This window comes from Bacillus cereus group sp. MYBK15-3 (assembly GCF_051916765.1).
Lineage (GTDB): Bacteria > Bacillota > Bacilli > Bacillales > Bacillaceae_G > Bacillus_A > Bacillus_A cereus.
The window spans coordinates 403,162-518,504 of record NZ_JBQAHG010000002.1 but is presented as its reverse complement, the minus strand read 5'-3'; the positions used below and the strand labels follow the sequence as shown (position 1 = coordinate 518,504).

The window sequence follows — 115,343 nt, the reverse complement described above, 5'->3', positions numbered from 1 at the left end:
TTATCAAGAAGTTTACGCTTACGAGAAATGTCACCGCCGTAACATTTTGCAAGTACGTTTTTACGCATCGCTTTAATTGTAGAACGTGCTACAACTTTATTTCCGATAGTCGCCTGAATTGGCACTTCAAATTGTTGTCTCGGAATTAATTCTTTTAATTTCTCTACGATTACTTTACCACGGTCATACGCTGAATCACGGTGTACGATAAATGATAAAGCATCCACTTGTTCATTATTTAAAAGAATATCCATTTTCACAAGTTTAGATGGTTTATAGCCAATTAACTCGTAGTCAAACGATGCATACCCTTTCGTATTTGATTTCAATTGATCGAAGAAGTCATATACGATTTCTGATAACGGGATTTCATATGTTAATGTAACACGCGTTTCATCTAAATATTGCATATCAATAAACGTTCCACGTTTACCTTGGCAAATCTCCATTACAGCTCCAACATAGTCATTCGGAACCATAATTGAAGCCTTCACAAACGGCTCTTCTACACGATCGATAGACTGTGGATCTGGCATATTAGATGGGTTATCAACAATAACATCTTCACCGTTAGTTAAATAAACTTTATAAATAACGCTTGGCGCTGTTGTAATTAAATCAATCTTAAATTCACGTTCAATACGTTCTTGAATGATTTCCATGTGAAGAAGCCCTAAGAAACCACAACGGAAACCAAATCCTAGCGCTTGAGATGTTTCTGGTTCAAACTCAAGAGCAGAATCGTTTAACTCTAATTTTTCTAATGCATCACGTAAATCGTTATAACGAGCAGAGTCAATTGGATACAGACCACAGAATACCATCGGGTTTAACTTACGGTAACCTGCTAACGGCTCTGCAGCTGGACGTTTCGCATGTGTAATCGTATCACCAACACGTGTGTCACCAACATTTTTAATCGATGCTGCTAAGAAACCTACATCACCTACTGTTAACTCGTCACGTTGCGTAGTTTTCGGTGTAAATACACCTACTTCTGTTACTTCAAATTCTTTACCCGTTGCCATCATACGTACTTTATCGCCAACTTTTACTGTTCCATTTACAACACGGATATAAGCAATTACACCGCGGTACGGATCATATAAAGAGTCGAAAATCATACATTGTAATGGCTCTTCTGAATCACCCGACGGAGCTGGTACTTTTTCAACAATTTGTTCTAAAATTTCTTCAATACCAATTCCAGCTTTCGCAGAAGCAAGTACCGCTTCTGATGCATCTAAACCAATTACATCTTCTACCTCTTGACGTACACGTTCTGGATCCGCACTTGGTAAGTCGATTTTATTAATAACTGGTAAAATTTCCAAATTGTTATCAAGCGCTAAGTATACGTTTGCTAACGTTTGCGCTTCAATACCTTGCGCTGCATCTACTACAAGAATCGCGCCTTCACAAGCCGCTAAACTACGAGATACTTCGTACGTAAAGTCGACATGTCCTGGTGTATCAATTAAATGAAGAATATACTCTTCACCATCTTTTGCTTTATAGTTTAATTGTACTGCGTTTAATTTGATTGTAATACCACGCTCACGCTCTAAATCCATAGAGTCAAGCAACTGAGCTTTCATTTCGCGTTGTGTTAACGCGTTTGTTTTCTCTAAAATACGGTCTGCTAACGTTGATTTTCCGTGGTCAATATGAGCAATAATAGAGAAATTACGAATTTTGGACTGTCTTTTTGCTCTTTCTTCTTTATTCATCTATGTTCTCAACTCCTAATAGTCTCGCCAATATACACTAGCACTGATTATATCAATAGAGCAACAAAGATTCAATGAAAACTCGTGCTGCTTACGATACAAATCATTCTATCTATATCTTATGCGAATAAACCATAAGAGACAAACCCTTTTCAAATTTTAAAACGGCTGTCTTACAAATCAGTAAAACAACCGCCTCCCATGTTACTCTTAGCTAAAAATTCCTTTTATTTTCCCAACAACTATATCCGTCCCGAACTTCGTCATTTCATAAGCTACACTTGCTACCGCCATCCCAATTCCTTCTACAACATTAAAACTTCTTAAACGTTCTAATTGCTGTTGTTTTTCTGAGGCCGAAAACGAGCTACCCAAAATTTCTGATTCAGCACCTGTACTTTCTGTCCCTGTCATATGAGCTATTTGTTCATATGACAATTGCTGATAGCCTTTCATACTTTTCAAACCATGATTAGCAAGTGCCACTCCTGCTATCATCATAAGTAAACATAAAGCTACACTACATATACACAAAAGCGCAAAGCGACTCAAACCATAATCATCTGTTCCCCTCAATGTGTATATGCTCCCGTATTATCTTGATCAATTTGATGATGTAGCGCTGCATTTAAACCACTCGCTATTACATTCGCCATATCCTCAATAAAAGTATCTACTTCTTTTGGGGTTACCATTAAATTATGACCAAGAGGAGATAGCACTTCATAAATCAGCCTTCTTTTTTCTTCTTCTTCCAACGTACCAACAGCACCTAAAAACATATTTCTGCTCTTTTCATCCGGCATATCTTCTTCTGTTAATTTTTTCTTTTCTCCAAATGAAAATCCCGCTGGTAACAAAGATCGTGAAGGTTTATTTCCTTCTTTCATCTCTCGACCAAAATGTTTCAAAATAAAATCAATCGTATCACTTGTAATCGAAACAGCATCGACCACAGTCGGAACACCAATTGCGATAACAGGGATACCTAATGTGTCTTTACTTAGTTCTTTACGTTTATTCCCAACCCCTGATCCAGGATGGATTCCAGTATCAGAAATTTGTATCGTGCTATTTACTCGTTCAATAGAACGAGCAGCTAATGCATCAATTGCAATTACAAAGTCCGGGTTCGTCTTCTCAATAATTCCATAAATAACATCGCTCGTTTCGATTCCTGTAATCCCCATTACCCCCGGCCGAATTGCACTAACAGGCCTAAATCCTTCTTCTACACTTTCAGGCTGCAATTGAAACAAATGTCTCGTTACTAATACATTTTCTACAACTATCGGTCCAAGAGCATCTGGTGTTACATTCCAATTCCCAAGACCTACAATTAAACAGCTTGCTTCTTTTGTAACTCCAACCTCTTCTAAGAAACAAGAAAATTCTTTTGCAAAAATACGCTCCACTTTTTGTTGAAGTTCTGTATCTTGCTGACGTATCCCTTGTACTTCAAGTGTTAAATAATTTCCAGGTTTTTTCCCCATCGCTTCAGAGGCAGCTTCATCAATCGTTACTTTTGTAATTATAGTACCTTCTTCTTCTCTCTCTTTTACAATAACTCCCTGTATCCCTTTTTGTTCTTCTTGGCTTTCTTGCAACATTTGATGAGCTTCTACAGCAAGGTCAGTTCTAATGCTATATTTACTTAAATCTAATGGTTCTTTCATCGTATCTCCTCCGTAATTCATAGTAAATATCGTTAGATTTCCCAAAGTTATATAAGGTCATTCTTTCCTTTACGTGAAATTTCATGGATATACTATTGCAATTCTCTTCACCGTTTGATAGAATATCACTTGTTCTATGTAAGAATCGAGTCATTCGATTGCACCAGGGAGGTGAAAAGTATGGCAAACATCAAATCTGCTATCAAACGCGCTAAACTTAGCGAAGAGCGTCGTGCACATAACGCTTCTATCAAGTCTGACATGCGTTCTGCTGTTAAAACTGTAGAAGCTTTAGTTACTAATAACGATCTTGAAAATGCTAAAGAAGCTTTCAAAACTGCTTCTAAAAAACTTGACAAAGCAGCTCGTAAAGGTCTTATCCACCAAAACGCTGCAGCTCGTCAAAAATCTCGCTTAGCGAAACAAGTAAACGCGTAAGGCGTTTAAAAAACGATCCATTTGGATCGTTTTTTTATATACAAAAAAGTTCATGCACTAAGTGCATGAACTTTTTTGTGTCATCACATATGATTTAATCGCATTAAGAAAAATTCGAGCACAAGCTTCTTATCCATCTTTCCCGTCTTCATACTATAATCAGCTTCCGCTAATTCTATAATCACTTTTTTTAATTCTTCAAAAGAGAAAAACTTCGTTTGATTCATTGCTAACTTTACACGATACGGATGTACACCAATATGAGACGCAATTTGATTTTGTCCATAACCACGTTGCTGTAGCTCTTTCACTTGATACAACAAGCGGAATTGACTCACTAATAACGCAAGCAATTTAATCGGCTCTTCCTGCTGCGTAAATAATCCATCCAAAATTTGCATTGCACCTGCAATATCTTTTTTCACCACTTTTTCTGTCAAAGCAAATACATTTTGCTCAACTGATTTTGGCACAAGCTCTGCAACAAGTTTCGTCGTAATCTCTCCACCCATACCAACGTATAACGTTAACTTGTCCATTTCCTTCGCCAACATCGTTACATTACTTCCCACAAGCTCTAGCAACAAACTAACAGCCGCGTTATCAATATGCACATGCACTTCATCTGCACGAGCAACAATCCACTTCTGAACATCCTGTACTTGCATCGCATTCGCTTCTACTACATCTGCTGTTTTCTTTAATAGTTTTGTAATTTTTTTTCGCTCATCAAGTTTTTCGTAAGGCGCAACAAAAACAAGAATAGAAAATGGAGAAGGTTCACCAATGTATTCTTCTAAAATTTTTATATTTTGCTCTAACTTTTCTTTTTGCGAAGTCAAAAATAGCGGTGATTTTATTAACAGTACTTTTCGTTCTCCGAAGAAAGGAAGCGTACGCGCATCCTCAACCACATCTTCTAAATACGCTTCTTCTAAATCGTATGTCACAACATTAAACTCTCGATCTTCTTCTTCAAGTGCTTCTGTCGTAATAAGCTTTATCGTTTCATTTATAAAAAAAGCTTCCGTTCCATATATTAAATATAACGGAGCAAACTGTTTCTTTTTAATTTTTTTATGTATATCACTCATACTTTTTCCTACTCCCTAACTTGGCAATATATATTTATACTAATGCCCTAGCTTTTGTTTTACAAGTACAAAGGAACAGGCTTTATAACCCGTCCCTTTATTTATATTAAACGCCACGCAATAAGCCCCGGGTTTCTTATTGGTGTGCGGTAATCACCTTCCCTTTATTATTCGCAATAAAAATTTGAGTATAAGTGCCAACTGTTAACATGCTTGGAAACGAAAAACTCACATTACTTCATGATTTACAAGTAACAAAAAAGCTCGTTTTCTCTTCATATGGAAATTGTAGATTTTTTTCTGACAATATTTTATACTAAAGTGGAATGTTGGGGAGGGATTCTAAATGAATGATTTTGAACAAAACGTTCAAAGTAAACGCAATGACGCTATTGATTCAGGGGTAGGATTTATCGTCTCATTTGGTTTTTTCGCAACACTTTTCATCATTGCAACTGTTATTAAATTTATCGGTTCTTAAAGACTGCCACTTCATGGCAGTCTTCTCTTTTTCATCTATTATGTGTTTTATCATATGTGATTTTACTTTTAAAGGTTCCATTTTCCCCTTTAAAAACATAGGAAATAGCACCTTGCTTGTCCGTGCGCCATATCGCACTCCCCATCTTCTCAAAACGCTCTATCACTTCTTTATGCGGGTGTCCATACCTATTCTGCTTACCAACAGATATAATCGCTACACGAGGCTGTATGACGTTCAAAAAAGGCTCTATAGATGACGTATTACTCCCATGATGAGCAACTTTTAAAACATCCACTTGTAAATCTGGATATGCCTCTACTAAAATCTTTTCCCCTTCTTCTTCCAAATCGCCTGTAAATAGCCACTTCACCCCTCCAAATTTTGCCCATATTACAATTGAAGCGTTATTTTCGCTTTTTTCTTTTCCTTTTGGAGCTAAAACGAAAAATTCCGCTTCATTTACACTCCAACTCTCCCCTTCCCCCACTTCAGTTATTTTCATTTCCTTTTCTAATGCCCGTTTCTTGACTACTTTTTCTAATACTGCATCTTTTCCCTTTCGGCCAAATACCACTTCTTTTACAGGTATATATGATAATAATTCTTGCGCAGCACCTATATGATCTGCATCTCCATGCGTTACGATTAATTTATCAATTGTTTTAATACCTTCTTTTTGTAAAAAGGGTATTAAAACATCATTTCCAACAGAAAATTCATGCTTTTTTTGTTGCCATTCTTCCTTATTTACACGAAGCGTTCCACCTGTATCAATAAGATAAATCCCTTTATCATACGGAAGGCGAATTAATATTGCATCACCTTGTCCAACATCAATAAATGTTACACTTCCGCTGCCTCTAAAATATGGATATATATAATGACATGTGCTAATAAAAAGAAATACACTCGCAACTATACAAACTATTTTTTTCGGCGCTCTCCGTTCCCAAACCATCAATATACTGACAATACTGGCGCAATATACAGCTACAAGATTGAAGGGCGTTTCCCCGAAGATAAGCTGGGTAAATGGTAAACTTTCACAATGACTTAGAAAATCATTAGACATACTCAAGCCTATTGATAATACATCGGCAAATCCTTTTGCGAGAAACGGGACAATTGGCATACACAGTAAAATAATAATGCTACATGGTAATACAATGATAGATAAAAACGGAACGTATAAGAGATTGAGGAGAATGCTATATGGAGAAAAATAACCAAAGTGATATAACAAAATCGGAGTACTAACGAGCTGTGAAATGATAGAAATATAAATAGAATTTCGGATTATTCCGTTGCTACTCTCTAACAATAACGGAGCAGACAAAAGTAAAGCGAAGCTACCTACAAAAGAAAACTGAAATCCAATATTAAAAACAAGATAAGGGTCATATATAAGCATGCATATAGCTGTTACACTTAAAGCATCTAAACTAGATAAACGAATCGAGCACATAAAAGCAATCAACATCAAAACTCCTGTTATAGAAGCTCTTATAACAGAGGGTGACGCCCCTGCTAAAACCATATACAAGGGAATACAAACGATAAGGCAAATTGTTGCTACCTCCCTTGTCACACCGCTTCTTAGCAAAATAAAATATACTATCACCATTAACATTACAATGTGCGAACCTGAAATTGCTAACAAATGTACAAGACCAAATTGTTGATATTGCTCTTCCACTTCAAACGTCATTTGTTGTCTATCACCAAATAGTAATGCATTCATAAAAGCACCTGATTGCTCTGGAAACATTTCTGTAACTTTCGAGATTGCTTGTTGCCTCAAAAGAAGAATCCATTGCGTGAGCGACAGTGATGTTTTATAGCATTCAGCAATATATGTAGCCTCAAATGTGAAATGAATATGTTGTTTGTATAAATAATCACGGTAATTAAAACCATGAAAATTCCGAGCTGTTTCCGGTTCTTTCCTCTCACCCTCGAATACACATGATATCCCTGCGTATAATTGTTGCATTTTTTTCTTTTCCAAGACTGATTTGATTCTATAACTTAACTGCACTATATTTTTATTCTGATCTTCAAATTGAAAAGATAGGCGATCCCCATTAACAAGCGGTGCATTTTGTATAACCCCTCTTGTAACTCCATAGGACTCCCCTAGAGGCTTATTCCACGTTTGAACATAGGAAGTGTATATGGCGCTACTAAAGCACGCTACAATACAAAAAATGAAGGTTTTACGCGAAGTGCGATATAAACAGAAGAAAACATTTAAAAAGAGGCAAAAAACTATCAATAAAAGTGACGAGGAAAAGGCAATTGCAACCCCTATTATAAATGAGATTGCAACATACCCCCATTGTTCCTGCAACTTATACTCACTCCTTATAGCATCATTTTTGCTTTCGTGAATACATGCTGTAATTCTTCCATTGATAAATTATCTTTTTCTAAAGACGCAAATAATTCTTTCAACTCTGTATAACGTTTTTGCTCCTCTAATGCAGCAATATCATATTCTAGCGGAACGTGCTTCACTGTTACGTTCGCTTGTTCAAATAACTCTATGGCGTATGGATGATTTTTATAATCCTGCGCATAATAAACCGCTGTAATACCACTTTGAATAATTGCCTTACAACATTGTAAACAAGGGAAATGCGTAACGTAAATTTCTGCTTCCTCTGTTTTCGCACCAAACTTGGCACATTGTAATAAAGCATTCATTTCGGCATGAATTGTCCGAACACAATGATTATCGATTACGTAACAACCATCATCTATACAATGTACGCCACCTTTAATTGAACCATTATACCCACCAGCAATAATTCGTTTATCGCGAACGATCGTCGCTCCTACCGCAAGCCTTGTACATGTACTACGCAAAGATAGTAGATGGCTTTGCGTCATAAAATATTGATCCCATGAAATTCGTTCCATATTTTTCACCTACTTTTTTGTCTACTTGTAGTGTAGCGAAAGAAGAAAAACTTCGTCAATCTTTTACGGAATAATAATTTGATCTTTTATCTTTTCAAGAGACTTCGCACCAATCCCATCAATCTCTAATAAATCTTCTATTTTCTGAAACGGACCATGTTCTTCTCGATATTTCAAAATACTTTCTGCCTTTCGAGAGCCAATCCCTGTAATTTTTTCTAGTTGTTCTTTCGCCGCTGTATTTATTCGAATCTTACCATCTTCCTTAGAAGAAGTAAGCACCCCTTGTTCTGACTCATTTTTACTCGGTATATAAAGAAGCATTTGATCTTGTACAATTTGTGCTAAATTCACTTTTTTCATATCTACTTCTGATAAAAAACCACCAGCCTTTTGAACCGCATCCTTTACGCGATCTCCTTCCTTCATTTCATATACCCCTTCTTTACTGACCGCTCCTTTCACATCAATTATAATTGTTCTTTTCTGTTCCTTTGTATCCGATATTTTCGGTTTACCCTTTTTTTCTATCTCCTTCTCTTGTACATTCATTGTAATAGGCGTTCGTTCTACACTCTGATTCGTTTTCCAAAAAACAAGAAAAAGTAAAGTTCCAATAATAGCTACTAAACCTAACCACTTTTTCGGAAAATCCCACATCATTTTACACCTCTAATCATAAATTTATAACATCATTCATATTGTTTAGGAGAAAGCTGTTACGAAGGAGGGATGAAACTTTGAACATAGGAATTATAGGGACAGGAAACATGGGAAATATACTAATCGATGCATTTTTAGAAACCCGTGCTGTCAAACCTTCTTGCCTTACAATCATTAATCGGACGCCTGCAAAAGCATATCATATAAAAGAAAAATACCCTTCTGTTCAGATAGCAAAAACAATCCCGGAAGTAATCGAACAATCACAACTTATTTTTATTTGTGTTAAGCCGATAGATATATACCCTATCCTAAAAAAATACGCTGAACATTTTTCTGATGAAACGTGCTTAGTTTCTATTACAAGTCCAATATCTCCATCACAATTAGAGACTCTCGTACCTTGCCACGTCGCGCGTATCATTCCAAGTATCACAAATCGCGCTCTCTCTGGCGCCTCACTATTTACATTTGGAGATAATTGCTCTGAAGAATGGCAACAAAAACTACTTCGTCTATTCAAAAACATTTCTACACCTCTTGTAATAAAAGAAGATATAACGCGCGTTTCATCTGATATAGCAAGTTGCGGTCCTGCTTTCTTTAGTTATTTACTACAATGCTTCATTAACGCTGCTGTAGATAAAACAAATATTACACACGAAGAGGCTACTACTTTAGTAAGTGAAATGGTCGTGGGGATGGGGAAATTACTTGAAAAAGAAATCTTCACATTACCTACCTTACAAGAAAAGGTTTGCGTGAAAGGCGGCGTTACTGGGGAAGGCATTCGGGTTTTAGAAGAACACGTTGGAGATATGTTCCATAAGTTAATCGAGCGAACACATGAAAAATTTGATGAAGATTTAGAATGCGTTGATCAGCAATTCAATAAACACACATAATAAATACGTCATTTTCATTCCAAATCCTTTTTATAAATACTTACTTTTTTACAATACATTTTCACGTCAACTACTATTCCCACACTTTACGCATACAATCTTCAGATTATGCTAGAACTAAAAATACATTTTCTTTATAAAACAAAAGCAACCTTCTCGGTTGCTTTTGTTTTATCCGTTTTTCTTCGCCATGAAGAAAATACGCTCTGTTTGTTCTGTAACTTCAAGTCGCTCAAAATCACCTGTTACACGAAGCACTGTAAAACCTGCTTCTTCAAGCCATTTCGTTAACTCTTCCACTTGATATGCACGTTGCACGTGACATTCGTCAAACCGATGGTACACATCTTCTTCCGGATCTTGAACAAAGAATGTTAAATCATGCTCTACACTATTTGATTCTTCACCAGGGAAGCAATTCCAAATAAGAGATATTTCTTCTCCATTCACTGTATACGTTTCATTTTGAAATACATGATGTATTTTATATAAAGAATGTACATCAAATAAAAACAAACCATCTTGACGTAAATGATGAAATACTCTTCTAAATGTTTCTTGTACTCCATCTTCTTGCAATACATAATTTAATGAATCACAAAAGATGGTTACACAATCAAACTCACCTGGAACATCAAGCTCTCGCATGTCTTGTTGATAAAAAGGAATAAAGTATCCCTCTCCTCCTAGTTTTTGCTGAGCGACTGTTAACATTTCTTCTGAAAGATCGACACCTATTAAATCGTAACCCTTTTGCACAAGCGGCAGGGTTACATTACCTGTACCGCATGCTACATCAAGAATTTTTGCCTCTTTCATATCTGCCTGCTGTAAACTTTCCTCTGTAAATTCCACCCATTTATCATAAGGGACATCATTCATTAGTTCGTCGTACAACAATGCAAATTGTTCGTATTTCATTGGCCTAACTCTTCTGTAATATCTTCACGTGGCACATCGCCCCATAGACGCTCTAAATTATAGTGATTACGCTCATCTTTATGGAATACATGAGCAACTACATCTCCAAGATCAACTAATACCCAACGTGCTTCGTCAAACCCTTCCATACGTTGTACGTCGATTTGGAACTCATGTGCTTTTGATTTAATTTCACGTGCAATTGCTTGCACTTGTTTGTCTGAATTCCCGTGACAAATAATGAAATAATCTGCAATTGGTGAAATACCTTGCATATTTAGGACAACCATATCTTCTGCTCTCTTATCATCAGCTGCTTTTGCCGCTAATACTAATAAATCTTTATCGTTCATTTACTCATTTCCTCCTTGATAACTGCATTGTATGTTTGGAATGTTAATGGATAAATCGTCTGATCTTTTTCCATTAAAAATTGAATTGTTCTCTTTAACGCAAATAATAAAGCTTGATTTATATCCGTATATGCGAGTTTACGAGCCTCTTCCACTCCTGGAAACTTTCGCCCAGGTTCAATGTAATCAGCTACATAAATCACTTTATCTAACATCGTCATATTCTCATGACCACTTGTATGATATGTAATAGCTTGCAAAATTTCAGAATCCGTAATGCCTACTTCTTTTTCTACTAAGTATGCCCCAACAGGTGCATGCCATAACTCTTTGTTATAGCAAAGTAAATCTTTCGGCAAATCTTCACGTTTAATAATCTCTTCCATCTCTGAAATTGCTCTACATTTCGCATAATCATGGAATATAGCTGCCATCTCTGCTTTTTTTTCGTCCACACCGTATAACTTAGCAAGCACAATCGCTGTCTCCATTACACCAATTGTGTGTATATAACGTTTTTCATGCATTTGTTGTTTGACAATATGCAGTGCATTCTCACGATTCATACAACCCATTCCTCTCGATATATACCTGTACTTTTTCGGGAAGTAAATATTTACACGTTTTCTTCTCCTTATATCTCTCACGTAATAAGGATGAAGAAACTGCAAATTCCGGAATTTCCACTGTAGTGATCTTATATGGTGTATGCAATGTATACCCAGGTCTTGCAACTCCAACAAACGTTACAAGATTAAGTAAAGCTTCAATGTTATACCACTTCGGTAAATACTCAACCATATCCCCACCAATAATAAAGTGAAACTGCACATCCGGATACTTCTTCGTCAATTGTAACATAGTGTCATACGTATAAGATGGGCCCTTCCTACTTAGCTCTTCTAAACAAATAGAAAAGTGCTCTTCTGCCTCAGTCGCGAGCTCTAACATATGTAAACGACTTTCTACACTTGTAATATTCCGCCCTTGTTTATGTGGCGGAATCTGGTTTGGCAAGAACCATACTTCTTCCAAGTTCAAAGCGTGATATACTTCATTTGCAATTAGCAAATGTCCATAGTGAGGCGGATCAAATGTACCGCCAATGATGCCAATTTTTCTCAAAAGAAACGCCCCTTCCTTTTATATACAGCAACTCTCCTCGGTTAGGAATGAAGAGAGTTGCTATTAATAAAAGTTCAATTGGTTTCGCTCTCTACATCATTACGCATAAACGATAAAAATAGCGCATGCTAGTCTTTTTATCGAGGAAGCTTAATTTGTTTATTTTCTCTTGATTCTTTGTATAAAACGATTGTGCTTCCAATTACTTGAACGATTTCAGCACGTGCACCTTTTGCAAGTTCTTCCGCAACCTCACGGCGATCAAATTCACAGTTTTGTAATACACTTACTTTAAATAACTCACGAGCTTCTAAAGTATCTGCGATTTGTTTAATCATATTTTCATTTACTCCGCCTTTTCCTACTTGAAAAATTGGTGTTAAATGATGTGCTTGTGCACGTAAAAATCTTTTTTGTTTTCCTGTTAACATATATGTTAGCCTCCAAGCTTTTCTATAACTAATTGTTTCATTCTCTCGATATTTGGCGTGCGTCCTGTCCACATTTCAAATGCAAGTGCTCCTTGATAAATAAACATATCAATACCATTTTGAATGATTGCACCTTGCTCTTTTGCCTCACATAAAATTTTCGTTTCAAATGGATTATAAATTATATCTGATACAATCGTTCCTTTTTTTAACGAACAAATTTGTAATGGCGTATGTTCTACGTGTGGATGCATACCTATCGTTGTCGTCTGAATGATAATATCATAATTTCCTTGTTCTTCTGTCGCTTTTTCTAATGACAAAGCAACAGAATTAACATCGGCCGTACGTGCAGCAATAAGTTCCTTTGCCTTATCTACTGTACGATTGGCTACATCAATCTCTTTTACACCTACATCAGCAAGAGAAAAATAAATAGCTCGGCTAGCACCACCTGAACCAAGTAACAAAATACGTTTCCCTTGAAGTGGTTCATTACTAATTGACTGCAGCGCTCGAACAAAACCAATCCCGTCTGTGTTATAGCCAATTAATCTTCCATCCTTATGAACCACTGTATTTACTGCACCGATTTTCCTTGCCAATGGGTCAATCTCATCCAAATACTCCATAATAGCAACCTTGTGCGGAGTTGTTACATTAAATCCTGAAATACCTAATGCTTTTAAACCTCTTACTGCTTCCCCTAGCAATTCCTCTTCAACAAGGAACGCATGATAATGGGCATCCATATTCAAGTGTTCAAATGCATCGTTATGCATAACGGGTGATAATGAATGTCCAATTGGATTTCCGATTACACCATATAATTGTTTCATAAATCCCTCTCCATATTAAATTAAAGATTTACGTAGTGAAACACTTACTCCTTTTGGTACGTGTGCAACAATTTTTGCTCCTGGTTCGTTCACAGTAACCCATCCTAATCCAGAGAATACAACATCTGTTTTAGGTTCACGAATATTAAATTCGTATTTCACTAGCTCAGGCATATTTGCTAATTCTTCTGGCGTTGGTGGGCTTAGTAAATCCCCAGCATGATTTTTATATAATTCATCTGCTTTCTCAAGCTTTGTACGATGGATTGTTAAGCGATTCGAGAAGTGACAAGTAAATGCACGACGACCACCACTTACATAATCAAAACGTGCCAATCCACTAAAGAATAACGTTTGTTCTTCATTTAATTGGAATACCATCGGCTTAATTTCTTTTGTTGGTGTAATAAGCTTTAAGCTTTGCTTTCCAACATAATGAGCCATTTGGTGGTGGTTAATAATACCTGGCGTATCATATAAAGAAGACTCTTCGTCCAATGGAATATCAATTAAATCCAGTGTTGTTCCTGGGAAATGAGATGTTGTAATTACATTTTCAGTCTCATCACTAAATTCTTTAATCATACGATTAATAAATGTCGATTTCCCTACATTCGTACATCCAACAACATAAACATCTTTGCCGCCGCGATAATACTCAATAGCATCTGCTAGTTCAGCAATTCCTTGTCCCTTCGCTGCACTAATTAAAAAGACATCTTCTGGTTTTAATCCTAGCTGCTTTGCACTATAGCGCATCCAATGTTTTACTTTATCATGTTTTACTGACTTTGGAATTAAATCAGCTTTATTTCCAACAAGTAATACTTTATTATTCCCTACGAAACGATGTAAGCCAGGTAACCAGCTACCATTAAAATCAAAAATATCTACAATTTTGACTACTAATGCATCTGATTTTCCAATTCCATTTAAAATGCGTAGGAAGTCATCATCTGTTAACGATACATCTTGAATTTCATTGTAATGCTTCAAGCGAAAACAACGTTGACAAATAACTTGTTCTTTCTCTAAAGATGAGGCAGGAGCATACCCCACTTCGTTTTTATTTTCTGTTTGAATTTCTACACCGCAACCAATACATTTAATTGTTTCAGTCAAACTTTATTCCTCCCAGTTAATTAAACCTTTTTTCTTCATATTTTTCATAATTCTTCGTTCAATTTTTCGATTAAAGCGCGTTACTAATCCGTCCGTTTGTGCTACCGGTACAACTAAAATTGTATGAAGACCTACTCGGTTTCCACCAAGCACGTCAGTCAGTAACTGATCTCCAATTACTACAACTTCATCTGGCTGCAAACGCATCTCTTGTATCGCACGCTTAAATGCGCGAACAAATGGTTTACGTGCACTATGAATAAATGGAATACCTAATGGATCAGCAAAATCTTTCACACGTTGCTCATTATTATTTGAAACGACCGTTACTTGAATGCCTTGCTCTTTCATTTCCAAGAACCATTTTTCAAGTTGCGGCGTTGCATTGGGACGATCCCATTCAATTAAAGTGTTATCTAAGTCAGTAATAACGCCTTTAATCCCACGTTTTTTTAAATCTTCTGGTTGAACATGATATACATTTTTCACATATTCATTTGGTAAAAATAGTTTCAATTTCTTTCACCTCTTTGAGGATTTTTCATAAAATTTTTCGACAACATTTTTCGATATATAACCTGTGGATAAAATTGTACACATTTTCCACATTAATTTTTCAGTTAATTTGGAATTTACTAACAAACTATACACACTTTATCCACCTAGGTATGTGGATAACCACTCGTTTGTGACTGTCATATTTTTTTGGTACATTAAATGCATCAACGAATCAATCCTTATATTATTAGGAGGTGACTCACCTTGAAAACAAAACATATGGAACAGTTATCCACTGAGTTACTCACTGAGTCTTATTATAAAGCAAAAGAACTAAAATTAAATCCCGACTTCATTTTACTTATAAAACAAGAAATCATTAGACGCTCATTAGAGGACAAGCTTGTCAAATCATCTTGATTACATATAAAGTGAAAGTTTAATCAGCCCTTACCAATCAAACAGTTAAAGGATAAATTATTAGATGCCCTGTAAAAAGAGCCATCCTACGATGGCTCTCGAATAAACAAGTACTCCCATCTAGGGGATTTCATCATTAAGTATCTTTGCCCATAACTCTTACTTACGGTTATAAAAGCTTTTCTTTATTTATGAGCTAAGCGAGTAGCTATTTTTTCACCAAGACGAAGCTCTTGTCCACTCTTTAATTCCTGCACTACTTCTATCATATCTTTTTCAAACAATAACACAACTGTTGAACCAAATGTAAAGTATGCCATTTCTTCACCTTTTTGAACAGTGTCTCTCTCATGCAAAAGCTCAATACTATTAACAAACATAGCACCTACTTTTACAAGAGCCATATGCTCGCCATCACTGCTTACTTCTGTAACAGAACGATAATTTTTTGACAGTGGTTCTTTCCCGTATTCCATACCAGCTGCATTTACCGGATATGATTTTCTACCGAGTACAAATCTTTCAGTCACAGAACCAGAAAGCGGACTATGAATGCGATGATAATGACTTGGACTCAAATAAATTACCATATATGTACCGCCTGCATATCGCGTTGCACGTTCTTCATTACCTAGCATATCCACGATTGAATAGCGCTTTCCTTTAATATCAAATGTTTTTGTATCCTCAATAGGACCATGATCTGCAAAAACACCATCAACAGGACTAACGATACTCGATGCATCTGTATCAATACTACGCTTTCCTTCTTTTAGCTTACGCGTAAATAATTCATGCAATGTTCTATATTCCTTCAAACCCTTTTCCATCTCATCTTGATTAATTTGAAAAACTTTCGCGTACGATGGAATAATGATAGAGCTCAAACGAGATTGTGCAAATTTACGTAATATATAAGAAGTAAAGCGACCATTTGTAAGTTCTATCATAAGTCGATATAATGTACGTCGCAAATTGCGAAACCCCCTAATCAGTCTATAACTTTAGTTTTCCCTTCTTTTCTTTCTATATCATATGTAAAATTGGTTCTTATTCCCACATATCATATAAAGCAGCCTTATTATATATACAGAAAACTAAGTATGGTATTATTCTTAAATTATTTAGCACCTTCTAATATTACAGATAGAATCCGTCATTTTCAACAGTGAACATGTATTTCTTCTTAGCATAACGCGTTTTCTTTTCTTATTTACAATAAGAAAAGCAGCCCATTTTAAATATGGCTGCTTCTAATACACTTTACTCTTTCGCTTTTTTCTCTTTCTCTGCCCTTACAAACTCGTGGAACATTTTCATTAAAGCACGCTTTTCAATCCGTGATACGTAGCTTCTAGAAATACCAAGCGCCTTAGCGATTTCCCGCTGTGTTTTCTCCTTATCTAGCCCAAGTCCAAAACGTTTCACAATCACTTCTTTTTCTCTTTCGTCTAAAATATCGATATACTCTTTAATTTTTTCTAACTCCATACTAAGTTGAATCATATCAATTACATCTTCAGACTCTGATTTTAATATATCAATAAGCGATATTTCATTGCCCTCTTTATCTTGCCCGATCGGATCATGAAGTGAAACATCTTTTTTCGTTTTCTTTAGTACACGTAAATGCATCAAAATTTCATTTTCAATACAGCGTGCTGCATACGTCGCAAGCTTCGTTCCCTTTCCTGCAGAATAGCTCTCGATCGCTTTAATGAGCCCGATCGTACCAATTGAAATTAAATCTTCTGCATCTTCTCCTGTGTTCTCAAATTTTTTAACGATATGAGCTACAAGCCGTAAATTATGTTCAATTAAAAGATTTCTCGCTTGAGCATCACCTTGCTCCATTAACTCTAAGTACTTTCTCTCATCATCTGATGATAACGGCTGCGGGAACGCATTGTTCTTCACATAAGAAACAAAGACAAACACTTCTCGAACCATATATCCAATTGCGGCGAATAGACTCAAACCTTTCACCTCCGCCAAAATAGTGGTCTTTATTATGTGTATGTGGGCGTGAGGTTGTTTGTGTCTGTACAGTTTATTTATAAAACTCAACACTTCTAACATTTAAAATATTTTATCGTTATATTATAATTAAATAAAATTGTTATTTATATATGAATATGCTATTAAAGGGGACACTATTCATGATTACATTAGAACGATTATTAAATGTAACAATTTATTTAGGGGTATTTTTACTTTTCATTTCGTTCATTACTTTTGTTATTAAAAGAGGGCCTGATTTATTATTTTTTCAATTTGGAATTTCTTTATTTTTTGGAGCTCAAATTATAACTGGAATAAAATTTTTTCATAACTATGGTTTCTCCTTTCACTCAAAACTAGAACTACTTATCTTTATTTTCTATGTAATTGGAATTATTACATGTATACTATTATTCTTTCACTTTCAAAATCCGTATCGAATTTTTTTATTAATCTGTAGTTGTTTATTTTTAACTGGATCCAATTATTACTTTAAAGAAACATTAAATTTTAGTAAAAAAATTCCAAAGCAAAACAAAACTTTTTTAAGTACACAAGAAGACTCTTTTCCAAAAGAAGTTCGTAAATTTTCAGAGGATTACAACAACATAATAAGAAATGATTTTTATGAAATACCGATGATTCCTACTGAATTACAGATTACAAGCAAAAAAGATTCTTCCCATAGTACATCTTACTTAGTTGAACTTCATAATAGCGAAAATGAAATTACTGATGACTCTGTACAATTAACTCCATCAGACCGTTTTTATGTGCTGTTAAATAAACAAAAAACAAAAATATCAAAAATAGTATATGAAGGGCAGAATTTTTTCACATTTACAGTCACACTAAAGGCTCTTAATTTACAGCAAGAACCAGAAATTCATAATATGTTTTTAGAAATAGATAAACGTAGAGCGATGAATCTTCTTAATTTTGAAATTAAAGCCCATACTAAAGAATGGAAAGTAATATTTAAAAGTGATAGTTCTCATTCCAATCTTCCTATCACATTTACTTTTGAAAAACGAACAGGCAAAGTATAAAAATAAAAAGAGTTATTTTCTTTGAAAAATAACTCTTTTTATTTTACTTACTCCAAATCTTTCTCCCCGCTTGGGCATCAATATAACGAATTTCCCGCCTACAATTAAAAGGTTCTTTATGTTTTTCATCTGTCGTTTGTTTGTAAAGTAGTTTGTATTTCGTTTCCTCTGCATCATGATCTAAAAACCATTCTAATTTAACTCGGATAGCCTCTCTGTATATTTCTAACGCTTTTTCTTTAGTTACTTTTGGTGTTATTTCATATGTGAGCAATTTTTTTATAAAGTTGCTAGACTCCCCCGAGTAGTGCATAACAGCACCATTTTCTGCATTGATGTTAATCATAAATTGGTTATACTCTGCCGGAATATCATTTATATATACAGAAAAGATAAATCTTTCAATCCCATCTTCTGCTTCTTCACGTTCCTCCCAAAGACGCAGATATTGTGTGATATCTGGAATAACTCGTTCTAAAAATTGAAGTGCTTTTTGTAAACATTCCTCTCTAGACAGTATTTGCTTTACTTCTTTATCATCTGTCAGTTTTATAAAACCAGTTAATTCATTGGTTAATTTATCAATTTTAACGCTAACTAAATTATTATATTTCAACATCGGTAAATGCTTTTTAAAGAATTCATTCATTAAATATGGATCCTTTTCTTCTTTCTGTTTTTGTAATTCCTCTTTCGGAACAAATTTCATCCTTATTTCATCATCATTTTCTGTCTCATCTACTTTTGTAAAACCTTCTTTATTCCAGTCAAATAATTCGAATACGTCACCTCGTTCGTTACCTTTTTTCGATTTTTCAACAGCTACAGCCGAAGGTAATTTATAATGATCTAGTCCAAATAAATCTTTACCTGTACTTGCATCAATAAACGCATGACTAGGCTCTGGTTCATATACAAGCTGGTACCCTTTTACTTCTTCCCCGCTTTCATACTCACATGAAGAGTATGTTAAATCTACAAATACAAGTCTCATATCTTGTCTAGCTTTCAAATTTTCTAAAACGATATTCTCCTCAACAATTTCACTTGGCCATAACGTTTTTTTCTCTATAGCTTTTTGTCCATTGTAATGAAAATGCACAACATTACCTGAAGGGTGCACTCGCACAACGCACCCTGTATTCGGCAATGGATAGCTATTCACTTCTTGCATATAATTTACTTCTTTCCAACCGCGCCTGTCGTCCTTAACCGTTACATATGTATAGAATTCATATCCTTCTTTTGTATATTTTTTCAAGAACGCATTTGCAATCTCTCTTGCCTTCTTCTCCTCTATCGCTTCCTTGCCACTTGAAAAAGAATTTTCATCATCTATCCTAAATTCAATTAAATTACCAGTATGTCTATTTAATGTAATTTGTATCTGTTTCTCCTCATCATCTTTATGTGCCCACCACAATAAATGATACGGGTCATCAACCCCTTCTTGATCATCTACAACAAGCCTATAATCACCTGGAATATCAATAATATGAGCCACTCGCTCTTTTCTCTCTTTATCTTTTTGATTCATTATTCCCCTCCTCAATCTTACAATTTAAGGTAATTATAACAAAGAAAACTAAAATTTATTAACAAAAAAGACTAGAGATATCTCTAGTCTTCTACTTCGTTTCACGATGTAACGTTACTCGCTTTAACCGTGGACAATATTTTTTTAATTCGATGCGTTCTGGATTGTTTCGTTTATTTTTTTTAGAAATGTAATTACGATCACCGCACTCCGTACAAGCTAATGTAATATTTACACGCATATTTAATTCTCCTTTTTTTCAAAAATCGCAACTAAAACGTAATTATTACGATTTATATATTATAAAACTTCATTCTATTTGTCAATTGCAAAAACAAGAAGATTCCATTTAGAATCCCCTTGTTTTTATAGTTAAATAAATTTTCTCCCGCATTAACGGGCAGTAAGACCCCCACTGATTAAAAGTTTCACTTTATTAAAACGATTCGTATGTAACAAACTCACTAATCGGCTTTCGATATCCTCGTGGGCGAGTTTTAGTCGTATCACTTTTTCCTATCGTAATCATTAAAACAGGTACTATATGCTCCGGCATATTCAATTCACTTTGTACTGCTTTTTCATCGAAACCAATCATTGGACATGTATCATAGCCATAATATTTAGCTGCGTACATAAAAGTCATCGCGCTTAACGAAGCATTTCTAATCGCTTCATCCTCCATGAAACGCTCTCCTTTTCCTTCATATAAACCTTTCGTTTGCCTAATTGTATCTTCATATTCACATTCATCAATCATTTTTAAAACTTTCATACCGAAGTAAATATTTTCAACATTTTGGTATGCTTTTTTATCACCACAAACGAGCACTACCGCTGATGCACTCGATATTTTATATTGACCAAAAGCTAATTCTTTTAATCTTTCTTTTCGCTCTTGATCACGAATTACAACATAATGTGTGTGCTGCAAATTATAGCAAGATGGAGAAAGCTTAGTTAACTCAAATATTTTTTTAAAATCCTCATCAGGGATTTCTATACCTTGTATAAATTTCATTGCAGAACGTCTAGCAATTGCTAATTCTTCAAAGTTCACCATATATCCTCCTCGATAACTGTAAATTTAAATATACATTAATTTATAAAAATAGATAAATCAAATAAAAACACTTTAAATCCGAATAATAATTATGATTAACAGCAAAAAAGACAAAAAGCTGAAACAATTAGTTCATACGAAATTCACACGAATCTATTACTATAGAAACTGTACATAGTGAACTTATTAACAATCACGTTTATTTATATAAAATCTTACTCGAAAGGAGTTGAAAGTATGAAAACTAAATATCGCTTTATGATCTCATCATTTGCTGCTTGCGCTTATATGATTTGGTATTTAGTATAATAACGACCTCACTTGCAAATAGGAAAAGGTGTGTATATAAATGGAATATAATCAATCAACAGTTAACTACTGGAAAGCTTTTGTATTACCATATACATTTGCTTTAGAAGAGTTAAAAACTAAATTTGAAATTATGAACCGGGAAGCTCAATTTCTAGAGGATTACAACCCGTTTGAACATATAAAAACAAGACTAAAACAACCTGAAAGTATTATTAAAAAACTAGAGCGCAAAAACTTATTACCAACAGTTGAAAATGCTCAAACACATTTACAAGATATTATTGGTATTCGTATTACATGTTGCTTCGTAGAAGATATCTATCATTTGAAAGAAGTCATTCAAAAACGCGAAGATATGGAAGTCATAGAAGTAAAAGATTATATCGCTAACCCAAAACGAAACGGATATAAAAGTTTACACATGATCATTAAATACCCTTTGTCACTAAATTCTGGTACAAAAGATGTATTTGCAGAAATTCAGTTACGTACACTGGCAATGGACTTTTGGGCAAGTTTAGAACACAAACTTTATTATAAATATGAAGGAAAAATACCGGAGTATTTAAAAGATGAACTACATGATGCAGCAATGAAAGCTGAAGATCTGGATAATAAAATGGCCACAATTCGTCAAGATATTGATGATATTGAGGCATGTTCAAATCAAATTATGCTACCACTATAAAAAAAGGTTCTCGCCAATGAGAACCTTTTTTATATCATTTTTTGGAAGTACGACTCCACACTTATTAAAGTTTCACGTTATTTTTTCTCTATTGTTCGAACCTCTTCAATCTTCCATTTACCCTCTTCTTTTCCAAGGGCATACTGTACTTTCTTTTGAAGAGTAATACTGTCGTCTACTTCCTTTTCTTTCGTTTCAACAATAACATACCCTACTTTACTAACATTCATATCTATATGTTCCAATTCAATTTTCTTATTTCCCTTTTGAAATGCGGCTTCTTTTTGTGTTTTTAAGTCTTCAGCACTAGGCATCTTCTTTGAAAATAACTCCATATGTTCTGCAAGATTTTTTTCATTGGTCGTTCGCACAAATGTATGAATAATATCTTGAATAGATTTCTCTTCTTCTTTTGTTATTTGTACCTTTTCCTCAGTTTTTTTAGTAGTAGATTTTTGTGCTACATTATTCTCTTCTTGTTGACATCCAACTAGTAATACTACAAATGCTAGAAGGAATCTTAATTTCGCAAATATTTTTTTCATATTTCCAACTCCTAAAAAGAAAAGCGAGGCAGTTCGCCTCACTTTCGCTCTTAATTAGCGTCTTCCTTTATTCGGATCACCACCGCCAACAATATCAAAGACACGTTTCGCTATATTTGTATTCTCTTGAACGCCAGAGAACAAGTATTTACCTGGACCAAATGCATACACGTTCACATCTTCCCCTGTATGTCCACCTGTTGTCCAGCCTGTAACCGAGCGCTTATTGAAAATATCTTCAATTGCATTATCAATCTTTGTTACATCTTTTGACGGAGCTATATCATTTACAGCTTGAATTTCTTCTGGAGTTAATTGTAAATCAATATACTTTTTCAATGTTTCTTCTACATTTGCACCTTTTGCAATCTCATTTGCCATAAAGTCTGGTGTGCGTTTTGCAGCTTTAATTGGATCTACTTTAAAGTTATACTCGCCATTGGCACCTAAAGATAAGCCACCAGTAGCGTGATCTGCCGTTGCAACAACTAACGTATTTTTATCTTTTTTCGCAAACTCAATCGCTGCTTTGAAAGCTTTTTCGAAGTCTTCCATTTCACTCATTGCACCAACAATATCATTATCATGTCCAGCCCAGTCGATTTGACTTCCTTCCACCATTAAGAAGAAACCATTTTTATTTTTGTTCAAACGCTCAATTGCTGCATTAGTCATTTCTTCTAATGAAGGTGTTTTCTCATTGCGGTCAATCATTTTATCTAATCCACCTGGTGCAAATAAACCAAGAATTTGATCATTTTTATCATTTAACAATTGATCTCGATCCGTTACATAGCTATAACCAGATTTCTTAAACTCTTCTGTAAGATTACGATCTTTTCTAACAAAGTTCTTTACGCCGCCGCCAAGCATAACATCTACCTTATGCTTCCCTTTAATTTTCTCATCAAAATAATCATTTGCAATTGCATCCATATTTTTACGGCTAATGTCATGCGCACCGAAAGCAGCTGGTGTTGCATGTGTAATTTCAGAAGTTGCAACGAGTCCCGTTGATTTCCCTTTTTCTTTCGCTTGCTCAAGAACTGTTTTCACTTCCGCTTTATCATTATCAACTGCAATTGCAGCATTATATGTTTTAATTCCTGCTGACATAGCTGTTGCTGCCGATGCAGAGTCTGTAATATTTTCATGTTCATCTTCTGGGTATGTTTTTTGTGTTCCTACAAGATGCTTATCAAATTCTGTAGATTCCATTTCAAAGGTTTTTGGATTATCTTTCATATAACGGTGAGCCGTCATATATGAAGGACCCATACCATCCCCAATTAATACGATAACATTTTTAATCTTTGCATTGCTTCCGTTCTCATCTGCATTAACCTCACTAGAACGAGTAAAATTCCATGTTGCTACCGAAGTAACTGCTAATGATGCCACAACTGCAAATGGCCATGCTTTTTTCACAAACTTTTTCACTGTCTTATCCCCCTAATTAGGTTATTCATTTCCCACTATCAAATTTAATGGAAGACTATTAAGAGAAAATTAGCTGTATGTAAATTTTTTGTTAACTTATGTAAATATCAGTTATAATTTGTATAAGTTTGTCTTTTTGTATCAATCATTCCGCCCTTTACAATTTAAATATAAACAAGTTGGATTTCATTTAACGTAAATCTCTTTTTTTACATTTTGACTCTATGTTTATGAAAATAAATAGAAATGCGGTGAGCCTTTATGAAAATAGTAAAGCTAAATGAATCTTTTATTTTTGAATTACTTAATCTTTGCAAATCTGTTGGATGGTTACACGATGAAATTTTTATGAAAAAACAATTCGAAATGTATCTTTCTATCGGCACACTTGTAGGTTACATTCATGAAAACAAACTCATTGCGACTGGAGGAGTATTTCCCTTTACAAGTAACTTCGCTTCCATTGGTATGTTAATCGTTCACCCTAATTTTCAAGGACGCGGAATAGGGCGCATGTTGCTAAATCATTGCTTGGAACAAATTCATCCAAAACAACCCATTGCACTTATTGCGACAAAAGCTGGCGAACCTCTATACACATCATGCGGATTTCAAACAGCAACAACGATTCATCGTTTTGAAAAGCAAACTATTAAGACGTACCCTTCTCACTTACAACAAGTACAAGAAGAAGACCTTATATCTGTTACTTCTCTGGATCAAATTGCAACTGGTATGAATCGTTCTCTACTTTACTCTTTGCTATTACCAAGGACCGTACACTCTTTTAAAATTGAAAGAAATAACTGTATAGAAGCTTTTTCATTATGCATACAAAAGGGCAATATATTATGTATCAATCCACTTATCGCCAAGCAAGAAGAAGATGCTATCCAATTATTAAAAAAGATATGTGAATGTTGGAATGGTATAGTACGAATTGATGTTCCACACTCACAATTTACATTTCGTCAATTTCTTCAAACAGAAAATTTCCAAGAAACGCTCCTTTCACCTCTTATGATAAAAAATGGTAGCCAACTTCCTGGAAATCGTAATATGCTATTTGCTATGATAGATACAGCGTTATGTTAGAAAGGAGACACCTAATTGAAGCGATTTAGCTATTTTATGGTAGGTTGTCTTACTCTTACACTATTAGTAGGATGTAGTGCAGCAGAAAAGCCAGTAGAACAAGTAAAACAAGTTGAAAATACAATTACAGCGAAACTAGCTACCGAGGAAAAAATGGTAGAAATAGATGGTCAAACCATTTACTTTAAAAAGATTGGTAATGAAAAACCACCTTTACTTATGATTCATGGCTTTGGAGGGTCATCAGATGGTTTTCAAAAGATTTACTCCGATCTAGCAAAAGATCATACAATTATTTCTGTAGATGCTTTAGGATTCGGGCGCTCATCTAAGCCAATGGATTTTTATTATTCTTTTCCAACTCATGCAAATTTGTATTATAAATTAATGAAAAAACTAGGGTATGATTCATTCGCAATACTGGGGCATTCCATGGGGGGAGAAATTTCTCTAAATTTAACATATTTATATCCTGAAGCAGTTACTCACCTTATTTTAACTGATGCTACAGGTGGCCCTCATACATTCGTTAATAAACAAGGCTCACCAAAACCACAATTGTCGACTGATTTAAATGCCGTTTCTTCTATTACAGATTATGATGAAAGCAAAGTGAAATTCAAACGTAATGATGAAGAGCATTATAATAAAATGAAATTATGGCCTAGACGTCTTAAAATTAATGCAAATGAAATAAAACAGCCAACTTTAATTATATGGGGCAGAAATGATAGTAGCGTTTCCTGGAAAGAAGGAGAAACGTATCATCAATTCTTAAAAAATAGCACTTTACATATTATTGAAAAAGGTTATCATGCACCATTTCGCCAAGAACCACAAGAATTTGTCGGGTATGTAAAAGATTTCTTTAAGAACAATCCGATTAAAGTTGAAAAATAACATAAACGGGTATCTCAAAATGAGATACCCGTTTTCATATATTAAGCAGCTTGCTTTTGGCGTTTTGGAGTTTTTGATCCTAATACTTTCGGGATAACGAAGCCATCCATTCCAAATTTCCCAGCGTTCATACCGGAAACAAGAACAAACATAGATAAGATAACCATCTCAGGGTTCACACCAATTGACCCACTAAACATATAGGAAAAGTTCATTACAAGACCAAAAAAGACCGCTGTTTTTGTTAAACAGCCTACAATTAAACCAATTCCGACTAAAATTTCTCCCCATGTTACAAGTGTATTAAACAAATCTACATTTGGAATTGCAAATTCTTGTAAGAATGATGCCCACCAAGATTGAACAGCCGGTTGTGCACCTTTAGATTTTTCAATTGCCCCTTGCAAATAACCTGTTGCATCGAATCCTTTTCCTTGTAGTTTACCTATTCCAGCCATTAACCATGTGTAACCAAGATATACTCGAATTACTGCTAATGCAAAAGAAACTGCTTTGTTTTCTCTTAAAAATTGAATAACCATATCTTCCTCCTAAAGTTGTAATTAAGTTAGTTACAGATAATATAATAACATTAGTTACTTATTTTTCAAACGTTAATTATGAATAATCTGTGACATGCGTATGAAACATTAAAAACTAACGTTTATATAGTAACTTTTATTACCTGTAAAAACTTGAACATATCATACCACAAGTGATAACCATTTTCATTGAAAAAAATGTAAAAAAAATGCGAGTTAAATGTGAAACACGTTTATTCGAATATAGAATAAACGTGTTTCACACTAATTATAGAATCGAAATGTATGTGTCTCCTCATCAATTAAACTCGCTTCTTGAAACGCTTCTTCTAACGTTTTCCCATGGTTAATAACCCCATAAAATAAGCGTATAGTAAACATAAGTGCTGCATTTCCATCTACATAATCAATCGATCCAATATATGATTTCGCACCACTATGTAAAAAAGATTTTGCTAGATTTTGCTCCCCTAACGTACACCCGCTATTTACAATATGTGTATTATGCAATTTTGCATATTTATAAATTTCTTCTGTACCAAAATACCCTCTCGGTTCATCTTGTTCATATACTTCTTCGCCTAACTCTTCCATGACAAACTTCCCTTCTTCACCATGAAAGCAAAAAATAATATAATTAATATTGTTAAATAAGTTCTTTCCAGAAAGAACTTCCACAAAATCTTTCGGTCTACCAATCCAATATGTCACAACCCTTGCACCAAAATATTCAAGAGATGCTCGGATTGATTGCGCCTCTAAATCCGAATTAAAACCAACTACTAATGCAATATTCAACATACAACCCCCATCCTATAATCAGCCCTTATCAATCAGAATTTTATGGGATAAATCCATTTCATATATGCCCGTTTCTTTCAAAAAATCTGATCTAGTTAAAACGACTTTCTGTAAATATTGCCTATATGCTGTAATTGTTCCATCGTGAGATACAATGCAAATTCTTTCAGCACCCAGTTCATAACACCAAAGAAGAAATTTATCTACTATTTGCTGAAAACTATTCTCTGAAATAGTGTTTATACCTTCCTTCCATAACTGATTATTTGAGCTTTTCTCTATCGAAAAATGCGGAAATAACTTTGTTATCATTCCCTGATCTACTATATAATCGCACGGTAATGTTTTCGCTCCTTCTCGATAAGGAAAAATACGTGGGGATACATATGGATGGACTAGTTTTTGACAAGCAACTTTCGCACTCCATATTGTCGCCGTTTGCAAAGTTCTAAGTGTAGGACTAGCAATTAATATATCCGTCTCTTGCAATGGCACATTGCATTGAAGTAATTTAGCTTGAGCCTTTCCTACTCTCGTCAATGGTGGGTCAAACACTTGTAAACTTTCTGGTAAATCCGTTGTATGTTCACCTTCACCATGCCGAACAAAAACGATTTTCATATTCAGCCTCCTCTTACTATAAAATCCTCACACATATTTCTTCCCTATTGCATTCTTTATTCCTGCTGTATAAAAACCGATATGTAAAAAACATTTGACACTAATCTTTGTAAAATATTACAATATTACATGTAAAATACTTTTTACACCGAAAGGAGAATTACATATATGAAATGGATAATTGTCTTTATTGGAATGATTGTATGGGGATATATAAACGGCTTCTTTAGTAGTGATCAAACTGCTAATCCCTGGATTACAGATGATGAACGTGAAACAAAAATTAAACAAAAAGCAATTACGGCAAGCTGGTCCGGTGTTTTTATGTTTTGTACCATTAGCCTCTTAAATAAATGGTTAGGTTTAAGCACAAACGATAAATCACCGTACTTACCAGACCCTATCGCAGCTATTTTAAAGGAAAATGTAGAGTTACAAGTTTTACTCATGCTATTTGTTATGTATGGAATATTTTACTTACATTATCGAAGAAAATTAAGTGCCTAACTTCTAACTCATGATTATCCTCCTAAATGGTTATAGTAATTAGGACGAAATGAAAGGAGCGATAGAAAAATGAGTAACTCGAATGAATTTTTAGATACACTACATGAAAAACAAGCAAAAGATGAACAAAATAGAAAGCGCCAAGGGAACGGAAACCCAGCGAAAAAAAAGCCAAATAAAACGCATAAATAGCAATAAAAAACTGCCTAAAATGATCTTTTAGGCAGTTTTTTATTGTTATTTCACCGAGATGACATTTTCCCAATTCCATTTCTCATAATACCACGCTGGTACATCTATATTTTCAATCCACTTCTTTTCCTGTTTCCCATCTTTATGAGCAAGCCATACATCCGCTTTCTTACGGTCTGAACGTATCCAAATTAATTGATTACTCTTCTTCATGAAGATCGGGTGGTAATCCCCTTGCCTGTTCTTTTTCTTTGTGATTTGATGCTGTGCATTACTTGTACTATCGACCTCATACAAAGATGGTAGTGGCCTTTTTTCTGGTGGAGTTTCTATCCCTGCCTCCTTTGCTCGTGAAACGATAATTACTCTATCGTTCTTCCATACAAAATCCCAATCAACATATCCTTTCGGCGTAAATATGTTCTGCTGAAGTGCTGGCAATTCCTTTACTTTTAAATGCTTATTTTCTAATGCAACTCTTCCGCTCCCTTCAATATAAGCTAATATATTTTTTGTTGGTGCCCATTGAAACCATTGTGCGTTTAGTAACATTTGATCTACTTTTTCAAGCCGACTGCCATCTGCACGAACTAAGCAAAGCGTATTACTATCAGCTGACCATGAAGCTGTCGGTACTGCTAAAAATGAAATCCACTTTTGATCTGGTGACCACTTAAAGCCACTTGCTACTAGCGCTAGGAAATCATCATGTTCATTTGGCAATGCATACAAATGCTTCATTTTGTGAGGATTCATATGTGCATCTTTTTGCACTTCATATAGCTGAGCCCCTGTCCATCCTGTTGGAAGTAAGTGCGCTTCAGAGGATACAAGAAAGTTCTTTCCATCGGGGTACCATTCATAATCCCCTACACCAGCCGATACATTTTCAAAATCTGCATTCTTTTTTTCTACATCAAATGTATTTAATGTACCTGTAAATATAAATGCAATTATATTTTCTGTTGGTGACCATTGATAATTCGATGCTTCTGAGTGAAACGGCGTAACTTTCTTTCCATCTTTCAGCCGATATAACTCAAGAATATTTTGTTTCTTCCCTTTTACATATGCCAGCCATTCTCCATCATGTGACCACTTTGGCCCTGTTATGTTCTCTCCTTTTGTAAGTTGTTTTTCTTTCCCCTCAACTTTAATCCAAAGGTTATGATGACGAATAAAAGCAACTTTCACACTATTATTTTCTGCGCTAGTAATAGTGATAGAACACAAAAACATAAACAACACTACACTACCACTTACTATTAGCCTTTTCATACCATCACTCCATTTCCCTCATAGCATTCCTCACTTTCTTCCTACAATATGTGAAAAATATCGATTCGACATAATCAGAAAAAATTTCCCAAGAAATTTTCAATTCATAGAGTATTGGTATGAATTATGTCGAAAGTATAGTTTAGCCAACATTTATATTTATAAGTTATAACTAAAATGTAAGATTTTATTTCTGAATATTGGCACTTTTTATCAGGGGGGAGTATCAATGAAAAAAACTACATCTACACTATTAAGCATGGCGCTTGTCTTTTCTAGTTTTGGAGCTTTAAGCGCTCATGCTGAATCACTACAAAAGGAGAAGCAATTTAGTCCACAATTAAAAACAACGATTGAACAGTGGAGAGAACATAAAATTGCTCAAAATGTTGAAACGAAAACAACAAAAGAAATATCAGTAATTGTAGAATTGCAACATGCACCTCTCGCTGCTCAAAGTAATATTCAGCATGCTCCAGATTTACAAAATAGTAATGCTCAGTCTTATCATGCTGAGCTAAAAAAAGCACAAGAAGATACGACTAAGAAAATAAAAGAAAAAGCACCTGGTGCAAAAATTAAAGAAGTGTATAATACGTTATTTTCCGGATTCTCTATTTCAGTTCCTGGAGATCAAATTACCTCTCTTGCCTCTTTACCTGAAGTAAAAGCAGTCTATCCGAACTTAACATATAAATTGCATGAAACATCAAAAAGTACTACTAACGAAGAAGCACCAAATATCGGTGGACCGACAATTGGTGCACCTGAAGCGTGGAATTTAAAAGATCCATCTGGCAAACCGCTTGATGGAAAAGGCATGAAAGTAGCCATTATCGACTCTGGCGTAGACTATACACACCCTGACTTAAAGGCAAATTATATCGGTGGATATGACACGGTTGATGAAGATAGCGATCCAATGGATGGTAACGTACATGGTACTCATGTAGCTGGAATTATTGCGGGTAATGGAAAAATTAAAGGCGTTGCTCCAAACGCTTCTATTCTAGCCTATCGTGTAATGAATGACGGTGGAACTGGTACAACAGATGATATTATCCAAGGGATTGAGCGAGCGATTCAAGATGGTGCGGATGTGTTAAACCTCTCCCTTGGGCAAGATTTAAATGTACCTGATCAGCCTGTAACATTAACGTTAGAACGAGCAGCGAAACTTGGTGTTACTACTGTCGTTTCAAATGGAAATGACGGACCAAAACCTTGGTCTGTTGATGCTCCCGGTAACGCAAGTAGTGTCATTTCTGTTGGAGCATCTACGGTTTCTATCCCGTTTCCAACATTCCAAGTAGCTGGTTCCAGCAAAACATATCAAGGGTTACCGTTATCAAAATCCGATTTTCCAATAGGAAATGATTCCCCTCTTGTATATGTTGGTTATGGCAATCCAAGTGATTATGCAAAACAAGATGTGAAAGGGAAATTCGCACTTATTTTACAAGGTACTTCTAGTACATTAGTAAAAGCAGAACAAGCGAAGCAAGCTGGGGCACTTGGTGTGTTATTAATCTCTAACGAAAAAGAAATTAATATGATGCCGGAATATTTTTCACGTGAACATCTGGCTATCCCAGTAATGCAATTATCAAATACAAATGGGGAAGAATTAAAAACTTTAATCACAAAACGAAAGAAAAATATAAAAATTGGACAACCAAAGCAAACAGAACTTATCGGTAACTTTAGTTCAAGAGGACCATCACAAGGAAGTTGGCTAATAAAGCCTGATGTTGTTGCACCTGGAGTACAAATTACTAGTACAGTACCGCGAGGCGGCTATGAATCGCATAACGGAACAAGTATGGCTGCTCCGCAAGTAGCTGGAGCGGTTGCCCTCTTGCGTCAAATGCATCCGGATTGGACGACAGAACAATTGAAAGCGGCTCTTGCTAACAATGCAAAAACATTACATGATGTCAATGAAAATACATACCCTGTTATGGCACAAGGATCTGGTTTAATTAACATTCCGAAAGCAGCTCAAACAAATGTATTAGTAAAACCTAACAATGTCAGCTTTGGTCTTATTAAGCCAAATAGCGGAAAAGTAAAACTGACGCAAAATGTTACATTACAAAACCTTTCTAGTAAAAAGAAAAGTTTTTCAACTCGTGTGGAATTACTAGATGCCAACACAAAAACAAAAGTAAAAGCTTCTGTCCCTTCATCGATTAGCATACAACCGAATAGTAGTACCGAAAAACCATTTACTATCACGGTAGATAGCTCACTACCACAAGGTGTGTATACTGGAAATGTATATGTAAAAGAACAAGGGGCAAAAGAAGAAATTCGAATTCCATTCACATTTAGTATCGATCCTAAAGATTATAAACGTATCGATGGACTTGAAATTATTAATTCTACTTTTAGCCCAAATGGCGACCACGTACTAGATGATAATCTCATCAACTACTATTTAGTTGCGCCTGTGGATGATGTAACATTACATGCAAATTTAGTTACGAAAGAACGTGTAACGTATCAAGGGATTATCCATCAAGCTAAAAATGCAACTCCTGGATACAAACCTTTCAAATGGAATGGTACAAAAGCAGATGGCACTCCTTTAGCTGACGGGCTATATCAAATCGAAGCAGTTGCTTCTAATTCTGGTGGAGAAACAAAACAAACAGCTGCTGTATTTCTTGATCGAACTGCACCTAAGTTAACACACGAAGTTGACCAAGAAAATCTCGTAATTAGAGGAAAAGTTGATGATATTCTACTAGATTGGATGTCAGAATCTGGTTGGATAGCACCTGGTATTCCAGTGAGAATGCAATATGAAATTAACGGAAATGGTGTATGGGAACAGGCATTCCTGAACCCTTGGGAGAAAAGCTATGACATTTATTTCGATCGCACTCAATTACACGAAGAAAAAAATACTATTCACATTGTAGCAACTGATGCAGCTGGCAATACCTCTAATTTAACTGTTAATTTAGAAGTGAAATAAAGTGAAGCCTTAATCAGTAGAGATTTTGTTCATCCCCACTGATTATTAGCCTTCACCAATCGGGGGTTACGGGCAGTTATTCTCCCACCGAATTTTGAGGTAGGAATTTTACTGCTCATTAACACGGGATAAAAAATTTTTGTTGACAATTTTTTTAATATAGTTTTATAATACAAAACATAGTTTAGTTGAACGAATTATATATCGGCTTTGAAGGAATGCTAGTAGCGACTTATATCACTGTCCCAGAGAACTGATGGTTGGTGCGAATCAGTACATATACAAGCGTGAATTACAATTCTGGAGCTTCTTTCCCGTAATGCTTTTTATGCATGAAGAGAAAGACGGATCTTTCCGTTATCGTAAAGTGAGTGGTAAACAATTAGTTGTTTACAAATAGGGTGGTACCGCGATTTTTATCGTCCCTATCGGATTTTCCGATAGGGACTTTTTTGCATCCATCCTCTTACACAATTTCATATATACGCGTTGAAAGAATCGCAGTAGTATCTTATATCCCTGTTACAGAGAGCTAATGGTCGGTGGAAATTAGCACATATATAAGTATGAATTACAATTCTGGAGCTTCTTTTTCGTAGTGCTTTTATGCATGAAGGAAAAGACGGAATTTTTCCGTTATCATTAATTGAGATGTAAGTATATTTTCACTTACAAATAGGGTGGTACCGCGATTCTTTCGCCCCTATCGGATTTTCCGATAGGGGCTTTTTCTATTTATCACAGAAACATATGTTAAATAATTCCGAATCTTATGATAAAATTTTATAAGCGCTTACAAAAAATGAAAGGGGGTGATACAAGCTATACGAAATCAATATTCAATTTTATTGAAAAAAAGGAGGATGTCTAAATGACAAAGAAAACAGAAATTCCATCGCATTTAAAACCATTTGTATCCACACAACATTATGATCAATACACACCGGTGAATCACGCTGTGTGGCGTTATATTATGAGACAAAATCATAGCTTCTTAAAAGACGTTGCTCATCCAGCCTATGTGAACGGACTACAATCATCTGGTATTAATATAGATGCAATTCCAAAAGTAGAAGAAATGAATGAGTGTTTGGCACCAAGCGGCTGGGGCGCTGTAACAATTGACGGACTTATTCCTGGCGTAGCATTCTTCGATTTTCAAGGACACGGATTACTACCGATTGCAACAGATATCCGGAAAGTAGAAAATATCGAGTACACACCAGCTCCAGATATCGTACATGAAGCCGCAGGACACGCACCGATTTTACTTGATCCTACATATGCAAAATATGTGAAACGTTTTGGGCAAATTGGTGCAAAAGCTTTCTCTACAAAAGAAGAACATGATGCATTTGAAGCTGTTCGTACATTAACGATAGTAAAAGAAAGCCCTACTTCTACTCCTGATGAAGTTAAGGCTGCTGAAAATGCTGTAATTGAAAAACAAAACTTAGTTTCTGGTTTATCGGAAGCTGAACAAATTTCACGTCTTTTCTGGTGGACAGTAGAATATGGATTGATCGGAAATATAGATGATCCAAAGATATATGGTGCTGGTCTCCTTTCTTCTGTTGGCGAAAGCAAACATTGCTTAACAGACGCTGTAGAAAAGGTTCCATTCTCTATAGAGGCATGTACAAGTACAACTTATGACGTAACAAAAATGCAACCACAACTATTTGTTTGCGAATCATTTGAAGAATTAACAGAAGCACTTGAGAAATTCTCTGAAACGATGGCCTTTAAAACTGGTGGTAAAGAAGGATTAGAAAAAGCAATTCGCTCTGAGAACTATGCAACAGCTGAGCTAAATAGTGGATTACAAATTACAGGTACATTTAGCGAGACAATTGAAAACGATGCAGGTGAATTAATTTACATGCGAACAAATTCGCCAACGGCATTAGCGCTTCATAATAAACAGTTAGCGAATCATTCTACTTCTGTACACAATGACGGATTTGGAACACCGATTGGATTACTTACTGAAAATATTGCATTAGAAAATTGTACAGACGAACAACTACAATCATTAGGAATTACAATTGGAACTATCGCTGAGTTTACTTTTGCAAGTGGTATTCATGTAAAAGGAACAGTAACAGATATTGTGAAAAATGATAAGAAAATTGCTCTTATTTCCTTTATCGATTGCACAGTTACTTATAACGCCCGCGTTTTATTTGATGCTTCATGGGGCGCATTTGATATGGCTGTTGGCTCACAAATCACTTCAGTATTCCCAGGTGCCGCAGATGCTGCAGCATTCTTCCCAATGGATGAAGAAATTCAAGAAATTCCTGCTCCACTTGTGCTGAATGAACTTGAACGTATGTATCAAACAGTTCGAGATATTCGAAGTGAGGGGATTTTACACGACGCGCATATCGATCAATTAGTAGCAATCCAAGAAGTATTAAATAAATTTTATGCGAAAGAATGGTTGCTGCGCCTTGAAGTATTAGAGTTACTTTTAGAGCATAACAAAGGGCATGAAACATCTGCAGCATTACTACATCAACTTTCTACTTTCACAACTGACGAAGCTGTAACACGCCTTATTAACAATGGTCTTGCGTTACTTCCAATAAAGGATGTGAAAAATGATGCTAAGATTAACTGAAGAAGAAGTTCACGAGGAATTATTGAAGGTAGATAAATGGATGGTAAAAGATGAGAAATGGATTGAACGAAAATATATGTTTTCCGACTACTTAAAAGGAGTCGAATTTGTCTCTGAAGCCGCCAAACTATCAGAAGAACATAATCACCATCCATTTATCCTTATCCAGTATAAAGCAGTTATTATTACTTTGTCATCTTGGAATGCAAAAGGTTTAACGAAACTAGATTTTGAGCTTGCAAAACAATTTGATGAACTATTTTTACAAAACGAAAATGCAATTATAAGAAAATAAAAAAGAGAAGCCTTTTTAGGCTTCTCCTTTTATTTGGAAATGGATACAATGTCCAAATGGATCCTCGACTTGTAATATTCCATCTTTGTACGTAGCAATCTTACCAATATTTTTTAAGCTTTCACATACTTGCTCTTTTTGTTTTTCATCCGCTAATACAATTGTGAAATATTTCAAACCAACAGAACCTGGCATTTGCGGTGGTACCCCTTCACCTTGCCATGTATTTAAACCGATATGGTGATGATAGCCACCTGCTGATACGAACAACGCTCCATTACGAGCTGGGATTGTTACTTCAAAACCAAGACCATCAACATAGAAACGTTTCGCTTCCTCTAAATCAGCTACATGGAAATGAATATGCCCCATCACAGTACCAGCTGGAAATCCACTCCATGTACTTCCTTGCTGCAATAATTCTTCACCAGCTAACGGGTTACTAACAAATGGGAGCTCTCCATTCTCATCACGCCAAACTTCTTTTTGTCGATCATGATAAATTTCAATCCCGTTTCCATCTGGATCAGCTAAATAAAGAGCTTCACTAAAGTAATGATCGGCCCCGCCATGTAGTGGATATACCATTTCTACAAGATGACGAAGAACATTCGCTAAATCCTGCCTACTTGGTAATAAAATTGCGTAATGATATAACCCTGTTCTTCCTCTTTGCTTCGGAAAAGCTTCTTTCTTTTCTTCAATGATAAGAAGTGGTTCATCATTTTCATTCCCAAATGTAACGACTGCTTTTTCTTCTTTTAGCACCTTCATACTTAGTACTTCCGTATAAAACTCTAGTGATTTCTTTACATTAGATACGTATAAATGAACAACATCCAGTGTTGTATCGGGATGAAGTTGAAAACTCATCTTGTTAGCCCCCCATTTAAATTAGTTCTTCTTTGACATTTTTTCTTTTAAGAAATTATCTACAAAACCATCAGCTTTTGCAACAAATAAGTATGCACCCATTGCTAATAATGCAAGTTCTAATTCGAAACCAGGATTTTTTCCATCTCCCAATAAACCAGCTGACCATTTTACTTTTACGATTGCTCCAACCATAACAAGTGCAAATAATAATCCAATATATCTTACACCTAAACCTAGAATTAATAATAGGCCTCCAACTAATTCAAATGTTGCTACACCGTATGCAAGTCCTCCTGGTAAACCAATGCTTGTAAACCACCCTGCAATATTGTCAATTCCTGATTGGAATTTTGTTAAACCGTGCATGAAGAATGTTACCCCTAACACGATACGAATAATTAAGTTACCAATATGTTGATTCATTTCTTTCTCTCCTTTATAGTTTTCTTATACAAAACTTTTATTTATATTACAAAACATACACTAATTTTTTTTATTCGTCAATTCATTTTCACTGGGAAAAAATATATTTTTTTTGCTATGATACAAATAGTTGTTTACAAAAAGGAGCTTGATTTTATGAATATTGGTTCTGCAATACGTGAAATTCGTCAACGTAGGGGCATAACAATCGCACAAATTTGTGAGGGAACAGGTCTTTCTAAAGGATTTATGAGTCAGGTTGAAAATAATAAAACATCACCATCTATCTCAACTTTAGAAACGATCTCCAATTTTTTAAACGTTCCCCTTCCCTATCTATTGTTAGAGCAAAAAGATCGATTAAAAATTGTCAAAAAAGAAGAACGGAAATACAGTGTATACGGCAAAGATGAGCAAAGAATTGAACATGTTGCGGAGCAAGGGGGCCTTCGCCTATCTTTAGTAGAAATCCCTACTGGATTCCCGAAAGAAAACTCACCAAATGCCCATGAAGGGGAAGAATGTCACCTTGTATTACGCGGAAAACTAGAAGTTCAGCACGGTGAAGATATTGCAATTGTAGAAGAAGGTGATTCTTTCTCATGGAATGCATGCGTTCCTCATATTGTTCGTAATATAGGAGAAGAAACTGCATTATTACTCATCTCTAGTTATGCAGAAAATCGAAAACGTGTTTACTAAATAATAAAAAAGAAGCCTGCTAAACAGGCTTCTTTTTTATCCCCTTATAATTCCATAACTTGTCCCCACTAGTACAGTCTTTTCGTGTTGATTGCGATAAACTGACTCGATTGAAACTTTTTTATAACCTTCCATTTGCTCAACATTTGTTAAAGTTAATTCACAAGTGATTGTATCTCCTGTGAAAACTGGTCTAATAAACTCACTTACTAATTCTCTTGCTATGTAATGTAATTCTTCGCCTACTTTCGTTCCAATGCTAGCAGTCAATAAACCATGGACCATTAATCTTCCATTTTCATCATATTCCACATGGTGTCTACCTTTATCTCCGGTAATATTTGCAAATTCAAACACCTCTTCCTCAGTAAATCTTCTTTCATATTTAAATACATCCCCAACTTTTATACTCATTTTTATCCCCCTAATAATAAACAGAATTTTCTTTTATTTTATCATAAAACGATCCTCAATCCATTCTCTATTATCAAATCCTCAAAATTACCTCGCTAAACTTTTACTTTTCATTCATTTATCGGTGACCATCTCTTTTCGCGACTTGATATCCATAATACGCACATGTTCCATTTCTCGATAGCTCTCTAACTTCAAATCCACAGCTTCTATAAAAATCAAAATTGTTCGCAGAAGTATGTGCAAACCAGTCACCATGTGGTAGCTTTTGCAAACAAAGAGCGACAAGTTTCTTACCTAATCCCTTCCCTCTATATTCACATTTCACAACTAAATTTACTATGTTCGCGACCATGATTCCATCAGAAATGACTCTAACCATGGCAATCATCTCTTCTTCATCCCAAATTGTGAATGCCCATGTTGAATTTTCAAATGCTATCGTGAATTTTTCAATTTGCCAAGAAGGGATATTATCATTGCTCCAACCGGCATCTTCGAATAAAGTCTTAATTGCATATGCAGGTACACCATTCGTCCCCTCACGAATAATAAGTCCATTATGATAAATGTACATGTAATCCCTCCTTTATTTTTATATACCATTCTTCAAAAAATGCAATTAACCTTTTTTCATCCAACGCGCCTAATGGAATAAACGAGAACATCCATCCCATGAAATGAAGTTGTTTTCTCATAACTAAGCCCCGTTTTTCTAGCAACAAAGATTGAGGCGGGGTGGTCCGGATTAATAAGAGAAATCAATTTATTCATTCGTAACGCTTGGAAGCCATAGTCTCGAAATGCTGCCGCTGCTTCTCTCGCATAGCCTTTTCCCCAATACTGAGGTAATAACCAATAACCAATTTCAATTTCCTCTTTTCCATCTATCTGCTGCTTTACTAATCCTGCATGACCAATCCGTATCCCCGTTTCCTTTTCAATTAATACAAATAAACCGAGGCCGTTTTTATAGCTAGGAATTACCCACTCTTCCAAACTTTTTTTACATTGCATATATGTTTTTAAATTCCCATTTCCAATATAGCGCATTACTTTTTCGTTTCCCCATAGTGAAGCGTAGAACTGTAAATCATCCATTGTATATTTACGAATTTGTAAACGGTCTGTATGAAACATTCCTTCACTCCTTTCTACTAATTTCTTCTTAATTTCACAATCATATTTTGTATGCACAATAAGTGTTACCATTTATTATAAATGAATCAACCACATAACACAGAATATTCAATCTTATAGAAACAAAAAAAGCAGTAGACAAATATTGTCCACTGCATCCATATCATAACTAGCATAAAGAAAACTACAATTGAGGGGGGTGTAGGATTTTCAAATATACTAGATACTTATCCCGTTCTAACGGGCGGTAAACTTTCCAATTGTTTCAAGTGAAAAGTTTACCGCACATAAGAACTTCCTTCGTTCATTAAGATAGTATTGCTAAATAATCATATACACGCTTAGATTTCTCTCCACCCATTCGTGCATGTTGAAGAAGAGAAATACCATGAGGACCAGATGCGCGCAATGCTTCTGGTTGAGCTACTAAAATAGCTTGTACAACTTCTAATTCACCAAGCATAGCTGCTGCAAAAATATCCATCCGAGCACCCTTTTCTAGTAAATAAAGAGCAATATCTTTACGACCTACATGTGCCGATGCGCCTAACGCACTTTCCCAATCTGATCCACCCCAATTATAAGAGGCGTGAAGTAAGCTTGGTGATTCAACCAATAGCTCTTGTACTTTCTCTAAATCCCCGTGAGCTGCCATAACAAATTCTCTTACTAATTCAATGGTAATACGCTCTTCTGTTTGCATCGCTCTTCTCCCCTTTTAGAAATTCGTTTCGGTGTAAAAAAAGGCTTGTCACTTCCCTGAAAAATATCTACATCTATGCCAAATACATGTTGAAACATTTCATGGCATAGTACTTCTTCTGGTATACCATCATACTGAATTTTTCCTCGCTTTAATACAAGTAAACGATCGCTATATTGAGCAGCTTGGTTAATGTCATGTAAAACCATTATAATTGTCATTCCAAACTCCTCATTTAATCGTTTCACAAGTTCCATTACTTCCAACTGGTGAACGATATCTAAAAAGGTTGTTGGTTCATCCAATAATAAGACATTTGTACGTTGCGCTAGCGTCATCGCAATCCAAGCACGTTGCCGTTCCCCTCCTGATAAAGAATGTAAAAGACGATATTCATACCCTTCAAGATTTGTAACAGACAATGCCCAATCAACAATTTCTTCATCTTCTTTATTTAAGTGGCTACTCCATGATTTATGTGGACCTCTTCCGAACTCAATTAGTTCTTTCACTGTTAAATCTAATTGATGATCATGCATTTGTGGTAACATTGCTAATTGCTTCGCTACATCAGCACTCTTCATCATATGAATATTTTTCCCATCTAAAATGATGTCCCCTTCGCTTTGTTTCAGTAGCCTTGCTATTAAACGAAGCAAAGTAGATTTTCCCGATCCATTCGGACCAATTAAACTAACGATTTCTCCAGCCTTAATATGTACATTCATATTTTGCATTTGAAATCTTTCAGAGTGTGCGTAAAACACTTTGTTAACGGAAATCACTTTGTTTTCCTCCTCTATGAATTAAATATAAGAAGAACGGACCACCTAAGAAGGACAGTAAAATACCAACAGGCAATTCGATTGGGTCAAACCAACTTCGAGCTATTGCATCCGCAAAAACAAGTAATACCCCGCCGCCAAGGCATGATAAAGGTAGCAAATATCTATAATCATTTCCAACTAATAAACGTAGCATATGTGGTACGACAAGACCGACAAATCCAATAAGACCAGACACACTTACTGCAATTCCAGCTAATAATGTACTTACTACGATTAAATAAAACCGACTTTTTTCCACGTTATGTCCTAATAACTTTGCCATTTCATCTCCAAGCATTAACACTCGAATATGCTTAATACCAAAGAAAGCTAATATAATGGCGAATATTGCATAATAAATAATCATATTTAAATGTGCCCAACTTACACCACCAATACCACCCGCTAGCCACGGTAACACCGATTGTACTTTGTCACTATGTAATAACATTAATGCTGACGTTGCTGCACCAATTAATGCATTGATCGACACCCCTACTAAGACGATTTTTGAAGGTGGTGCCCCTTTTTGCCATGATAAAGCATAAATAACCATCGCTGTTATGAAAGCTCCTAAAAACGCCCCTAGTGGTAAAAAAGCTAGATGCTGTGGGAATAAAATCATGATGACAATTGCTACAAGGCCTGCCCCAGATGAAACTCCGATAATACCAGGATCTGCAAGAGGGTTTCTCATAACTCCTTGTAGCAGTGTACCAGATGCAGCTAAACATGTTCCTACTATAAACCCAATGAGCACTCTCGGTATGCGAAGATCCCATACAATTCGATGAACTGTCGAACCTTCATCTTGTATACCCGTTAGAATATCTCGTACAGAAAAGGATAAACTTCCTGCGAAAAGACCGTAAAAGAGACCTAGGATTGTTAATACAACTAAAGTAACTGCTATTATCCATCTTTTTTTCGCAAAAGGATGTTCCTTTTCTCTTACTACTTCACTACTTTCCATAGTATCATTTCCTTACATCTTGTATACTTTTATACATAAAGTCCATTGCTTCTGTAACTTTTGTACCAGGATTAGATCCAAATAAATCAGGTGGCAAAATAACTACGCGGTTTTGTTTTACTGCCTCTAAATTTTTCCACGCTTCATTTTTCATCATTTCGCCTTCGAATGCTTTTTTCACACTTTTTGGATCTCCGTGTGTAATTAAATAAATCACATCTGGATTCGCCTCAATAATACGTTCTACACTTAGCTGTGCATATTGCGGATATTCTTTCGTTTCTGGAAAATCAGAAGCAATATTTTTTCCGCCTGTTTTTTCTAAAATATCACCTGATAAAGATGTTGGTAATGCCGCTAAATAAGTTCCTGGTGCGCCATACACTAGCAATGCTTTCGCATCGCTCTTTTTCTCATATTTCTTCATTTGATCATTCATTTTTTGATTAATTTCTTTTGCTTTATCTTCTTTCTTCATTACCGTTCCATATAATTCAATATTTTTTTGAATATCTTGTACAGAATTCGCAGAAGAAATGATAACTTGCGTTCCTTGTCCTTCAACCGTTGGCACATTCTTTTGGAATCCATTGTTAGCAACAAGTACATCGGGCTTTAAACTAGCAATTTGCTCAAAATTCGGTTGATGTGCATTCCCAATTACTTGTGCTTTCTTTAGCTCATCCGGAAGAGTTAATTTCGTATCCGGGCGACCTACTATTTTTCCACCTAAAGCATGAATAATATCCATGTCCCCCATACTTAATGTTGCAAAACTTTCTGGCACTTTATCGAATGTTACCTTTCTTCCTGATAGGTCGGTAATTTCGATTTTCTCTTTTCCTTTTTCTGTTTTGGTTGCAGACGCTTTTTCGTCCCCTTTGGCACTGCAACCTATTAACAAGAAAAAAATAGATAAAATCGCTGTAAATAGCGTAATAGATTTTTTCATTCCTTCACCTCTAATTGATAATGATAATCATCAACTACTATTCTACTTTAATTGATAAGGATTATCATTGTCAACACGAAAGGCATATATTTTCCTACAAAAAAAACAAAAAGCGCGACAAAAAGATTTTTTCTTTTCGCTGCGCTCTAGTTAACAATATTATTCACATTCATTTTCCTCTAGCTGGTCACGCATCACTTTCACACGCTGAAAGAAAAAGAACGATAAGCTTAAAAATATAACGATGCTCCCCATCATAACAAAAAATTGGATTGTCTCTTTTGCTCCACTCGGAATCAATAAGCCAACCATTAACAATGTACTTACAGCGAGAAGCATTTGTCCAAACCGAGTATAATCTTCTATTTTTCCTTTTAATTCTTTCATTATATTCTCACTCCTCCATTTCACTGTATCATATTCTATGAAACTGAAAGACCAGTAAATACAGCCATTCTGGGAGATGTTTTCCAATAAAAAAAGAGCCGCTTTTACTGCGGCTCTTTTTTTATCATTATTCACCTTTATATGCTTCCATATAAATTTCTTTCAGCTCTGAAATAAGCGGTAACTTTGGATTAGCAGTTGTACATTGATCTTCAAAAGCTCTTTCTGCTAATACTCCAACAACCTCTTCAAATTGCTCTTTATCGACTCCTTGTCCCGCAATACTCATATTAATATTTAAGCTTTTTCCAAGCTCAATAATTGCTCGGACGAGTGATTCCACCCCTTCTGCTGCCGAACTTGCTGGAAGCCCGAGCATTCTCGCTATATGTGCATATCTTTCATCTGCCACAAAGTGCTCATATTTTGGGAACAATGCGTGTTTTCTTGGCTTAATAGCATTATAGCGGACTACGTGCGGCATTAGAATGGCATTTGCGCGTCCGTGCGGAATATGGAATTCTGGTCCAATCTTATGTGCTAAGCTGTGATTAATACCGAGGAAAGCATTTGCAAATGCCATCCCTGCAATTGCAGAAGCGTTATGCATTTTTTCTCTTGCTTCTTCATCATTTCCATCTTTATATGCTCTCGGTAAATATTTGAATACGAGATCAATAGCTTTTAATGCTAATCCATCTGTATAGTCATTTGCCATAACAGACACATACGCCTCAATTGCATGTGTCAAAACATCCATACCAGTATCTGCTGTTACATGTGGTGGTACTGTCATTACAAATTGTGGATCAACAATTGCTACATCTGGTGTTAATTCATAATCTGCGAGCGGATACTTTATATTATTTTTCTTATCTGTAATAACCGCAAATGGTGTCACTTCTGATCCCGTTCCTGATGTCGTTGGAATCGCAACAAACTGCGCCTTATTTCCTAATTCCGGATATTTACATGTACGTTTTCTTATATCTAAAAATTTCTGTTTAATGCCATAGAATGTCGTTTCTGGATGCTCATAGAATAACCACATTCCTTTTGCTGCATCCATAGCTGAACCACCACCAAGTGCGATAATTACATCTGGCTTAAAGCTTTTCATCATTTCCGCACCTTTAAAAACAGTTTCATCTGATGGATCTGGTTCGACCTCAAAGAAAACTTCAACTTTCACATCATTTGCATGCTTGTTTAAATAGTGCGCGACTGTATCGACATAGCCATGTTCAACCATTCCGGGGTCCGTTACAATAAATGCACGTGAAATGTTAGGCATATTTGCTAAATAAGCTGTAGCATGTTTTTCAAAATAAATTTTTGGTGGCAGTTTGAACCACTGCATATTCTTTTTTCTATTTGCCAGCCTTTTTATATTTAATAAATGAGTCGCTGTTACATTTTGGGAAACTGAATTCTTTCCGTATGAACCACAACCAAGTGTAAGTGATGGAATAAATCCATTATATATATCCCCTATTCCACCTTGTGATGAAGGTGCATTTACAATGAGACGGCAAGCTTTCATACGTAACCCAAATTGCTTTTGCACATCTTTATTTGTAGAATGGATAACTGCTGAATGTCCTAAACCACCGAGGTTCAACATTTCTTCGCAATATGTAAATCCTTCTTCTAATGAATTTGCCTTCACACAAGCTAATACTGGACTCAGTTTCTCACGGGATAACGGATATGCTGCTCCGATACCTTGAATTTCAGCTACAAGCATTTTTGTATGTCCAGGAACAGTGATCCCAACTAAATCGGCAATATACTGTGCTGATTTCCCTACAATATCACTATTTACTGCACATGTATTTTCATTTATAACGAGCTTTTCTAATTTTTTTCTTTCTTCTTCTGTTACAAAGTAACAACTGTTTTCAATCATTTCTGTTTTAACATCATCATAAATTTCTTTATCGACAATGATTGCTTGTTCCGATGCACAAATCATACCGTTATCAAATGTTTTTGATAAAATTAAATCATTAACAGCTCGTTTTACATGTGCTGATTTTTCTATATAACACGGTACATTACCAGGACCAACGCCTAACGCTGGTTTTCCAGTAGAGTAAGCTGATTTCACCATACCAGCGCCTCCAGTTGCTAGAACGAGTGCTACACCATCATGGTTCATCAATTGTTTCGTCGCTTCAACAGACGGTCTTTCAATCCATTGAATACAGTGTTTTGGTGCACCAGCTTTCATCGCTGCATCATATACGGTTTTCGCTGCTGCCACAGAACATTTTTGTGCGGAAGGATGAAATGCGAAAATAATTGGATTTCTTGTTTTTATCGCAATTAACGCTTTAAACATTGTTGTCGACGTTGGATTCGTTACTGGTGTTACTCCAGCTACTACACCGACAGGTTCCGCGATTTCTATTATTTCTTCATGAGGATCTTCGTGAATAATCCCTACCGTTTTATCTTGCTTTATACTATGCCAAATATATTCAGTGGCAAAAATATTTTTAATGCATTTGTCTTCATATACACCACGGCCAGTTTCTTCAACTGCCAATTTTGCTAGCGGCATATGTTGATCAACACCTGCTAATGCCATTTCATGAACAATGTTGTCAATTTCCTCTTGTGTAAAACTTTCTAATGCTTGTAAAGCTTGTTGACCATTATTTACTAGCGTATCAATCATCTTTTTTACTTCCTGCATTTCATTTACAACTTTCTCTTTGACTACCATGTGAATTTCCTCCTATTCTACTATTACGGTCCTTATATGTCCCTGTAGGTCAAAATAAGTCCCAATTAACACAAAAAAATAGAGATGCTTTCCTACATGAATTTCATTGTTTGTGAAAAGTTTCACAAGTTTGTTCGTGAGTAACGTTTCCTGAATTCAATATACATGAAATCATTTCGTTTGTGTATGTCTATTTTGTGAAATGTTTCACAAAAAGACGTAATAAAAAAACGCACTGCTAATATAGAGCAGTGCGTTTTTTATTATGCTAGCGCTTGTGCTAAATCTTCAATTAAATCTTCACCATCTTCAATACCGACAGAAATACGAATTAATGTATCTGTAATTCCTAATTCTTTGCGGCGATCAGCTGGGATTGATGCATGTGTCATTTGAGATGGAATAGAAATTAAACTTTCTACCGCTCCTAAGCTTTCAGCAAGTGTAAAGTATTGTAGTTTCTCAAGTACTTTATTTAATGTTTCTTCACTATCTACATCAAATGAGATAATAGCACCAAACCCGTTTGCTTGTTCTGTTGCTAATTCGTGATTTTGATGTGATTCAAGACCTGGGTAATATACTTTATTTACTTTTGGATGATTATTTAAGAACTCAGCAATAGCACGTGAATTCGTTTCATGTTCTTCCATACGAATTCCTAATGTTTTTAAACCGCGAAGTAGTAAGAAGCTATCTTGTGGCCCAAGAATACCTCCTGTTGAGTTTTGTACAAAGTGAAGATCTTCTGCTAGTTGTGGGCTATTTACAACTACTAAACCTGCAACTACATCACTATGACCTCCTAAATATTTCGTTGCACTATGAAGCACAATATCTGCTCCTAAAGAAATCGGCGACTGCCAATATGGCGTCATGAATGTGTTATCAATAATTGTTAATAGGTCTTTCTCTTTAGCAAGAGTAGATATTTTCTTAATATCAGTAATTTTTAGTAGTGGGTTCGTTGGTGTTTCCACATAAATTGCTTTCGTATTTGGACGAATCGCTTCTTCAACTTCCTCTAAGTTTGTTGTATCTACAAATGTATGCTCAATACCGAAACGGTTTAATACTTTCGTAATAACGCGGTATGTTCCGCCATAAACATCATCTGTTAAAATAACGTGGTCACCTTTTGAGAACAACATAATTGTCGCTGTAATAGCAGCCATTCCTGAACCAAATGCAAATCCAGCATGCCCATTTTCTAATACAGCAATCATTTCTTCTAAAGCTGCACGTGTTGGGTTACCTGTACGTGAATATTCATATCCTTGATGCTTACCAACTGCTTCTTGTTTGTACGTACTTGTTTGATAAATCGGTACGTTTACAGATCCAGTTGAAGGTTCTCCTATGCGAATACCATGAATTAACTTTGTCTTTGCTCTCATTTTTCATTCCCATCCTTTGTATATGTCTTTACTTAAATAGCGCTCACTGCTATCAGGAAAAATCGTTACAATATTTGTACCTGGTGCTGCCTTCTCTGCCTCCAGTAAGCTCGCATGAAATGCTGCTCCTGAAGAGCTCCCAACGAGAAGTCCTTCTTTTTGCGCTAATTCTTTCACTCGTAAAAATGCATTTCGATCAGAAATCGTATGAATTTCATCAAAATAAGATGTCTTCAAAAATGGCGGGATAAATTCCAGTCCAATTCCTTCGGTCTCATGTGAACCAGCCTTACCACCATTTAAAATAGATCCTTCTGGCTCTACGATAACTGTTTTAATATCTATATTTTTTTCTTTCAAATAAGATGCAGTCCCCATAAACGTACCGCCAGTTCCTGCTCCAGCAACAAATATGTTAATCTCTCCATTCAATGCGTCCCACAGTTCAGGTCCTAGTGTTTTAAAATATGCACGAGGATTTGCCTCATTTGCGAACTGACTTGGAGAGTATGAATTCGGTAGTTCATTTACTAACTCTTTTGCTTTAGCAATTGCACCGGTCATTCCTTGCTCAGTCGGTGTATGCACGACCGTTGCACCTAGTGCTTTCATTAATTCTTGTTTTTCAATACTAAATTTCTCTGGTACACAAACAATAACACGTAAATCATGTTCTAATGCTACAAGTGCCAGTCCAATACCAGTATTCCCAGCAGTCGGTTCAATAATTGTTCCACCCCGGGTAACAAGCCCTTTTTCTAGCGCATCTTCGATTAATTCTCTTCCTAAACGATCCTTAACGCTTCCGCCTGGGTTATAAAATTCAAGCTTTGCAAATAAACGGACTCCTTTCGGAAGTGAAAAACGAGTAATTTCTACAATTGGTGTATGACCAATTAACTCATGAACTCCACGATATACATTCATCGTGTTCTCCCCCTTGTTTGCCAATAAAGAAAAGGCAACTGTATGTATTTTCTTTATATGAGACAGTTGCCTTTTTGTTACATTACTTTAACTCTTCTAACACTTTTACGATAAAGTTTGTAGAATGAAGAGCTGCTTGATCTAAAAACTGATCAAATGAAACATTTGATTCTTTACCAGCAATATCAGAAAGTGCGCGAATGATAACAAACGGAATTTCATATTGGTGGCATACTTGTGCAACAGCTGCTGCTTCCATTTCTACCGCATAAAGATTTTCAAATTTATCACGAATGGCTGCAACGCGGTTCGGATCACTCATAAATGAATCACCTGTTGCAATCATACCTTTTACAACTTGAATATTTTCTTCAGCCTGCATACATTTCTCAGCTAATGCAACTAACGCCTCATCAGCTTTAAATCCAGGCGGCATTCCTGGTACTTGACCATATTCATAGTTAAATGCTGTTACATCTACGTCATGGTGACGAACTTCAGTGGAAATAACTACATCACCAACGTTTAGAGAATGATGGAATCCACCAGCTGAACCAGTATTAATTACTTTTTCAGGCTTATATTTTTCTAATAAAATTGTCGTTGACATCGCTGCGTTTACTTTACCAATACCAGACTTTAACAAGATTACTTCATGCCCTGCTAATAGCCCTTTCGTAAATTCACAACCTGCAACCGTTTCTGTCTCTGCTTGTTCTAATTTATCACGTAAAATACGTACTTCTTCTTCCATTGCTCCAATTACAGCAATTCTCAATCTAATCCCTCTTTCTATTGCTTAGTTGCCTCCATTACCCAAACGAAATGATTTAATCTCGTGAACGTTACATGGAAGCCATTGTTTTCAAAAATAGTCTGCATAACTGGAATACGTGTATAGTATTCCGTTTGCAAATCGTTTGCTAACTGGTGGAAACCTCTTTGTTTTGCTGTTTCAACAGTTTTATCATATGCATCTTGATCTGCAAATATCGTATCAGCAAACACTATTTTACCACCTTTGTTTAGCAATTGACTATACTTCGCAATCGCTACATTTTTTTCATCATCTGTTAAATGATGAAATGCATAGGTGCTTACAATGGTATCAATTGAATTTGGAACTTCAAACGAAAGAAAATCACCGTCTGTAATTGAAAATTCTTTTGGCAATTTCTCTTTTGCAATCATGCGCATTTCACGCGACGGTTCTATACCGTAAACTGTGCGGCCAGCAAGTAATAATTTATTTGTTAAATTACCTGTACCGACACCAAATTCTAATACATTACCAAATGACTTGTTAACTACATCCTCTAGAATGTCCTCATAATGGGCGAAAACTTCTTTATATTGTATATCTTCGCCTTGTACAAATGAGTCGTACGTATGAGCCCACTCATCAAATAAACCATTAAATTCTGTACCCATAAAAATTCCCCTTTTTCTTATCGGTTTTATCAGTATGATATTCCCTCTTTCTAAAAATGTCAATTGAAATGTACATGGTATTTCCTTCTTTTCTTTGTTACACTATAGTTGATTACATAGGAGAGGGGCCGTCTTCATGTCATTTACCTTTGAAATGTTAGAAGATAAAGTAGAGTTTTTTGAAGCGGGAGACTTAGCTTCTTTAGAACGAAAAATTAGTGAACAAATTGATAATAATAAAGCACTTATGCTTGAAGTTCATCACATCTCACATCAAATGGTTATGGATCCTGAAAGCAAAAGACCGTATTATAGCGCGGTTGTTCATTTTAAATTAAAGAAATTGCGTTAACAAAAAAGAGAAGCTCCTAAGGAGCCTCTCTTTTTTAGTTTAGAGTTTGAACAAGTACTGGTTTCCAGCCCTCATTGTCTACCCAATCAATATTTACATAATATCTTTTCCCACTTTGCTTATCTTGAACATCACCATAAGCTTTGCTCTTTCCAGTTTTGTCTCTTCCAACAAAATGGAATACTAATTGCTCTTTCGGTACTTCAACACCTGCAGCAATTGCACTTTGCATCTCATTCCAATCTGATGAACCCTGTTTAAACGTCATCGCTGGTGATGAACCTTGTTCTGTTCCTACAGCTTTCCAAGAAGGTTTTGTATACGCCTCTTTTGCCTTAGATACAGTTTTCTCAGCTGATACTTTCTCGTTAGCTTTCGCTTCTTCTTCAGCTTTTTTCTGTTCTTCTTCAGCCTTTAGCTTCTCTTCTTCAGCTTTTTTCTTAGCTTCTGCTTGCTCTTGTTCTTTTTCTTTTTTCTTAGCAGATTCTTTATCTTCTGATTTCCCAGCTTTCTCATTCTTTGTTGTTTGTTGAGAGACTTTCTTATCAGTAGAAGATGCTTGCTCTTTCGTACTAGGAACGAACAATTGATATGCTACAATAGCTACTAATAGTAATACAATAGCGATTGCAATATTTAAAACACCGTTTTGACGACGTTTTTGTTGTTTCTGTTGGAATCTTGATCCTCCTGCCATTCTCCAAACCTCCATGCAGTTTTTCCTAATTGCTATTGTAACATTAAATCTAGAAAGGTTGAACATTTACAATGATATTTTCATGAAATGAAGACATTTCACTATAAATTGCAAGATTACTTTTCATTCTCCAATTGATAGATTGCTCCTACCATATCTTTAAAAATAGGTGTAACTTTATTCACTTTGCTATCAGTCTCTAGATCAACAACAACTAAAGCATATCTTGGATTCTCATACGGAAAATAACCTGCAAACCAGCGATTCACCCTCGTCCCTTTCCCTGTTTGCGCTGTCCCAGATTTTCCAGCGACACTTAGTGGCAACGAACGGAATGCCGTTCCTGTTCCTTTCTCCCTTGTTACAACGCCTCTTAATAACTCTTGTAATGTTTTCACTGTTTCATACGAAAGCTGTTTTCCATTTAACGTATGGCTCTCAAATGTAAAAAAATCCGCTCCATTTTTATATACTATTTTTTCAACTGCTTTCACTTCCATCTTTTCTCCATTCCTCGCAATCGTCGCCATCATATTTGCAATTGCTAGAGGTGATATACGTACATCTTTCTGTCCAATTGCTGTTTGTTCTACCGCTTTTTTACTATTTTTATTTTCTTCATTCCCCCAAATAGTAGTACCCTTTTCTTCTGGCATTTGCTCAAAATGAGGTGTATGAAATACAGAACCTTTCCATCCAACCTTTTCATTTGCTCCTAAAGCTGCTACGTATGTTTCTAGCACCGTCTTATCCTTTTGTAATAGCTCGTTACCTAACTCGGAAAATGTCCTGTTACAGCTCCTAGCAAAGCTCTCTTTAAAGTTAAGTGTACCCATCCTAACTTGCGGGTCGTTTTCACCATATAAATCTTTATTACAGTTAAATGTCCGATTAAACAAATTTACTTTTTGATCAATGACTGCAGCTGCAACTACTGTTTTAAAAACAGAGCCTGGAAAATGTGGCGTTAACATTTGATTTTCAAGTGTAGTTTTATATAAATTCTCATCCCTTACTTGTAAAGACGGCTTACTAGCCATCGCTAATATTTCATTTGTCTTTACATCAAGTAATACTAGTCCCCCCTTCTTTATTTCATTCGCTTCAATCACTTCTTCTGCTTTTTGCTGCAACTCTTTATGTAAAGTAGTTTGAATCCTAACTGGATAAAATGGATTTCCTGGTGAAGTGTATTTCGCTTGCTTTCCGAAAATTGGTTCTCCTTGCCTATCTACTTGATATAATACTTTTGCCTCTCCATCAGTCAATAGAAATTCATCAAATGATTGCTGTAATCCTGAAATACCTATCGGCGTTTCTTTTGAGATTCTTTTCAATTCTCCATATCGCTTTTGAAACTCCCTTTCGTTCTCCCCTACATCACCAATTAAATGATTTATCTCTCCAGTTTGTTTTAATCGCACTTCAGCTGCTACAATACCTAATACATGTAATTCATTTACCTTCTCCATCTGTTCTCGTGTCACTCGAAATGGAGCAGTTTCTCCTTGTAGTGTAAATGCATTTTTATTATTTTTCATTTGTCTTCTAATCTCTTGTCTCGACACACCAATGATATGCGCGATTTTCTCTAACATGTCATTTTTTATTTGTAAAAATGGAAAAATAATTAAAACAGGATATTTTTCCTCACCTATTTTTTTACCATTACGATCTATAAACTGCCCACGTCCATCGTCTACTGTAATGGATTGTGTGCGTTGCGTAACACTTTTTTCAATTAAATTTATTTTGCGATCAGTAAATGATTCTGTATCTATAATTTGAATTTGGATTAAACGACAAAGCAATACAAACATAACGCACATAAAACAAATTAAAACAATTGTAATTCTCCGTTTTATTTTCATAAAAAACACCTCGCCTATTGTAGTTTAGACGAGGTACTATTTTATTTATACAATCTCCAAAACAAAAACAGATATTATATAAGGCTATTATTGTTTCTTTGGCTTCTCTAAAAATTTCATAAGAAGCGATCTAAATTCAGTTTCATTCACTCCAGTGTTTTTAGCAACTTCAATTACAGTGGTTGTTACATTAGCCGCTATTTGTAAATAATCCTTACTAAGATTATCCATTTCATTTCTTTTTTCTTTTGCATTCTCAACTGTTACAGAATCAATACAAGTAATCATCTTATCTACAATATGTAAATAATTATTTTGTGCATCTATTATTTTTTGAATATCATCTTTATTACTTACTTTCGATTGTTTTAAATATGTATATGCTTGATTCACTTCATCTTTTAAAATTTTATCATTATTCTTCGCCTGTTCTTGTAACATATTCTTCATATCATCTATTGTTTTTTGATCCATCGAATCTCGCAATAAATAATCTGGATTCCCAATTGCGTAATCATACTTAATCGTTACATCTTGAAATATTTTCATGACAATTGCTAATTGATACGCTACATCAAAATCATTAAATTCCTTTTTATCTTGTGGATTTTCTAAGGCTTTTGAACTCTCAGTTGCTTTAATATCCTTTTTTTCTTCTTGCTTTACTTTTTCTCCCTTTGATGATGTAGTTTCTTCATTCGTTCCGCATGCAGCAAGTCCTAATATAGAGATACTACAAACCAATCCTGTAAAGATTTTATGTTTCATAATTAGCCCCTTTTCCCTTTTAAAAACTATGGTCTCTAATTATGATATCAAAGCTTAAAATGTTTTTTTGACATTTTTTGTCGAATCACTCTAAGGTTTACACAAATTTTTCTATTCTACAGATAAAAAGAAACTTTAATTAGCCCTCACCAAGCGGGCGTTTACGAGCAGTCCGACGCCCACCTAACTTCTTTGCTTCCGCTGAATTTTGAGATGGTGGTCTTACTGTCTGGCAAATAGCGGGATAAAAAAAAGATTCTCCCGATAGGAGAATCTTTTTTTTATTTTACAGAGACAATCTCTACTTGCATTTCTCCGCCTGGTGTTTGGATTGTTACTTTCTCACCAATTTGCTTACCTAATAAGCTTTTTGCGATTGGAGAATCGTTAGAAATTCTTCCTTCGAATGGATCAGCTTCCGCGCTACCTACGATTGTATACGCTTCTTCATCTCCGTTTGGTAATTCTTTAAATGTTACTGTTTTACCTAATGTAACAACAGTAGATACTTCGCCAGTATCTTTAATGATAACTGCGTTACGAATCATATTTTCTAATTGTGTAATACGTCCTTCTACGAACGCTTGCTCATCTTTCGCTGCATCGTACTCAGAGTTCTCAGAAAGATCCCCGAAGCTACGTGCGATTTTAATACGTTCTACTACTTCTTTACGTCTTACTGTTTTTAATTGCTCAAGTTCGTTCTCTAGTTTTTGCTTACCCTCTTGCGTCATAGGGTATGTTTTTTCTGTTGACATATTTTCCACTCCTTTTATATACCAATCCCCCGAAAAAAAAGAGGAGTTCCATATGAAAACTCCTCCGCTTCCATTGTTAGCGGAGGTTTCTAGTACCCTTGCACTAGCGGAGTTGTCACATACAACCCCGTATTTCCAATTCTTCTTTATATAAAGAAGATATGTATGGAAAGTTGATATAAATATGCCCTCACCTATATATAGATGAGGTTGCATGTTTCATTGTATTCGATAAGAAGGGAAAAAATCCCTTCCTACCGTATATCTTTTACTATGCTATTACAAATTTACTTTTTGTTCAAGAATTGTTGCAATTTTTGTCACCATAATATCAATTGCAACGTGGTTTTGTCCACCTTCAGGGATAATAATATCCGCAAATTTCTTAGAAGGCTCAATAAATTGATTGTGCATTGGACGTACAACATTTACGTACTGATCAATAACTGAATCCATCGTACGACCGCGCTCTTTAATATCACGTTGCATGCGGCGCAGAATACGAAGGTCAGCATCCGTATCAACGAATAATTTAATGTCCATTAACTCGCAAAGACGTGGGTCTTCTAAAATAAGAATTCCTTCTAAAATAATTACATCTTTCGGCTCAACCGGAATAATTTCTTCTGAACGCGTATGCAATGTATAGTCATATACAGGCTTATCAATTTGCTCATATGCAAGCAACTGCTGCAAATGTTCAATTAACAGATCATTATCAAACGCAAGCGGATGATCATAATTTGTTTTTAAACGCTCTTCCATTGGTAAATGGCTTTGATCTTTGTAATAATAATCTTGCTCTAAGATTAAAATAGAATGACCTTTAAAATGGTCAAAAATCGCTTTCGTTACACTCGTTTTACCTGATCCCGAACCACCAGCAATTCCAATTACAACAGGCTTATTCGTCCCCATTCGACTATCACTCTTTCTTATTGAAGTATGCTTTTGCGCATCATATTATTCACATACACTCGTTGATCCACTTTGAATTTCACGATTTGCAACGGATGTCTCGCTGCATCTAATTCGTTTCCATCCTCATCCCAAATTTTCTCCACCGTTTGCGTAAAGTTTTCTATTTCTGGTCCAAAGAACTCCACTTCATGTCCTGGTTTGAAATGATTACGTTGCTCAATCGTTACGATGCCCGTTTCTTCATTATAATCTAACACTAAACCAGCAAAATCATACGTTGTTTTCTTACTATGATTTCCAAACATTTGCTCTTGATGTCCTGGAACCCCTTCAAAGAATGCAGGAGCTGTATCACGATTTGCACATTTATCAAGCTCATCTAACCATTCTTGTTTAAACTCAAAGTTATCTGGATCCGCACAATACGCATCAATTACTTTACGATATACAGTTGCTACAGTCGCTACGTAATGGATTGATTTCATACGTCCTTCTACCTTTAAGCTATCGATTCCGATTTCAATCATTTTTGGAATTGATAAAATTAAATTTAAATCTTTTGGACTCATCGCAAAGTGAGCATCTCCTTCTTGGAATAGAGGAAGCTCTTTTGCATCTTTATGTTGTGATACTGTTTGAACTAAATCATAATCCCAGCGGCAAGATTGGCAACAACCACCACGATTAGAATCACGCGCTGTCATATGGTTACTTAATGTACATCTTCCTGAATATGCGATACACATTGCACCATGGACGAACGCTTCAATTTCAATATCCACTTTTTCTTTAATTTCTTTCATTTCTTCATAGCTTGCTTCACGAGCTAATACAAGACGATGTAAACCTTCTTCTTTCCAATACTGTGCTGCTTTCCAGTTGGATAGTGATTGCTGTGTGCTTAAATGCACCTCAACAGAAGGCGCTACGCGTTTACAAGTCTCAATGATAAGCGGATCAGCAACGATAATTCCCGTTACGCCAGCTTTTTCAATCCCTTTTAAATATTCCTCTAGCCCGTCCATATTTTCATTATGTGCAAAGATATTTGTTGTTACGTATATTTTTGCTCCATACTTCTTTGCAAACTCAACGCCTTCTGCCATTTCTTCTAGCGTAAAGTTACCTGCATTCGAACGAAGGCCAAATTCTTGTCCACCTAAATATACAGCATCTGCCCCGTAATGGATAGCTACTTTTAATTTTTCTAAGTTACCCGCAGGGATTAACAGTTCAGGTTTCTTCACAATAACACGTTTGCCATCGATCACTCGTGAAATTTCTTGTACAGTCATTTCCTACACCCTCCTCGTTTAGTAAACCGTTTCTTTAAAGAAGAATCCTGTATCTAACGGACGATTTACTGGTTGCATTTCTTCTATTTCTTTATATAGATCATCTTTCACGTCATAATATGCATCACGATCTTCTACGCATAAATCAATCGCTTGACGATATTTCTTCGTTACTTCAATAATGTATTCAGAGCTTTTTAGTACACCGTCGATTTTTAAGCTATCAACTTCAGCATCGATTAGTTCCTCTAATTCATCGATGAAACAAATGTCGTTCGGACTCATAATGTGAGTACCATTTTCATCTTCATAAATTGGATATTTATTGTTACGCTCTGGGTCATATAAGAACATATTCTCTTCATATTTTTTCTTTTCAATGTCAAGATTACGTCCTTGATACTCAAAGTAGTTTCCTACTAATGAACGCTTCGATTGGAACATACAAGTCATACCGTGAATTTGTACTTCCAGTTCCACTTCAGCATTTTCTTTTAAATCAACAATTTCATCTAAGCTAAGCTCACGAGCTAATACAGCACGCTTTGATCCTCTTTGTCCCCAGTAATTACAAGTGAACCAGTTTGTTGCTGTCGTTTCTGTATTCCAGTGCAACTGCATATTTGGTGCTACTTCACGAACAGCCATTAATACCGCTGGATCTCCGAAAACAATTGCATCTACATTTACTTCGTTTAAAAATGAAACGTAATCTGTTAATTCTTCTACTTTATCGTTGTGGAACATAGCGTTCATGGCTACGTATACTTTCACACCATTTTCATGTGCAATCTTTACAGTTTGTTTTACATCTTCACGTGAAAACTCCCCTGCTAAACGTAAACCAAACTTTTGCTCACCGATCATTACCGCATCTGCTCCTGCTTTCGCAAGTTGTTCGATATCCGCCACCGCTCTTGGCGTTACTAACAATTCAGGTTTCTTCATACCTTGGTCACCCTCTCTTTTTACTAACAGCTACTCCATCACCAATTGGGAAAATCGTTGTATCATATCCTTCATGGTTCATAAGCCACTCATTGTACGTCTTAATACGACGGATTAAACCACGTGTACGTCTGTTTTCAATTTTCTCTTTTGTCGTTACAAGACCGTGGTACATAACATTATCTGAAATAATTACGCCACCAGGATTTAATAACGGTTCATATAAGTCAAAAAAGCGACGATACTGTCCTTTTGCTGCATCAATAAAAATAACGTCAAATGTCCCGTGTTCTTTTACTTGTTCACCTGTCTCTAACGCATCACCGTAAATAACTGAAATACGATCTGTTACTGGGGAACGTTCTATATATTCAAGTGCTTTTTCATATCGCTCACGATTGCGCTCAACTGTCACAATACGTGAATTTGGAATAGCTTGCATCATACGAATACTAGAATAACCGATTGCTGTTCCAAGTTCTAAAATGCTTTTCGGTCCAATTAAACGTAAAAATTGCAGCATAAATTCCATTCCAAGTCGATCCATAATCGGCACATGATTTTCTGTTGCATATTCTTCCATTTCAAGAATTAATTTATCTTTCGGATCAATAAATGATAATAGGTACTCGTTAACTGCATCCTCCATAAATGGTCCTCCTTATTTACATGGAGAAGTGCCTCTATGACGTCTTTTCACACATAGAATGCAATAAAAATACAAGCCAGCTTTATCCTTAGCTTGTACGTCCCGTTTTGATATTAAAAACGATTCTTCTGCCAGTTTTTAACCCGATATATTTTACCACAAAAAAGAGGGATGTGCGACTTTTTTCGCTATCCCTCCCCATTTCACTATTTTTTCGTAATGTATTTTTGCTTTAATGCATTATGCTCTTCTAATGTTTTCGCATAGTACACTTCACCACTTGGTGCAGCTAAGAAATAATAATAATCTGTTTGCGCAGGTTCTAACGCAGCTTCTACTGAATGTTTACCAGAGTTTGCGATCGGCCCTACCGGTAATCCTTTTACAACATACGTATTGTACGGTGAGTTGACCTTTAAATCTTCGTATAATACACGTTGTTTATGCTTTCCAAGTGCATATAATACCGTTGGATCCGTTTGAAGCGGCATACCTTTTGCTAAACGATTATAAAAGACACTAGAGATCTTTTGACGATCTGTAAAACCAGTTGCCTCTTCTTCAATAAGTGAAGATAATGTTAAAAGCTGATGAACATCCCAATTCTTCGCTTTCATTTTCGCCTCATTTTGAACAATGATTGCATTTGTTTTCTCAAGCATTGGAATTACAATTTCTTCTAACGTCGTATCTTTCTTATAAAACGAATACGTTGCAGGATATAAATAACCTTCTAATGGGTATTTAATATTGCTATCAAAGATTTTATCCGTTAATAACTTCGGATACTTTTGCTGCATTTTTTGAATAAATGCTTTATCGTTTAATTGACGCGTAACATCATCTTTATTCCACTTTAGTTCTGTCGCAATCGTTTCTGCAATTTCAGTTACTTGCGCCCCTTCTTTAATCGTCACTTTATAAAGAGGCGGACGATGCACATTGCCAGATGACATTTGTTCGATCACATCTTCAGCATTCATTGAAGGATTTAATAAATATGTACCTGCTTGTAAACTTTTCGATTTAGCCTTTGTATAAAAACTAAAAACTGTACCGTTTTTTACAGCGCCTTTTTCTTCTAAAATTTCTCCAATTTTACTTGTAGATGATCCTTTCGGAATTTCTACTTCAATCTCTTTTTTATTCCCGCTATCAACTGGTCCTAATGCGGATGAAATATACGCATAGACTGAACCACAAACTAAAAGCAGTGCAATAATCGAAAATAAAAAGATGCGTCTACGCTTCTTTTTCACTTGATTCTCTATCAAAACATTTCCTCCTTACTTAATTGTAGACCGTATGTACACCTTTCTATACAGCACGATGTAAAAACGCTAAAAATTCACTTATCTTTTTTAATTGACACTTTATTTTTCTACAATCCGTCTCATTATACTACAAAGACTTACACAGTTTCGACAAAAAATCTTTCATTTTACATATAAATACAAAAAAAGATGGACTGTATGTCGTCCATCTTTTCAGTACTTATTATTCAGCTTCTTGCTCATCAGCTAGAGTGTTGAACATTTCTTGTACCATTTCCCACTCTTCTTCAGATTCGATTGGAAGTAAAGTTCCGCCCTCTTCTTCATTTTGCTCATAAGCCATTGCATCATAAATTTGGTCTCCATCTTCGTCTACTTCACCGATTGGAGAGAAGACTACGTATGATTTTTTTCCAAATTTTTCAGCGTCAAAAGTGAAAATAATTTCACATAAATGTTCATTACCTTTTTCGTCTACAATTGTAATTTGATTTTCTTCCATTTTGGTCACCTCTTATTTACTATCTAAAAATCCTTGTAAGATTACGACTGCAGCCATCTTATCAATTACTTGCTTTCGCTTCTTACGGCTTACATCGGCTGAAATGAGCAGACGTTCCGCTGCCATTGTTGACAAACGCTCGTCCCACATTACAACGTCTAATTGTAACAGCTCTCGTAGGTTTTCTGCAAATTGTTGGCACGCTTCACCACGCGGGCCAATTGTACCATTCATATTTTTAGGTAAACCTACTACTATCTTGTCCACATTGTACTGCTTTACTAACTCAGAAATACGATCAAAACCAAAGTGACCTCGTTCTTCGTTAATCTTAATTGTTTCTAATCCTTGTGCTGTCCAGCCCATTTCGTCGCTAATTGCAACTCCGACTGTTTTTGTACCTACATCTAAACCTAATATCCGCATAAACTACTCCTCACGATGATGTTTCAAGTAAGACTTCACAAGCTCTTCAATTAACTCATCACGTTCAAGCTTGCGAATGATGCTACGTGCATCTTTATGGCGAGGTATGTATGCTGGGTCTCCACTTAATAAGTAACCGACGATTTGGTTAATCGGATTATAGCCTTTTTCTTGAAGTGCATCATACACAGTTAAAAGTACATCATTTACATGGACACTCTGTTTTTCATCTTGAATGCTAAACTTCATTGTTTTATCAAAACCGTCCATTTCAAGCACCTCACTTATATAGTAAGTATAGGGAGAAGAACTTCTCCTCTCCCTACCATTGTACACTACTATCTCTTTATTTTGAAACAGATTTAACGTACTCTTGTACAAATGCTAAAGCTTCTTCGACTTGAGCTGGGTTTTTACCGCCTGCTTGTGCCATATCAGGACGGCCGCCACCGCCACCGCCGCAACGAGAAGCTACTTCTTTCACAAGTTTACCAGCATGGTAACCTTGGCTAATTAAGTCTTTCGTTACACCTGCTAGGATGTTTACTTTATCGTCATTAACAGACGCTAATACAACAACTGCTGACTCTAATTTATTTTTCAGATCATCCATCATCGTACGTAAGTTATTCATATCTGCAACATTTACTTTCGCTGCTAATACATTCACACCATCAACTGTCATTACAGAATCAGTTAAGTTTCCAGCTTCGATATTGCTTAATTTCGCAGCAAGAGATTCATTTTCTTTTTGCAGTTGTTTCACTTCAGCAAATAGACCATCAACTCTTGTTAAAATATCTTTCGGATTTGTTTTCATTTTTCCTGCTGCTTCTTTTAATAAACCTACTTGATCGTTCATTAATTCGTATGCAGACTTACCAGTTACTGCTTCAATACGACGAGTTCCTGCACCGATACCAGACTCAGCAACGATTTTGAAAATACCGATAGAAGCTGTGTTATCAACGTGACAACCGCCGCAAAGCTCTAAGCTGTAATCGCCAACTTGTACAACGCGTACAACATCACCGTATTTTTCACCGAATAATGCCATTGCACCCATTTCTTTCGCTTCTTCGATTGCTTTTTGAGAAATCTCAACATCAATACTTTCCCAAATTTTCTCGTTTACCATACGCTCAATTTTTTCTAATTCGTCAGCTTGTACTTGACCGAAGTGAGAGAAGTCAAAGCGTAGACGTTCAGAAGTTACAAGAGAACCTGCTTGGTTAACGTGTGTTCCAAGTACGTCTTTTAATGCTTGGTGTAGTAAATGAGTTGCTGTATGATTTTTTACAACGCTACTACGATTTTTCGTATCGATAATAGCTTTTACAGCCGCATCTTTCGTTAATGTTCCTTCTTCGACAACAACTTTATGCAAGTTTTGGCCGTTTGGTGCTTTTTGTACGTCTTTTACAAGAACTTTCACGCCATCAGCAAGAAGGTAACCACGGTCTGCAATTTGTCCACCGCTCTCAGCATAGAATGGTGTTACATCAAGAATTAACTGTCCTTCTTCACCAGCTTGTAAGCTGTCTGTGTATTCGCCATTTTTCACAAGTGCAACAACGTTACTTTCTGTTGCAACTGTACCGTAACCAACGAATTCGCTCGCTACTTTAATTTCTCCAAGGACACCACCTTGAACTTGCATAGAATCAACGTCTTGACGAGCAGCACGTGCACGCTCACGTTGTTTTTCCATTTCATTTTCAAAGCCTTCATGATCAACTGTCATGCCAGCTTCTTCTGCATATTCTTCTGTTAATTCAATTGGGAAACCGTATGTGTCATATAGACGGAACGCATCTACTCCAGAAATAACAGTTGTTTTTTCTTCTTTTGCTTTTGCAATTACTTCAGCTAAAATCGCTTCACCATCATGAAGTGTTTCATGGAAACGCTCTTCTTCGTTCTTCACAACTTTCGCAATGAAATCTTTCTTTTCAAGTACTTCTGGATAGAAGTCTTTCATTACTTCTCCAACAACCGGTACTAATTCAAACATAAATGGACGATTGATGTTTAATTTCTTCGAATAACGAACAGCGCGGCGTAATAAACGACGTAATACATAACCACGGCCTTCGTTAGATGGAAGAGCACCGTCACCAACAGCGAATGTTACTGTACGGATATGGTCAGCAATTACTTTGAATGCCATATCTTTTTCTAAATCGCCATTACGATATTTTTCACCAGAAATTGTTTCTGTTGCACCAATCATCGGCATGAATAGGTCTGTATCGAAGTTTGTAGGCACATCTTGAACGATAGATGTCATACGCTCTAGACCCATCCCTGTATCGATGTTTTTCTTAGGAAGTGGTGTATATGAACCGTCTGGATTATGGTTAAATTGAGAGAATACAAGGTTCCATACTTCTAAGTAACGCTCGTTTTCTCCGCCTGGATATAATTCTGGGTCACTAAAGTCATTACCGTAAGCTTCTCCACGGTCATAGAAAATCTCTGTATTTGGTCCACTTGGTCCTTCACCGATATCCCAGAAGTTTTCTTCTAAGCGAATAATACGCTCTTTTGGAACGCCCATTTTCTCATTCCAAATTGTGAATGCTTCTTCATCTTCTGGATGGATTGTAACTGATAGTAATTCTTTATCGAATCCGATCCATTTGTCGCTCGTTAAGAATTCCCAAGCCCATGTAATTGCTTCTTCTTTGAAGTAATCACCAATTGAGAAATTTCCTAACATTTCAAAGAATGTATGGTGACGAGCTGTTTTCCCTACGTTTTCAATATCGTTTGTACGAATTGATTTTTGAGCATTTGTAATACGTGGATTTTGTGGGATTACACGTCCATCAAAATATTTTTTTAATGTAGCTACACCACTATTAATCCATAGAAGAGATGGATCTTCATGCGGAACTAGTGATGCACTAGGTTCTACTGCATGTCCTTTTTCTTGGAAAAAGTCTAAAAACATTTGACGAATTTGTGCGCCTGTTAGTTGTTTCATTGTATTTTCCTCCTTAAATATAAAAAACTCCCGTCCCTATAAAAGGGACGAGAGTTAACTCGCGATACCACCCTAATTATGAATTGATTACAATAACAATCAATTCATCACCTCATGGTGCCGTAACGTGGCAAGACGGCAGTGATTAGCTGCTCTCAGGATTAGCTTTCTGTTACCCTTCATTTAAAGCTTCTTTCAGCCATATGGAAGCTTCTCTCTATAAATGGACTGTAACGTACTTGTTCCGTCATTGATTTAATGTATTATATGACTAAATATAATAGAATTCTCTTAAGTTTGTCAATGTAGATAATCATTTATATTGGATTAATTACTTATTAATCATAAGTATTCTACTATTCATTCTTAACAGCCTTTTCATATAGTATGCATTTATTAATAAATCGGAATCTCCTTATAAGAATAATTTATATAAATTTCTAAATATTACCTTTTTTTGTTATAATTAAATTATTGTTAATAAAATAAAGGAGCGATCACAATGACAACCTTACTTAGCAAAGCTAAAAACATATTAGCGACTGACGAAACGATATTATTTTACGCAGCATGTTCATTAGACATATTTATTTATCGTTCCGTCGCAAGGCCAGGATTGCTAATTTTAACGAACAAAAGGCTATTCTTTTATGGGCCAGATGTAAGTAAGAATCCAATATTTGAAGAGTACTCTTTCGCAAAAATTTCTAATCTAAAAGAACAAAAGCGTCTTTTCAACAATCAAATTGTATTTATGTATGATAACGAATGGAAAAAAATAAAACATATTCAAACAAATGATGTGAGCTCCCTCGTTCAAAAGATACACGAGCAGCTTTCTAAATAAATATATGATTAGCCCTCTATTTCTTACATAGAGGGCTTCTATACTTACACATCTTCTTTTTTCAAGAGCGGTCTCACATGAACAATGACAGTGCGAATAACTGCTAAAATCGGAACCGATATTAGCAACCCTACAATCCCAGCTACCTCTCCCCCAACTAGTAAGGCAAGCATAATAATAACGGGATGCATACGAAGTGACTTACCAACGATGTAAGGCGATAAAATGTTACTCTCCACAAATTGCAAAATCGCAATTGTGATCCCCGCCTTAATAAGTAAACTCGTTGATACTGTTGCTGCAATCATTAACGTCGGGATTGCTCCTAAAATAGGACCGAAGTACGGGATTATATCCGTTACCCCAATAATAATGCCAAGCAATAATGGATATTTCATACCGATAAACCAAAAAGAAAGAGCTGATACTCCCCCTAATACTAAACAAACAAATAACTGTCCTCGAATATAACTTCCAAGTGATTTATCAATTTCTTTCGCAAGCATTTGCCCCGTACCTCGCCATTTACTTGGGACTAGTTTCCAAAAGATATGATAAAACTCACCATAATCTTTTAATATGTAAAATACAATGAACGGTATTAAGAAAATAATGAGCAATGAATCGAGTACACCACGAGCTGTACTCATCACTTTATTTAAAAGCGCTTGAATCTTCGTTTCCACACCCACAAAAAGTTGTTTCACCTTTTCATGAATGAACGAAGGGAAATTCGCCGTTTGTTCTGTAACGCCATCCATCCACGAATCGTACATTTTTGTAAACTGCGGAAATTGTTCATTAATCTCTTGTAACTGTTTAATAACGACTGGTGTTCCTTTATAAATCCCATAACCAATTCCGCCAAAGAAAAGGATATAAATGAGCAAAATGGCAAGTGTACGGGGCATCCCTTCCTTATGAATTTTTTCAATTAAAGGGTGCAATAAATACGCAATAAAACACGCGATAAGAAACGGCGTGATTGCTACTTTAAATACAAAAATAATCGGTGCCCATAGCGGCTTAATTTTTAAAAAGACGAGCAGACAAAGAAAAACAAGTAACAATAATCCTAAACGATATATCCAAATGATTTTAAGATTCTTCACATGAAAAACCTCCTCCACCTTTATTTTGAAAATAAATGGGGTAGGTTATGTGCGAAACTTTTAAAATCTTTTCATACGGACCATACTGTTTTTTAAAGACGTACATATAAATAACATAACAAGGACAACCACCCCTGAGAATACAGCATGAATTAATATAATCAGGAGGGCTAATTATGGTTTTATTTATGCTTGGATTATCAGCACTTTTTATGATTCTTGAATGGATTTGTATCGGGTTCGGTATTTGGAAGGGGTTCTTTATTCATTCCTCACGTAAAGAAAAAGCGAAGCAATTATGGCAGTATGGAATACTTGGCGTTGGCTGCTACGGTCTATCTTATCTTTTCTCAGAGATCGGACTTTTTTATTTGCATATGGGTGCATAAAAAAACTCCCTTGTCTACAAGGGAGTTTTTCACTTTATCGAAATGATTATAAGTAAGACTTAATCATCTTACGTGCTTTTTTCATATTGCGTTTTGAAAATACATCTTGCTTACGAGCATATTGATATGCTGCAGCTCCAACACCTAATGCGATTAATGAATTGCGTAGATTCAAAGTAAATCCCCCTTTTCGTTATCCGATCGTTCTTTCATTCTCATCAAATAAATCATCAAGAGAGCTTAGTGAACCATCTTCCTCAACTTGATGCGTATGGATTTTCCCCTTTGAAACCGATAATTCGATATAACAATTCCAGCAATAAAATTGGTTGACACCTATTTTTCCAATGTCTTTCCCTTTGCAATTTGGACAAATAAACATATGGCTTTCATCTCCTTACAGTCTCCCAGATTCTATTCGCCATTATGTCCAAACTGCATTCATTTATACATTTTACTGGAGCCTTTCAACGCTATGCGTTTGAAAGTTTCACTATATAATTTCACCTTGTTACATGAAATCATACGGTGAAATGTTTTCCACGTCCATTTCCTCGCCATTAACTGTGACCATCTGTACTTCTCCTTGTGATTCTTGCAAGCGACTAGCTAAGGTTGTTTGACGCATTGCATCATCAAGGCGATTTACACCAGATTGGAAAGCTGCTTCCTCTCCGCAAATAATAAGGAACTTCTTACTTCTTGTAATGCCCGTGTAAATTAAATTACGACGTAACATACGGTTGTAACTTTTCACGATTGGCATAATAACAATCGGAAATTCACTACCTTGTGATTTATGAATGGAACAACAATATGCATGCGTAATTTGATTTAAATCGGGCTTCGTATACGTTACCTCAATTCCATCAAATGAAACGATAATCATATCTTGTTGCTCAACGTTTTCTTTCGCATAAAACACCGAAACAATTTCCCCAATATCACCATTAAACACTTGGCTCTCCGGCTGATTCACGAGTTGCAGTACTTTATCGCCTCTTCGGTACACAACATCACCGTAAGCAATTTCTTTACTCTTTTCCCTCTTCGGATTAAATACTTGTTGCAGCGCTTCGTTTAATACATTAATACCAGCAGGCCCGCGGTACATCGGTGCTAATACTTGTACATCTCTTGCGCTAAAGCCTTTTGTTTTAGCATTTTCACAAACTTTTTTCACAACCTCAACAATTTGAGCTCCTGTACAGCCGATAAATGAACGATCTTTTTGATTTTGTGCTAAATCTGGTGGTAGAGTTCCATTTTTTATCGCATGGGCAAGTTGAATCACTGATGAGCCTTCCGCTTGACGATAAATTTCAGTAAGCTTCACTGTCGGAACTGCGCCTGCATTTAATAAATCTTTTAATACTTGTCCAGGTCCTACAGATGGCAACTGATCTTCATCACCTACAACGATAACTTGAATGTTCGTCGGCAACGACTTAAATAGCTGATTTGCAAGCCAAATATCAACCATTGAAAATTCATCGATAATAAGGAGCTTACCTTGGACAGGATCCGTTTCATTACGCTGGAAAGATCCTTCTGGCGTCCAACCAAGTAAACGGTGAATTGTGCAAGCTGGAAGTCCTGTCGATTCACTCATCCGCTTCGCTGCTCTTCCTGTTGGAGCTGTTAATAGTATTGGAAATGGATTATCATCACTGTATTCATTCGGATTTAACGATAACCCGTGTAGTGATGCATACATTTCAACAATCCCTTTAATAACTGTTGTTTTCCCTGTTCCTGGTCCACCTGTCAATAACATCATCGGTTTATGAAGTGCCGTTTGAATTGCTTCTTGCTGAAACGGTGCATATTGTACGTTCAGTTGTTCTTCAATTTCACCTAACGTTTTTAACACTTCTGCTTCTGGAAATGAAGGTGTTTCTTCTTGATTCATAAGCCTGCGAATAGACTTTACAACACCTTTCTCAGAGTAGAATAACGTTGCTAAATACACTCGTTCTTCTTCTATGATGACTTTCCCTTCACTTTGCATCGTTTCAATACAACCTATAATATCTTCCTCAGTCACTCTTCCTTCTTGATTGTTTAAAAGTGACATCGTTTCTCTTACAAGTTGATCTTTCCTCATATAAACGTGACCAAGTTGTAATGAGACATTCTCTAATGTGTAAAAACATCCTGCGCGTACACGGTCGTCATGATTACCCGATATCCCTAACGCACGCCCTATATCATCCGCTCTTCCAAAACCAATCCCGTCCACTTCTTCGATAAGTTGATACGGATTATTACGAATCACTTCTAATGTCATCTCTTTATATTGCTGGTAAATCTTAATAGAAAGTTTCGTTCCAAAACCGTAGCCATTTAAAAAGCTCATTACTTTCTCTAGCCCTTGATGTTCAACAATTGTCTCATATATTTCCTGAGCCTTTTGTTTATTAACAACACCATTTAATGCCTCAGGGTCATCCATAATTTTAGAAATAGCATGTTCTCCGAGATGGTCCACAATTTTTTCAGCTGTACGCTTTCCTATCCCTTTAAATAAATCACTCGCTAAATATTGCACCATACCTGCTTTTGTTTGCGGCAATTCTTTTTTAAATGTTTCAACCATATATTGTTTTCCATACTTTGGATGGTCCTTAAAATGACCTGTCAATGTAAACACTTCATCTTCATGCATGCGGGGAAAATGACCGTTTATCATTACTTTCTTTTCGTCATACGTTTCATTCGTTTCAATGACTTTCATACTGACAACGGAATAGAGGTTTTCTTCGTTGTGGAAAATGGTATGAAGAACTTGCGCTTTTATAAACTTTTTCTCTTCCTCAAACAAATCCATTGCATGTTGATTTCCCATTTTTCCTCTCCTTTCCGGTATTTTCACTTTAATGAGCAGTACATCCCCCACCTTTTTAGATGAGGGATAACTACCCATTAAACTATATTTTTATCTTATTCAGCTTCTTGCTCTAATAAACGAACGCCATTACCCGCTAAAAAGTGATCTGGCTGAATTTCAATTGCTTTCTTAAATAAAGCGAGAGCCTTCTCATTATTTTCCTCAAATACGTACGCAACACCTAAATTGTAATACGCATCTGCATGCTCCTCATCCATTTCTAATACCTTTTCAAAATAAGGTTTCGCCTCTTGAACGTGTTCTAATCGCGCGAAGCAAAGTCCGCACTGGAATACAGCTTCTACATCGTTTTCATCTAATTCTGTTGCTCTTTGTAAGAATGGTAGTGCAAGACGATCATTTCCAAGCTGTACATGTGTGATACCTAACATAAATGTTACATCAGCTGATTGTAATCCAGCTTGCATTGCTTGTTCAAATACAGCTTTCGCTTCAGTAAATTGCTCTTGGCCATAATATACATTTCCTAAACCATAATAGGCTGCTGCAGATTTATCATCTAACTCTAGTGCACGTTTATAAAATAAAATCGCTCGCTCGCTATCACCTAATACGTCTAATAAATTTGCAAAATTAATGTACCCAAGCGCATCTTTCGGATTTTCTTCGATTGCTTCTGTAAAATTTTTAGCTGCTTCTTCCCAGTTTCCTTCTTGCATATATTGAATACCTGTTTCAAGTTTGTTTGACATGTCCTTCACCTCTACAACAAATTATAACAAAGAATGTATTTTCCAAGCGAACGAAAATTCGCTTTATGTAAAAGAAACCTCTAACCGCTAATCGGCAGAGGCTTCTCATTTATCCTAAATAATCCAATTTCTTACCACTACGGTACACTTCATCAATTGTAGCACCGCCTAAGCACTCATCTCCATCATAGAAAACGACTGCTTGTCCTGGTGTAATTGCACGAATTGGCTCATCACAAAGAATACGAACTGTATTTTCATCAACGATTTGAACCGTTACTTTATTGTCTTCTTGACGATAACGGAATTTCGCCGTGCACTTAAATTCTGTTTCTTTTTCTTTGTTACTTACCCATCCTACATTCGTAGCAATAACTTCATCACCATATAGAAGTTCGTTATGGAATCCTTGATCAACATATAAAATGTTTTCTTTTAGATTTTTCCCAACAGCAAACCATGGATCACCATTACCACCAATTCCAAGGCCATGACGTTGTCCAATTGTATAATACATTAAACCGTCATGCTTCCCTTTCACTTCACCAGATAATGTTTGCATTACACCTGGTTGTGCCGGTAAGTAGTTACTTAAGAAATCTTTAAAGTTACGCTCACCAATGAAGCAAATACCTGTACTATCTTTTTTCGCCGCTGTCGCTAAGCCAGCTTCTTTCGCCATTTCACGAATTTGCGGTTTCTTTAATTCACCTAATGGGAACATTGTTTTTGATAATTGCTCTTGGCTTAATTGATTTAAGAAATATGTTTGATCTTTATTGTCATCAACACCGCGAAGCATTTTATATTCGCCGTCCATATAAGCAACGCGTGCATAATGGCCTGTTGCCACATAATCCGCACCAAGCGCAATTGCATGCTCTAAAAATGCTTTAAATTTAATTTCTTTATTACACATTACATCTGGGTTTGGTGTACGACCAGCTCGGTACTCATCTAAGAAGTACGTAAATACTTTATCCCAGTATTGTTTTTCAAAGTTTACTGCATAATACGGAATACCAATTTGGTTACACACTTCAATTACATCATTGTAATCTTCTGTTGCTGTGCAGACACCATTCTCATCTGTATCATCCCAGTTTTTCATAAAAATTCCGATTACATCATAACCTTGCTCTTTTAATAAAAGTGCTGCTACAGATGAATCGACGCCACCGGACATTCCGATGACAACGCGTGTTTCGTGAGGTAGTTTGTTCATCATGTCACCTCCCATGCTAATTTTGTGTTAATCGCTTCACGATTTTCACTGTTTCGTACGCCGCTTTTTCAATTTGCTCTTTCGTATTTCCAAGTCCAAAACTAAAGCGTACGGATGAACGTATTTGATCGGAGTCTTTTCCAAACATCGCTACTAATACATGTGATGGATCAATCGAACCAGCTGTACAAGCAGAACCACTTGATACTGCAATGCCAGCTAAGTCTAAGTTCACAAGGAAAGGTTCAATGTTCATTCCTGTAAAACTTACATTAAGTACATGCGGTAAGCGATGTTCTAAGTTTCCGTTTACCTCGAAAGTAATGCCTTCATTTTTGAAGACAGATACCATTATATCTTTAAACTCTTCATATTGGGCATTTTTTTGCTCACGAGTTTTTTCAGCTATAAGAATTGCATACTGAAGCCCAGCAATACTAGGCACATTTTCCGTACCAGCACGGCGTTTTCTTTCTTGCTCTCCGCCTATTAATAACGGTTCAAATTTCACATTTGCACCAGCGTATAAGAAACCTACACCTTTTGGCCCGTTAATTTTATGAGCTGAAATTGATAATAAATCAATACCAAACTCTTTCACATTAATTTCTACTAAACCGTAAGCTTGTACCGCATCTGTATGGAAATACGCTTGATGCTCTTTTAACAGCTTTCCTATTTCCACAATCGGTTGCATCGTCCCTACTTCATTATTCCCAAACATAACAGATACAAGAATCGTCTCTTCTGTTAATGCCTTTTGTATGTCAGAAACTTGAATGCGCCCTGTTTCATCGACAGGTAAATATGTCACTTCAAACCCTTCACGCTCTAACAATTCGCACGTATGCAAAATCGCATGATGTTCAATTTGCGTCGTTATAATGTGGTTACCTTTATGACGGTTCGCACGTGCTACACCGATAAGCGCTAAATTATCAGCTTCTGTACCACCGCTCGTAAATATAATTTCATTCGGATTCGCATGAATGCTGCGTGCACACACTCTTCTCGCCTCATCTACTGTGTGACGAGTTTGACGTCCATAAAAGTGAATACTAGACGGGTTCCCGAATATTTCTGTCATATATGGAATCATCTTTTCGACCACTTCTGGGTGAGTCGGAGATGTCGCAGCATGATCTAAGTAAATGCGTTCCATTAAATCTCCTTCTTTCCAAATCGTTTCACAAGGAATTAAATGTAAAACATATAGCCCCCGTGATTTTCTTCCTCATAACGTACTAAATCTTCTAACGTTGTACTATCTAACACTTCTTGCACCGCATCACGAACACGCATCCATAACTGGCGCTGCGCTGGCTCTTCTTCTTCTATCATTTCTACAACACTAATCGGTCCCTCTAATACACGGATTACATCCCCAGCTGTAATGTTAGCCGGTTGATCAGATAATACATATCCGCCATATGCCCCGCGCGTACTCTTTACAAGACGAGCGTTACGAAGTGGTGAAATTAATTGCTCTAAGTAATGCTCGGATAAGTCATGCGCCTGCGCAATTGATTTTAATGAAATCGGACCTTCACCAAACTTTTTTGCAAGATCAATCATAATTGTTAAGCCATAGCGGCCTTTCGTTGAAATTTTCATCTATTTTGCACCTCTTTTCAAATTTTCACTTCTATTGGTTATATCTTATTTATAAAAAGAACACAATTTAAAATCCTATGAAATTATAGCATAATATAGTATTATAAGAAATTTCAACTTGTGTATCAAAATGATAACATAAAATCACATTGAAAAACTCGGGAATTATTACAATTGAAAGAAAAATGAAAATATTATCCTTTATTTTTCCCATAAAACAGCATCCTATTTCAAATTTCGTAGAAAAAAATGATACGATAGAACGAGATTATATATTAAGGGAGACGGTCCAAATGAAACAACCACTCGCACATCGAATGCGCCCTACAAATATTCAAGAAATTATTGGGCAACAACATTTAGTTGGTGAAGGAAAGATTTTATGGCGAATGGTCCAAGCCAATCATTTTCAATCTATGATTTTATACGGTCCTCCAGGTACAGGAAAAACATCCATTGCCAGTGCAATTGCTGGAAGTACCGGTACCCCGTTTCGTCTATTGAATGCTGTTACTCACAATAAAAAAGATATGGAAGTTGTCGTACAAGAAGCGAAGATGCATCGACACCTCGTTTTAATTTTAGATGAAGTTCACCGTCTAGATAAAGCAAAGCAAGACTTTCTATTACCTCACTTAGAAAGCGGACTTCTTACTTTAATTGGCGCAACGACAAGTAATCCATTCCATGCAATAAACTCCGCTATTCGAAGCAGGTGTCAAATTTTCGAATTACACGCACTAACAGAAGATGATATTTTAATTGGGTTAAAAAGAGCTTTAGAAGATAAAGAAAAAGGCCTTGGAGAATATGCTGTAACGGTAACAGATGAAGCACTACATCACTTTGCAAACGCCTCTGGTGGTGATATGCGTTCTGCTTATAACGCACTTGAGCTTGCTGTATTATCTAGCTTTACTACAGACGATCAAGCGGCTGAAATCACACTCGAGATTGCAGAAGAATGCTTACAAAAAAAGAGCTTCGTTCACGACAAAGGCGGCGATGCTCATTATGACGTATTATCAGCATTTCAAAAATCAGTGCGCGGAAGTGATGTAAATGCAGCGCTCCATTATTTAGCACGCCTTATTGAAGCGGGTGATTTACAAAGTATTGGCAGACGCCTTCTTATTATGGCTTATGAAGATATTGGACTTGCTAGCCCACAAGCTGGACCACGTACACTAGCTGCAATTGAATCAGCTGAACGAGTTGGATTCCCAGAAGCACGCATCCCACTTGCAAATGCCGTTATCGAGCTATGCTTATCACCAAAATCAAATTCAGCTTATAAAGCACTTGATGCTGCATTACACGATTTACGCAACGGTCAAACAGGTGACATTCCAAGCCATTTAAAAGATAGTCATTACAAAGGCGCAGAATCACTTGGAAGAGGCATTGGATATTTATATCCACACGACCATCCAAACGGCTGGGTAAGGCAACAATACTTACCTGATAAAATAAAAAACAAGCAATATTATAAACCGAAAACGACAGGGAAATTTGAGCAAGCACTTTCTACTGTTTATGAAAGATTACAAACTTCGAATAAAACGAAAAATAAAGGGTAACATAAACGAAAACGTCACCATTATGGAGGCTTCGCTTATGAAAACACGTCAAGATGCATGGACAAAAGAAGATGATCTCCTTTTAGCAGAAACTGTTTTACGACATATTCGCAGCGGAAGTACACAAATAAAAGCATTTGATGAAGTCGGCGATACGTTGAACCGGACTTCAGCAGCTTGCGGCTTTAGATGGAATGCTGAAGTAAGGCCGAATTACGAAGATGCTGTGCAGCTTGCGAAGAAACAACGTAAAGAATTAAAGCGCTCTGAAGCTAAAATAGAAAAAAATCAGTTCACGAAAACGAAACAACTCGTAATCGATGCTGAGTTTTCTGAAGATATTACGCCAAGTAAACAAGAACTTACGATGCAAAATGTCATCTCATTTTTGCAAAACTTGGAGCATAATAACCCTTCACTCGCAAAGTTGCAAACTGAAAATGATGTATTACAAGCTCAGCTCACTTCTCTGCAAAAAACGAATCATGAACTTGAAACGAAATTAGCGGTACTCACAAAAAAACAACAAGCAATCGAAGAAGATTACGCGATGCTTGTTCGAATTATGGATCGTGCTCGAAAACTTGTTTCGGTCGAAGAGCAAGAAGAGCAAATTGCCCCGATTTTCAAAACCGATCAAAACGGGAATTTAGATATTATTTATTCTGCTGAGAATTAAAAACAGGGATGTCACTTTTTTGACTGAGTGACATCCCTGTTTGTTTTCGGTAAATCATATATATACATGTCGGTAAATGAAATTATATCAACGATTTTTCAAATATATCTATCACAACTTGCAATATATCAACGATTTTTCGAATATATCTATCACAACTTGCAATATATCAACGATTTAATAAAGGATATCGATTTAACGACAAAGATTGACAATAACATTCCTCCTTTTCATACAAGGAAACTCCTAAAACGGATTAGATATTTTTTACTAAAATGTTATTATAAACATATAATTTTAAAGGGAGCTGGTTACTATTTCTTTAATAGTCTTCAAAATAACACTCGGTGTTCTCGTCCTAACTTTGGCTCTTTTCACCATTAACAGTTTAAAAAAGACGTCCGCCTATACATCAGATAAATATGATCATTACTTACTAGCGTTACTTACATTTGAACTAGTAGTAATGCAAATATCCATATTTCTTTAATACATATAAAAAAGCATATATCCAAAATGGATATATGCTTTTCTTTTATTCTTGCCCTACACGTTTCACTTCTACATTTTTAATACGTTCACGTACAACGTGACTTGCCATAATTAAGCCTGCCACAGATGGTACGAATGCATTTGATGAAGGCGGTAATTTCGCTTTACGAATTTTTGCATTTTCGTCTGGTACGATTTCTTTACGTACTTCTTCACGAATTACGATTGGGTTTTCGTCAGAGAAGACAACTTTTACACCTTTTTTAATACCCTCTTTACGAAGCTTCGTACGAATTACTTTCGCAATCGGATCTGTGTGTGTTTTAGAAATGTCCGCAATACGGAAACGAGTTGGGTCCATTTTATTTGCTGCACCCATACTGGAGATAATTTTAATTTTACGACGTAAACATTGTTTAATTAAATGAATTTTGAACGTAATCGTATCAGATGCATCCACTACGAAATCCAAACCGTGCTTAAAGAACTCTTCATATGTTTCATCTGTATAAAACATTTCAAGTCCAATTACTTCACACTCTGGGTTAATGTCTGCGATACGCTCTTTCATTAATTCTACTTTTGAACGTCCTACAGTAGATACTAAAGCGTGAATTTGACGGTTTACGTTTGTAATATCTACAACGTCTTTATCAACTAATACAAGACGTCCAACGCCAGAACGTGCTAACGCTTCAGCTGCAAAAGAGCCTACGCCGCCAATTCCTAAAATACCGACTGTACTATTTTTTAATATTTCAAGTCCTTCTTTACCGAAGGCTAATTCATTACGTGAAAATTGATGTAACATTCAGCTCTACACTCCTATTACAAAAATGGTCTACCATGTATTCTAGCGTTTTTCCGACTATTTGTATAGAAAAAGTTATAGAATTCCTAAAAATACATATTTCGAAAATGAAAACATAGACCAGAATTTCATTTCTTCCTAAATACACGTTTAAAAAGGAGGATTTAGAGAACCGAGCAGATCGAGGCGCTGAAGCCAGGAGGAGCGCAGTGTAGAAATACTACTCGAGCACCGGACTAGCGAAGCAACGATGAGATGCGACAGTTATCTGAACCGGACTTTTTAAACTTCCTTTCAATACACGTTTAAAAAGGAGGATTTAGAGAACCAAGCAGATCGAGGCGCTGAAGCCAGGAGGAGCGCAGTGTAGAAAAATACTACTCGAGCACCGGACTGGCGAAGCAACGATGAGATGCGACAGTTATCTAAACCGGACTTTTTAAACAACCTCTCAAAAAAAGTCTAGATGGTATTAGTATAACCATCTAGACCCTATTCTTACTTCTCTTCTTTTAAGCTTAATTTTAAGTTTAACTCTTCAAGCTGTGCTTCTGCAACTGGGCTTGGAGCTTCTGTTAATAAGCAGCTTGCGCTTGCTGTTTTTGGGAATGCAATTGTATCACGAAGGTTCGTACGGCCTGCAAGTAACATAACAAGACGATCTAAACCTAATGCGATTCCGCCGTGTGGTGGTGTACCGTATTCGAATGCTTCTAATAAGAATCCGAATTGCTCTTGCGCTTCTTCTTGTGAGAATCCAAGTGCTTTGAACATTTTTTCTTGTACGTCACGCTCGTAAATACGAAGTGATCCACCACCAAGCTCATAACCGTTTAATACAAGGTCATATGCTTGTGCACGTGCTTTTTCTGGTGCTGTTTCTAGTAACTCAACGTCTTCACGGAATGGCATTGTGAATGGGTGGTGAGCTGCGAAGTAACGATCTGCATCTTCATCGTACTCAAGAAGTGGCCAATCCGTTACCCATAGGAAATTATATTTACTTTCGTCAATTAACTCAAGCTCTTTACCTAGACGTAAGCGAAGTGCACCTAAGCTATCTGCAACAACGCTCTTCTTATCTGCTACGAATAGTAATAAGTCGCCAGCAGTAGCCTCTAATGTGCTCATTAACACATTTGCATCTTCTTCACCGAAGAATTTCGCAATCGGTCCTTTTAAGCCGTCTTCTTCAACTTTAAGCCAAGCTAGACCTTTTGCACCGTATACTTTCACGAATTCAGTTAATGCATCGATGTCTTTACGAGAATATTTACTTGCAGCACCTTTTGCATTAATTGCTTTTACTTGTCCGCCGCTTTCTACAGCACTTGTAAACACTTTAAAGCCACAACCTGCTGCAAACTCAGATAAGTCTGTTAGTTCCATTTCAAAGCGTGTATCTGGCTTATCAGAACCGTAGCGAGCCATTGCATCAGCATATTTCATACGAGGGAATGGCGCACTAACTTCTACACCTTTTGCATCCTTCATAACTTTCGTCATCATACGCTCCATCATATCTAAAATTTCATCTTGTGTTAAGAATGAAGCTTCGATATCAATTTGCGTGAATTCCGGTTGACGATCCGCACGTAAATCTTCATCACGGAAACAACGTGCTACTTGATAGTAACGCTCAAATCCGCCGACCATAAGAAGCTGTTTAAATAACTGTGGTGACTGTGGTAGTGCATAGAATTCACCATCATGCACACGACTTGGTACTAAATAGTCACGAGCTCCTTCTGGCGTGCTTTTCGTTAAAATTGGTGTTTCTACTTCTAAGAACTCTTCTGTGTCTAAGAAGTTACGAATTGTTTTCGTTACGTCATGACGCATTTTGAATGTGTTAAACATTACTGGGCGACGTAAGTCTAAATAACGATATTTTAAACGCACATCTTCTGATGCATCTGTATCATCAGCAATGATGATTGGCGTTGTTTTCGCTGCATTTAGTACATTTACTTTTGTTGCTTGTACTTCAATACGACCAGTTGCCATATTGTCATTAATTGCGCCTGCACCACGTTCAACAACTGTACCTTCTACGTGTAATACGTACTCGCTACGAATTGTTTCTGCTACTTCTAACGCTTCTTTTGATGTTTCTGGGTTAAATACAACTTGTACGATACCTGTACGGTCACGTAAATCGATAAAGATTAATCCACCTAAGTCACGGCGTTTTTGTACCCAACCTTTTAATTGAACTGTTTGTCCAACAGCTTCTACTGTTACTTTTCCACATGCATGTGTTCTTTCAGCCACTGTAAGTTCCCCCTATATTAATTTCTCTGCTACGTATGAAGCAAATACATCTAACGCTACTTCTTCTTGTTCACCTGTTGCCATATCTTTTAAGTTAATGATGCCTTTATCTAGCTCATCTTCTCCTAATACAGCTACAAATTTCGCCTTTAGACGATCTGCTGATTTAAATTGTGCTTTCATTTTACGATCTAAATAATCTTTTTCAACTGACAATCCAGCTTTACGAAGATCGAACGCAACTTTTGCAGCATGGTCTTTCGCTTTTTCGCCAAGCGCCACAACGTAACAATCAATACTATGTTCAAGTGGTAATTCAATGTTTTCAGCTTTTAGCGCCATAATTAAACGTTCAATACTCATTGCAAAACCGATACCTGGCATTTCTGGTCCACCGATTTCTTGTACAAGTCCGTTATAACGGCCACCACCGCTTAATGTAGTGATCGCACCGAAACCTTCTGCCTCACTCATAATTTCAAAAACAGTGTGTTGGTAGTAGTCTAAACCACGCACTAAGTTCGGATCTTTTTCAAACGGAACATCCATCATCGTTAATAGCTCTTGAACTTTTTCGTAGTATACTGCTGAATCTTCATTTAAGTATTCTGTAATAGATGGTGCTGTTCCCATTAATTCATGGTTACGGTCCTTCTTACAATCTAAAATACGAAGAGGATTCTTTTCTAAACGAGATTGACAGTCAGAACAGAACTCATCGATACGTGGCTCAAAGTGTGCGATTAACGCATCACGGTGTGCTTGACGGCTCGCCGCGTCACCTAAACTGTTTAATACAACTTTAATATTTTTCAAGCCCATGCCGCGGTAAAATTCAACAGCAAGTGCAATTACTTCTGCATCAATTGCAGGGTCATTACTGCCGATTGCTTCGATACCGAATTGTACGAATTGACGATAGCGACCTGCTTGTGGTCTTTCATAACGGAACATTTGACCGATATAGTATAATTTCGTTGGTTGTGTTGCATCACCAAACATTTTATTTTCAACGTAAGAACGTACAACAGGTGCAGTACCTTCTGGACGTAATGTTAAGCTACGCTCTCCACGATCTTGGAATGAGTACATTTCTTTTTGTACGATATCTGTCGTATCACCAACACCGCGTAAAAATAGCTCAGTGTGCTCAAAAATTGGTGTACGAATTTCTTTATAATTGTAACGACGGCAAATTTCGCGTGCTTGCCCTTCGATATACTGCCATAACTCAACAGTGCCTGGAAGAATATCTTGCGTTCCGCGTGGGATTTGAATAGACATATTCAGTTCCTCCTCAAATTGTTTTAATCTTAATAAAAATAAAAAAACTCCCGCCTCTACTGTTTGAACAGTAGGGACGAGAGTATTATACCCGTGGTGCCACCCTAATTGAAGCACTTATGCTTCCACTTTTTTAATAACGCTTAAATATGCGTTCATCCCTACTAAGCGTATATGCCGTTCAAGTTGAAACCTCTAGAGTGTCATTCAATCAGTCATCATGTAGAAATGTTTTCAGCCTAAGACATTCCTTCTCTTTCCATGTGTGTCTCATTTACTCTTCTCTATCAACGGTTATATTCATATGTAAATATAAAATTACTATACGTTTGTTAAGTAGGATTGTCAAGTGCTCTAAGAACGTTCAATCTGCTTCTTTAAACGCTTTACATCTTGAAGAGAAATCCCAAACTCGGAAGCAAGCTCCATTGAAGTATTGTTTTGCTCTTTTGAAATAAAATCATGAAAATTCACGTTAAATAGTTGATTTGCACCATTTGTAACAGAATGCCCTTTTTCATTCATACGCATACGTATATCCCTCACATTCAATATGGATGTTTTACTTTTTATTGTTCCATATTGATGAAAGAGTTATACATAACCAAAACTGCTATTAATTCCAAATAAATGAACAAAACATACAACAATGTATAAAAAAGAGAGGATTATATAACCCTCTCTTTTTTATCAACACTATTTACTTTCTACAATTAAGGTCACCGGACCATCATTGATTAAAGAAACATCCATCATTGCTCCGAACTTCCCTGTTTCCACATGTAATCCTTGTTTACGAACTTCTTCATTAAAGAAATCGTATAAACGCTCTGCATAATCAGGTTTCGCAGCATCCATAAAGTTTGGACGTCTTCCCTTGCGGCAATCTCCGTATAATGTGAATTGCGAAATAGATAGAACTTGTCCTTCTACATCAAGTACAGAATGATTCATCTTTCCGCTCTCATCTTCAAAAATACGTAAGTTTGCAATTTTTTCCGCAATGTAAGTTGCATCTTTTTCTGTATCTTCGTGCGTAATGCCAACTAGTAATGTTAAACCGAACGGAATTTGTCCTACGATCTCACCGTCTACTGTGACAGACGCTTTCTTTGATCGTTGTAAAACAACTCTCATCTTTCTACACTCCCTATTAATGCATCATGCGTCGTACTGCATAAATTTCTGGAACGCGTTTAATGCGTTCTACTACTTTTTTCAAGTGTTGTAAGTTACGAATCGAGATTGACATATTAATTGTTGCCATCTTATTACGGTCACTTCTACCAGAAACAGCTGAAATGTATGTTTTCGTCTCTGTAACAGCTTGCAGTACTTCATTTAATAAACCGCGGCGATCGTAACCTGAAATTTCAATATCAACGTTATACTCTATTTCTTTTTCAGGGCTACCTTCCCACTCAACTTCTAATAAACGTTCTATCGCTTCTTCTGTATGAACATTTACACAATCACGGCGGTGAATCGATACACCTCGGCCTTTCGTAATATACCCAACGATATCATCACCCGGAACTGGGTTACAGCATTTCGATAAACGGATTAATAAATTATCAGCACCGCTTACCTTTACACCAGAATCCCATTTTCGAATTTTCATCGGTTTACGAACTTCTTTAACTTCAACAATTTCTTCTTCTTCGCGTTGCTTGCGGAACTTGTCCGTTAGTCGCGTAACAATTTGCGAAGCTGTAATTCCGCTATATCCAACTGCTGCAAACATATCTTCTTCATTTGCAAAGTTAAATTTCTCAGCGACGCGTTTTAAGTTATCAGGCGCTAATACTTCTTTCATCTCATACTCTAGACCACGTACTTCCTTTTCAACAAGTTCACGGCCTTTTTCAATATTTTCGTCTCTACGTTGTTTCTTAAAGAATTGACGAATTTTATTTTTCGCATGAGATGTTTGAGCAAGTTTTACCCAATCTTGACTTGGGCCATATGAATGTTTCGACGTTAAAATTTCAATGATATCGCCGGTTTTTAATTTATAATCCAGCGTTACCATTTTCCCGTTTACTTTTGCACCAATTGTTTTATTCCCAATTTCCGAATGGACACGATACGCGAAATCAATTGGAACCGATCCAAGTGGTAATTCCATTACATCGCCTTTCGGTGTAAAGACGAATACCATGTCAGAGAATAAATCAATTTTTAATGACTCCATAAATTCTTCTGCATTAGAAGCTTCATTTTGCCATTCTAATATTTGACGGAACCACGTGAGTTTCTTCTCTAATGTACCTGTTGTTTCTGCTGTTTTTCCTTCTTTGTATGCCCAGTGTGCCGCGATCCCGAATTCTGCAATTTCGTGCATTTCTTTCGTACGAATTTGCACTTCAAGTGGATCACCTTTCGGTCCAATTACAGTCGTATGAAGAGATTGATATAGATTTGCTTTTGGCATTGCAATATAATCTTTAAAACGACCTGGCATCGGCTTCCAGCACGTATGAATAATTCCAAGCACTGCATAACAATCTTTGATACTATTTACAACAACACGTACAGCTAATAAATCGTAAATTTCATTGAACTGTTTATTTTGCAGTGCCATTTTACGATAAATACTGTAAATATGTTTCGGTCTTCCAGAGATCTCAGGTTGAATTGCAACTTCTTTTAATTTCTCACGAATACCAGTCATTACTTCGTCTAAGTATTCTTCACGTTCTGCACGTTTACGCTTCATTAAATTTACAATACGATAATATTGTTGTGGATTTAAATAGCGAAGTGACGTATCCTCTAGCTCCCATTTAATAGTACTAATTCCGAGTCTATGTGCTAAAGGTGCAAAGATTTCTAGCGTTTCATTCGCTATGCGACGCTGCTTCTCTTGAGGCAAATGTTTCAATGTACGCATGTTATGAAGACGATCAGCTAGTTTAATTAAAATAACTCGAATATCTTGAGCCATTGCAATAAACATTTTGCGATGGTTTTCTGCTTGTTGTTGTTCGTGAGATTTATATTTGATCTTCCCAAGCTTCGTAACACCATCAACAAGCATAGCAATTTCTTTGTTAAATTCCCGTTCAATATCTTCTAACGTAATCTCTGTATCTTCCACTACATCATGTAAGAAACCTGCTGATACCGTAGCTGGATCCATGTGTAAATCAACTAAAATACCTGCAACTTGAATTGGATGAATAATATACGGTTCACCCGATTTTCTGTATTGTTCGCTATGCGCATCGCGTGCATATTCATAGGCACGTGCTACTAGCTCAATATCTTCATCCACTAAATATTGACTTGCTTTCTCGAGTACCTGTTCAGCTGTTAGTACCTGCTCATTTGCCATCGAATCACCTTTTATTGAAAATTGACTTTATCTTTATTTAATAGAATAAATTATATTCTATCATTATAACCCAATGATTGTGAATTGTGAAAAGGAAAAGATTTTACTGACATTTCACCATGATTTTTTGTTCAATTATACAAAAGTACCCGCTCCTCTCCAAGAGATTCACGGGTACTTTTTATCACCGTAGTTTTACCTATATAGTGATTAGTATTTTTCTAATACTAATACATCGTAACCATCTAACATTTTACGACCATCTAAGTAAGTAAGCTCTACTAAGAATGCAATCCCTGCTACAACTCCGCCAAGTTCTTCAACTAGCTTAATTGTCGCTTCGATAGTTCCACCTGTAGCTAATAGGTCATCTGTAATTAATACGCGTTGACCTGGCTTAATTGCATCTTTATGGATTGTTAAAACATCTTTACCATATTCTTTACCGTAGTCAACTGTAATTACTTCACGTGGTAATTTTCCTAATTTACGAACTGGCGCAAATCCTACTTCTAACGCATAAGAAACTGGGCAACCGATAATGAAACCACGAGCTTCTGGTCCTACTACAACATCGATATCTCTTTCTTTTGCGTATTCAACGATTGCATCTGTTGCTGCTTTGTATGCTTTACCGTCATTCATTAAAGGTGTAATGTCTTTAAACACAATACCTTCTTTCGGATAATCCGGTACAATTGCGATATGTTGCTTGAAATCCATATTTCTGAATCCTCCTCAGATCTAAAAGGTTTGTAAATACAAATCCTTTACCCTAACTGTTCTACTTCTTTATGATTACGAATCGTTTCAAACCATGTATATAGTTGCTGATATGTGCTATAAACCAATTCTTTTTCTAATTGTAAGTGGTTCATTTTCTCACGATATGTGTTCGATTCAATTAAATCACGCTTTTGTTTTTTGTCTGCCATAAAAATGACGCCATCTTTTATTGTAACAAATTCTAACTCAAAAAACACCTGTGTCATAAAATTTACTGTATCTTTTGACCAACCTTTATGACGACATAGTTGTTCTCCATATTGTCTTAAAGAAAATGGTGTTTTTTGGCTTAAGAAAGAATAGTACCATTTAAAGTGTTCTCTCGTCGGAACTGTACTAAATAAGTGGTTATTCTCTTGATAAAATAGCGTATAAATCCGCGCTGGGAATCCTGCCTTAAATAACTCACGTAATTCATCGGTTCCTTTTGGTAAATCAAGTAACACGATATATTGATCATCTAAATGCGTTACTTCTGAAGCATGCATGAGCTTTTCTTTATAGCTCTCTAAAGAAAATTTATTCAATACCTCTTCAGAAAAATACACCATTGTTATTTTTTCTTTCGGAAGTTCTGCTAAATTTGCTTCTGCATTACGCATACTACGCCAATCGAATAATTGCCACGCCTCTACAGCAATATCTTGTACCATTAGTTGTGGCTTCTTAAAATTATTCCATTCATTGATGGATGCTTCTCCTATTACAGATACTTTTGCAACTGGAGAGATTTCTTTCGCATATGCACCAAAACCAAATCCAATTGTATCCAGTGTTGCTTGTCCATCACGAAGAGCCATTTTTAAATGAGAACCATCTGATCCGATTGCGCGAATGCTTTCTAACTCTGCATCTTTTACTGCAATACGTGGTTTCGGATTTCCAATACCAAACGGGGCTAGTTTTTGCATATCTTCAATTGCCGCTAGCGTTACATCCTCTACTTTGCAAAAAACATCAACTGCTGTAATTGGAATAAAATCTTCTTCTGTTAAAATCGCATCTGCTTGTTCATTTAATCGGCGACGTAATTCATCTACATCATTCATATGTAGCGTCATTCCCGCTGCCATCGGATGCCCTCCGAAGTGTGGCAATAACTCTCTACAATCTGATAAGTTTGCAAACAAATCAAATCCTGCAATACTACGTGCTGAGCCTTTTGCTGTTTCTTTTATAGGATCGATGCTTAATACAATCGTCGGACGATAAAAACGTTCAACTAATTTAGAAGCAACAATTCCAATTACCCCTGGGTTCCAGCCTTCTTTTGCAAGTACTAATACTTTGTTTTCTTCTGGCGGGAATTTATTTTCAACTTCAGCGATAGCTTCTTCTGTAATTTGCTTTACAATATCTTTTCGCAGTTTGTTCAGCTCATCAATTTCTTCGGCCAACTCTTTCGCTTCCTCTGGATCATCTGATAATAAAAGGTGTACAGCCGGCGCAGCATCTTCTAAACGCCCAACCGCATTAATACGAGGTGCAATTGAGAAGCCAATACTCTCTTCTGTAATTTCACTTTGCGAAACGTTAGCAACTTTAAACAATGCCTTCAAACCAATATTTCTCGTCATACGCATATGTTTTAAACCGCGTTTCACTAGCAACCTATTTTCACCATGAAGTGATACTAAATCGGCTACTGTACCGATTACTGCAATCTCTAATAAATGTTCTGGTACACGGCCTAATAGTGCATGCGCAACTTTAAACGCAACACCTACACCAGCTAAATAGTGAAACGGATATACGCCACCTTCTAATTTCGGATGTATAATCGCAAGCGCTTCTGGCAATTCTGGCGGTGGCTCATGGTGATCTGTAATAATTAGATCTATTCCAAGCTCTTTCGCTACATTCGCTTCATGTACTGCTGCGATGCCAGTGTCGACAGTAATAATCAGTGAGAACCCTGCGCTATGCGCCCAACGAAACGCTTCTTCGTTCGGTCCATACCCTTCTGTAAAACGATTTGGAATGTAAAATTCTACTTCTGCACCTAATTCTTGAAGAGCAAGATATAAAACCGTCGTACTACTTACTCCGTCCGCATCGTAATCACCAAATATTAATATTTGCTCTCCATTTTGAATCGCCTTATTTACACGTTCTACCGTTCTATCCATTCCTTCTAATAAAAATGGATCATGAAATTCTTGATTTTCTGTATTTAAAAAATCTAAAATCTTATCTTCTGTATCTAGTCCTCTACCGAGGAATAATGAAACGACAAGTGGCGATAAATGTAATTTACTTGCTAATTCACTCACTCGCTCGTCATTATATTCTTTTTCTTTCCAACGCGTCTTCGGTTGTAACACGAAATCACCCCTTAACCTGTTCATTATACAAGACAGATTAAGGGGTGACAATATAATGCAAACTACGATGCAATATCTATATACTAAAATGTTAATGATGTTTAATTTGGAGAATACGGATTTATATGTACGAATACATTTTGTACATTATCTTGTTTCATAAGTATTTCTTTCACATGTTTTCCAATACGGTGTCCTTCTTCTACAGTAATGTATGGATCTACAGACACTTTAATATCGACAATAACATAATGACCATGCTCCCGTGCATATAAAGAACCAATTTTTTTCACACCATCTACTTGAAGAACTGCTTCTCTAAGCGGAATAACATCCTCCTCATGAAGAACATGGTCAAGCGTTGCATGAATTGCTTCCGCTCCAATGCTCCATGCCATTTTTACAACAAGAAGCGAAACAACTAATCCTGCAATCGGATCAGCATATACAAGCCAGTCTATACCAAGCTTACCACCGAGTATAGCTGCACAAATACCGATTAAAGCTGCAATTGAAGAAAATACATCCGAACGGTGCTCATATGCATTTGCAATAATTGCATCACTATTTACCCTTTTCCCTAATCGGAATTTATATTGAAACATTCCTTCTTTCACGACGATTGAAAGAACAACAGCAAAAATCGTAATTCCTTTCGGCGGTTCTAGTTCTTGCGAAAAAGCTTTTATAGATGAAATTGCGATTTCAAGTCCCACAATAAATAATAATACCGCAACAATAATCGCTGAAATCGATTCCGCTTTACCATGACCATACGGATGATCTTCATCAGGTGGCTGCTTTGCCGCTCGCAATCCAAAAAATACAGCTAGCGAACCAATTACATCTGATGCAGAATGCACGGCATCCGCTAATAGCGCTTTACTGTTCCCAATATAACCAATTACCGCCTTTACAATCGCTAATATAATATTACCAACGATCCCGACAATGGCACCAAACTCGGCCTGTTTAAAACGTTCATCTTTTTCCATAATTAAAATCCCTTCTTTTCTTAACCTATCTTTTTATTTTAACAAAAACAGCGATAACACCAACACTTTCTTCCATCTTCTTTCTGTTAAAAAGTTGCTATCTTATTGTATCCACAAACGAAAAAAGAGATGCCTCATAAAGAGACATCATCTTTTCTATACTTGCGGTTCAGATTCTACTTTCTCAACCTTCTTCTTGTTTTTTCCCTTTTTCAAACGACGGTTTTCAAGCATTAACCAAATTTGAGAGGCAACGAAAACAGAAGAGTACGTACCTACAATTAATCCAACAAGTAACGCAAACGAGAAGTTACGTAGTGACTCACTACCGAAGATAAGCAGTGCAATTACTGGGAATAACACTGTTAATACGGTATTAATCGAGCGACCAAGCGTTTGGCGAATACTTGCATTTACGATTTCTTCTAGATCTTTTATATCGCGCACTCGTTTTTTCTGTTTGTATAATTCACGGTTTCTATCAAATGTAACAATCGAGTCATTAATAGAATAACCGATGATTGTTAGTACTGCAGCGATAAACGTTAAGTCTACCTCTAGTTGGAAAATACTAAACATAACAACCATAACGAAAGCGTCATGTAATAATGCAAGTACTGCAGATAACGCATACGTAAATCGGAATCGAATACTTACGTATAAAATGATAACCGCAGAAGCAATCAGTACAGCGATAAATGCATTTCGTGCAATTTCTTTACCGATTGTCGGTGAAACTGTACTTATGTTTGGATCTGTACCATATTTATCGTGGAAGAATGTTTTTGTTTTCGCAATTTCATCTTTTGATAAAACACCTAATGTACGAACTGCGAAACCTTTATTGTCATCTCCAGTCGGTACAATATTTTCTTCCTTCACATCAATGTTCAATTCTTTAAAATCTTTATGAACATCAGACACCGTAACGGCTTGTTTTGATTGCAAGTCAATACGTGTACCACTTGCAAAGTCAATACCAAGATTCAATTTGAAAATTGGTAAGATAATTGCACCCGCAATTACAACTACAATCGAGAAGATAAGGAATTTATGACCGATATTTACGAAGTTAATACGATCAAATCTCGTTGGCGGATGTACTACACCTTTTGTTAATGGAATAATATCCTTTTGTTTCACACCAAAATATCCTGGTTTTTTATCAAAGTAACGGCTCTTTACAAGTAAACCTAGTAAGAAACGAGTACCGAATACGTTCGTAATAAAACCAACTAAAATACTTACGATTAAACTTGTTGCGAATCCTTTTACAGAGCTATTACCATAAACGAATAACACACCAGCTGCCGCAAGAGTTGTAACGTTTGCATCTAGAATTGTTGCTAATGAACGATGGTTACCAGCGCGGAATGCCGACATCATGGACTTACCAATTTTCAACTCTTCTTTCAGTCTCTCGTACGTAATAATATTCGCATCAACTGCGATACCTACTCCGAGCACTAACGCCGCAATACCTGGCAACGTAAGAACTGCATGCATCCAGTTAAAGACAAGTAATGTAACGAAAATGTATAAACCTAACATAATAACCGCTACAAGTCCTGGTAAACGGTAGAATACAAGCATAAATAAGAAAATAAGAGCGATACCAATCGCACTAGCGAAAATCGTTTGCTCTAAAGCTTGTTGACCAAACTTCGCTCCAACAGATGTTGAATACATTTCTTTTAAATCAACAGGAAGTGCACCTGCATTTAATAAAGATGAAAGTTGTTTCGCACTTTCAACTGTGAAGTTTCCACCTACAATAGATACTTCAGCTTGGTTAAATACTTGGTTTACTGTTGCTGCTGATAAGAACTTCGGATTCGGTTTTGCAGATTCTGCCTTGTACGAATCTTTTCCTTCTTCAAAATCAAGCCAAATTACCATTAAATTCGTTGGTGGTGGCATTTTTGAAATTTTTTCAGTTACTTCACGGAATTTTTCAGCGCTCTTTAGTGTAAGACCTACGCTCGCACGGCCTTGCTCATCAAATGTTTGCTTCGCTCCGCCGCCTTTTAAATCCGTTCCGTCCATAAGAAGATTATCATCTACATCACGGAATGTTAATTTCGCTTGTGTTGATAACATTTCACGTGCTTTTTGCTGATCTTGTACACCAGCAAGCTGTACACGAATTCGATCTTGCCCTTCGATTTGAATGTTCGGCTCACTTACACCGAGAACATTGACACGATTCTCAAGAGCACCTACTGTACTTACAAGTACGTCTCGATCGATTTTGTCACCTTTTTTGGCTGGTTTTACTTCATACAGAATTTCAAAACCACCGCGAAGGTCTAGTCCTAGACTAATTCCTTTTGCTATGTCTTTTCCTGCCGCACCAATTACTCCACCGATTAATAAAACGATGAGGAAAAAGGCGGCAATTCTCGTACCACGCTTTGCCATATGTACCCTCTTTCCGCTACTAACACTTTAAATAAATCTCTTACGATTCACTTTTACACGTGTGCATACGTCTAGTTAGTAGACTTCCTTTCTATAATTTTGCTAGCTCATCACTAGCTGTGCCGGTACGTTTTCACGATACCTGCACTTTCATTATTTGTTTTCTCTCTTCACTACCTCCTTTATATATGATCTTAGACATAATTATTTCCTGATTATCAATACCTATCATTATACTGCAAAAGGAAGAACAAACCAATTGCAGTCGGTTATTTATTTTCATATTCATCAAATGACCAAAGTGGCGCTTGATATGCTTCAACAGTTAAATATGTCATATATTCATTAGCACTTACTGTTAATACGTCATTAACTAATTCATACAATCTAACATCGCTGTCTATCTTCTTCCACTTTTTTACTTTAAGAAACTTCCAAATGTCATCATCTGTCACTCTGTCGTAGCCGAACATTTGAAACTCTTCTACTTTACTTTCTAAAACGACTTGTAACTGTCCGCGGTATGATTCTACCAAAGCCTCTCTATCTAACATCTATAACATCTCCTTCTTATTTCGCACGAAAAGTCGCTTTTATTCCCGCTCTAATGGACAGCAATAACTACTTTCAAGAGCACTATCATATTTCACTCTCTTAAATGCTTGTCATTCTTGTCTCGTACGTGCATATAAATTATTGTAAATCATTCCATTGATTTTGAGAAGGTAGGAGAAGAACATGACGAGACAAAGCTTTTTAAAAGGCGCATTTATTTTAATGATAGCCGGCTTTATTACAAAAATACTCGGCTTTATCAACCGCATAGTAATGGCACGTATTTTAGGAGAAGAAGGCGTTGGTCTTTATATGATGGCCGTTCCTACATTCATTTTAGCAATTACATTGACACAAATTGGTCTTCCTGTCGCAATCGCAAAATTTGTAGCAGAAGCGGAAGCTGTGAACGATAAACAAAGAGTTAAAAAAATATTAACCGTATCACTAGCTGTTACATCCGTTATTAGTATCATTTTAACAATCGGAATTATGTTCCTCACACCTATTTTAGCAAAAACATTATTAACCGACGAAAGAACGTACTATCCATTAATGGCCATTTTGCCCGTTGTTCCTGTTATTGCTGTTTCTTCTGTTTTGCGTGGTTACTTTCAAGGGAAACAAAACATGAAACCTAGCGCTTATGCGCAAGTTCTAGAACAAGTCGTCCGCATTACCATTATTGCTATATGCATTCAATTATTTTTACCTTACGGCATAGAATACGCTGCAGCCGGCGCTATGTTATCAGCTGTTCTCGGTGAAGTTGCATCGTTATTATTTTTACTCACGTTATTTCAGCGAGAAAAACATTTATCAATACGCTCTGGATTTTTCACTACTGTAAAGGAAAGCAAAGGGACATTTTATTCTCTGATGGATATTGCCCTTCCAACTACAGGAAGTCGTTTAATCGGCTCCGTTTCATATTTTTTTGAACCTATTGTCGTTATGCAAAGCTTAGCAATCGCTGGTGTCGCTGCTTCTGTTGCAACCCAGCAATACGGTATATTAAACGGTTATGCATTCCCGCTCCTATCACTACCCGCCTTTATTACATACGCTCTCTCTACAGCGCTCGTCCCTTCTATTAGTGAAGCAATGGCAAAAAGACAACATAAATTAGTGGAGCACCGTTTACAACAAGCACTTCGAATTTCATTAATTACTGGCGGATGGTCTGTCGTTATATTATACGTATTCGCTTCTCCTGTTTTAACTCTTATGTATGGATCAGACAGCGCAACAGCATTCATTCAACTTCTTGCGCCTTGCTTTTTATTTCATTATTTCCAAAGTCCACTTACCTCTGTTTTGCAAGCTTTAAACTTAGCAAGAGCTGCAATGATGAATACATTTATTGGTGCCATCGTGAAATTAATCGTTATTTTTGTACTAGCATCAAGGCCAGAATTTCAAATGATGGGGGTTGCTCTCGCTATTGCTGCAAATATTGTAACAGTAACATTTCTTCACTACGCTACTGTTTTAAAAAAGATTACATTTACCATTTACGCAAAAGACTATATTTTCGGCGGACTCGCCATCGGTATCGCAGGCGCCTTCGGTTTTTATCTTCATAAATATATTATTTTCTCTCATGCCCTTGGCATACAAACATTATGGGAAATCACTTTAACAACAATTGTTTATATCGTACTTCTCTTCACTTTCAAACTCATTCGAAAAGAAGAGTTAAGTCGTCTCCCTATCATTCGTAAACTTTCATTTTTGAAATAAGGTGAAACTTTAATCAGTGGGGTAATCTCCACTGATTATTAGTTACACTAATCATTCTTACTCTTTCAAAGAATAAGTCTCTAATTTTCTTTTACATCAACAAAAAATTTTCCGTTTTGAAAACTACAATATAAAATTTGTGTTACATCGTTATAACCTAAGTTTTTTAATTTCTCAATAAGCCATGCATCTGTATGTTCAATCATTTGTAAATGACTAGATTGAATTTCTCCATCAATAATAAGAGGAAGCGTAAACTGCAATGTATCTTGTTTATTTTTTTGTTTTTGAAAGACAGATAACTTCCCAGACGGTTCCAAAATAGCATATTCTACATCCCGAATATCTCCAACTCCTTGTTCCCTTAATTGCATCATTAAATCATCTATATTATAACGTTGCTTTCTCATCTTCTTTTCATCAATCTTTCCCGCGTTTACAAGAATAGCCGGCTCACCTTCTATTAAATGCCGAAAGCATTGATACTTTAGGGAAATGACTGACAAAATAATTTGGATGCACATAAGAAAAGTCATCGGAACTAATTGATGCCAAAGTGATTTATCGGTATTTTCAATTGCCACTACAGCCATTTCTCCAAGCATAATAAATACGACTAAATCTAATACACTTAGCTCTCCTATCTCACGTTTACCCATAAGACGAAAAATAATTAAGATGATGATATACAAAAGCATTGTCCGTCCAATTATTGATATCCATTCCATTTCTACATCTCCTTTTTTACGTATAGACTCCCCTATAAAAAAGAAACTAGTCTAACTTAGACAAAAGGAAAATATGCTTGTATTAAAAAGGGGGAATGCATAAATGGATGGAACGAAAAAATTATCAACTGCAATTGGCTTCGGTATTATTACACTACTAATTCTCGCATCTATTACTAGCATGATTATGGCTCTTTTATTAAAGTTTACGAATATAAACGAAGGGACATTAACCGTTACTATTTTTATACTCGCTCTTTTATCTATGCTTATGTCTGGATTTACTGCCGGCAAAAAGGCTCAAGGAAAAGGTTGGCTAGTAGGTCTCACAACAGGTCTCACGTTCACTATACTCGTTTTTCTAGTTAACTATTTAGGCTTTTCTCAAACTTTATCGAACTCACAATTACTTTATCAATTAGCATTAATGGGGGCGAGTACACTCGGTGGTATTTTCGGTGTAAATATGTCAAAGCAAAGTAACTAAAAAAGGCCCTGCATATTTCATGCAGGGCCTTCCAAATTAGTTTTTCACAACTTCACGAATCGCATTGCGATCGAACGTTAAGTGTGAACCACCAGATTTAATAACAATTTTCGTCTCATCTACTGATTCGATTGTACCGTGTAAACCACCGATTGTTACGATAGCATCACCTTTTGCTAACTCACTTTGCATTTGAGCAACTGCTTTTTGACGTTTTTGTTGCGGGCGAATTAATAAGAAATAGAAAATCGCAAACATCGCAACGATCATAACGATATTCATCATACCTGCATTCATCTTTTGTTCCTCCTTTTAAATTATGTATTAGAAGTTTTTAGCATTCGGTTTATTAAAGCCATACTGTTCAAAGAACTCTTCGCGGAAATCGCCAAGACGGTCTTCACGAATAGCTTGTCTCACCTGCTCCATTAAGTTTAACAGAAAATGAAGGTTGTGATAAGACGTTAAACGAATTCCGAACGTTTCATCACATTTCATTAAGTGACGAATGTACGCACGAGAGTAGTTTTTACATGTGTAGCAATCACAGTTTGGATCAAGCGGACCGAAGTCTCTTGCGAATTTCGCATTTTTTACAACGAGGCGACCTTCACTTGTCATACATGTACCATTTCGAGCGATACGAGTTGGAAGTACGCAGTCAAACATATCAATACCACGAATTGCGCCATCGATTAACGAGTCAGGAGAACCTACCCCCATTAAGTAACGAGGCTTATTATCTGGAAGAAGTGGTGTTGTAAACTCAAGTACACGGTTCATAATATCTTTCGGTTCACCTACAGATAAACCACCTACAGCGTAACCAGGGAAGTCCATTGAAACAAGATCTTTCGCACTTTGACGACGAAGCTCTTCGTACTCTCCCCCCTGTACAATACCGAATAAACCTTGATCTTGCGGACGTTCATGCGCTTTTAAGCAACGTTCTGCCCAGCGGCTCGTACGCTCTACAGATTTCTTCATATATTCAAAAGTAGCTGGGAATGGTGGACACTCATCAAATGCCATCATAATATCTGAACCTAATGCATTTTGGATTTCCATCGCTTTTTCTGGTGATAAGAATAATTTATCTCCATTTAAGTGATTACGGAAGTGAACGCCTTCCTCTTCAATACGACGGAAGTCACTTAAACTGAATACTTGGAAACCACCAGAGTCTGTTAAGATTGCACGATCCCAGTTCATAAATTTATGCAAACCGCCTGCTTCACGAATAATTTCATGACCTGGACGTAGCCATAAATGATACGTATTACTTAAAATAATGCCAGAATCCATTGCTTTTAATTCTTCTGGTGACATTGTCTTAACTGTTGCAAGTGTACCAACTGGCATAAATGTTGGTGTATCAAATGAACCGTGCGGCGTATGCACACGACCTAAACGGGCACCCGTTTGTTTACATGTCTTAATAAATTCATAACGAATTGCTGTCATAACTTACTCCTTTTATTTGTTTCTCATTTTAGCGTGAGATGCAACGAACATTGCATCACCGAAGCTAAAGAAACGATATTTTTCTTTTACTGCTTCATTATAAGCATGAAGTACATTATCTCTATTTGCAAATGCACTTACAAGCATAATTAATGTTGATTTCGGTAAATGGAAGTTTGTAATTAAACCATCAATTGCTTTAAATTCATATCCCGGATACATGAAAATATCTGTCCATCCAGAAGCGGCGCAAAGCTTACCTTCATGATCTGTTGCAATTGTTTCTAACGTACGAGTTGATGTCGTACCTACAGTAATAATACGTCCACCATTCTCTTTCACACGATTTAATAATGCCGCTGTCTCTTCAGACATATGATAATATTCTGCGTGCATATGGTGTTCTTCAATCGTGTCTGCAGAAACTGGTCTAAATGTTCCAAGTCCTACGTGAAGTGTAATGAATGCTAACTGAACGCCTTTTTGCTTTAACTTCTCAAGTAACTCTTCTGTAAAGTGAAGTCCCGCAGTCGGCGCTGCTGCTGAACCGATTTCTTTCGCATATACTGTTTGATAGCGATCGCGATCTTCTAGCGTCTCTTTAATATATGGAGGAAGTGGCATTTCCCCAAGTTCATCTAAAATTTCATAGAAGATGCCGTCATATGAAAATTCAAGCTGACGTCCACCTTGATCTGCAGTTCCTGTGCAAGTTGCTTTTAATTTCCCTTCGCCAAAAGAGATAACAGTTCCTTCTTTTACACGTTTCGCTGGCTTTACAAGCGTTTCCCACTTATCACCTTCTTCTTGTTTTAAAAGAAGTACTTCAATGTGCGCGCCTGTATCTTCTTTCACACCGTGCAAACGAGCAGGCATAACTTTCGTTTCATTTAAAACTAAGCAATCCCCCTCATGTAAGTAAGAAAGAATATCCGTAAAATGTTTATGCTCAATATCACCTGTTTCACGGTCTAACACCATTAATCTTGATGTTTCACGCTCTTCTAACGGGACTTGTGCAATAAGTTCTTCTGGTAAATGAAAATCAAACAGATTTATATCCATAGCTATATCCACCTATTTCTTATTTAAATCGATTTATTATATACATAATAAAAGATAATACAATACTTAACACAATACATGTAATGATAGGAAAATAAAAGGTAACGTTTCCTTTTTTCACAAAAATATCGCCTGGAAGCCTTCCAATGAACTTCCAAGCTAATCCAACAACGATGAGTAAGATCCCGGCTGTAATAAGCAGCTTTGGCATCTCCGTCATACTTTTGGTATCTCCATTCCGAAATGTTCATACGCAAGCGGCGTTACAATTCGGCCCCTCGGCGTTCGTTGTAAAAAGCCAATTTGTAATAAATACGGCTCATACACATCTTCAATCGTATGAGATTCTTCTCCAATTGTTGCTGAAACCGTTTCTAATCCAACTGGACCGCCACGGAATTTCTCAATAATACCAAGCAGTAATTTATGATCAATATGATCTAGACCTAATTTATCTACTTGCAGTAGCTCTAATGCCATTTGTGTAATTTCCATCGTAACCGTTCCATTACCACGAACTTGTGCGAAATCACGTACACGTCTTAAAAGACGATTCGCAATACGAGGTGTACCACGAGCACGTCTTGCAATTTCTAATGCAGCTAATGAATCGATTTCAACTTCAAATACTTCTGCTGTACGTTCAACAATCGCAGAAAGCTGATCTACTGTGTAGTACTCTAACCTTGAAAGTACACCGAAGCGGTCACGCAGCGGTGCCGATAATGCTCCAGCACGTGTTGTTGCTCCAACTAATGTAAATGGCGGTAAATCTAGGCGTACAGAACGTGCTGAAGGCCCTTTTCCAATTACAATATCAAGGCAAAAGTCTTCCATCGCAGGATACAATACTTCTTCAATTGATCTATGCAAACGATGAATTTCATCAATAAATAATACATCACCTGGCTGAAGCGCTGTTAATACAGCAGCTAAATCTCCTGGTCTTTCAATTGCGGGACCTGAAGTTGTTCTAACATTAACGCCCATCTCATTGGCAATAATATTCGCAAGCGTCGTTTTACCAAGACCTGGTGGTCCATATAAAAGCACGTGATCTAACGTTTCTTCACGCATTTTCGCCGCTTCAATAAATACTTCTAAATTATGTTTCGCTTTATCTTGGCCAATATACTGACGGAGCGTCTGTGGCCGTAATGAATATTCTAAATCCGCATCTTCATATGCAGATTCCCCTGAAAGGAGACGTTCGTCCATTATACTCACCTCTTACCATTTAGTAAAAGACTAAGTGCCTTTTTAATATACTGATCCGTCGTTAATGCTTCTTTTAATAACTCTGGTACAACACGAGAAACTTCGCGTTCTGCGTATCCAAGTGCGCGCAGAGCTTCCAGTGCCTCATCAAGCTCAGCTGATGAACCTTTATTCTCATCAAAACGTTCTGTGTCTGAGAATAAATCAACAAATGCATCTGGTACGACATCTGCTAGTTTTCCTTTTAAATCTAAAATCATTTGGCGTGCTGTTTTCTTTCCGACGCCTGGGAATTTCACTAAAAACTTCTCATCTTCATGCTCAATCGCTTGAACGACCTGTCCTGTTTGACCAGAAGCTAAAATTGCAAGAGCGCCTTTTGGCCCAATGCCAGACACGCCTAACAACTTTGTAAATAATAAACGCTCTTCACGTGTTTTAAAACCGTAAAGTGCCATAATATCTTCTCTCACATAATGATATGTATAGACACGGATTTCTTGCTTACTTCTTTGAAATACATACGGATTTGGTGTGAAAATTTGATAACCAATTCCATTATGATCAATTACGACATATTCCGGCCCTACATACTCCACGTAACCTGTAACATATTCAAACAAAATACGATCTCTCCCTCTTAAATCATGTATTCCATTTTAACATATTTAATGATAGAAAAGCGAGACTGCCCCAACAAATGTTCTCCACTTGAAACTTCTGTTATTTTCCATTGACAGAAAGGTTAAAGCACCTTAATATACAGAAGTCGATAATGATTATCAATACTAATTAAAGGGGTTACATCAGGATGAAACGTAAGCTATTTATTTTATTTACTATTATGCTTGTTGTTCTTTCTATCGTTGGCTGTTCTTCTCAAAAAGAAGAATCGAAAGCAAAAGAACAACCGAAAACAAAAGTTGTAAAACATGCTAAAGGTGAAGCTACAATTCCAGTAAATCCAAAGAGAATTGTTGACTTATCTGGATCAACAGAAGAACTATTACTTCTTGGACATAAACCTGTTGGTACAGCAAATACATATAAAGATAAAATCCAAAATCACTTAACAGACAAGTTAGATGGAGTAAAAGCAGTAGGTTGGTACTGGGCACCTAAAGTTGATTTAGAAGCTGTTACTGCTTTAAAACCAGACTTAATTATTTTAAACAACCGTCAATTAAAAATTTATGATCAACTAGAAAAGGTTGCACCTACAGTTGTTCTAGAAACAAACTTAGAAGACTGGCGTGGTAAGTTTAAAGAAGTAGGTAAGCTATTTGACGAAGAGCAGAAAGCAGACAAATGGATTGCAGACTACGAGAAGAAAGCAGACTCTTTATCTAAAAAAATTAAAGAGAAAACAAAAGATGAGAACTTTATGTTCGTTGCAGTTACACCACAAAACTTCCGTGTATACGGTAGCTTCGGATACGGTGACATCATCTTTAATGACTTAAAACTTCCAGCAACAAAAGGTACGGATTTAAAACAAACGATGGCGCAAGTATCACTAGAAGGTCTAGTTGCATTCCAGCCTGACCAAATGTTTATTGTAAACTTCGGCGGCGAAGCTGATAAAGTTTACGAAGACTACAAAAACAGTGCCGTTTGGAAAGACAATAAAGCAGTTAAAAATAATCACGTATATGAAGTATCAAATGAAGTCTTCAATACGAAAGCATTCAATCCAATCGGAAAAGATATGCTAATTGATGAAATCGCAAAAGAAATTTTAGCTAAAAATAAATAAGAAAAAAAGCAGCTCACCATGAGCTGCTTTTTTTCTTACTTTGAACTGCGTATTGCTTCATTTTTTCAATCGTCTTCACAAAACCTTCTTTTGATTTAATACGAATGCCACGTTTCAATTTCGCACGTTCATAGCTCTCAAGCTTTTTCATATCAATTTGAAAGAAAGAATGGATCGCATTATCATTTTTTGGCACACCTTTGAAAATTTGTAATATCCCTTCCTCTGAAACACCAAAATACCCGCTCGTTTTCAATAACGGAGAAATATCATCAACTTTCTTTTGCAATACAATTTGTACATCATCACGATCAACGAGCTGCCATTCTTTATACTGCTGTAAAAACTTTTCTAAATCCGTCACTTTTTCTGTAAGTATTTCTTCGCTTACTTCGCCATCAACATACATACGCTCTAATAAAATTGTAACCTCAGGTTCTTTTTTCGTTACCTCTGGTACTGGCCCTTCCGCCTTCACATTCGTTTCATAAACGAAACAAAACATCATAACGAAAGCTTGCATCGCAATCAGTATCCATTTCATTTCCGTTCACCTCTTTTAGGCAAAATCAAACTTTCATTAGTAGTTTTTCCGGAAATGGGGGTTTTATCCATATTACATTTCTTTCGAAAATATAAAAAATGCAGATAAGGATTCACCTCATCTGCATGTATCATTTACTTTTATATAAAATGAAAGACGCCTGCAAAGCAGGCGTCTTGATGCGTTTACGGCGAGAGACCAGGCGACCACATTCGCGTGTTTAGCACTTAAGCATATCTCTCGTCTTACGTAAATTAGCTCATCGCTTTGCTAATATAACATTAATAAAGTATAAGTGCAACATGTTTATAAAAATATTTTATTTCCTCTTTCATCTAAACAAATTATATGTAAATTATAAATTGATAAATGTAATATATACGTTACAATTAATGTAACAGCGAAATTATAATAAACAGGAGATGGGTAGTGTAAAAAAAATAAAGGATGAACGTCTCATTCTGCAAACGTTAAAAAACGTACGTATTGCTTTTCTTTTTCAATCACTTGGTATAATCGGTATTTTAGGCTATATCGGATTCACTGAAGGAATAGATCAAATTACGAAATCTCCATTATGGCTAGTATTTATTCTTACGAGTATGATCCTTAGTTATTTACAGTTAAGTGTTTCAATTGATGTAGAAGAAAGTGAAAAGGAGATAAAATTAACTCCTTATTACAAAATTGTTTTACGCTCTCTTATTGTAGGAATCGTTATGGCTATTATTTATATCATTTTCAGTCCAGAAAGCCCCCTATTTGAAGCTATTTTAACAGGTGGTATTCTCTTCATATGCTTTTTAGGTTCTTATTCCATTAGTTATTTTATTAAAAAACGTCGTTTACAAGACGAAGATGAATAAAGAGGAAGGGCTCCCCCTTCCTCTTTTGTTTTGCTATCGCACTGTACCAGTTAAACCGTAACGAATGTCTCGGAACATATTTCCTATATCACGATTAAAATCGTTTGTAACTGTACCGTTACGTAGACGCGTACTCATTGCATCGACACGAGTAAACATATCATTTCTTACAGAAACATATACGTTTCTGTTTCCAACTTCATTTGCAACAGCTTGACGAATTTCGTTCGCCATCGCCGTTTCATTTGTCACTGTGTTACGTGGTTTTACCGCAATCGCTACATCGTTTCCATATACAACTGTAGACACACGGTCTACGTTATTCATACGTTTCACACGATTTGTTATTCTTTCAGCTGTTTTACCATCATTGTTAATGTATGAATTGTTCATTGTAATATTACGAGTTGGATGCGGATTAGCAATTTGTCCATTGTAATTTACATCACGGTAATAATTGTATCCTGTATCGTTACGACCATTTCTATATGTTACATAATCTGTATAACGATCATTACGCGTCACATTATCACGATACTGGTGTGTATCATTATAAGATGTACGCTCGTAATTGTAGTTACGTCCATCCATTGCATTGTTTTTTGGTGTACCACATGCAGCTAATGCACTAGTAACTAACAAAGAAGCAGCAATCACTTTTACTTTCGTATTCAATACAAAAACCCCCTCTGTTAGAATGAGCTTCTCTACTGAAAAGCTCCCTCTTATGATGAGTAACAGAGAAGGTTTTTACACTGTTAATATTTCACTGGGAATTTTCTAGCACTTCATAAAAAAACTGCATTTTCTTAATCAACAAGAATGCAAAAAAGGCGGGAATACTCCCGCCTTTTTAAACTTCTTCTTCGTCCTCTTCTTCTGAAACGGGCTCTCCAAATACATTTGGTGGATCTGGTTGATAATACATCGTTCCTGGCTGTGGTGCATATGCAGACTGAGTTGGTTGATAATATAAAGGATTCGCATATTGCGGACCGCCTGGTTGTGGACTATATAGTCTACTTTCTCCTCCGCATCCACAATCTTCCTCCCCCTGCACAAGCGGCGGCATATTATTATCCATTGGCATCATATTCGGGTTTGGCATAGACGTATATTGCGGTCCAAACGGCGCTCCTTGCTGATATGGCATTTGATATGGATTTGGTTGTTGATAATACGGATTCGGCGGCATCATGGGCTGTTGATACGGCATTTGATAGGGCATCATATTTGGTGGTTGATTGTTATCCATAATCGGCATCATGTTCGGCATTTGATTGTTATCCATAATTGGCATTATATTCGGCATTTGGTTATTATCCATGATTGGCATCATATTCGGCATTTGGTTATTATCCATAATTGGCATCATATTCGGTGGTTGGTTGTTATCCATAATTGGCATCATATTCGGTGGTTGGTTGTTATCCATAATTGGCATCATATTCGGCATTTGATTGTTATCCATAATTGGCATCATATTCGGTGGTTGATTGTTATCCATAATTGGCATCATATTCGGCATTTGATTGTTATCCATAATTGGCATCATATTCGGCATTTGATTGCTATCCATAATTGGCATTATATTCGGTGGTTGGTTGTTATCCATGATTGGCATTATATTTGGCATTTGAATATTTGGCGGTATGACTTGTGGAATAACTACATTTTCTTTCGATACATTTGGCGATACTATATTTCCTACATTCTCTTTCTTCACTTGTGGTGACACTATATTTCCTACATTCTCTTTCTTCACTTGTGGTGACACTATATTCCCTACATTTTCTTTTTTCACTTGCGGCGACACTATATTTCCTACATTTTCTTTTTTCACTTGCGGCGACACTATATTTCCTACATTTTCTTTTTTCACTTGTGGTGACACTATATTCCCTACATTCTCTTTCTTCACTTGCGGCGACACTATATTCCCTACATTTTCTTTTTTCACTTGCGGCGACACTATATTCCCTACATTTTCTTTTTTCACTTGCGGCGATATTATATTATTTTTTTTCGTTTGCGGAGAAATGATATTGTTAGGTTTCATTTTACTAATTTGAGGAGCAATTAACTCGCTTCCTTTTTTTATTACATCTGAAATTTTATATTCTTTTTTCGGTTTTATTGGTGGTTGTGGCGGCTGCGGTAATACATTTACCGAAAACTTCGTGTTTTCTTTTTCCGCCGGTTTTTGTTTTTCTATCACAGGTGGTTTTTGAATAACAGACGGTTTTTCTTTTTGAATTGGCTGTTCTTTTTGCACCTCTTTTTGCGGTTTCACCTGTACTTCTTTTTGCGGCTTTACCTGCATCTCCTTCTGTGGTTTCACCTGTACTTCTTTTTGTGGCTTTACCTGCATCTCCTTCTGCGGTTTTACTTGCACTTCTTTTTGTGTTTGTTGCATAGCTGGCTGCTGTGTAATTGGTGCTGATTGATACGTAACTTCTTCTTCATCTTCTATTCCAAGCGGAGTTGGTGTTGCTGCAAATTCTTTTTGCTGCACTTCTTTTACGTATTGCTTTGGAGGTGCTGAACCTGCTCCAGCCTGTTGTTTCATATGAACACTCTTTGATGGCACTTTAATTTTCATACCTGGCATAATTAAATCTGGATTACTAAGTTGTGTATTTGTTTTTTTCAACGTATCAAAATCCACTCCGTACTTTTTCGCAATTTTCCAAAGGGTATCCCCTTTTTGCACGATATGAATTTTCAAATTTTCCCCCTCCTGTATAACTTATCTATAAGTAACAAATCTCATGAAGTAACTCTTTCTAAATAACATTAACTTCTTTTCACTTTTATCACTTCTTCGATTTTCAATATCATTCGAAGTGGAATAAGCATAAAGAACCACAATGATTTCTTCAAAACAATGTATGCCCATTTCGTTCTCGTTATGATTATATGTATGAAAAAAAGCAACGGGAATACCGTTGCTTTACACACGCTCTAACATACGATTTAATGCAAGAACTGCTTCTGCCGTTACTTGTTTGTCTACGCTAATAACGTTAATTTCTTCTCCTCTTTCTATCGTTTCAAGTGTCCATAATAAGTGAGGCAGATCAATTCGATTCATCGTTAAGCACGGACACATAAATGGATTAAGCGAAACAATTTCTTTATCTGGATGTTGCTGAATAATTCGATTCACTAAATTCATTTCTGTACCAATCGCCCATTGGCTACCAGATGGCGCTGATTCAATCATATCAATAATATATTTCGTTGAGCCTGCATAATCTGAAGCAGCTACAACTTCATAGCAACATTCTGGATGTACAATAATATTCATATCCGGATGATTTTTTCGTACACTCTCAATATTCTTCATTGTAAAATTTTGATGAACAGAACAATGTCCTTTCCATAAAATCACTTGAATTTCTTCTATATCCCCATCGTACTCTAATAAATCTGTGTGTGGGTCCCATACTGCCATTTTATCTAACGGGATACCTAGATCGTACGCTGTATTTCTCCCTAAATGTTGGTCTGGTAAAAAGACGAGACGTTCTTTTTGAGTAAACGCCCAAGATACCATTTGCTTTGCATTAGAAGAAGTTACTGTTGCTCCTCCGTTACGACCACAAAACGCTTTAATTGCAGCTGTAGAGTTCACATATGTTAACGGAATCATCGTATCTCCAAATAATTTAGTGAGCTCTGTCCATGCTCTTTCTGTTTGTTCAATATCTGCCATATCCGCCATCGAACAACCTGCACGCATATCTGGTAAGATGACAACTTGATCATCTGTCGTCAACATATCTGCTGTTTCCGCCATAAAGTGTACCCCGCAAAACACAATGTATTTTGCGTCTTTATTGCTCGCTGCAACTTGCGCAAGCTGAAGTGAATCCCCTGCTGCATCTGAAAATTGTACCACTTCATCTTTTTGATAATGATGCCCTGGAATGAATAACATTTTCCCCATTTTCTCTTTAATTTCACGAACACGCTTTTCCATATCTTCCGTTGACATTGTGTAATAACGCTCTGGTAACATCGTTTCAATCGGCTGTACTTTTTCTAAAATACTCATATACGTTTCTCCCCCTCTAAGCCACTTTCCTTACTCTTCAATATTGAAACTAATATCAAGTGCTTTCACTGAATGTGTTAACGCTCCAAGTGAAATATAATCTACCCCTGTTTTTCCGTATTTCGATAAATCTTCAATTGTGATGCCCCCTGAAGCTTCCGTAACGATGGCACTTGGTACAATCTTTGAAAACTCCCGGATTTCATCTGGCGTACGATTATCGAACATAATAATATCCGCACCAGCAGCGACAGCCTCTCTCACCTGTTCCTCAGTTTCTGTTTCCACTTCTACCTTCACCATATGTCCTAACTTTTCTTTTACTGATGTAACAGCTTTTGTAATAGAACCAGCAAAAGCAATATGATTGTCTTTAATCATGACACCATCATATAAACCGAAGCGATGATTAAATCCACCGCCGCACACGACTGCATACTTATCAAACATACGTAGTCCTGGCATCGTTTTTCGCGTATCACAAATGCGAGTATGACTACTATCTAAAGCAAGAACCGCTTTACGCGTCATCGTCGCTATTCCACTCATACGCTGAATAACGTTTAATATAACGCGCTCTGCTGTTAATAACGATGCGATTGGACCTTGCACTGTTGCAATAATTTCTCCTTTTTCTACAAGATCCCCATCTTTTTTATGAAGCTCTATTTCAATTCTCTCATCAATTAATTTAAATCCTGATTCAATTACTAAACATCCTGCAAAGACCCCTGTATCCTTCGCAAGAAACGTTCCTTTCGAAAGCAAGTTATCTGGAAAAATAAGCTGAGATGTTACATCTCTTTCTCCTATATCTTCTAAAAAAAATCGGTTTAATGCTTCTTTAACTTTTATCGTGTTCATAAAGCCCCTCTTCCCCTCATCACACAAGTTGTAGTTTTCTCTTTACTCGAACAATCTCTTTCTTTCCTATATTTCTATCTGGATAATCACTCCGGTAATGCCCGCCAATACTTTCTTCTCTTTGCAAGGCTGACACAACTATAAGCTCACAAACCGTTAACATATTAATAAGCGTTATCTCTTCATTCGTAAGAACATCATGTTGTAATATCATATTTCGAACACCATACTTACTAAACCATCTCTTCGCATAAGATAAACTTTGCTCTGTTCGCACAATCCCAACATATTTCATCATGCATTTTTGTATTTCTTCTTTCGTCGGTAAATGATTCAGAACGATAAACTTTTCTTCCTTTTCAGCTAGCATGTTCACCTTTTCTTTTGTCTCTCTAGATAAAATGTGTCGTCCGATTCTTTTTCCAAACACAAGACCTTCTAATAATGAATTACTCGCTAATCTATTTGCACCATGAACTCCGTTACAAGCTACTTCACCGACTGCGTATAAGTTCGGAATAGACGTCTCTCCATCACAGTTCGTTTTCACGCCGCCCATGTGAAAATGAGTACCAGGCACGACTGGAATAAGTTTTTTATTTATATCGACTCCATTTGTTTTACATATCGATGACACGGTCGGAAAGCGTTGTTCAAAGTTTTGAATCATTTCGATGTTTAAGTACACTTTTTCACCCGCAAGTAGCTGTTCATGAATAGCCCGTGCGACTACATCACGAGGTGCTAGATCCTGTTCGGAATGTATATCCATCATAAAACGCTGCCCTTTTCCATTTATAAGGACAGCTCCTTCTCCGCGAACAGCTTCGGACACGAGGCCGGAACAACGCCCACCCGCGTATAACATCGTCGGATGAAATTGTATAAACTCTAAATCTACAAGCTCTCCGCCTGCACGGTACACCATTGCAAGTCCATCGCCTGTAATCGTCTCATCATTAGAAGTAAAGGCGTATAAACCGCCAATACCGCCTGAAGCTAACACCGTACAATCTGCATTGTAACGTTTCAATTCTCCTTTATTGTTGCGAGTTAAAGCCCCAACACATTTATCTTTTTCTATAATAAAATCGAGCACCATTTCCTGTTCCACTACCGTAACGTATGGAGCTACTTCTTGAATAAGATGCTCTAATAAATTCTTTCCTGTTGCATCGCCACCTGCATGTAAAATACGACGTTTTCGATGCGCTCCTTCTTTTCCAAGATGAGGACCTGTTTCATCTCCATCAAATTTCATTCCTCTTTCAATAAGGTTATTAATTTCTTTCGGTCCCTCCTCGACTAAATAACGGACCACTTCTTCATTGTTATAATGACACCCTGCTACTAATGTATCTTCAAAATGATCATTAGGATTGTCATATGTAGCTACCGCTGCGGCAATTCCACCTTGAGCTAAATGTGTATTATTATTACGTTTCGTCTCCTTTGTGATAATAATCACATTCTTTTCGTGACAAATCTCTTTTGCAACACGAAGTGCCGCAACACCACTTCCAATAATTAAGACATCTGCACTTGGCATAATTGTTGCCTCCTACTTTACACTTTTCAACTGTCTTGACACCTATATTTACATAGTTTTAAAATAATGACAAGAGTTTTTTTATAATTCTTATTTTCACTACCATTTAAAAAGTAAAAGAACTGTAACTCTTACTAGAGAGAGGAACTTACATGATGATATATCTTGACTATGCAGCTACTACACCTATGAGCGAGGAAGCGTTACAAACATATATGAAAGCAGCGTCGCAATACTTCGGAAATGAACAAAGTTTACATGATATTGGAGGAACAGCTGCTTCTTTATTACAAGTTTGCCGAAAAACATTTGCGGAAATGATTGGAGGAAAAGAACAAGGAGTATTTTTCACAAGTGGCGGATCGGAATCAAACTATCTTGCGATTCAATCACTTCTAAATGCCCGAACTAAGAAGCATATTATTACGACACCTATGGAACATGCATCCATTCGAAGTTATTTTCAATCTCTAAAATTAAAAGGCTATACGATCACTGAAATTCCTGTTGATAAAAGCGGACTCCTTTGTTTAGTAGATTTAGAGGCAGCTATTACAGAAGATACTGTGCTAGCAAGTATACAGCATGGAAACTCTGAAATCGGAACCGTTCAAAACATTACAGAAATCGGGGCACTTTTAAAAAAATATAATGTTTTATTTCATACAGATTGTGTGCAAACGTTTGGTAAACTGCCTATCCATGTTTTTGAGATGGGCATTGATAGTCTTTCTGTTTCAGCACATAAAATATACGGACCAAAAGGTGTCGGCGCTTGCTACATAAATCCGCAATCTCGCTGGGAGCAAGTATTTCCGGGAACTTCTCACGAAAAAGGATTTCGCCCAGGTACAGTGAACGTTCCCGGCATCGCATCTTTTTTAACAGCTGCTGAAAATATATTAAAAACTCAATGGGAAGAAAGTTTACGTTTTAAAGAGTTACGCTCCTACTTTTTAGGGCAAATACAAACACTTCCGCTAGAAATTGAAGTAGAAGGTCATTCTACTTCTTGTTTACCACATATTGTTGGGGTTACAATAAAAGGAATAGAAGGTCAATATACTATGCTAGAATGTAATCGCCATGGTATCGCTATTTCCACCGGAAGTGCTTGCCAAGTCGGTAAACAAGAACCTTCGAAAACTATGCTTGCAATTGGAAAAACGTATGAAGAGGCCAAACAATATGTCCGCTTCTCTTTCGGACAACAAACAACGAAAGATCAAATTGATACTACTATTCATGCACTACACACAATTGGAAATCAATTTTATAGAGGTGTTAAATCATAATGAAACAAAATGACCAAAAAAAGATTTTAGGCGAAGAAAGACGACAGCTTATCCTTCAGTGGCTTCTCGCTGCAAATGAGCCGTTATCTGGGAATGAACTATCGAAGAAGACAAACGTAAGTAGACAAGTTATCGTGCAAGATATTTCCTTGCTTAAAGCACGAAACGAACCAATTATTGCGACTGCCCAAGGCTATTTATATTTAAAACCACAAGAGAAACAACAAGCTTTTGAACGCGTAATCGTATGCCAGCACAAACCAGCAGAAGTACGTCAAGAACTTACAATGCTTGTTGACCATGGCGTTACGATTAAAGATGTAAAAGTTGAGCATCCTGTATACGGTGACTTAACAGCATCCATCATGGTAAGCAATCGCTTTGATGTAGAGCAATATTTACAAAAAATCGAAAACACAAATGCTTCCTATCTTTCACAACTAACAGATGGTATTCACTTACATACAATTGAGGCAGATTCTAAAGAAAAGTTAGATGCTGCTTGTGAGGCGTTAGATAAAGCAGGATTTCTCGTTTATTAATGTAAGGCACAGAGTTTTTATCATTCTCTGTGCTTTTTTAATGCTATAATATTGTAATCAATCGTAAAGGAGATCAAATATGGGAATTGAACTCGTTCACTTTAGCATTGGCAAACCGAAACAAATGAAATATGGCGAAGATAAAGAAATGATAACAGGTATATGTAAAGACCCTACAGAAGAGGCCTTTCTCTCAAAAGACGGATTTCGTGGTGATGACGTAGCGGATTTAAAACATCACGGCGGTCCTGATCGTGCTGTTTGTGTGTACCCACACGAGCATTACGCACTATGGGAAGAGGAATTTCAAACTACGCTTCCAGCTTCCACATTTGGCGAAAACATTACCGTAACAAATATGTTAGAGCGTGATGTTTGCATCGGAGATACATATCAACTAGGTGAAACAATCATTCAAGTGACACAAGCAAGAGTACCTTGTAGCACAATTTCAAAACGTCTTGGCATCCCTGGCATACTGCCACGCATTGTAGCAACTGGATTTACAGGCTACCTATGCCGCGTTCTTCAAGAAGGTACTGTACGTAAAGATTCTAAAATTACATTACTAGAACGTCAACCGAGCAATGTTTCTGTCTTGTTCTCTAACGAAATTTATTTTCATAATAGAAAAGATAAAGATGGTATTGAAAAAATTCTTGCCGTTCCAGAACTAGCTGATATTTGGCGTGGTCAGTTAGAAGATCGTCTTGCGAAGTTAAAATAAAGAATCACACCAGGTAAAACAGTATTGAGTCCATCATACCAGATGGACTCTTTTTATTTTCTCTTCCTTCACGTCCAAACATATAAAAATATATTTCATATTATATATGGACAACCTTTAATTCTTATATGTGAAGGGAGTGATTAATTATGGCGGATTACTTCTTAAAAAATGGAAAAAAATATTATAAGAAAAATGATCGTCCATGTAATTCTTCAAATTCAGATTCAAATAACTGTTTTATACAGAACTATACTATTTTCGGTACGGGAAATACCCCTCAAGATCTTGATATAACAACTGGAATTCCTCGAACTATATTTGAAAACTTCACTAAAAATCATAATAAGACACTTATTAAATTTAGTTTCAGTCCTGCATTTGCAACAACGATTAGATTAACAATCGCAAGATTAAACCATCGCTCTCCACTTACATTTACCTTAACACCAGGAGATATTAAAACATTTTTAGTAGAAGATGTTGAGAGTATTACTTTCTCAGATACTGTAGCTCCATCTACACTCAATCTATTAATACAACAAACGAATTGTATTTGCTGCAGTAATTCGAACAATGATGAATCCTATTATTATAATAGTTGTAATGATGCGTACTAAAAACCCGACAAAAGAGTTATCTATTCCTAACAGAAGCCGTCCTAAATATCTTTTAGGACGGCTTCTTTATTTTGCTAGCTTAATTAATCACTTACTTCAATAGAATCGATAGCTTACTCTGCCTCAAACCGAGAAACAGCTTTTCATTTCAAACAACTTTAACAACAGCTCCCCTCTACAACCAATAAGAAGAATAACTCCCCAGCACAGTAACAGAAAAACCGAGTGCTTCAAGTTCCATCGTTACGCCTGGCAATAATACGTCATCGTATGCTTTATCAACATCGATTAAGAAAAAGTAATTTCCAAGACCTGTTTTCATCGGACGCGATTCGATTTTTGATAAGTTTAATTTTCTCCATGCGAAAGCTGATAACACTTGATATAGGGCACCTGCATAATCTGCAGGTAACGTTATCATAAGCGTCGTTTTCTCTCCGCGATTCTCTCCGTTATTCGGGAGTACTGCTTTCTTTTTCTTATGGAGTACCAAGAAACGTGTGTGATTATTTTTATGCGTATGAATACTACGTCTCACAATTGTTAATCCGTATTTTTCTGCAGCCGCTTCATTTGCAATAGCGGCAATTTTCTCTTCAGGATGTTCTTTCACATATTGCGCAGCAGCACTTGTAGATGTCATATCTCGAACAGTTACTCCTTTTAATTCTTCATTTAAAAATTTATGGCACTGTGCAATGGCATGCGGATGAGAATGCACTGCATATACTTCATCCCACACTTCTGCATACTGCGGATGTACAAGTAAATGCTGCTGAATTGGTACTGTAATTTCTCCTACAATGGAAAGCGGCTGCTCATGTACAAGGTAATCAACCGTTATATTCACTGAACCTTCTATTGCATTTTCTAACGGTACAACTGCGAAGTCTACATTTTCATTTGCAGCTGCATCTATACAATCTGGAATCGTTCGATATGGTACATGCTCTGCTTCCGGAAAAAAACGACTCACCGCCATATTTGTAAATGTTGCTTCTGGTCCTAAATAACCTACTCGAATCATCGTCTTTTCCCCTCTTTTTCGTTTTCTTACTGTTATACCATACTTTTTTATATTCTTCTATGTAAATTTCGAATATTAAAAAAAAGACTAGCGTTCGCTAGTCTAAATGTTTCTTATATTCTCTTTGAGCGAAGAAGAAATAAATGATACATGCTGCAATATAAAACAGAATGAACAAACCTACTTTTCTTAATGATCCATCCATAAAAAGCGTATTATGAAACGTATATAACGCAACTGCACTATGCATACTCCCTACTATAATTGGCGCAAAAAATAGCATACATAATTGCCAACGAGAAATTTTCCATACTTCTTCCTTCGTCATTCCAAGTTTAGAGAGTGCACCATACTGCTTTCGGTCCGATGCAATATTATGGAACCATTTAAAATAAACGATACTACATGAAGTAAGAAAGAATAATATACTAATAAATGAGCCTACAAATAGAGTAATATCACCGCCTTCTTTCATATTTACATACAACTCCATATTGCTTCGAAATGCATTATTATTATCTTGTTTCATATGTTTCCGTAAATCTTCATTTAATTTCTTCGTCTTTTCGATATTTGGTAATGTGTAGCCTCTATATATCATTGTTTCAGAATCAGGAACCTGATTTGCTATACTATCAAAATCTTCATCATTCATAACAAAGAACAGACCATTAATGTACGAAGGGTGATGGTTAAATTGAACCCCTTCTTTCTGACCGTTAAATACGAATTGATATGGTTGATTCATTACTTGCAATTGAATCTCTTTTTGATTATATACATTCGAATTATTGTATTTATTATAATAAACGAGTGTCACTGTACCTTTTTTAGGACGATACGTTTTCTGTTTTTGTTTCCTTGCTTCTTGGTTATATTCACTTTCTTTTATAAGCGGTACTATTGTTGTTTCTCCTTTACTAGACTGAAAGGATGCATACACTCCAACAAAACTCATATATTGAAAATCGTCATACCCATATTGATGCAGTAATTTTTCAACCGCACCTTCCTCAAAGACTTCATGAGTAGAAATACCTTTTTCTATGTACGAAAACGAGTGTACCCCTCCAGTTCGCCACATATCTTGCATGCTAGAAAAATATAAGAACACCGTACCTGTTGCTGTAACTACAAACGTCGTTGCCATAGACATCAGAAAGAAAAAGCGACCATTTTCCTTCATTCGATGTGACAATTGATTCACTATAAATAAATACGGATATGTATACATAATCTTTTTATTTCGCTTTATTATTTCTAACATTTGGGTAGCTCCATGTGTAAAAGAAAAGTACGTTCCAAAAAAGACAAGTATAGACACAGGGAAAAAGTATATCGCTATCGTAGCCATCGTCACTTGTAGCGCCAATGCATACCCGCCCACTAAACAAGCAAAACCGAATAAACAGAGCCACTTTGATGTTTTCTTCTCTTTTTTATCTGTTCGAAATTCTTTCAATAACCGAATGATTTTTATATTCCATATACGTAAAGCACTTATAAAAGATAACAAAATAAAAACGACCATATATGTAATAAATGTTACACCAATCGCCCTTACGTCAAATATGACAGGGAGTTCTTTCGGAAGCCCCAGTAACATACTAAATACCATAAAAAAGAGTTTTAAAAATATCATACCAAGCCCAATACCGAAAATATTCGCGAAGACCCCGATTAAAATTTGCTCGGTCATAATCACTCCTATTACGTTAGACTTCGTTGCTCCCATTAACATATATAACCCTAATTCTTTCTTACGTGCTTCTATGAAAATAGAAGTAGAGTACAAAATAAATATGACGAAAAAAGAAATGATTATAACATTACATATAATAAGTCCCCAGCGTACGTTTTGATACCACATCGTCTCTTGCATATATGGATGCACAATGACAGACATATATGCGTAAGAAGCAAATATTGCAAAACAACTACTTAAGAAAAACACTTTATAATTACGCCAATTTCCTTTTATATTTTGCAGCGCTAGTTGCCGAATGTTCATCTATCGTCCTCCTGTAACTTACTACATAGGCAAAAAGCTAGAGGTTCCCCTAGCTTTTTACGTGTTTTAAATATCCTCTTTGCGCGATCATAAAGTAAATGGCAGAAGCTAAAATGTATGCTCCAATTACAAGCGCACCTGATTTCCATAAATTAATATAAAGCATTTTCCCTAACGTATGAAGAGCAAATCCACTATGAATGGAACCGATTAAAATCGGGATAAAGAAGATAACTCCCATTTGTCGAATCGCAATTTTGCGAATTTCTTTATCTGTCATACCAATTCTCTTTAACGATTTAAATTGAATACGATCTTGTTCTTTATCGTTAAACCATTTAAAGTATGTCATACTACAAGCGAAGAAGAAGAACAGTACCGCTACGAAGAAACCGATGAACATTGTAATTGCTCCACCTTCTCTTATATCCTTATACGCAAACACTGAATTTCTCAATTCCCCTTGCTTTTCTGGTGCAATTTCATTTTTCAAATCTAATACAAGATCTTCTGTACTTTTCCAATCCTCAATATAATAACCATAATATTTTGTCTTTTCTTCATCTGGTACGAGTGTTGCATATTTCTCAAAATCTTGATCATTTACAATGAGATATTCACTATCATTAAAAACAGAATACTGCGTTGGGGCATTTAATTGAACAGACTGCTTTTGTCCGTCAATTATAAATTCATACGGTTTCGTACGATCTATCTTCATCAGTTCATTTGACATATCAACCATAACCATCGTTGCACTACCTGGTGCATTATGAACTTCTGTAGGTTGCTCTCTCTTTTGTTTGCGCACTTCTGCATTATATTCTTTTTCTGAAATAATCGTCATCGGTACTTCATGTTCACTATTAAACAACGTTATTTTCTGTGTTGCCGGTAGTTTAACGTATGTTACTTTTCGCGCATCTTCAAACCCGTGTCTCTTCACAAGCTCCTGTACCTTTTCTTCATTAATAAGGTTATGCGTATTTAACCCCTTTTCCTCATATGAAATAGCATGTGGTGTAAGTTCTACCGTTTTCGCACTCATATTTTCAAAATATACGTACAGTGTACCCACCGCTGAAGATACTACCGCCGTAATGATAGAAATTACAAATAGAAAACGAGCATTATCTTTCATTTTATAAATAAGGTTGCTAAGGACGAACATATTTGGGTACGTATAAAAAGATTGCTTTCTTTTTTGTAATGCTTTTAATACAACTGTACTACCTTGTGTAAATAGTAAATACGTTCCGCCAATTGTCAGTCCTACCACCGGTAAAAAGAGGATGAGGAAATTCAGAAACGTTACTTGGAAGCTAAGTACATATGCAACAATAATACATCCTATACCAACTACACATAACCATGTAAATGCAAACGGCTCTACTTTTTGCTTTCTTGCCTCTCTTAATAAATCAATAATTTGCAAGCGTCCTACTGTCCAAACACTAAACAATGATAGGATTAAAAATAGAATAAAGTATACACCAGCTGTAATAAGAACTGCTTTACTATTCCAAACAAGTGGAAGTGTCTTATCTATTTTTAATAATACGCTTAACGCTTGGAAAAATAATTTTGAACAAAGCATCCCAACCCCAATACCAACTACAATTGCAATACTACCTAACATCAGTTGCTCTAATATAATCATTCGGCCGAGCTGCGATTTCGTTCCGCCTATTAATGTTAGTAGACCAAACTCTTTTTTTCTTGCTCGTAAAAACGTTGAATTTGCATATAAAATAAAGAGTGCCGAAAAGATGACCACAATATAATTCATCGATTCTAATCCTTTTGTGATCATCTTTCTCATACTAATATTACCGCTTACGACATCTGGATGATAAATAAAAGAAGCATACATGAAAAATACGACAATTGATAAACAACTACTTATAAGAAACGCTTTATAGTTACGCCAATTTCCTTTTACGTTATTAAGCGCGAGCTGGCGAAAGTTCATGATATTCTCCTCCTAGCATCGCAAGTACGTCCAGAATTTCTTGGAAAAAGGCTTGTTTCGTTCTTCCTTTATGTATTTCCGAGAAAATTTCTCCATCGCGTATGAAAAGGATACGTTCACAATAACTAGCCGCTACTGGATCGTGCGTAACCATTGCAATCGTTACTTTCTTTTGCTCGTGTAAATCTTGCAGAGCGCCCATTAGCGATTTTGCTGACTTCGAGTCTAAGTTTCCAGTTGGCTCATCTGCTAAAATTAACGTCGGTTCATGAATGATTGCTCTCGCTGCTGCTGCACGTTGTTGTTGTCCCCCAGATACTTCGTATACTTTTTTATTTAAAATTTCTTCGATGTTTAAAAACTTCGCAATTTCCAGTACTTTCGCATCAATTTCATTTACAGATTTCTTCGCCATTACAAGTGGTAAAATAATGTTTTCTTTAATGGATAACGTATCAAGTAAATTAAAATCTTGGAAGATGAACCCTAAATGTGTACGGCGAAACTCCGCTAATTTTGCAGCACGCATTTGATTAATTTCTTCACCATTTACAAGCACATGACCTGAAGTTTGCTTATCAATTGTTGCTAATAAATTTAAAAGCGTCGTTTTCCCACTTCCTGAAGGACCCATAATCCCTACAAATTCGCCTTCTTCTATTTTAAAATTTATATCGTTTAAAGCAGTCGTCGCTACTGAACCTTTTGATTGGTACACCTTCGTTAATCCTTTTACTTCAAGAACACTCATTTCTAATCCCCCTACGTGTTTTCTTCTTACATTTACTATAAGAAAAATAAGAAAAAGAAACGAGTGATTTCCCTTACAAAACGTTTTGTTATCTTACAGTTTTGTCATTTTTCTCATCAATGTATGATATTCTTCATCTTTTGCAAATTGGAACGTGAATGTTGTCCCTTCTCCTTCAGCCGATTGGACATACATTCCATGATGTAAATTATCGCAAATTTCCTTCGTAATATATAAGCCCATCCCAGTCGCTTCTCTCGTTTTACGTCCATTTATTCCCGTAAAAAATGGATCAAA

Annotated in this window: 117 protein-coding genes, 1 pseudogene and 4 other annotated features (2 of these 122 only partly in view); of the genes and pseudogenes, 27 read left to right on the top strand and 91 right to left on the bottom strand. The window is 36.3% G+C overall.

Features of this window, described 5'->3' with window-relative positions; genetic code table 11:
* The 3 genes from lepA to gpr all read right to left on the bottom strand — a co-directional run.
* Nucleotides 1-1,730: the 5' portion of an elongation factor 4 gene (gene lepA / locus ACTFR8_RS11090; RefSeq protein WP_001030951.1), read on the bottom strand. Its footprint begins 94 nt before the window's first position; 1,730 of the gene's 1,824 nt are visible here — the first part of the coding sequence; the start codon lies at nt 1,728-1,730; the stop codon falls past the left edge of the window.
* Between the two features lie 210 nt (nt 1,731-1,940).
* Complete coding sequence (locus tag ACTFR8_RS11085; protein WP_001215034.1) at nt 1,941-2,306, bottom strand: YqxA family protein; 366 nt, start codon at nt 2,304-2,306, stop codon at nt 1,941-1,943.
* Nucleotides 2,303-3,406, bottom strand: a complete 1,104-nt coding sequence (gene gpr / locus ACTFR8_RS11080) for a GPR endopeptidase (RefSeq protein WP_000662616.1) — start codon at nt 3,404-3,406, stop codon at nt 2,303-2,305. The genes ACTFR8_RS11085 and gpr overlap by 4 nt, the downstream gene beginning before the upstream one ends.
* A 180-nt stretch (nt 3,407-3,586) precedes the next feature.
* Between gpr and rpsT the strand changes: the two genes are divergently transcribed.
* Nucleotides 3,587-3,844, top strand: coding sequence for a 30S ribosomal protein S20 (gene rpsT / locus ACTFR8_RS11075; RefSeq protein ID WP_001274011.1), 258 nt, complete (start codon nt 3,587-3,589; stop codon nt 3,842-3,844).
* A gap of 83 nt (nt 3,845-3,927) precedes the next feature.
* On the opposite strand, the gene holA is transcribed toward rpsT, so the two are convergent.
* Nucleotides 3,928-4,938, bottom strand: a complete 1,011-nt coding sequence (gene holA / locus ACTFR8_RS11070; RefSeq protein ID WP_001279908.1) for a DNA polymerase III subunit delta — start codon at nt 4,936-4,938, stop codon at nt 3,928-3,930.
* 346 nt (nt 4,939-5,284) lie between these two features.
* Here holA and ACTFR8_RS11065 point away from each other — a divergent pair, with 346 nt between their 5' ends.
* Entirely contained in the window at nt 5,285-5,419 is a 135-nt protein-coding gene (locus ACTFR8_RS11065) for a YqzM family protein (protein ID WP_000997609.1), read from the top strand.
* A gap of 31 nt (nt 5,420-5,450) precedes the next feature.
* Here ACTFR8_RS11065 and ACTFR8_RS11060 read toward each other — a convergent pair whose 3' ends face one another.
* The 3 genes from ACTFR8_RS11060 to ACTFR8_RS11050 form a co-directional block, all read right to left on the bottom strand.
* Nucleotides 5,451-7,772: a DNA internalization-related competence protein ComEC/Rec2 gene (locus ACTFR8_RS11060; RefSeq protein ID WP_144607936.1), complete on the bottom strand. Its 2,322-nt coding sequence runs from the start codon at nt 7,770-7,772 to the stop codon at nt 5,451-5,453.
* A gap of 14 nt (nt 7,773-7,786) precedes the next feature.
* Nucleotides 7,787-8,344 carry a ComE operon protein 2 gene (locus ACTFR8_RS11055; RefSeq protein WP_000439773.1) on the bottom strand — a complete coding sequence of 186 codons (558 nt, stop codon included), beginning with the start codon at nt 8,342-8,344 and terminating at the stop codon, nt 7,787-7,789.
* A gap of 63 nt (nt 8,345-8,407) precedes the next feature.
* The gene (locus ACTFR8_RS11050) at nt 8,408-9,007 is read right to left on the bottom strand and encodes a helix-hairpin-helix domain-containing protein (RefSeq protein WP_000989937.1); all 600 of its coding nucleotides are present in this window, start codon (nt 9,005-9,007) and stop codon (nt 8,408-8,410) included.
* 77 nt (nt 9,008-9,084) lie between these two features.
* Between ACTFR8_RS11050 and comER the strand changes: the two genes are divergently transcribed.
* Nucleotides 9,085-9,912 carry a late competence protein ComER gene (gene comER / locus ACTFR8_RS11045; protein WP_001020560.1) on the top strand — a complete coding sequence of 276 codons (828 nt, stop codon included), beginning with the start codon at nt 9,085-9,087 and terminating at the stop codon, nt 9,910-9,912.
* Nucleotides 9,913-10,083: 171 nt separating this feature from the next.
* Here comER and ACTFR8_RS11040 read toward each other — a convergent pair whose 3' ends face one another.
* From ACTFR8_RS11040 to ACTFR8_RS11005, 8 genes are all read right to left on the bottom strand, one after another.
* On the bottom strand, nt 10,084-10,833 hold the full coding sequence (locus tag ACTFR8_RS11040; protein WP_000873069.1) for a class I SAM-dependent methyltransferase: 750 nt from the start codon (nt 10,831-10,833) through the stop codon (nt 10,084-10,086).
* The gene (gene rsfS / locus ACTFR8_RS11035) at nt 10,830-11,186 is read right to left on the bottom strand and encodes a ribosome silencing factor (protein WP_000998173.1); all 357 of its coding nucleotides are present in this window, start codon (nt 11,184-11,186) and stop codon (nt 10,830-10,832) included. Before rsfS ends, ACTFR8_RS11040 begins: the two co-directional genes overlap by 4 nt.
* A complete protein-coding gene (yqeK, locus tag ACTFR8_RS11030) occupies nt 11,183-11,752 on the bottom strand; it encodes a bis(5'-nucleosyl)-tetraphosphatase (symmetrical) YqeK (protein WP_144607934.1) in 570 nt (189 codons plus the stop codon). The genes rsfS and yqeK overlap by 4 nt, the downstream gene beginning before the upstream one ends.
* The gene (nadD, locus tag ACTFR8_RS11025) at nt 11,742-12,311 is read right to left on the bottom strand and encodes a nicotinate-nucleotide adenylyltransferase (protein ID WP_001226048.1); all 570 of its coding nucleotides are present in this window, start codon (nt 12,309-12,311) and stop codon (nt 11,742-11,744) included. The genes yqeK and nadD overlap by 11 nt, the downstream gene beginning before the upstream one ends.
* A gap of 137 nt (nt 12,312-12,448) precedes the next feature.
* Nucleotides 12,449-12,742 (bottom strand): ribosome assembly RNA-binding protein YhbY, encoded by a 294-nt coding sequence (gene yhbY / locus ACTFR8_RS11020; protein ID WP_000955224.1) that lies wholly within the window; start codon nt 12,740-12,742, stop codon nt 12,449-12,451.
* A 5-nt stretch (nt 12,743-12,747) separates the two neighbouring features.
* Nucleotides 12,748-13,581, bottom strand: coding sequence for a shikimate dehydrogenase (gene aroE, locus ACTFR8_RS11015; protein ID WP_144607932.1), 834 nt, complete (start codon nt 13,579-13,581; stop codon nt 12,748-12,750).
* Between the two features lie 15 nt (nt 13,582-13,596).
* Nucleotides 13,597-14,703: a ribosome biogenesis GTPase YqeH gene (gene yqeH / locus ACTFR8_RS11010; RefSeq protein WP_000140799.1), complete on the bottom strand. Its 1,107-nt coding sequence runs from the start codon at nt 14,701-14,703 to the stop codon at nt 13,597-13,599.
* A 3-nt stretch (nt 14,704-14,706) separates the two neighbouring features.
* Nucleotides 14,707-15,219 (bottom strand): YqeG family HAD IIIA-type phosphatase, encoded by a 513-nt coding sequence (locus tag ACTFR8_RS11005; RefSeq protein ID WP_000765314.1) that lies wholly within the window; start codon nt 15,217-15,219, stop codon nt 14,707-14,709.
* A gap of 246 nt (nt 15,220-15,465) precedes the next feature.
* On the opposite strand from ACTFR8_RS11005, the gene ACTFR8_RS11000 reads away from it, so the two are divergent.
* A complete protein-coding gene (locus ACTFR8_RS11000; RefSeq protein WP_000850094.1) occupies nt 15,466-15,621 on the top strand; it encodes a sporulation histidine kinase inhibitor Sda in 156 nt (51 codons plus the stop codon).
* A gap of 185 nt (nt 15,622-15,806) precedes the next feature.
* On the opposite strand, the gene ACTFR8_RS10995 is transcribed toward ACTFR8_RS11000, so the two are convergent.
* Together ACTFR8_RS10995 and sigK are read right to left on the bottom strand one after the other, a co-directional pair.
* Nucleotides 15,807-16,595 (bottom strand): phosphatidylserine decarboxylase, encoded by a 789-nt coding sequence (locus ACTFR8_RS10995; RefSeq protein ID WP_001255000.1) that lies wholly within the window; start codon nt 16,593-16,595, stop codon nt 15,807-15,809.
* Nucleotides 16,596-16,884: 289 nt separating this feature from the next.
* Complete coding sequence (gene sigK / locus ACTFR8_RS10990; protein ID WP_000051382.1) at nt 16,885-17,598, bottom strand: RNA polymerase sporulation sigma factor SigK; 714 nt, start codon at nt 17,596-17,598, stop codon at nt 16,885-16,887.
* Between the two features lie 152 nt (nt 17,599-17,750).
* On the opposite strand from sigK, the gene ACTFR8_RS10985 reads away from it, so the two are divergent.
* Nucleotides 17,751-18,671 (top strand): hypothetical protein, encoded by a 921-nt coding sequence (locus ACTFR8_RS10985; RefSeq protein WP_002005744.1) that lies wholly within the window; start codon nt 17,751-17,753, stop codon nt 18,669-18,671.
* A 43-nt stretch (nt 18,672-18,714) separates the two neighbouring features.
* Here ACTFR8_RS10985 and ACTFR8_RS10980 read toward each other — a convergent pair whose 3' ends face one another.
* The 3 genes from ACTFR8_RS10980 to ACTFR8_RS10970 all read right to left on the bottom strand — a co-directional run bounded on the left by ACTFR8_RS10980 (nt 18,715) and on the right by ACTFR8_RS10970 (nt 21,271).
* On the bottom strand, nt 18,715-20,208 hold the full coding sequence (locus ACTFR8_RS10980; protein WP_100619256.1) for a YcdB/YcdC domain-containing protein: 1,494 nt from the start codon (nt 20,206-20,208) through the stop codon (nt 18,715-18,717).
* 91 nt (nt 20,209-20,299) lie between these two features.
* Nucleotides 20,300-20,449: a 50S ribosomal protein L33 gene (rpmG, locus tag ACTFR8_RS10975; protein ID WP_001265617.1), complete on the bottom strand. Its 150-nt coding sequence runs from the start codon at nt 20,447-20,449 to the stop codon at nt 20,300-20,302.
* A gap of 195 nt (nt 20,450-20,644) precedes the next feature.
* Nucleotides 20,645-21,271, bottom strand: a complete 627-nt coding sequence (locus ACTFR8_RS10970; RefSeq protein WP_000245976.1) for a nitroreductase family protein — start codon at nt 21,269-21,271, stop codon at nt 20,645-20,647.
* 349 nt (nt 21,272-21,620) lie between these two features.
* Here ACTFR8_RS10970 and ACTFR8_RS10965 point away from each other — a divergent pair, with 349 nt between their 5' ends.
* A complete protein-coding gene (locus ACTFR8_RS10965) occupies nt 21,621-22,271 on the top strand; it encodes a GTP pyrophosphokinase (protein WP_000456219.1) in 651 nt (216 codons plus the stop codon).
* A gap of 77 nt (nt 22,272-22,348) precedes the next feature.
* Here the strand turns inward: ACTFR8_RS10965 and ACTFR8_RS10960 are convergent, their stop codons facing one another.
* Both ACTFR8_RS10960 and ACTFR8_RS10955 read right to left on the bottom strand, forming a co-directional pair.
* Entirely contained in the window at nt 22,349-22,816 is a 468-nt protein-coding gene (locus tag ACTFR8_RS10960) for a hypothetical protein (protein WP_000717903.1), read from the bottom strand.
* Nucleotides 22,817-22,870: 54 nt separating this feature from the next.
* Complete coding sequence (locus ACTFR8_RS10955) at nt 22,871-24,256, bottom strand: alkaline phosphatase (protein WP_000714912.1); 1,386 nt, start codon at nt 24,254-24,256, stop codon at nt 22,871-22,873.
* 261 nt (nt 24,257-24,517) lie between these two features.
* Between ACTFR8_RS10955 and ACTFR8_RS10950 the strand changes: the two genes are divergently transcribed.
* Both ACTFR8_RS10950 and ACTFR8_RS10945 read left to right on the top strand, forming a co-directional pair.
* On the top strand, nt 24,518-25,351 hold the full coding sequence (locus tag ACTFR8_RS10950; RefSeq protein ID WP_097918784.1) for a GNAT family N-acetyltransferase: 834 nt from the start codon (nt 24,518-24,520) through the stop codon (nt 25,349-25,351).
* A gap of 15 nt (nt 25,352-25,366) precedes the next feature.
* Entirely contained in the window at nt 25,367-26,251 is an 885-nt protein-coding gene (locus ACTFR8_RS10945; RefSeq protein ID WP_144607928.1) for an alpha/beta fold hydrolase, read from the top strand.
* Between the two features lie 41 nt (nt 26,252-26,292).
* Here the strand turns inward: ACTFR8_RS10945 and ACTFR8_RS10940 are convergent, their stop codons facing one another.
* From ACTFR8_RS10940 to ACTFR8_RS10930, 3 genes are all read right to left on the bottom strand, one after another.
* Nucleotides 26,293-26,793 (bottom strand): DoxX family protein, encoded by a 501-nt coding sequence (locus ACTFR8_RS10940; protein ID WP_000236592.1) that lies wholly within the window; start codon nt 26,791-26,793, stop codon nt 26,293-26,295.
* Between the two features lie 264 nt (nt 26,794-27,057).
* Nucleotides 27,058-27,594 (bottom strand): hypothetical protein, encoded by a 537-nt coding sequence (locus ACTFR8_RS10935; RefSeq protein ID WP_000931929.1) that lies wholly within the window; start codon nt 27,592-27,594, stop codon nt 27,058-27,060.
* Nucleotides 27,595-27,612: 18 nt separating this feature from the next.
* Nucleotides 27,613-28,215: a histidine phosphatase family protein gene (locus ACTFR8_RS10930; RefSeq protein WP_000706242.1), complete on the bottom strand. Its 603-nt coding sequence runs from the start codon at nt 28,213-28,215 to the stop codon at nt 27,613-27,615.
* A 168-nt stretch (nt 28,216-28,383) separates the two neighbouring features.
* On the opposite strand from ACTFR8_RS10930, the gene ACTFR8_RS10925 reads away from it, so the two are divergent.
* The gene (locus tag ACTFR8_RS10925; RefSeq protein WP_000871153.1) at nt 28,384-28,722 is read left to right on the top strand and encodes a hypothetical protein; all 339 of its coding nucleotides are present in this window, start codon (nt 28,384-28,386) and stop codon (nt 28,720-28,722) included.
* A 69-nt stretch (nt 28,723-28,791) separates the two neighbouring features.
* Nucleotides 28,792-28,914: a DUF4023 domain-containing protein gene (locus ACTFR8_RS10920; RefSeq protein ID WP_000071866.1), complete on the top strand. Its 123-nt coding sequence runs from the start codon at nt 28,792-28,794 to the stop codon at nt 28,912-28,914.
* Nucleotides 28,915-28,959: 45 nt separating this feature from the next.
* Here the strand turns inward: ACTFR8_RS10920 and ACTFR8_RS10915 are convergent, their stop codons facing one another.
* On the bottom strand, nt 28,960-30,192 hold the full coding sequence (locus ACTFR8_RS10915; RefSeq protein ID WP_144607926.1) for a TolB family protein: 1,233 nt from the start codon (nt 30,190-30,192) through the stop codon (nt 28,960-28,962).
* A gap of 229 nt (nt 30,193-30,421) precedes the next feature.
* Here ACTFR8_RS10915 and ACTFR8_RS10910 point away from each other — a divergent pair, with 229 nt between their 5' ends.
* The 3 genes from ACTFR8_RS10910 to ACTFR8_RS10900 all read left to right on the top strand — a co-directional run bounded on the left by ACTFR8_RS10910 (nt 30,422) and on the right by ACTFR8_RS10900 (nt 36,096).
* A complete protein-coding gene (locus tag ACTFR8_RS10910; protein ID WP_100619252.1) occupies nt 30,422-33,175 on the top strand; it encodes a S8 family peptidase in 2,754 nt (917 codons plus the stop codon).
* Between the two features lie 201 nt (nt 33,176-33,376).
* Nucleotides 33,377-33,605 (top strand) — a binding site (T-box leader).
* 50 nt (nt 33,606-33,655) lie between these two features.
* Nucleotides 33,656-33,883: a binding site (T-box leader), on the top strand.
* A gap of 163 nt (nt 33,884-34,046) precedes the next feature.
* Nucleotides 34,047-35,801 carry an aromatic amino acid hydroxylase gene (locus tag ACTFR8_RS10905; protein WP_000163199.1) on the top strand — a complete coding sequence of 585 codons (1,755 nt, stop codon included), beginning with the start codon at nt 34,047-34,049 and terminating at the stop codon, nt 35,799-35,801.
* Entirely contained in the window at nt 35,782-36,096 is a 315-nt protein-coding gene (locus ACTFR8_RS10900; protein WP_000979538.1) for a 4a-hydroxytetrahydrobiopterin dehydratase, read from the top strand. Before ACTFR8_RS10905 ends, ACTFR8_RS10900 begins: the two co-directional genes overlap by 20 nt.
* 15 nt (nt 36,097-36,111) lie before the next feature.
* Here the strand turns inward: ACTFR8_RS10900 and ACTFR8_RS10895 are convergent, their stop codons facing one another.
* A complete protein-coding gene (locus tag ACTFR8_RS10895) occupies nt 36,112-36,969 on the bottom strand; it encodes a VOC family protein (protein ID WP_000009844.1) in 858 nt (285 codons plus the stop codon).
* Nucleotides 36,970-36,990: 21 nt separating this feature from the next.
* Nucleotides 36,991-37,395, bottom strand: coding sequence for a DoxX family protein (locus tag ACTFR8_RS10890; RefSeq protein ID WP_001071553.1), 405 nt, complete (start codon nt 37,393-37,395; stop codon nt 36,991-36,993).
* Nucleotides 37,396-37,551: 156 nt separating this feature from the next.
* Between ACTFR8_RS10890 and ACTFR8_RS10885 the strand changes: the two genes are divergently transcribed.
* Nucleotides 37,552-38,097: a helix-turn-helix domain-containing protein gene (locus tag ACTFR8_RS10885; protein WP_001020693.1), complete on the top strand. Its 546-nt coding sequence runs from the start codon at nt 37,552-37,554 to the stop codon at nt 38,095-38,097.
* Nucleotides 38,098-38,133: 36 nt separating this feature from the next.
* Here ACTFR8_RS10885 and ACTFR8_RS10880 read toward each other — a convergent pair whose 3' ends face one another.
* The 13 genes from ACTFR8_RS10880 to ACTFR8_RS10820 all read right to left on the bottom strand — a co-directional run bounded on the left by ACTFR8_RS10880 (nt 38,134) and on the right by ACTFR8_RS10820 (nt 49,979).
* On the bottom strand, nt 38,134-38,511 hold the full coding sequence (locus ACTFR8_RS10880) for a MaoC/PaaZ C-terminal domain-containing protein (RefSeq protein WP_000025015.1): 378 nt from the start codon (nt 38,509-38,511) through the stop codon (nt 38,134-38,136).
* A 118-nt stretch (nt 38,512-38,629) separates the two neighbouring features.
* A complete protein-coding gene (locus tag ACTFR8_RS10875) occupies nt 38,630-39,088 on the bottom strand; it encodes a GNAT family N-acetyltransferase (RefSeq protein ID WP_000276114.1) in 459 nt (152 codons plus the stop codon).
* 56 nt (nt 39,089-39,144) lie between these two features.
* Nucleotides 39,145-39,723: a GNAT family N-acetyltransferase gene (locus ACTFR8_RS10870; protein ID WP_000258037.1), complete on the bottom strand. Its 579-nt coding sequence runs from the start codon at nt 39,721-39,723 to the stop codon at nt 39,145-39,147.
* A gap of 235 nt (nt 39,724-39,958) precedes the next feature.
* Nucleotides 39,959-40,354 (bottom strand): ankyrin repeat domain-containing protein, encoded by a 396-nt coding sequence (locus tag ACTFR8_RS10865; RefSeq protein ID WP_001192763.1) that lies wholly within the window; start codon nt 40,352-40,354, stop codon nt 39,959-39,961.
* Entirely contained in the window at nt 40,321-41,139 is an 819-nt protein-coding gene (locus tag ACTFR8_RS10860) for an ABC transporter ATP-binding protein (protein WP_000626525.1), read from the bottom strand. The genes ACTFR8_RS10865 and ACTFR8_RS10860 overlap by 34 nt, the downstream gene beginning before the upstream one ends.
* A complete protein-coding gene (locus ACTFR8_RS10855; RefSeq protein ID WP_000445960.1) occupies nt 41,126-42,154 on the bottom strand; it encodes a FecCD family ABC transporter permease in 1,029 nt (342 codons plus the stop codon). The genes ACTFR8_RS10860 and ACTFR8_RS10855 overlap by 14 nt, the downstream gene beginning before the upstream one ends.
* Nucleotides 42,155-42,158: 4 nt before the next feature.
* Nucleotides 42,159-43,106, bottom strand: coding sequence for an ABC transporter substrate-binding protein (locus ACTFR8_RS10850; protein WP_000748453.1), 948 nt, complete (start codon nt 43,104-43,106; stop codon nt 42,159-42,161).
* Nucleotides 43,107-43,265: 159 nt separating this feature from the next.
* Nucleotides 43,266-43,493, bottom strand: coding sequence for a YrhC family protein (locus tag ACTFR8_RS10845; RefSeq protein WP_000661265.1), 228 nt, complete (start codon nt 43,491-43,493; stop codon nt 43,266-43,268).
* A gap of 127 nt (nt 43,494-43,620) precedes the next feature.
* Nucleotides 43,621-46,224 carry a bifunctional acetaldehyde-CoA/alcohol dehydrogenase gene (gene adhE, locus ACTFR8_RS10840; RefSeq protein ID WP_000260499.1) on the bottom strand — a complete coding sequence of 868 codons (2,604 nt, stop codon included), beginning with the start codon at nt 46,222-46,224 and terminating at the stop codon, nt 43,621-43,623.
* Nucleotides 46,225-46,487: 263 nt separating this feature from the next.
* Entirely contained in the window at nt 46,488-47,621 is a 1,134-nt protein-coding gene (locus ACTFR8_RS10835; protein WP_001201908.1) for a bifunctional cystathionine gamma-lyase/homocysteine desulfhydrase, read from the bottom strand.
* A gap of 3 nt (nt 47,622-47,624) precedes the next feature.
* Nucleotides 47,625-48,548, bottom strand: coding sequence for an O-acetylserine dependent cystathionine beta-synthase (locus tag ACTFR8_RS10830; protein ID WP_252209695.1), 924 nt, complete (start codon nt 48,546-48,548; stop codon nt 47,625-47,627).
* Nucleotides 48,549-48,630: 82 nt separating this feature from the next.
* Nucleotides 48,631-49,326: a 5'-methylthioadenosine/S-adenosylhomocysteine nucleosidase gene (mtnN, locus tag ACTFR8_RS10825; RefSeq protein WP_001217024.1), complete on the bottom strand. Its 696-nt coding sequence runs from the start codon at nt 49,324-49,326 to the stop codon at nt 48,631-48,633.
* A gap of 14 nt (nt 49,327-49,340) precedes the next feature.
* Nucleotides 49,341-49,979 carry a class I SAM-dependent methyltransferase gene (locus ACTFR8_RS10820; RefSeq protein ID WP_000536315.1) on the bottom strand — a complete coding sequence of 213 codons (639 nt, stop codon included), beginning with the start codon at nt 49,977-49,979 and terminating at the stop codon, nt 49,341-49,343.
* A 136-nt stretch (nt 49,980-50,115) separates the two neighbouring features.
* On the opposite strand from ACTFR8_RS10820, the gene ACTFR8_RS10815 reads away from it, so the two are divergent.
* Nucleotides 50,116-50,331, top strand: coding sequence for a YrzA family protein (locus ACTFR8_RS10815; protein WP_000010984.1), 216 nt, complete (start codon nt 50,116-50,118; stop codon nt 50,329-50,331).
* A 34-nt stretch (nt 50,332-50,365) separates the two neighbouring features.
* Here the strand turns inward: ACTFR8_RS10815 and ACTFR8_RS10810 are convergent, their stop codons facing one another.
* From ACTFR8_RS10810 to alaS, 13 genes are all read right to left on the bottom strand, one after another.
* Nucleotides 50,366-51,028 (bottom strand): YrrS family protein, encoded by a 663-nt coding sequence (locus ACTFR8_RS10810; protein WP_000897099.1) that lies wholly within the window; start codon nt 51,026-51,028, stop codon nt 50,366-50,368.
* Between the two features lie 116 nt (nt 51,029-51,144).
* Nucleotides 51,145-52,899, bottom strand: a complete 1,755-nt coding sequence (locus tag ACTFR8_RS10805) for a peptidoglycan D,D-transpeptidase FtsI family protein (RefSeq protein ID WP_144607924.1) — start codon at nt 52,897-52,899, stop codon at nt 51,145-51,147.
* Nucleotides 52,900-52,986: 87 nt separating this feature from the next.
* Nucleotides 52,987-53,667 carry a hypothetical protein gene (locus tag ACTFR8_RS10800; RefSeq protein WP_098282478.1) on the bottom strand — a complete coding sequence of 227 codons (681 nt, stop codon included), beginning with the start codon at nt 53,665-53,667 and terminating at the stop codon, nt 52,987-52,989.
* 281 nt (nt 53,668-53,948) lie between these two features.
* Complete coding sequence (gene greA, locus ACTFR8_RS10795; RefSeq protein WP_000102591.1) at nt 53,949-54,425, bottom strand: transcription elongation factor GreA; 477 nt, start codon at nt 54,423-54,425, stop codon at nt 53,949-53,951.
* 279 nt (nt 54,426-54,704) lie between these two features.
* Nucleotides 54,705-55,343: a uridine kinase gene (gene udk / locus ACTFR8_RS10790; RefSeq protein ID WP_000537078.1), complete on the bottom strand. Its 639-nt coding sequence runs from the start codon at nt 55,341-55,343 to the stop codon at nt 54,705-54,707.
* 17 nt (nt 55,344-55,360) lie between these two features.
* Complete coding sequence (locus tag ACTFR8_RS10785) at nt 55,361-56,641, bottom strand: peptidase U32 family protein (protein WP_000217974.1); 1,281 nt, start codon at nt 56,639-56,641, stop codon at nt 55,361-55,363.
* Between the two features lie 18 nt (nt 56,642-56,659).
* Nucleotides 56,660-57,589: a peptidase U32 family protein gene (locus ACTFR8_RS10780; protein ID WP_000742811.1), complete on the bottom strand. Its 930-nt coding sequence runs from the start codon at nt 57,587-57,589 to the stop codon at nt 56,660-56,662.
* Between the two features lie 7 nt (nt 57,590-57,596).
* Nucleotides 57,597-58,238, bottom strand: a complete 642-nt coding sequence (locus ACTFR8_RS10775) for an O-methyltransferase (RefSeq protein WP_000389102.1) — start codon at nt 58,236-58,238, stop codon at nt 57,597-57,599.
* 206 nt (nt 58,239-58,444) lie between these two features.
* On the bottom strand, nt 58,445-59,512 hold the full coding sequence (gene mltG / locus ACTFR8_RS10770) for an endolytic transglycosylase MltG (protein ID WP_252209696.1): 1,068 nt from the start codon (nt 59,510-59,512) through the stop codon (nt 58,445-58,447).
* 223 nt (nt 59,513-59,735) lie between these two features.
* Entirely contained in the window at nt 59,736-60,014 is a 279-nt protein-coding gene (locus ACTFR8_RS10765) for a DUF1292 domain-containing protein (protein WP_000392247.1), read from the bottom strand.
* Between the two features lie 12 nt (nt 60,015-60,026).
* Nucleotides 60,027-60,440 (bottom strand): Holliday junction resolvase RuvX, encoded by a 414-nt coding sequence (ruvX, locus tag ACTFR8_RS10760; RefSeq protein WP_001221193.1) that lies wholly within the window; start codon nt 60,438-60,440, stop codon nt 60,027-60,029.
* A 3-nt stretch (nt 60,441-60,443) separates the two neighbouring features.
* A complete protein-coding gene (locus tag ACTFR8_RS10755) occupies nt 60,444-60,710 on the bottom strand; it encodes an IreB family regulatory phosphoprotein (protein ID WP_000348590.1) in 267 nt (88 codons plus the stop codon).
* A gap of 76 nt (nt 60,711-60,786) precedes the next feature.
* Complete coding sequence (gene alaS, locus ACTFR8_RS10750) at nt 60,787-63,429, bottom strand: alanine--tRNA ligase (protein WP_000811825.1); 2,643 nt, start codon at nt 63,427-63,429, stop codon at nt 60,787-60,789.
* 40 nt (nt 63,430-63,469) lie between these two features.
* Nucleotides 63,470-63,689 (bottom strand) — a binding site (T-box leader).
* Nucleotides 63,690-63,931: 242 nt separating this feature from the next.
* On the opposite strand from alaS, the gene ACTFR8_RS10745 reads away from it, so the two are divergent.
* Nucleotides 63,932-64,276, top strand: coding sequence for a PH domain-containing protein (locus tag ACTFR8_RS10745; protein ID WP_000209579.1), 345 nt, complete (start codon nt 63,932-63,934; stop codon nt 64,274-64,276).
* Nucleotides 64,277-64,320: 44 nt separating this feature from the next.
* Here the strand turns inward: ACTFR8_RS10745 and ACTFR8_RS10740 are convergent, their stop codons facing one another.
* On the bottom strand, nt 64,321-65,388 hold the full coding sequence (locus ACTFR8_RS10740; protein WP_000793128.1) for an AI-2E family transporter: 1,068 nt from the start codon (nt 65,386-65,388) through the stop codon (nt 64,321-64,323).
* Between the two features lie 176 nt (nt 65,389-65,564).
* Between ACTFR8_RS10740 and ACTFR8_RS10735 the strand changes: the two genes are divergently transcribed.
* On the top strand, nt 65,565-65,777 hold the full coding sequence (locus ACTFR8_RS10735) for a hypothetical protein (RefSeq protein WP_000242535.1): 213 nt from the start codon (nt 65,565-65,567) through the stop codon (nt 65,775-65,777).
* 46 nt (nt 65,778-65,823) lie between these two features.
* Here ACTFR8_RS10735 and ACTFR8_RS10730 read toward each other — a convergent pair whose 3' ends face one another.
* The 7 genes from ACTFR8_RS10730 to cymR form a co-directional block, all read right to left on the bottom strand.
* The gene (locus ACTFR8_RS10730; protein ID WP_001053553.1) at nt 65,824-65,952 is read right to left on the bottom strand and encodes a YrzQ family protein; all 129 of its coding nucleotides are present in this window, start codon (nt 65,950-65,952) and stop codon (nt 65,824-65,826) included.
* Between the two features lie 18 nt (nt 65,953-65,970).
* Nucleotides 65,971-66,159, bottom strand: a complete 189-nt coding sequence (locus ACTFR8_RS10725; RefSeq protein WP_000469281.1) for a hypothetical protein — start codon at nt 66,157-66,159, stop codon at nt 65,971-65,973.
* A 129-nt stretch (nt 66,160-66,288) separates the two neighbouring features.
* Nucleotides 66,289-68,625, bottom strand: coding sequence for an SF1B family DNA helicase RecD2 (recD2, locus tag ACTFR8_RS10720; protein ID WP_000528086.1), 2,337 nt, complete (start codon nt 68,623-68,625; stop codon nt 66,289-66,291).
* A 95-nt stretch (nt 68,626-68,720) separates the two neighbouring features.
* Nucleotides 68,721-69,380 carry a tetratricopeptide repeat protein gene (locus ACTFR8_RS10715; protein ID WP_000066407.1) on the bottom strand — a complete coding sequence of 220 codons (660 nt, stop codon included), beginning with the start codon at nt 69,378-69,380 and terminating at the stop codon, nt 68,721-68,723.
* A gap of 109 nt (nt 69,381-69,489) precedes the next feature.
* Nucleotides 69,490-70,605 carry a tRNA 2-thiouridine(34) synthase MnmA gene (gene mnmA / locus ACTFR8_RS10710; RefSeq protein WP_001038010.1) on the bottom strand — a complete coding sequence of 372 codons (1,116 nt, stop codon included), beginning with the start codon at nt 70,603-70,605 and terminating at the stop codon, nt 69,490-69,492.
* Between the two features lie 16 nt (nt 70,606-70,621).
* Nucleotides 70,622-71,767, bottom strand: a complete 1,146-nt coding sequence (locus ACTFR8_RS10705; RefSeq protein WP_000439893.1) for a cysteine desulfurase family protein — start codon at nt 71,765-71,767, stop codon at nt 70,622-70,624.
* A gap of 35 nt (nt 71,768-71,802) precedes the next feature.
* Complete coding sequence (cymR, locus tag ACTFR8_RS10700; protein WP_000704116.1) at nt 71,803-72,219, bottom strand: cysteine metabolism transcriptional regulator CymR; 417 nt, start codon at nt 72,217-72,219, stop codon at nt 71,803-71,805.
* A 293-nt stretch (nt 72,220-72,512) separates the two neighbouring features.
* Here cymR and ACTFR8_RS10695 point away from each other — a divergent pair, with 293 nt between their 5' ends.
* Together ACTFR8_RS10695 and ACTFR8_RS10690 are read left to right on the top strand one after the other, a co-directional pair.
* Nucleotides 72,513-73,799 carry a replication-associated recombination protein A gene (locus ACTFR8_RS10695; protein WP_000812919.1) on the top strand — a complete coding sequence of 429 codons (1,287 nt, stop codon included), beginning with the start codon at nt 72,513-72,515 and terminating at the stop codon, nt 73,797-73,799.
* Between the two features lie 37 nt (nt 73,800-73,836).
* A complete protein-coding gene (locus ACTFR8_RS10690) occupies nt 73,837-74,478 on the top strand; it encodes an RsfA family transcriptional regulator (protein WP_000857722.1) in 642 nt (213 codons plus the stop codon).
* Between the two features lie 535 nt (nt 74,479-75,013).
* Here ACTFR8_RS10690 and ACTFR8_RS10685 read toward each other — a convergent pair.
* The 11 genes from ACTFR8_RS10685 to ACTFR8_RS10635 all read right to left on the bottom strand — a co-directional run bounded on the left by ACTFR8_RS10685 (nt 75,014) and on the right by ACTFR8_RS10635 (nt 89,756).
* Nucleotides 75,014-75,781 (bottom strand): tRNA threonylcarbamoyladenosine dehydratase, encoded by a 768-nt coding sequence (locus tag ACTFR8_RS10685; RefSeq protein ID WP_000903177.1) that lies wholly within the window; start codon nt 75,779-75,781, stop codon nt 75,014-75,016.
* A 498-nt stretch (nt 75,782-76,279) separates the two neighbouring features.
* Entirely contained in the window at nt 76,280-78,055 is a 1,776-nt protein-coding gene (gene aspS, locus ACTFR8_RS10680; RefSeq protein ID WP_000840886.1) for an aspartate--tRNA ligase, read from the bottom strand.
* A 12-nt stretch (nt 78,056-78,067) separates the two neighbouring features.
* Entirely contained in the window at nt 78,068-79,339 is a 1,272-nt protein-coding gene (gene hisS, locus ACTFR8_RS10675) for a histidine--tRNA ligase (protein WP_000027078.1), read from the bottom strand.
* A 69-nt stretch (nt 79,340-79,408) separates the two neighbouring features.
* Nucleotides 79,409-79,639, bottom strand: a binding site (T-box leader).
* 54 nt (nt 79,640-79,693) lie between these two features.
* A complete protein-coding gene (locus tag ACTFR8_RS10670; protein WP_001242605.1) occupies nt 79,694-79,870 on the bottom strand; it encodes a hypothetical protein in 177 nt (58 codons plus the stop codon).
* A gap of 165 nt (nt 79,871-80,035) precedes the next feature.
* Complete coding sequence (locus ACTFR8_RS10665; protein ID WP_001266965.1) at nt 80,036-80,476, bottom strand: D-tyrosyl-tRNA(Tyr) deacylase; 441 nt, start codon at nt 80,474-80,476, stop codon at nt 80,036-80,038.
* Between the two features lie 16 nt (nt 80,477-80,492).
* Complete coding sequence (gene relA, locus ACTFR8_RS10660) at nt 80,493-82,676, bottom strand: GTP diphosphokinase (RefSeq protein WP_001262811.1); 2,184 nt, start codon at nt 82,674-82,676, stop codon at nt 80,493-80,495.
* A gap of 210 nt (nt 82,677-82,886) precedes the next feature.
* Complete coding sequence (locus ACTFR8_RS10655; protein WP_000346215.1) at nt 82,887-83,399, bottom strand: adenine phosphoribosyltransferase; 513 nt, start codon at nt 83,397-83,399, stop codon at nt 82,887-82,889.
* A gap of 47 nt (nt 83,400-83,446) precedes the next feature.
* The gene (recJ, locus tag ACTFR8_RS10650) at nt 83,447-85,786 is read right to left on the bottom strand and encodes a single-stranded-DNA-specific exonuclease RecJ (protein WP_000941220.1); all 2,340 of its coding nucleotides are present in this window, start codon (nt 85,784-85,786) and stop codon (nt 83,447-83,449) included.
* 101 nt (nt 85,787-85,887) lie between these two features.
* The gene (locus tag ACTFR8_RS10645) at nt 85,888-86,781 is read right to left on the bottom strand and encodes a cation diffusion facilitator family transporter (RefSeq protein ID WP_000409729.1); all 894 of its coding nucleotides are present in this window, start codon (nt 86,779-86,781) and stop codon (nt 85,888-85,890) included.
* 156 nt (nt 86,782-86,937) lie between these two features.
* Entirely contained in the window at nt 86,938-89,202 is a 2,265-nt protein-coding gene (gene secDF, locus ACTFR8_RS10640) for a protein translocase subunit SecDF (RefSeq protein WP_001119065.1), read from the bottom strand.
* A gap of 269 nt (nt 89,203-89,471) precedes the next feature.
* A complete protein-coding gene (locus ACTFR8_RS10635) occupies nt 89,472-89,756 on the bottom strand; it encodes a post-transcriptional regulator (RefSeq protein WP_000886978.1) in 285 nt (94 codons plus the stop codon).
* A gap of 184 nt (nt 89,757-89,940) precedes the next feature.
* On the opposite strand from ACTFR8_RS10635, the gene spoVB reads away from it, so the two are divergent.
* Complete coding sequence (gene spoVB / locus ACTFR8_RS10630; RefSeq protein WP_000198300.1) at nt 89,941-91,500, top strand: stage V sporulation protein B; 1,560 nt, start codon at nt 89,941-89,943, stop codon at nt 91,498-91,500.
* An 80-nt stretch (nt 91,501-91,580) separates the two neighbouring features.
* Here spoVB and ACTFR8_RS10625 read toward each other — a convergent pair whose 3' ends face one another.
* Nucleotides 91,581-92,228 carry a DUF421 domain-containing protein gene (locus ACTFR8_RS10625; RefSeq protein ID WP_000454815.1) on the bottom strand — a complete coding sequence of 216 codons (648 nt, stop codon included), beginning with the start codon at nt 92,226-92,228 and terminating at the stop codon, nt 91,581-91,583.
* Between the two features lie 103 nt (nt 92,229-92,331).
* On the opposite strand from ACTFR8_RS10625, the gene ACTFR8_RS10620 reads away from it, so the two are divergent.
* Nucleotides 92,332-92,715, top strand: a complete 384-nt coding sequence (locus ACTFR8_RS10620) for a TIGR04086 family membrane protein (protein ID WP_000349131.1) — start codon at nt 92,332-92,334, stop codon at nt 92,713-92,715.
* A gap of 36 nt (nt 92,716-92,751) precedes the next feature.
* On the opposite strand, the gene yajC is transcribed toward ACTFR8_RS10620, so the two are convergent.
* From yajC to ruvA, 6 genes are read right to left on the bottom strand one after another with little or no spacing between them, the layout of a single operon-like run.
* Complete coding sequence (gene yajC / locus ACTFR8_RS10615; protein WP_000991115.1) at nt 92,752-93,012, bottom strand: preprotein translocase subunit YajC; 261 nt, start codon at nt 93,010-93,012, stop codon at nt 92,752-92,754.
* A 27-nt stretch (nt 93,013-93,039) separates the two neighbouring features.
* Nucleotides 93,040-94,179 (bottom strand): tRNA guanosine(34) transglycosylase Tgt, encoded by a 1,140-nt coding sequence (tgt, locus tag ACTFR8_RS10610; protein ID WP_000125365.1) that lies wholly within the window; start codon nt 94,177-94,179, stop codon nt 93,040-93,042.
* A 12-nt stretch (nt 94,180-94,191) separates the two neighbouring features.
* Entirely contained in the window at nt 94,192-95,244 is a 1,053-nt protein-coding gene (gene queA, locus ACTFR8_RS10605) for a tRNA preQ1(34) S-adenosylmethionine ribosyltransferase-isomerase QueA (protein ID WP_000354034.1), read from the bottom strand.
* Nucleotides 95,245-95,263: 19 nt separating this feature from the next.
* On the bottom strand, nt 95,264-95,464 hold the full coding sequence (locus ACTFR8_RS10600) for a DUF2905 domain-containing protein (protein WP_000138162.1): 201 nt from the start codon (nt 95,462-95,464) through the stop codon (nt 95,264-95,266).
* Complete coding sequence (ruvB, locus tag ACTFR8_RS10595) at nt 95,461-96,462, bottom strand: Holliday junction branch migration DNA helicase RuvB (protein ID WP_000344449.1); 1,002 nt, start codon at nt 96,460-96,462, stop codon at nt 95,461-95,463. Before ruvB ends, ACTFR8_RS10600 begins: the two co-directional genes overlap by 4 nt.
* A 5-nt stretch (nt 96,463-96,467) precedes the next feature.
* Nucleotides 96,468-97,085 carry a Holliday junction DNA helicase RuvA gene (gene ruvA / locus ACTFR8_RS10590; RefSeq protein ID WP_000464513.1) on the bottom strand — a complete coding sequence of 206 codons (618 nt, stop codon included), beginning with the start codon at nt 97,083-97,085 and terminating at the stop codon, nt 96,468-96,470.
* Between the two features lie 188 nt (nt 97,086-97,273).
* Here ruvA and ACTFR8_RS10585 point away from each other — a divergent pair, with 188 nt between their 5' ends.
* Complete coding sequence (locus ACTFR8_RS10585) at nt 97,274-98,218, top strand: iron-hydroxamate ABC transporter substrate-binding protein (RefSeq protein ID WP_100619246.1); 945 nt, start codon at nt 97,274-97,276, stop codon at nt 98,216-98,218.
* 13 nt (nt 98,219-98,231) lie between these two features.
* Here the strand turns inward: ACTFR8_RS10585 and ACTFR8_RS10580 are convergent, their stop codons facing one another.
* Nucleotides 98,232-98,762 carry a BofC C-terminal domain-containing protein gene (locus ACTFR8_RS10580; protein ID WP_000871174.1) on the bottom strand — a complete coding sequence of 177 codons (531 nt, stop codon included), beginning with the start codon at nt 98,760-98,762 and terminating at the stop codon, nt 98,232-98,234.
* 422 nt (nt 98,763-99,184) lie between these two features.
* Here ACTFR8_RS10580 and ACTFR8_RS10575 point away from each other — a divergent pair, with 422 nt between their 5' ends.
* Nucleotides 99,185-99,628 (top strand): hypothetical protein, encoded by a 444-nt coding sequence (locus ACTFR8_RS10575; protein WP_002005756.1) that lies wholly within the window; start codon nt 99,185-99,187, stop codon nt 99,626-99,628.
* Nucleotides 99,629-99,661: 33 nt separating this feature from the next.
* On the opposite strand, the gene ACTFR8_RS10570 is transcribed toward ACTFR8_RS10575, so the two are convergent.
* The 5 genes and pseudogenes from ACTFR8_RS10570 to nadB all read right to left on the bottom strand — a co-directional run bounded on the left by ACTFR8_RS10570 (nt 99,662) and on the right by nadB (nt 106,101).
* Nucleotides 99,662-100,303, bottom strand: a complete 642-nt coding sequence (locus tag ACTFR8_RS10570; protein ID WP_001093541.1) for a YhcN/YlaJ family sporulation lipoprotein — start codon at nt 100,301-100,303, stop codon at nt 99,662-99,664.
* A 1,896-nt stretch (nt 100,304-102,199) separates the two neighbouring features.
* A pseudogene (gene safA, locus ACTFR8_RS10565) lies at nt 102,200-102,356 on the bottom strand (SafA/ExsA family spore coat assembly protein); the annotation flags it as partial.
* A gap of 225 nt (nt 102,357-102,581) precedes the next feature.
* The gene (nadA, locus tag ACTFR8_RS10560; protein WP_000025305.1) at nt 102,582-103,688 is read right to left on the bottom strand and encodes a quinolinate synthase NadA; all 1,107 of its coding nucleotides are present in this window, start codon (nt 103,686-103,688) and stop codon (nt 102,582-102,584) included.
* A 30-nt stretch (nt 103,689-103,718) separates the two neighbouring features.
* On the bottom strand, nt 103,719-104,552 hold the full coding sequence (nadC, locus tag ACTFR8_RS10555; protein ID WP_001092207.1) for a carboxylating nicotinate-nucleotide diphosphorylase: 834 nt from the start codon (nt 104,550-104,552) through the stop codon (nt 103,719-103,721).
* Nucleotides 104,553-104,571: 19 nt separating this feature from the next.
* The gene (gene nadB / locus ACTFR8_RS10550; protein WP_001138536.1) at nt 104,572-106,101 is read right to left on the bottom strand and encodes an L-aspartate oxidase; all 1,530 of its coding nucleotides are present in this window, start codon (nt 106,099-106,101) and stop codon (nt 104,572-104,574) included.
* A gap of 152 nt (nt 106,102-106,253) precedes the next feature.
* On the opposite strand from nadB, the gene ACTFR8_RS10545 reads away from it, so the two are divergent.
* The 4 genes from ACTFR8_RS10545 (at nt 106,254) to ACTFR8_RS10530 (ending at nt 109,285) form a co-directional block, all read left to right on the top strand.
* On the top strand, nt 106,254-107,396 hold the full coding sequence (locus ACTFR8_RS10545; protein WP_000973757.1) for an IscS subfamily cysteine desulfurase: 1,143 nt from the start codon (nt 106,254-106,256) through the stop codon (nt 107,394-107,396).
* Nucleotides 107,396-107,938, top strand: coding sequence for a transcription repressor NadR (locus ACTFR8_RS10540; protein WP_000812240.1), 543 nt, complete (start codon nt 107,396-107,398; stop codon nt 107,936-107,938). The genes ACTFR8_RS10545 and ACTFR8_RS10540 overlap by 1 nt, the downstream gene beginning before the upstream one ends.
* A gap of 79 nt (nt 107,939-108,017) precedes the next feature.
* Nucleotides 108,018-108,665: an MOSC domain-containing protein gene (locus ACTFR8_RS10535; protein WP_000510668.1), complete on the top strand. Its 648-nt coding sequence runs from the start codon at nt 108,018-108,020 to the stop codon at nt 108,663-108,665.
* A gap of 149 nt (nt 108,666-108,814) precedes the next feature.
* Entirely contained in the window at nt 108,815-109,285 is a 471-nt protein-coding gene (locus ACTFR8_RS10530) for a hypothetical protein (protein ID WP_144607916.1), read from the top strand.
* A gap of 175 nt (nt 109,286-109,460) precedes the next feature.
* On the opposite strand, the gene pheA is transcribed toward ACTFR8_RS10530, so the two are convergent.
* From pheA to ACTFR8_RS10505, 5 genes are all read right to left on the bottom strand, one after another.
* Nucleotides 109,461-110,312, bottom strand: coding sequence for a prephenate dehydratase (pheA, locus tag ACTFR8_RS10525; RefSeq protein ID WP_000621701.1), 852 nt, complete (start codon nt 110,310-110,312; stop codon nt 109,461-109,463).
* 97 nt (nt 110,313-110,409) lie between these two features.
* Nucleotides 110,410-112,323, bottom strand: a complete 1,914-nt coding sequence (locus ACTFR8_RS10520; protein WP_001026365.1) for an ABC transporter permease — start codon at nt 112,321-112,323, stop codon at nt 110,410-110,412.
* A 49-nt stretch (nt 112,324-112,372) separates the two neighbouring features.
* Nucleotides 112,373-114,295 (bottom strand): ABC transporter permease, encoded by a 1,923-nt coding sequence (locus tag ACTFR8_RS10515; RefSeq protein WP_001011421.1) that lies wholly within the window; start codon nt 114,293-114,295, stop codon nt 112,373-112,375.
* Nucleotides 114,270-115,046 carry an ABC transporter ATP-binding protein gene (locus tag ACTFR8_RS10510; protein WP_000114529.1) on the bottom strand — a complete coding sequence of 259 codons (777 nt, stop codon included), beginning with the start codon at nt 115,044-115,046 and terminating at the stop codon, nt 114,270-114,272. The genes ACTFR8_RS10515 and ACTFR8_RS10510 overlap by 26 nt, the downstream gene beginning before the upstream one ends.
* A gap of 93 nt (nt 115,047-115,139) precedes the next feature.
* Nucleotides 115,140-115,343, bottom strand: the 3' portion of a protein-coding gene (locus ACTFR8_RS10505) for a HAMP domain-containing histidine kinase (protein WP_000865401.1). The gene runs 879 nt beyond the window's last position; 204 of the gene's 1,083 nt are visible here — the last part of the coding sequence; its start codon lies off the right edge, out of view — the gene reads right to left on this strand; the stop codon is at nt 115,140-115,142.

What these genes read in the sequence shown, in the direction of transcription:
- ruvX (WP_001221193.1), bottom strand. Translation starts at nt 60,440, where the DNA reads ATGCGGATATTAGGTTTAGATGTAGGTACAAAAACAGTCGGAGTTGCA.
- ACTFR8_RS10980 (WP_100619256.1), bottom strand. Translation starts at nt 20,208, where the DNA reads ATGAATCAAAAAGATAAAGAGAGAAAAGAGCGAGTGGCTCATATTATT.
- holA (WP_001279908.1), bottom strand. Translation starts at nt 4,938, where the DNA reads ATGAGTGATATACATAAAAAAATTAAAAAGAAACAGTTTGCTCCGTTA.
- ACTFR8_RS10645 (WP_000409729.1), bottom strand. Translation starts at nt 86,781, where the DNA reads ATGGAAAAAGATGAACGTTTTAAACAGGCCGAGTTTGGTGCCATTGTC.
- ACTFR8_RS10935 (WP_000931929.1), bottom strand. Translation starts at nt 27,594, where the DNA reads ATGTTGAATATTGCATTAGTAGTTGGTTTTAATTCGGATTTAGAGGCG.
- ACTFR8_RS10725 (WP_000469281.1), bottom strand. Translation starts at nt 66,159, where the DNA reads ATGTTTATTTGTCCAAATTGCAAAGGGAAAGACATTGGAAAAATAGGT.
- ACTFR8_RS10845 (WP_000661265.1), bottom strand. Translation starts at nt 43,493, where the DNA reads ATGAAAGAATTAAAAGGAAAAATAGAAGATTATACTCGGTTTGGACAA.
- ACTFR8_RS10780 (WP_000742811.1), bottom strand. Translation starts at nt 57,589, where the DNA reads ATGAAGAAACCTGAATTGTTAGTAACGCCAAGAGCGGTGGCGGATATC.
- ACTFR8_RS10915 (WP_144607926.1), bottom strand. Translation starts at nt 30,192, where the DNA reads ATGAAAAGGCTAATAGTAAGTGGTAGTGTAGTGTTGTTTATGTTTTTG.
- yhbY (WP_000955224.1), bottom strand. Translation starts at nt 12,742, where the DNA reads ATGTTAACAGGAAAACAAAAAAGATTTTTACGTGCACAAGCACATCAT.
- ACTFR8_RS10835 (WP_001201908.1), bottom strand. Translation starts at nt 47,621, where the DNA reads ATGAGAGCAAAGACAAAGTTAATTCATGGTATTCGCATAGGAGAACCT.
- ACTFR8_RS10535 (WP_000510668.1), top strand. Translation starts at nt 108,018, where the DNA reads ATGGGAATTGAACTCGTTCACTTTAGCATTGGCAAACCGAAACAAATG.
- ACTFR8_RS10820 (WP_000536315.1), bottom strand. Translation starts at nt 49,979, where the DNA reads ATGGGTACAGAATTTAATGGTTTATTTGATGAGTGGGCTCATACGTAC.
- gpr (WP_000662616.1), bottom strand. Translation starts at nt 3,406, where the DNA reads ATGAAAGAACCATTAGATTTAAGTAAATATAGCATTAGAACTGACCTT.
- ACTFR8_RS10670 (WP_001242605.1), bottom strand. Translation starts at nt 79,870, where the DNA reads ATGCGTATGAATGAAAAAGGGCATTCTGTTACAAATGGTGCAAATCAA.
- ACTFR8_RS10545 (WP_000973757.1), top strand. Translation starts at nt 106,254, where the DNA reads ATGATGATATATCTTGACTATGCAGCTACTACACCTATGAGCGAGGAA.
- ACTFR8_RS10705 (WP_000439893.1), bottom strand. Translation starts at nt 71,767, where the DNA reads ATGGAACGCATTTACTTAGATCATGCTGCGACATCTCCGACTCACCCA.
- ACTFR8_RS11065 (WP_000997609.1), top strand. Translation starts at nt 5,285, where the DNA reads ATGAATGATTTTGAACAAAACGTTCAAAGTAAACGCAATGACGCTATT.
- ACTFR8_RS10625 (WP_000454815.1), bottom strand. Translation starts at nt 92,228, where the DNA reads ATGGAATGGATATCAATAATTGGACGGACAATGCTTTTGTATATCATC.
- adhE (WP_000260499.1), bottom strand. Translation starts at nt 46,224, where the DNA reads ATGGTAGTCAAAGAGAAAGTTGTAAATGAAATGCAGGAAGTAAAAAAG.
- secDF (WP_001119065.1), bottom strand. Translation starts at nt 89,202, where the DNA reads ATGGCAAAGCGTGGTACGAGAATTGCCGCCTTTTTCCTCATCGTTTTA.
- ACTFR8_RS10905 (WP_000163199.1), top strand. Translation starts at nt 34,047, where the DNA reads ATGACAAAGAAAACAGAAATTCCATCGCATTTAAAACCATTTGTATCC.
- ACTFR8_RS10775 (WP_000389102.1), bottom strand. Translation starts at nt 58,238, where the DNA reads ATGGAGGATGCAGTTAACGAGTACCTATTATCATTTATTGATCCGAAA.
- aroE (WP_144607932.1), bottom strand. Translation starts at nt 13,581, where the DNA reads ATGAAACAATTATATGGTGTAATCGGAAATCCAATTGGACATTCATTA.
- cymR (WP_000704116.1), bottom strand. Translation starts at nt 72,219, where the DNA reads ATGAAAATTTCAACGAAAGGCCGCTATGGCTTAACAATTATGATTGAT.
- ACTFR8_RS10585 (WP_100619246.1), top strand. Translation starts at nt 97,274, where the DNA reads ATGAAACGTAAGCTATTTATTTTATTTACTATTATGCTTGTTGTTCTT.
- ACTFR8_RS10855 (WP_000445960.1), bottom strand. Translation starts at nt 42,154, where the DNA reads ATGGAAAGTAGTGAAGTAGTAAGAGAAAAGGAACATCCTTTTGCGAAA.
- ACTFR8_RS10950 (WP_097918784.1), top strand. Translation starts at nt 24,518, where the DNA reads ATGAAAATAGTAAAGCTAAATGAATCTTTTATTTTTGAATTACTTAAT.
- ACTFR8_RS10510 (WP_000114529.1), bottom strand. Translation starts at nt 115,046, where the DNA reads ATGAGTGTTCTTGAAGTAAAAGGATTAACGAAGGTGTACCAATCAAAA.
- ACTFR8_RS10805 (WP_144607924.1), bottom strand. Translation starts at nt 52,899, where the DNA reads ATGAAAATAAAACGGAGAATTACAATTGTTTTAATTTGTTTTATGTGC.
- ACTFR8_RS10520 (WP_001026365.1), bottom strand. Translation starts at nt 112,323, where the DNA reads ATGAACATTCGGCAACTAGCGCTGCAAAATATAAAAGGAAATTGGCGT.
- ACTFR8_RS10900 (WP_000979538.1), top strand. Translation starts at nt 35,782, where the DNA reads ATGATGCTAAGATTAACTGAAGAAGAAGTTCACGAGGAATTATTGAAG.
- pheA (WP_000621701.1), bottom strand. Translation starts at nt 110,312, where the DNA reads ATGATTCGAGTAGGTTATTTAGGACCAGAAGCAACATTTACAAATATG.
- relA (WP_001262811.1), bottom strand. Translation starts at nt 82,676, where the DNA reads ATGGCAAATGAGCAGGTACTAACAGCTGAACAGGTACTCGAGAAAGCA.
- recD2 (WP_000528086.1), bottom strand. Translation starts at nt 68,625, where the DNA reads ATGGGAAATCAACATGCAATGGATTTGTTTGAGGAAGAGAAAAAGTTT.
- yajC (WP_000991115.1), bottom strand. Translation starts at nt 93,012, where the DNA reads ATGAATGCAGGTATGATGAATATCGTTATGATCGTTGCGATGTTTGCG.
- ACTFR8_RS10745 (WP_000209579.1), top strand. Translation starts at nt 63,932, where the DNA reads ATGACAACCTTACTTAGCAAAGCTAAAAACATATTAGCGACTGACGAA.
- ACTFR8_RS10890 (WP_001071553.1), bottom strand. Translation starts at nt 37,395, where the DNA reads ATGAATCAACATATTGGTAACTTAATTATTCGTATCGTGTTAGGGGTA.
- ACTFR8_RS10620 (WP_000349131.1), top strand. Translation starts at nt 92,332, where the DNA reads ATGGATGGAACGAAAAAATTATCAACTGCAATTGGCTTCGGTATTATT.
- ACTFR8_RS10800 (WP_098282478.1), bottom strand. Translation starts at nt 53,667, where the DNA reads ATGAAACATAAAATCTTTACAGGATTGGTTTGTAGTATCTCTATATTA.
- ACTFR8_RS11055 (WP_000439773.1), bottom strand. Translation starts at nt 8,344, where the DNA reads ATGGAACGAATTTCATGGGATCAATATTTTATGACGCAAAGCCATCTA.
- spoVB (WP_000198300.1), top strand. Translation starts at nt 89,941, where the DNA reads ATGACGAGACAAAGCTTTTTAAAAGGCGCATTTATTTTAATGATAGCC.
- ACTFR8_RS10655 (WP_000346215.1), bottom strand. Translation starts at nt 83,399, where the DNA reads ATGGATTTCAAGCAACATATCGCAATTGTACCGGATTATCCGAAAGAA.
- ACTFR8_RS10715 (WP_000066407.1), bottom strand. Translation starts at nt 69,380, where the DNA reads ATGTCAAACAAACTTGAAACAGGTATTCAATATATGCAAGAAGGAAAC.
- hisS (WP_000027078.1), bottom strand. Translation starts at nt 79,339, where the DNA reads ATGTCTATTCAAATCCCACGCGGAACGCAAGATATTCTTCCAGGCACT.
- ACTFR8_RS10810 (WP_000897099.1), bottom strand. Translation starts at nt 51,028, where the DNA reads ATGGCAGGAGGATCAAGATTCCAACAGAAACAACAAAAACGTCGTCAA.
- ACTFR8_RS10910 (WP_100619252.1), top strand. Translation starts at nt 30,422, where the DNA reads ATGAAAAAAACTACATCTACACTATTAAGCATGGCGCTTGTCTTTTCT.
- ACTFR8_RS10865 (WP_001192763.1), bottom strand. Translation starts at nt 40,354, where the DNA reads ATGCAAACAGAAGAGCGTATTACCATTGAATTAGTAAGAGAATTTGTT.
- nadB (WP_001138536.1), bottom strand. Translation starts at nt 106,101, where the DNA reads ATGCCAAGTGCAGATGTCTTAATTATTGGAAGTGGTGTTGCGGCACTT.
- ACTFR8_RS10685 (WP_000903177.1), bottom strand. Translation starts at nt 75,781, where the DNA reads ATGTTACATCAATTTTCACGTAATGAATTAGCCTTCGGTAAAGAAGGA.
- mnmA (WP_001038010.1), bottom strand. Translation starts at nt 70,605, where the DNA reads ATGAACAAACTACCTCACGAAACACGCGTTGTCATCGGAATGTCCGGT.
- ACTFR8_RS10575 (WP_002005756.1), top strand. Translation starts at nt 99,185, where the DNA reads ATGGGTAGTGTAAAAAAAATAAAGGATGAACGTCTCATTCTGCAAACG.
- ruvB (WP_000344449.1), bottom strand. Translation starts at nt 96,462, where the DNA reads ATGGACGAACGTCTCCTTTCAGGGGAATCTGCATATGAAGATGCGGAT.
- ACTFR8_RS10690 (WP_000857722.1), top strand. Translation starts at nt 73,837, where the DNA reads ATGAAAACACGTCAAGATGCATGGACAAAAGAAGATGATCTCCTTTTA.
- rpsT (WP_001274011.1), top strand. Translation starts at nt 3,587, where the DNA reads ATGGCAAACATCAAATCTGCTATCAAACGCGCTAAACTTAGCGAAGAG.
- nadA (WP_000025305.1), bottom strand. Translation starts at nt 103,688, where the DNA reads ATGAGTATTTTAGAAAAAGTACAGCCGATTGAAACGATGTTACCAGAG.
- ACTFR8_RS10930 (WP_000706242.1), bottom strand. Translation starts at nt 28,215, where the DNA reads ATGAAAATCGTTTTTGTTCGGCATGGTGAAGGTGAACATACAACGGAT.
- ACTFR8_RS10580 (WP_000871174.1), bottom strand. Translation starts at nt 98,762, where the DNA reads ATGAAATGGATACTGATTGCGATGCAAGCTTTCGTTATGATGTTTTGT.
- ACTFR8_RS10920 (WP_000071866.1), top strand. Translation starts at nt 28,792, where the DNA reads ATGAGTAACTCGAATGAATTTTTAGATACACTACATGAAAAACAAGCA.
- ACTFR8_RS10815 (WP_000010984.1), top strand. Translation starts at nt 50,116, where the DNA reads ATGTCATTTACCTTTGAAATGTTAGAAGATAAAGTAGAGTTTTTTGAA.
- ACTFR8_RS10540 (WP_000812240.1), top strand. Translation starts at nt 107,396, where the DNA reads ATGAAACAAAATGACCAAAAAAAGATTTTAGGCGAAGAAAGACGACAG.
- ACTFR8_RS10985 (WP_002005744.1), top strand. Translation starts at nt 17,751, where the DNA reads ATGAATATGCTATTAAAGGGGACACTATTCATGATTACATTAGAACGA.
- ACTFR8_RS10925 (WP_000871153.1), top strand. Translation starts at nt 28,384, where the DNA reads ATGAAATGGATAATTGTCTTTATTGGAATGATTGTATGGGGATATATA.
- ACTFR8_RS10970 (WP_000245976.1), bottom strand. Translation starts at nt 21,271, where the DNA reads ATGGTGAACTTTGAAGAATTAGCAATTGCTAGACGTTCTGCAATGAAA.
- ACTFR8_RS11050 (WP_000989937.1), bottom strand. Translation starts at nt 9,007, where the DNA reads ATGATGTGGGATTTTCCGAAAAAGTGGTTAGGTTTAGTAGCTATTATT.
- ACTFR8_RS10965 (WP_000456219.1), top strand. Translation starts at nt 21,621, where the DNA reads ATGGAATATAATCAATCAACAGTTAACTACTGGAAAGCTTTTGTATTA.
- ACTFR8_RS10735 (WP_000242535.1), top strand. Translation starts at nt 65,565, where the DNA reads ATGGTTTTATTTATGCTTGGATTATCAGCACTTTTTATGATTCTTGAA.
- ACTFR8_RS10530 (WP_144607916.1), top strand. Translation starts at nt 108,815, where the DNA reads ATGGCGGATTACTTCTTAAAAAATGGAAAAAAATATTATAAGAAAAAT.
- ACTFR8_RS10635 (WP_000886978.1), bottom strand. Translation starts at nt 89,756, where the DNA reads ATGTTAGATAGAGAGGCTTTGGTAGAATCATACCGCGGACAGTTACAA.
- ACTFR8_RS10895 (WP_000009844.1), bottom strand. Translation starts at nt 36,969, where the DNA reads ATGAGTTTTCAACTTCATCCCGATACAACACTGGATGTTGTTCATTTA.
- udk (WP_000537078.1), bottom strand. Translation starts at nt 55,343, where the DNA reads ATGGGGACGAATAAGCCTGTTGTAATTGGAATTGCTGGTGGTTCGGGA.
- ACTFR8_RS10785 (WP_000217974.1), bottom strand. Translation starts at nt 56,641, where the DNA reads ATGACTGTACAAGAAATTTCACGAGTGATCGATGGCAAACGTGTTATT.
- rpmG (WP_001265617.1), bottom strand. Translation starts at nt 20,449, where the DNA reads ATGCGTGTAAATATTACATTAGCTTGTACGGAGTGCGGTGATCGTAAT.
- ACTFR8_RS10885 (WP_001020693.1), top strand. Translation starts at nt 37,552, where the DNA reads ATGAATATTGGTTCTGCAATACGTGAAATTCGTCAACGTAGGGGCATA.
- greA (WP_000102591.1), bottom strand. Translation starts at nt 54,425, where the DNA reads ATGTCAACAGAAAAAACATACCCTATGACGCAAGAGGGTAAGCAAAAA.
- nadC (WP_001092207.1), bottom strand. Translation starts at nt 104,552, where the DNA reads ATGAACACGATAAAAGTTAAAGAAGCATTAAACCGATTTTTTTTAGAA.
- ACTFR8_RS10695 (WP_000812919.1), top strand. Translation starts at nt 72,513, where the DNA reads ATGAAACAACCACTCGCACATCGAATGCGCCCTACAAATATTCAAGAA.
- ACTFR8_RS10665 (WP_001266965.1), bottom strand. Translation starts at nt 80,476, where the DNA reads ATGAGAGTTGTTTTACAACGATCAAAGAAAGCGTCTGTCACAGTAGAC.
- ACTFR8_RS10875 (WP_000276114.1), bottom strand. Translation starts at nt 39,088, where the DNA reads ATGTACATTTATCATAATGGACTTATTATTCGTGAGGGGACGAATGGT.
- ACTFR8_RS10765 (WP_000392247.1), bottom strand. Translation starts at nt 60,014, where the DNA reads ATGGAAGAAAATCAAATTACAATTGTAGACGAAAAAGGTAATGAACAT.
- ACTFR8_RS10600 (WP_000138162.1), bottom strand. Translation starts at nt 95,464, where the DNA reads ATGACGGAGATGCCAAAGCTGCTTATTACAGCCGGGATCTTACTCATC.
- ACTFR8_RS10755 (WP_000348590.1), bottom strand. Translation starts at nt 60,710, where the DNA reads ATGGACGGTTTTGATAAAACAATGAAGTTTAGCATTCAAGATGAAAAA.
- ACTFR8_RS10515 (WP_001011421.1), bottom strand. Translation starts at nt 114,295, where the DNA reads ATGAACTTTCGCCAGCTCGCGCTTAATAACGTAAAAGGAAATTGGCGT.
- ACTFR8_RS10880 (WP_000025015.1), bottom strand. Translation starts at nt 38,511, where the DNA reads ATGAGTATAAAAGTTGGGGATGTATTTAAATATGAAAGAAGATTTACT.
- ACTFR8_RS10940 (WP_000236592.1), bottom strand. Translation starts at nt 26,793, where the DNA reads ATGGTTATTCAATTTTTAAGAGAAAACAAAGCAGTTTCTTTTGCATTA.
- ACTFR8_RS11040 (WP_000873069.1), bottom strand. Translation starts at nt 10,833, where the DNA reads ATGAAATACGAACAATTTGCATTGTTGTACGACGAACTAATGAATGAT.
- ACTFR8_RS10850 (WP_000748453.1), bottom strand. Translation starts at nt 43,106, where the DNA reads ATGAAAAAATCTATTACGCTATTTACAGCGATTTTATCTATTTTTTTC.
- yqeK (WP_144607934.1), bottom strand. Translation starts at nt 11,752, where the DNA reads ATGAATCGTGAGAATGCACTGCATATTGTCAAACAACAAATGCATGAA.
- ACTFR8_RS10960 (WP_000717903.1), bottom strand. Translation starts at nt 22,816, where the DNA reads ATGAAAAAAATATTTGCGAAATTAAGATTCCTTCTAGCATTTGTAGTA.
- tgt (WP_000125365.1), bottom strand. Translation starts at nt 94,179, where the DNA reads ATGACAGCAATTCGTTATGAATTTATTAAGACATGTAAACAAACGGGT.
- alaS (WP_000811825.1), bottom strand. Translation starts at nt 63,429, where the DNA reads ATGAAACAACTAACAGGCGCACAAATTCGTCAAATGTTTTTAGACTTT.
- rsfS (WP_000998173.1), bottom strand. Translation starts at nt 11,186, where the DNA reads ATGAACGATAAAGATTTATTAGTATTAGCGGCAAAAGCAGCTGATGAT.
- queA (WP_000354034.1), bottom strand. Translation starts at nt 95,244, where the DNA reads ATGGATATAAATCTGTTTGATTTTCATTTACCAGAAGAACTTATTGCA.
- ACTFR8_RS10870 (WP_000258037.1), bottom strand. Translation starts at nt 39,723, where the DNA reads ATGGTAACACTTATTGTGCATACAAAATATGATTGTGAAATTAAGAAG.
- ACTFR8_RS10830 (WP_252209695.1), bottom strand. Translation starts at nt 48,548, where the DNA reads ATGAATGTATATCGTGGAGTTCATGAGTTAATTGGTCATACACCAATT.